At 44.5% G+C, this 91986-nt stretch carries 71 protein-coding genes, 1 rRNA gene and 2 pseudogenes (1 of these 74 running past the window's edge); 58 read left to right on the top strand and 16 right to left on the bottom strand.

Annotation, left to right across the window (positions count from 1 at the left end):
- Positions 1-84 precede the first annotated feature (84 nt).
- The 11 genes from CCC17_RS10705 to ptsP all read left to right on the top strand — a co-directional run bounded on the left by CCC17_RS10705 (position 85) and on the right by ptsP (position 14955).
- A 23S ribosomal RNA gene (locus CCC17_RS10705) occupies positions 85-2974 on the top strand.
- 204 nt (positions 2975-3178) lie between these two features.
- Positions 3179-4006, top strand: a complete 828-nt coding sequence (locus tag CCC17_RS10700; protein WP_287083073.1) for an HAD family hydrolase — start codon at positions 3179-3181, stop codon at positions 4004-4006.
- Positions 4007-4047: 41 nt separating this feature from the next.
- Positions 4048-5358 (top strand): amidohydrolase, encoded by a 1311-nt coding sequence (locus CCC17_RS10695; RefSeq protein ID WP_287083071.1) that lies wholly within the window; start codon positions 4048-4050, stop codon positions 5356-5358.
- Positions 5359-5578: 220 nt separating this feature from the next.
- Entirely contained in the window at positions 5579-6841 is a 1263-nt protein-coding gene (locus CCC17_RS10690; RefSeq protein ID WP_287083070.1) for an ABC transporter ATP-binding protein, read from the top strand.
- Complete coding sequence (locus CCC17_RS10685; protein ID WP_015525679.1) at positions 6834-7688, top strand: ABC transporter permease; 855 nt, start codon at positions 6834-6836, stop codon at positions 7686-7688. The genes CCC17_RS10690 and CCC17_RS10685 overlap by 8 nt, the downstream gene beginning before the upstream one ends.
- On the top strand, positions 7685-8479 hold the full coding sequence (locus tag CCC17_RS10680) for an ABC transporter permease (protein WP_022426292.1): 795 nt from the start codon (positions 7685-7687) through the stop codon (positions 8477-8479). Before CCC17_RS10685 ends, CCC17_RS10680 begins: the two co-directional genes overlap by 4 nt.
- Positions 8469-9515, top strand: a complete 1047-nt coding sequence (potA, locus tag CCC17_RS10675) for a spermidine/putrescine ABC transporter ATP-binding protein (RefSeq protein ID WP_015525681.1) — start codon at positions 8469-8471, stop codon at positions 9513-9515. Before CCC17_RS10680 ends, potA begins: the two co-directional genes overlap by 11 nt.
- The gene (locus CCC17_RS10670; protein WP_118752474.1) at positions 9515-10333 is read left to right on the top strand and encodes an ABC transporter permease; all 819 of its coding nucleotides are present in this window, start codon (positions 9515-9517) and stop codon (positions 10331-10333) included. Before potA ends, CCC17_RS10670 begins: the two co-directional genes overlap by 1 nt.
- A gap of 12 nt (positions 10334-10345) precedes the next feature.
- On the top strand, positions 10346-12199 hold the full coding sequence (locus CCC17_RS10665) for an extracellular solute-binding protein (protein WP_059086331.1): 1854 nt from the start codon (positions 10346-10348) through the stop codon (positions 12197-12199).
- Between the two features lie 33 nt (positions 12200-12232).
- A complete protein-coding gene (locus tag CCC17_RS10660; RefSeq protein WP_015525684.1) occupies positions 12233-13273 on the top strand; it encodes a polyamine ABC transporter substrate-binding protein in 1041 nt (346 codons plus the stop codon).
- Between the two features lie 29 nt (positions 13274-13302).
- A complete protein-coding gene (ptsP, locus tag CCC17_RS10655; RefSeq protein WP_022426290.1) occupies positions 13303-14955 on the top strand; it encodes a phosphoenolpyruvate--protein phosphotransferase in 1653 nt (550 codons plus the stop codon).
- Between the two features lie 156 nt (positions 14956-15111).
- Here ptsP and CCC17_RS10650 read toward each other — a convergent pair whose 3' ends face one another.
- On the bottom strand, positions 15112-15990 hold the full coding sequence (locus tag CCC17_RS10650) for a homocysteine S-methyltransferase family protein (RefSeq protein WP_022426289.1): 879 nt from the start codon (positions 15988-15990) through the stop codon (positions 15112-15114).
- A gap of 299 nt (positions 15991-16289) precedes the next feature.
- Between CCC17_RS10650 and CCC17_RS10645 the strand changes: the two genes are divergently transcribed.
- From CCC17_RS10645 to CCC17_RS10565, 17 genes and pseudogenes are all read left to right on the top strand, one after another.
- Positions 16290-17015, top strand: a complete 726-nt coding sequence (locus tag CCC17_RS10645) for a polysaccharide biosynthesis tyrosine autokinase (RefSeq protein WP_015525686.1) — start codon at positions 16290-16292, stop codon at positions 17013-17015.
- 36 nt (positions 17016-17051) lie between these two features.
- On the top strand, positions 17052-17768 hold the full coding sequence (locus CCC17_RS10640; protein ID WP_015525687.1) for a CpsB/CapC family capsule biosynthesis tyrosine phosphatase: 717 nt from the start codon (positions 17052-17054) through the stop codon (positions 17766-17768).
- A gap of 12 nt (positions 17769-17780) precedes the next feature.
- Positions 17781-18515: a YveK family protein gene (locus CCC17_RS10635; protein ID WP_015525688.1), complete on the top strand. Its 735-nt coding sequence runs from the start codon at positions 17781-17783 to the stop codon at positions 18513-18515.
- Positions 18516-18566: 51 nt separating this feature from the next.
- Positions 18567-19361, top strand: coding sequence for an immunoglobulin-like domain-containing protein (locus tag CCC17_RS10630; protein WP_287083068.1), 795 nt, complete (start codon positions 18567-18569; stop codon positions 19359-19361).
- 87 nt (positions 19362-19448) lie between these two features.
- Positions 19449-20867 carry a sugar transferase gene (locus tag CCC17_RS10625; protein ID WP_287083066.1) on the top strand — a complete coding sequence of 473 codons (1419 nt, stop codon included), beginning with the start codon at positions 19449-19451 and terminating at the stop codon, positions 20865-20867.
- Between the two features lie 265 nt (positions 20868-21132).
- Entirely contained in the window at positions 21133-23181 is a 2049-nt protein-coding gene (locus CCC17_RS10620; protein WP_334296237.1) for a polysaccharide biosynthesis protein, read from the top strand.
- Positions 23182-23231: 50 nt separating this feature from the next.
- On the top strand, positions 23232-24443 hold the full coding sequence (locus tag CCC17_RS10615) for a DegT/DnrJ/EryC1/StrS family aminotransferase (RefSeq protein WP_287083064.1): 1212 nt from the start codon (positions 23232-23234) through the stop codon (positions 24441-24443).
- 12 nt (positions 24444-24455) lie between these two features.
- Positions 24456-25157, top strand: coding sequence for a sugar transferase (locus CCC17_RS10610; RefSeq protein WP_287083062.1), 702 nt, complete (start codon positions 24456-24458; stop codon positions 25155-25157).
- A 1-nt stretch (position 25158) separates the two neighbouring features.
- Positions 25159-26148 carry a glycosyltransferase family 2 protein gene (locus CCC17_RS10605; RefSeq protein ID WP_287083061.1) on the top strand — a complete coding sequence of 330 codons (990 nt, stop codon included), beginning with the start codon at positions 25159-25161 and terminating at the stop codon, positions 26146-26148.
- A 17-nt stretch (positions 26149-26165) separates the two neighbouring features.
- Positions 26166-27485 carry a nucleotide sugar dehydrogenase gene (locus CCC17_RS10600; protein WP_287083060.1) on the top strand — a complete coding sequence of 440 codons (1320 nt, stop codon included), beginning with the start codon at positions 26166-26168 and terminating at the stop codon, positions 27483-27485.
- Between the two features lie 27 nt (positions 27486-27512).
- On the top strand, positions 27513-28031 hold the full coding sequence (locus tag CCC17_RS10595) for an acyltransferase (RefSeq protein ID WP_287083058.1): 519 nt from the start codon (positions 27513-27515) through the stop codon (positions 28029-28031).
- 355 nt (positions 28032-28386) lie between these two features.
- Positions 28387-29472: a glycosyltransferase gene (locus CCC17_RS10590; protein ID WP_287083057.1), complete on the top strand. Its 1086-nt coding sequence runs from the start codon at positions 28387-28389 to the stop codon at positions 29470-29472.
- 355 nt (positions 29473-29827) lie between these two features.
- Entirely contained in the window at positions 29828-31027 is a 1200-nt protein-coding gene (locus CCC17_RS10585; RefSeq protein WP_287083055.1) for an O-antigen polymerase, read from the top strand.
- Positions 31028-31039: 12 nt separating this feature from the next.
- Entirely contained in the window at positions 31040-32449 is a 1410-nt protein-coding gene (locus CCC17_RS10580; RefSeq protein WP_287083054.1) for a lipopolysaccharide biosynthesis protein, read from the top strand.
- Between the two features lie 42 nt (positions 32450-32491).
- On the top strand, positions 32492-33463 hold the full coding sequence (locus CCC17_RS10575) for a glycosyltransferase (RefSeq protein ID WP_287083052.1): 972 nt from the start codon (positions 32492-32494) through the stop codon (positions 33461-33463).
- Between the two features lie 6 nt (positions 33464-33469).
- Positions 33470-33640: pseudogene (locus tag CCC17_RS15080) on the top strand (UDP-glucose 6-dehydrogenase); the annotation flags it as partial.
- A 20-nt stretch (positions 33641-33660) separates the two neighbouring features.
- Positions 33661-34227, top strand: coding sequence for a VanZ family protein (locus CCC17_RS10565; RefSeq protein WP_287083050.1), 567 nt, complete (start codon positions 33661-33663; stop codon positions 34225-34227).
- 16 nt (positions 34228-34243) lie between these two features.
- Here CCC17_RS10565 and CCC17_RS10560 read toward each other — a convergent pair whose 3' ends face one another.
- Entirely contained in the window at positions 34244-34765 is a 522-nt protein-coding gene (locus CCC17_RS10560; RefSeq protein WP_287083049.1) for a hypothetical protein, read from the bottom strand.
- 409 nt (positions 34766-35174) lie between these two features.
- On the opposite strand from CCC17_RS10560, the gene CCC17_RS10555 reads away from it, so the two are divergent.
- From CCC17_RS10555 to CCC17_RS10540, 4 genes are all read left to right on the top strand, one after another.
- Complete coding sequence (locus tag CCC17_RS10555; protein WP_173741471.1) at positions 35175-36875, top strand: AAA family ATPase; 1701 nt, start codon at positions 35175-35177, stop codon at positions 36873-36875.
- Between the two features lie 128 nt (positions 36876-37003).
- Positions 37004-38392, top strand: a complete 1389-nt coding sequence (glmM, locus tag CCC17_RS10550) for a phosphoglucosamine mutase (protein WP_287083048.1) — start codon at positions 37004-37006, stop codon at positions 38390-38392.
- A gap of 81 nt (positions 38393-38473) precedes the next feature.
- Positions 38474-40312, top strand: coding sequence for a glutamine--fructose-6-phosphate transaminase (isomerizing) (gene glmS, locus CCC17_RS10545; RefSeq protein WP_287083046.1), 1839 nt, complete (start codon positions 38474-38476; stop codon positions 40310-40312).
- 219 nt (positions 40313-40531) lie between these two features.
- Positions 40532-42157 (top strand): LCP family glycopolymer transferase, encoded by a 1626-nt coding sequence (locus CCC17_RS10540; RefSeq protein ID WP_287083045.1) that lies wholly within the window; start codon positions 40532-40534, stop codon positions 42155-42157.
- Positions 42158-42292: 135 nt separating this feature from the next.
- Here the strand turns inward: CCC17_RS10540 and CCC17_RS10535 are convergent, their stop codons facing one another.
- The 6 genes from CCC17_RS10535 to CCC17_RS10510 form a co-directional block, all read right to left on the bottom strand.
- Positions 42293-43258 carry an IS3 family transposase gene (locus CCC17_RS10535; protein WP_173717587.1) on the bottom strand — a complete coding sequence of 322 codons (966 nt, stop codon included), beginning with the start codon at positions 43256-43258 and terminating at the stop codon, positions 42293-42295.
- Positions 43255-43935, bottom strand: coding sequence for a helix-turn-helix domain-containing protein (locus tag CCC17_RS10530; protein ID WP_173717586.1), 681 nt, complete (start codon positions 43933-43935; stop codon positions 43255-43257). Before CCC17_RS10530 ends, CCC17_RS10535 begins: the two co-directional genes overlap by 4 nt.
- Positions 43936-44073: 138 nt before the next feature.
- Positions 44074-45006, bottom strand: coding sequence for a dTDP-4-dehydrorhamnose reductase (rfbD, locus tag CCC17_RS10525; RefSeq protein ID WP_287083044.1), 933 nt, complete (start codon positions 45004-45006; stop codon positions 44074-44076).
- Complete coding sequence (gene rfbB / locus CCC17_RS10520) at positions 45003-46037, bottom strand: dTDP-glucose 4,6-dehydratase (protein WP_015525710.1); 1035 nt, start codon at positions 46035-46037, stop codon at positions 45003-45005. The genes rfbD and rfbB overlap by 4 nt, the downstream gene beginning before the upstream one ends.
- A gap of 96 nt (positions 46038-46133) precedes the next feature.
- Positions 46134-47030, bottom strand: coding sequence for a glucose-1-phosphate thymidylyltransferase RfbA (gene rfbA, locus CCC17_RS10515; RefSeq protein WP_015525711.1), 897 nt, complete (start codon positions 47028-47030; stop codon positions 46134-46136).
- 129 nt (positions 47031-47159) lie between these two features.
- On the bottom strand, positions 47160-48341 hold the full coding sequence (locus tag CCC17_RS10510) for a MerR family transcriptional regulator (RefSeq protein WP_021976536.1): 1182 nt from the start codon (positions 48339-48341) through the stop codon (positions 47160-47162).
- A gap of 233 nt (positions 48342-48574) precedes the next feature.
- Here CCC17_RS10510 and CCC17_RS10505 point away from each other — a divergent pair, with 233 nt between their 5' ends.
- The gene (locus tag CCC17_RS10505) at positions 48575-49573 is read left to right on the top strand and encodes an acyltransferase (protein ID WP_021651097.1); all 999 of its coding nucleotides are present in this window, start codon (positions 48575-48577) and stop codon (positions 49571-49573) included.
- A gap of 170 nt (positions 49574-49743) precedes the next feature.
- Complete coding sequence (locus tag CCC17_RS10500; protein ID WP_022426270.1) at positions 49744-50454, top strand: hypothetical protein; 711 nt, start codon at positions 49744-49746, stop codon at positions 50452-50454.
- Positions 50455-50540: 86 nt separating this feature from the next.
- On the opposite strand, the gene glgD is transcribed toward CCC17_RS10500, so the two are convergent.
- Both glgD and CCC17_RS10490 read right to left on the bottom strand, forming a co-directional pair.
- On the bottom strand, positions 50541-51662 hold the full coding sequence (glgD, locus tag CCC17_RS10495) for a glucose-1-phosphate adenylyltransferase subunit GlgD (protein WP_015525715.1): 1122 nt from the start codon (positions 51660-51662) through the stop codon (positions 50541-50543).
- Position 51663: 1 nt separating this feature from the next.
- Positions 51664-52803, bottom strand: coding sequence for a glucose-1-phosphate adenylyltransferase (locus CCC17_RS10490; RefSeq protein WP_287083043.1), 1140 nt, complete (start codon positions 52801-52803; stop codon positions 51664-51666).
- 356 nt (positions 52804-53159) lie between these two features.
- Here CCC17_RS10490 and CCC17_RS10485 point away from each other — a divergent pair, with 356 nt between their 5' ends.
- Both CCC17_RS10485 and CCC17_RS10480 read left to right on the top strand, forming a co-directional pair.
- Positions 53160-53813, top strand: a complete 654-nt coding sequence (locus CCC17_RS10485) for a DUF3786 domain-containing protein (RefSeq protein WP_015525717.1) — start codon at positions 53160-53162, stop codon at positions 53811-53813.
- A 159-nt stretch (positions 53814-53972) separates the two neighbouring features.
- Entirely contained in the window at positions 53973-56399 is a 2427-nt protein-coding gene (locus CCC17_RS10480; RefSeq protein WP_287083042.1) for a two-component system response regulator, read from the top strand.
- 29 nt (positions 56400-56428) lie between these two features.
- Here the strand turns inward: CCC17_RS10480 and CCC17_RS10475 are convergent, their stop codons facing one another.
- Entirely contained in the window at positions 56429-57223 is a 795-nt protein-coding gene (locus CCC17_RS10475; RefSeq protein ID WP_287083163.1) for an ABC transporter permease, read from the bottom strand.
- On the bottom strand, positions 57216-57983 hold the full coding sequence (locus tag CCC17_RS10470; RefSeq protein ID WP_144094139.1) for an ABC transporter ATP-binding protein: 768 nt from the start codon (positions 57981-57983) through the stop codon (positions 57216-57218). The genes CCC17_RS10475 and CCC17_RS10470 overlap by 8 nt, the downstream gene beginning before the upstream one ends.
- 129 nt (positions 57984-58112) lie before the next feature.
- Between CCC17_RS10470 and CCC17_RS10465 the strand changes: the two genes are divergently transcribed.
- The 7 genes from CCC17_RS10465 (at position 58113) to CCC17_RS10435 (ending at position 65478) form a co-directional block, all read left to right on the top strand.
- The gene (locus CCC17_RS10465; RefSeq protein WP_173739925.1) at positions 58113-58778 is read left to right on the top strand and encodes an epoxyqueuosine reductase QueH; all 666 of its coding nucleotides are present in this window, start codon (positions 58113-58115) and stop codon (positions 58776-58778) included.
- 151 nt (positions 58779-58929) lie between these two features.
- Positions 58930-60309, top strand: a complete 1380-nt coding sequence (gene argH, locus CCC17_RS10460; protein ID WP_015525719.1) for an argininosuccinate lyase — start codon at positions 58930-58932, stop codon at positions 60307-60309.
- Positions 60310-60402: 93 nt separating this feature from the next.
- Positions 60403-61488: an aspartate-semialdehyde dehydrogenase gene (gene asd / locus CCC17_RS10455; protein ID WP_287083041.1), complete on the top strand. Its 1086-nt coding sequence runs from the start codon at positions 60403-60405 to the stop codon at positions 61486-61488.
- Positions 61489-61587: 99 nt separating this feature from the next.
- Complete coding sequence (locus CCC17_RS10450; RefSeq protein WP_279030647.1) at positions 61588-61824, top strand: DUF3343 domain-containing protein; 237 nt, start codon at positions 61588-61590, stop codon at positions 61822-61824.
- 180 nt (positions 61825-62004) lie between these two features.
- Positions 62005-62760 carry a formate/nitrite transporter family protein gene (locus CCC17_RS10445; RefSeq protein ID WP_173740673.1) on the top strand — a complete coding sequence of 252 codons (756 nt, stop codon included), beginning with the start codon at positions 62005-62007 and terminating at the stop codon, positions 62758-62760.
- Position 62761: 1 nt separating this feature from the next.
- Positions 62762-64813, top strand: a complete 2052-nt coding sequence (locus CCC17_RS10440; RefSeq protein ID WP_215638509.1) for a DNA topoisomerase — start codon at positions 62762-62764, stop codon at positions 64811-64813.
- Positions 64810-65478, top strand: a complete 669-nt coding sequence (locus tag CCC17_RS10435) for a transferase (RefSeq protein WP_021651109.1) — start codon at positions 64810-64812, stop codon at positions 65476-65478. Before CCC17_RS10440 ends, CCC17_RS10435 begins: the two co-directional genes overlap by 4 nt.
- A 124-nt stretch (positions 65479-65602) precedes the next feature.
- On the opposite strand, the gene CCC17_RS10430 is transcribed toward CCC17_RS10435, so the two are convergent.
- Positions 65603-66340 (bottom strand): TraX family protein, encoded by a 738-nt coding sequence (locus tag CCC17_RS10430; RefSeq protein ID WP_173739923.1) that lies wholly within the window; start codon positions 66338-66340, stop codon positions 65603-65605.
- Between the two features lie 246 nt (positions 66341-66586).
- Here CCC17_RS10430 and CCC17_RS10425 point away from each other — a divergent pair, with 246 nt between their 5' ends.
- From CCC17_RS10425 to CCC17_RS10415, 3 genes are all read left to right on the top strand, one after another.
- A complete protein-coding gene (locus tag CCC17_RS10425; protein WP_015525726.1) occupies positions 66587-67279 on the top strand; it encodes an iron-sulfur cluster assembly scaffold protein in 693 nt (230 codons plus the stop codon).
- A gap of 40 nt (positions 67280-67319) precedes the next feature.
- A complete protein-coding gene (locus CCC17_RS10420) occupies positions 67320-68330 on the top strand; it encodes a GGGtGRT protein (RefSeq protein WP_015525727.1) in 1011 nt (336 codons plus the stop codon).
- Between the two features lie 212 nt (positions 68331-68542).
- On the top strand, positions 68543-68836 hold the full coding sequence (locus CCC17_RS10415; RefSeq protein WP_287083039.1) for a phage holin family protein: 294 nt from the start codon (positions 68543-68545) through the stop codon (positions 68834-68836).
- A gap of 189 nt (positions 68837-69025) precedes the next feature.
- Here CCC17_RS10415 and CCC17_RS10410 read toward each other — a convergent pair whose 3' ends face one another.
- The gene (locus tag CCC17_RS10410) at positions 69026-70309 is read right to left on the bottom strand and encodes an O-acetylhomoserine aminocarboxypropyltransferase/cysteine synthase family protein (protein ID WP_173741461.1); all 1284 of its coding nucleotides are present in this window, start codon (positions 70307-70309) and stop codon (positions 69026-69028) included.
- A 487-nt stretch (positions 70310-70796) separates the two neighbouring features.
- Between CCC17_RS10410 and CCC17_RS10405 the strand changes: the two are divergent.
- The 6 genes and pseudogenes from CCC17_RS10405 to CCC17_RS10380 all read left to right on the top strand — a co-directional run.
- Positions 70797-70892: pseudogene (locus tag CCC17_RS10405) on the top strand (sugar phosphate isomerase/epimerase); the annotation flags it as partial.
- A 359-nt stretch (positions 70893-71251) separates the two neighbouring features.
- Positions 71252-72157, top strand: coding sequence for a quinolinate synthase NadA (gene nadA / locus CCC17_RS10400; RefSeq protein WP_021651119.1), 906 nt, complete (start codon positions 71252-71254; stop codon positions 72155-72157).
- 73 nt (positions 72158-72230) lie between these two features.
- Entirely contained in the window at positions 72231-73490 is a 1260-nt protein-coding gene (locus CCC17_RS10395) for an FAD-binding protein (RefSeq protein WP_287083037.1), read from the top strand.
- A 101-nt stretch (positions 73491-73591) separates the two neighbouring features.
- Positions 73592-74446: a carboxylating nicotinate-nucleotide diphosphorylase gene (nadC, locus tag CCC17_RS10390; RefSeq protein WP_059086301.1), complete on the top strand. Its 855-nt coding sequence runs from the start codon at positions 73592-73594 to the stop codon at positions 74444-74446.
- 187 nt (positions 74447-74633) lie between these two features.
- Positions 74634-75146: a transcription repressor NadR gene (locus tag CCC17_RS10385; RefSeq protein ID WP_021651124.1), complete on the top strand. Its 513-nt coding sequence runs from the start codon at positions 74634-74636 to the stop codon at positions 75144-75146.
- A gap of 217 nt (positions 75147-75363) precedes the next feature.
- Positions 75364-76014: a trimeric intracellular cation channel family protein gene (locus CCC17_RS10380; RefSeq protein ID WP_118608253.1), complete on the top strand. Its 651-nt coding sequence runs from the start codon at positions 75364-75366 to the stop codon at positions 76012-76014.
- 110 nt (positions 76015-76124) lie between these two features.
- Here the strand turns inward: CCC17_RS10380 and CCC17_RS10375 are convergent, their stop codons facing one another.
- Together CCC17_RS10375 and CCC17_RS10370 are read right to left on the bottom strand one after the other, a co-directional pair.
- Positions 76125-77849, bottom strand: coding sequence for an ammonium transporter (locus CCC17_RS10375; RefSeq protein ID WP_287083035.1), 1725 nt, complete (start codon positions 77847-77849; stop codon positions 76125-76127).
- A gap of 294 nt (positions 77850-78143) precedes the next feature.
- On the bottom strand, positions 78144-80246 hold the full coding sequence (locus CCC17_RS10370) for a glutamine synthetase III family protein (RefSeq protein ID WP_287083033.1): 2103 nt from the start codon (positions 80244-80246) through the stop codon (positions 78144-78146).
- A gap of 391 nt (positions 80247-80637) precedes the next feature.
- Between CCC17_RS10370 and purF the strand changes: the two genes are divergently transcribed.
- From purF to glnA, 6 genes are all read left to right on the top strand, one after another.
- The gene (purF, locus tag CCC17_RS10365; RefSeq protein WP_278603691.1) at positions 80638-82032 is read left to right on the top strand and encodes an amidophosphoribosyltransferase; all 1395 of its coding nucleotides are present in this window, start codon (positions 80638-80640) and stop codon (positions 82030-82032) included.
- Positions 82033-82320: 288 nt separating this feature from the next.
- Entirely contained in the window at positions 82321-82545 is a 225-nt protein-coding gene (locus tag CCC17_RS10360) for an HPr family phosphocarrier protein (RefSeq protein ID WP_118062619.1), read from the top strand.
- A 316-nt stretch (positions 82546-82861) separates the two neighbouring features.
- Complete coding sequence (locus CCC17_RS10355) at positions 82862-84490, top strand: CTP synthase (RefSeq protein ID WP_022426745.1); 1629 nt, start codon at positions 82862-82864, stop codon at positions 84488-84490.
- Entirely contained in the window at positions 84487-89040 is a 4554-nt protein-coding gene (gltB, locus tag CCC17_RS10350; RefSeq protein ID WP_287083032.1) for a glutamate synthase large subunit, read from the top strand. The genes CCC17_RS10355 and gltB overlap by 4 nt, the downstream gene beginning before the upstream one ends.
- A 13-nt stretch (positions 89041-89053) precedes the next feature.
- Complete coding sequence (locus CCC17_RS10345; RefSeq protein ID WP_173759092.1) at positions 89054-90541, top strand: glutamate synthase subunit beta; 1488 nt, start codon at positions 89054-89056, stop codon at positions 90539-90541.
- 229 nt (positions 90542-90770) lie between these two features.
- Positions 90771-91986, top strand: the 5' portion of a protein-coding gene (gene glnA / locus CCC17_RS10340) for a type I glutamate--ammonia ligase (RefSeq protein WP_278603693.1). The gene runs 107 nt beyond the window's last position; only the first 1216 of its 1323 coding nucleotides appear in the window; it begins with the start codon at positions 90771-90773; the stop codon falls past the right edge of the window.

Genomic DNA, 91986 nt, shown 5'->3' with positions numbered 1-91986 from the left:
AAACTTCGTGAGAAGGAAGCACTTACTGGTAGTAACACGAGAATCAAGAGACCGCATCACCTACGCTAGGGTGATGAAGCGAAAGGTCAAGCAATAAGGGCACAGGGCGGATGCCTTGGCACTAAGAGCCGATGAAAGACGTGATAAGCTGCGAAAAGCTTCGGGGAGGAGCAAATATCCCGTGATCCGGAGATTTCTGAATGGGGAAACCCGCATGAGCAGACCTCATGCATCCATACGCCAATCCATAACGTATGGAAGGGAACCCGGGGAACTGAAACATCTAAGTACCCGGAGGAAAAGAAAGAAACATCGATTCCGTAAGTAGCGGCGAGCGAACGCGGAGGAGCCTAAACCGGTGTGCGTGCATGCCGGGGTCATGGACTGCATTTAAGATTCAGCGAAGTTAACAGAACGGTTTTGGGAAAGCCGGCCGGAGAGGGTGAAAGCCCCGTACGTGAAAGCAGAGCTGACTGAGCAGGATCCGGAGTACCACGAGACACGAGGAACCTTGTGGGAAGTAAGGGGGACCACCCCCTAAGGCTAAATACTACTTAGTGACCGATAGCGTATAGTACTGTGAAGGAAAGGTGAAAAGGACCCCGGGAGGGGAGTGAAAGAGAACCTGAAACCCTGTGTCTACAAGCTGTGGAAGTACTTTATATGTACGACCGCGTACTTTTTGTAGAACGGTCCGGCGAGTTACGCTTACTGGCAAGGTTAAGCACTTCAGGTGTGGAGCCGTAGGGAAACCAAGTCTTAATAGGGCCAGAGTCAGTAGGAGTAGACCCGAAACCGGGTGATCTATCCATGTCCAGGTTGAAGCTGCCGTAAGAGGTAGTGGAGGACCGAACCCACATCCGTTGAAAAGGGTGGGGATGAGGTGTGGATAGGGGAGAAATTCCAATCGAACCCGGAGATAGCTGGTTCTCCTCGAAATAGCTTTAGGGCTAGCCTCGGTGTGAGTCTTGCGGAGGTAGAGCACTGAATTTCCTAGGGGGCGTCAAAGCCTACCGAAGAATATCAAACTCCGAATGCCGTGTAGATATCACCGGGAGTCAGACTGCACGAGATAAGTTGGGCGGTCAAAAGGGAAAGAGCCCAGACCTACAGTTAAGGTCCCAAAGTGCGCGTTAAGTGGAAAAGGATGTGGGATTTCGAAGACAACCAGGATGTTGGCTCAGAAGCAGCCATACATTCAAAGAGTGCGTAATAGCTCACTGGTCGAGAGGTCCTGCGCCGAAAATGTCCGGGGCTGAAACGCGCCACCGAAACTAAGGAATCTAGTAATAGATTGGTAGAGGAGCATTGCATGCGGGAAGAAGCAGTACCGAAAGGAGCTGTGGACTGCATGGAAGAGAGAATGCCGGAATGAGTAGCGAGATAGAGGTGGGAATCCTCTAGGCCGAATATCCAAGGTTTCCAGGGTAAAGCTGATCTGCCCTGGGTGAGTCGGGACCTAAGGTGAGGGCGAGAGCCGTAGCCGATGGACAACAGGTTGATATTCCTGTACTGCAGTATGACAGAACTGTGGGGACACGTAAGGAGAGCGGGAGCCGGGAATGGAAAGCCCGGTACAAGCGAGGTACCAGTATGGTAGGAAAATCCGCCATGCAATGGGAAGACGTGATGTGGAGCGAAGATTAGTAGCGAAGCCCGTGAGCCATGCGTCAAGAAAAGCCGCTATCGTTCATATTGTACCCGTACCGTAAACCGACACAGGTGGATGAGGAGAGAATCCTAAGGCCGGCGGAAGAAGTATTGCCAAGGAACTCGGCAAAATGGCCCCGTAACTTAGGGAGAAGGGGTGCCTGCGAGAGCAGGCCGCAGAGAATAGGCTCAAGCAACTGTTTAGCAAAAACACAGGTCTATGCGAAACCGAAAGGTGAGGTATATGGGCTGACGCCTGCCCGGTGCTGGAAGGTTAAGAGGAGAGGTTAGCAGCAATGCGAAGCTTTGAATTTAAGCCCCAGTAAACGGCGGCCGTAACTATAACGGTCCTAAGGTAGCGAAATTCCTTGTCGGGTAAGTTCCGACCCGCACGAAAGGCGTAATGATTTGAGCGCTGTCTCGGCAATACATCCGGTGAAATTGAAGTGCCAGTGAAGATGCTGGCTACCCGCGCCAGGACGGAAAGACCCCATGGAGCTTTACTCCAGTTTGGCACTGGGGTCCGGTGTTGCATGTACAGGATAGGTGGGAGGCTGAGAAACGGTAACGTCAGTTGCCGCGGAGCCGCTGTTGGGATACCACCCTTGTGATATTGGGCTTCTAACCAGCCGCCGTGAACCGGCGGTGGGACAATGCCAGGCGGGGAGTTTGACTGGGGCGGTCGCCTCCGAAAGGGTATCGGAGGCGCCCAAAGGTTCCCTCAGAATGGACGGAAACCATTCGAAGAGTGCAAAGGCAGAAGGGAGCTTGACTGCGACACCGACGGGTGGAGCAGGTACGAAAGTAGGGCTTAGTGATCCGGTGGTATTAAGTGGGAATGCCATCGCTCAACGGATAAAAGCTACCCTGGGGATAACAGGCTTATCACTCCCAAGAGTTCACATCGACGGAGTGGTTTGGCACCTCGATGTCGGCTCATCGCATCCTGGGGCTGTAGTAGGTCCCAAGGGTTGGGCTGTTCGCCCATTAAAGCGGTACGCGAGCTGGGTTCAGAACGTCGTGAGACAGTTCGGTCCCTATCCGGCGTGGGCGCAGGATATCTGAGAGGAGCTGTCCTTAGTACGAGAGGACCGGGATGGACGGACCGCTGGTGGACCGGTTGGCTTGCCAAAGCCATGGCCGGGTAGCCAAGTCCGGAAGGGATAAACGCTGAAGGCATCTAAGCGTGAAGCCCCCCTCAAGATGAGATATCCCATTCTTAGTGAAGTAAACCCCCTTGAAGACGACGAGGTAGATAGGGCAGAGGTGGAAGTGTGGTAACACATGGAGCTGACTGTTACTAATCGGGTGAGGGCTTGACCAAGAAACGCAGGTTAAGAATTGATTCAAAAAAGATTAACGATCATCAACAGAACATGTATGTAGTTTTGAATATACAATCGTAAAAAGTGGCTTAAACAGCCACTTTTTTTGTGCTATAATAAAGAAATATTTTATCATCAATTTCCCTGTCAACTGAAAAAAGTTTCCCTATCTACAGTCCATAGTAAAACGAAAGGATTTATTTATGAAAACACTATATGTATCAGATCTCGACGGAACTCTTTTACGAAAAAATGAAACTTTATCTTCATATACAATAAAAACAATCAATGCTTTAACTTCTTCAGGCATGTTATTTTCCTATGCAACAGCTCGTTCCTTAAATACGGCAAAAAAAGTAACAGAAGGCCTTAACACACACTTTCCTCTTATTATATACAATGGGGCATTTGTGAAAGATAATATAACAGAGGAAATTCTCATTGCCAATTATTTTGAAGAGGATATATATGAGGTATTGAGGGATCTTTTTGCACACGAAATATATCCGATCATATATTCATATCAGGATAATGTTGAAAAGTTTTCTTATATAGCGGCAAAGGCAACAAGTGGAATGCAGACATTTTTAAACAGCCGGAAGGGCGACAAACGCACGAATATTGTAACTACAGAATCTGAACTGATGTATGGAGATCTTTTTTATATTACCTGCATTGATAAGCCGGAGAAGCTTGAACCATTTTATCATAAATATAAAAATAAATATCATGTTGTTTATCAGAAGGACATCTACACAGGAGAGCAGTGGCTGGAGATCATGCCGCAAAAAGCATCCAAAGCGCAGGCGGCTTTGCAGTTAAAACAAAAATTGGCATGTGACAGGTTAGTTGTATTTGGTGATGGAAAAAACGATATTGATATGTTTGAAATTGCGGATGAAGCTTATGCAGTGGAAAATGCAGTGAATGAACTGAAAGTTGTGGCAACCGGGATCATCAGCTCCAATGAAAACGACGGAGTGGCGAAATATCTCCAGAAAATATCTATTTCCAAATCAACTGTTTTATGATATCATATAGCTTAACCTGCGGAAAATGGAGGTTATAAGACATGAATCATATTGAAGAAAAGATCATTCAGACTATAGATGAACACAGAGATGAGATCATAGCCTTTGCGAAGGATATCCAGAGCCATCCGGAGCCGGGATTTTATGAGGAGAGAACAGCCGCACATGTTGCGGCTTTTTTGCGTGGCCTGGGACTTCGTGTGCATGGAGGACTTGCACGCACAGGGGTTCGCGCTGAGTGGATGGAACAGGACGGACCGAACGTTACTATTATCGGAGAACTTGACGCCATCGGATGTAAGTCGCATCCGATGGCTGATCCCGCCAACGGGACAGCACATGCATGCGGACACCACGCACAGATTGCAGCCATGATCGGCGCAGCATTGGCACTGACCAATGAGGAGGTTCAAGCCTCTCTGTCTGGGTCCGTATCTTTTTTTGCCGTTCCGGCGGAAGAATACATTGATGCAGATAAACGTGCACGGCTTCGGAAAGAGGGAATCGGCTTCCCGGCATCCGGAAAAAGCGAGCTGATCCGTCTTGGAGAATTTGACCATTCTGATATTATTATGACAACACATGTGCACATGATGCAGGTGGAGGAAGACTTCTACCTGGGGAATGCGGCCTGCAATGGATTTTCCGCAGAACGAGTGACAGTAAGAGGAAAAGCCGCACATGCAGCCATTGATCCATGGGATGGTGTCAATGCATTAAGTATTACTTCCAGTGCCATCCAGATGATGGGACTGATGCGGGAAACGTTCCGGGAGGAAGACCATGTGCGTCTTCACAACGTGATCCGAAAAGCCGGGGATGTGATCAATGCAGTTCCGGACGAAGCGGTGATCGAAACAAAAGTCCGTGCAGCGTCTCTGGATGCGATCCGGGCAACACAGGAAAAAATGGACCGTGCCTATGACGGAGCTGCCTATGCATTCGGTGGTACGATCGAAAGAGAACCGCTTCAGGGATATATGCCGATCCTGCACAGAGGTGCGGATAAAGTGATGGAAGAATCCGTAAAGCTTCTGGATGCTTCATACCGATGTTCAAAGCCGGCAGATTTTAACAACGCCTGTACCGACGTAGGAGACCTGACCCATCTGTTTCCAGTGCTGAATTTTACATTTGGAGGATTTGCGGGAAAACTTCACGGAGCAGATTTTAAGATCATGGATGAAGAACTGGCATATATCAAACCGGCCAAGCTTCTGGCACTGACTACGTATCGTCTTCTTTGTGATCAGGCAAAAGAAGCAAAAAAAATCTGTCGGGAATTTAAACCTGTATTTAATAAAGAAACTTATTGTCAGTATATACGAGATAATTTTCATGAAAATGAGTAGTTAACCGAATCAGAGAAGTCCTATGAGGGTACAATAAGCAATCTTGAATCAGGAAATCCCATGGGGTACAATAAGCAATCTTGAATCAGGAAAGTCCCACGTGGGGTATAATAAGCAATCTTGGATCAGGAGAATCCCCTGCGAGAGTACAATAAGCAATCTTATATCAGGAAAGTCCCATGCAGGGTGCGGATATCATAGCAAACAGAAGGAGAACTAAATGTCCGAAATTTCATTAGAACTGAAAAACATAAAAAAGAGCTTCCAGGAAGGTGAGGACGTCCTGGAAAGCATCTGTCTTACAGCAAAAAAAGGAGAATTTGTCACTCTGCTGGGGTCTTCCGGCTGTGGAAAAACCACCACACTGCGGATCATTGCAGGCCTGGAACAGCCAGATTCCGGCCAGGTTTTTCTAGATGGAAAGGATGTGACATCCTTGGAACCGAATCAGCGCAATGTGAACACAGTGTTCCAGAATTATGCACTTTTTCCCCATATGAATGTAGCAGATAACATTGGATATGGGCTGAAATTGAAAAAAACATCGAAAGCGGAGATCAGCAGAAGAGTCAAAGAAATGCTGGATCTTGTCCAGCTTCCGGGCTTTGAGAGGCGTAAGCCGTCAGAGCTTTCCGGCGGTCAGCGCCAGCGTGTGGCCATAGCCAGAGCACTTGTGAACAATCCGGAGGTACTTCTTCTGGACGAACCCCTTGGTGCACTGGATCTGCAGCTGAGGCGTGCCATGCAGCACGAACTGAAGCGCCTGCAGAAGAAGCTGGGGATCACCTTTATCTATATCACTCACGATCAGGAAGAAGCCATCAACATGTCTGATACGATCGCTGTGATGAACCACGGACGCTTTGAGCAGATCGGGACGCCGGATGAGATCTATAATCATCCGAAGACCAGCTATGTGGCAACCTTTGTTGGAAATGCCAATATCCTGACCGGTATTGTGGAAAGCATTGCGGAAGAGGAGATTGACGGTACTTCCGCTCAGATCACCGTAAGAACTGATGCCGGAAAAGTAAAAGTATCAATGGACACCGCAGCTACATCTGACAGAGGATATTTCCCACAAAAAGGAGAAAAGGTTACCATCGCAGTAAGAAGCGAAAATATCCGGTTTGAAGAAAATAAAAAAAATGCACAACAAAGCACGCCAAATTGCACATCAGAAAACACACAAAAGAGTGTACAGGAGCCCGCAGAAAAAAACGCAGATGACAGCTGCGATGGCTTAACCGCCGAAGTCATTGAAAAAACCTTCGCCGGCGGCCAGCTCCGTGTTGTTTTGAAAACTTCGGAAGGTCAGGAAATCGTGGCAAGCCGTTACGGCATTGATACAAATGTCAGTGTAGGAGAAAAGGTGCGCTGCTGTTTTCTTCCTACAGATGCAGTGCTGGTAGATCGGGAAGAAAGATCAGAAGAAGTATTGCCGGATCAGTCAGGTCCCTGTGCAGGAGGTACCCATGCGTAAGCACAGAGCAGGCTCCGTATGGATGATCCTGCCGCTGTATCTTTTTACACTGATCTTCGTTGCTCTGCCTCTTCTGTATGTAGTTGCACTGAGCTTTTCCACAGCAGACGGCGGCTACGGCGTGAACTGGAAATTTACTCTGGATAATTACAAGCAGATCCTGGAGCCTGTATACCTGCAGACCTTTACGGGATCCTTCCGCCTTGCGCTCACCAGCACTTTGATCATCTGTCTGGTGGGCTACCCCTTCGGATACTTTATGGCAAAGCTTTCCGAGGGCAAAAAGAAGCTGGCCATGCTTTTCCTGATGCTGCCTTTCTGGGTGAATTCCCTGATCCGTCTTTATGGCTGGATCATCATTCTCCAGAAAAAGGGCCTTCTGAATTATCTGCTGATGAAGCTTGGCATCATCCAGGAGCCCTTAAAAATCCTGTACAGCTATCCTGCGATCGTGATCGGTATGATCTATGTATTGCTGCCGTTTATGGCACTGTCCGTATATTCCAGTGCGGAAAAGCTGGACTGGTCCCTTGTGGAAGCTGCCAGAGACCTTGGAGCCAGCAGATGGAAGGCCTTCTGGAGCGTCACCTTTAAGCTGACTTTGCCGGGACTTCTTTCCGGAGTGATACTTACCTTTATTCCATCTATGGGTCTGTTTTTTATTGCGGATATCCTGGGCGGAAACAAGATCGTACTTGTGGGAAGTCTGATCCAGGAGCAGATGACAAGAGGCAATAACTGGCCCTTTGCCGCAGCACTGGCTGTGGTACTGATGATACTGACAACTCTGATGATCGTATTATATCGGAAGCTTACCAATGTGAAGGAACTGGAGGGAATCGGATGAAAAAGAACTCAAAGCTTTCAGGACTGTACCTGGGAATCCTGTTTTTCCTTATGTATCTGCCCATTGGTGTGGTAGTGGTATTTTCGTTTAATGAAGCAAGACTTCCGGTGCGCTTTACCGGTTTTTCCCTGAAATGGTATCAGGAACTGTTTCAGGACAGGGATCTGATCCAGGCATTGAAAAACAGTTTGATCCTGGCGGTGTCCAGCTGTGGGGTATCTGCAGTGATCGGAACGCTGGGGGCTGTAGGACTTTCCAGGATCCACTGGAAAACAAAAGGGGTGATGGAGTATATTTCCATTCTGCCTCTGATGATCCCGGAGATCATTCTGGGAATGGTACTGATGGCATTTTTCTATATGCTGAACCTGCCATTTGGAATGCTGACACTTCTGATCGGACACACGGTTTTCTGCGTGCCCTATATTTTGATGGAGGTAAAAGCAAGGCTTGTGGGAATGGATCCGTCCCTGGAAGAGGCAGCCAGAGATCTTGGTGCCGGTTCCTTTCGGGCCTTCTGGGACATTACCCTGCCGCTGATCATGCCGGCTGTTATATCCGGCTCTCTGCTGGCCTTTGCCATGTCCATGGACGATGTGGTGATCAGTATTTTTGTAACCGGGCCACGTGTATCCACGCTGCCGATAAAAGTTTACACACAGATGAAAACAGGCGTTACGCCGGAGATCAATGCACTTTGTACCATAATGCTGGGAGTGATCCTTCTGGTACTGGCAGTATATCTGATCGCAGGAAAACGCGGGAAGGGGAATATAAAAGATGAGCAATAAACTGATCGAGTTAAAAAATCTCACAAAAAACTTTGATGACCAGCAGGTGCTCCGGGGCATTAATCTGGACATTCACGAAAACGAATTCCTTACGCTTCTGGGACCCAGCGGCTGTGGAAAGACAACAACCTTAAGGATCATCGCCGGCTTTGAGGAGCCAAGCGGCGGAGAGGTACTGTTTAACGGAATTGAGATCTCCAAGCTGCCTCCATATAAAAGAGAGATCAACACGGTATTCCAGAAATATGCATTGTTTCCGCATCTCAATGTTATGGACAATATCGGTTTCGGCCTGAATCTGAAAAAGGTAGATAAATCTGTTATTGAGCAGAAGGTAAAAAGAATGCTGAAAATGGTAGGGCTGGAAGGCTTCGAAAAAAGAGATGTTACACTTCTTTCCGGTGGACAGCAGCAGCGAGTTGCCATTGCCAGAGCTCTTGTCAATGAGCCGAAGGTTCTTCTGCTGGATGAGCCACTCGGCGCACTGGATGCCAAGATCCGTAAGCAGATGCAGATCGAGCTGAAAAAGATCCAGAGAGAGGTAGGGATCACCTTTATCTATGTTACTCATGACCAGGAGGAGGCACTTTCCATGTCTGATACGGTAGTAGTCATGAACAACGGTGAGATCCAGCAGATTGGCAGCCCGACAGATATCTATAATGAGCCGGAGAACCGTTTTGTTGCCGGTTTTATCGGAGAGTCCAATATTATAGAAGGAACAATGATCAGGGATTTCCTTGTGGAGTTTGATGGCTTTCGTTTTGAATGTGTAGATAAGGGATTTGAGGACAACGAAGCCATTGAGGTTGTTCTCCGCCCGGAGGATCTGGATATTGTGGAACCGGATCAGGCCAAGATCAGAGGAACTGTACGGAACATTACGTTCAAGGGCGTGCATTATGAGATCCTGGTCGAGACGGAGCTTCGCACATACATGGTGCACACTACCGATTATGCAGAAGTGGGACGTGAAGTGGGACTGAAGTTTGGTCCTGAGGATATCCATGTTATGTGCAGAATGGGAGGATACTAATGAAACAGTTCAAGCATCTGATCAAGCCGTATATCATCTGGGCTTCGATCCTGATCGTGGTACCATTGATCCTGATCGTGCTTTATGCATTTACCTCAGATGGAAATGAAGTTCTGACCCTGCATTTTACATGGGCGAATTTTGCAAAATTTCTGGAAGCTACATATTTAAGTGTTATCCTGAAATCCTTCCGCCTGGGTATCCTGACCACACTGATCTGCCTGGTCTGCGGATATCCGCTGGCATACATTATCTCCAAATATTCCGAAAAGGTGCAGAGCTTTCTGATCCTTATGGTCACCATTCCTATGTGGATCAACATGCTTCTCCGTACCTATGCATGGATGAACATTCTTTCTGACAATGGTCTGGTGAACAACCTTCTGAAAATGCTGGGAATCTCACAGATCACCATGATGTATACAGATTTTTCCGTTATCGTGGGCCTTGTTTGTAACTTTATGCCCTTTATGATCATTCCAATCCATACATCCTTAAGTAAAATGGACAAGTCACTGATCGAAGCGGCCAACGACCTTGGTGCCAATCCCTTCCAGACCTTCTGGAGGATCACCTGGAAGCTTTCCATGCCAGGTGTGGTCAATGGTATCATGATGGTATTTCTTCTGTCCATATCAACCTTCGTTATTCCGAAGCTTCTCGGCGGCGGCCAGTACATGCTGATCGGTAATCTCATCGAGTCACAGTTTATTTCTGTAGGTGACTGGAACTTCGGAAGTGCCATCTCTCTGATCCTGGCAGTGATCATCCTGATCTTTATGAGCCTGATGAAGAAGATGGATACTCAGGACGATTAAAGGAGGCAGGAGATGAAAAGAAAAAATACCATATTTTCAAAATTATATGTAGTGCTGTGTCTGGCATTTTTCTACCTGCCGATCCTTGTGACCATGATCTTTTCCTTTAACTCATCCAAGTCCCTGACCAGATTTACAGGATTTTCCCTGCGCTGGTACGGAGAGCTGATAAACAACATGGAGATCAGTAAGGCAGTTTATGTTTCGGTCACAGTGGCAATTCTGGCAACTGTTATTTCCACAGTGCTGGGAACCATCACAGCCATCGGACTTTCAAAATCCAGAAAGGTGCTGAAGGAGATGGTCCTTACCATCAATAACTTTCCAATTCTGAATCCGGAGATCGTAACCGCGATTGGTCTGATGCTGCTGTTTTCTTCGCTGGGAATGACGAAAGGCTATTTGACCATGCTGCTGGCACATATCGCATTCTGTACGCCCTATGTGATCACCAGTGTATATCCGAAGGTACGAAGCCTGGATCCGAACCTTGCCAATGCAGCCATGGATCTTGGTGCAACGCCATATCAGGCACTTACCAAGGTTATCGTGCCCATGATCAAAGAAGGGATTTTTGCGGGAGCGCTCCTGGCCTTTACCATGTCCTTTGACGATTTCGTAATTTCCTACTTTGTTTCCGGAAACGGAGTAAAAAATATATCCATTGTTGTATATAATATGACAAAGCGCATCAATCCCACCATCAACGCCCTTTCTACTATTGTGATCGTGGTCATTGTACTGGTGCTTCTTTTTGCAAATCTGATCATGCCGAAGCTTCAGGCCTCCACCGTGAAAAAAATGGATCCGAAAAAAAGAAGGATCGTTGCGGTTATCACAGCTGCTGCGGTTGTTCTGGTATTGGGAAAGTGGACGCTCGTAAGCCAGGGAAACCACGTGCTTCGTGTATATAATGCCGGAGAATATATGGACCTGAGTCTTCTGGACAAATTTGAGAAGCAGTATAACTGTACTGTTGTATATGAAACCTTTGAGTCCAATGAGATGATGTACACCAAGCTGGCCAGTGGTGAAACCTACGATGTTCTGGTTCCGTCAGATTATATGATCGAAAGACTGATCAAGGAGGAATATCTTCAGGCCCTTGACTGGAAAAAGATTCCAAACAGCAAAAATCTTCTTCCCGAGGTACAGAATAAGGACTATGATCCGGGAAATCGTTATTCCTGTCCGTATTTCTGGGGAACTGTAGGAATCCTTTATAATAAGAATGTAGTCTCTCAGGAGGATCTTGACAAAGAGGGCTGGAATATTCTCTGCGATGAAAAATATAAGGGAGATCTTTATATGTATGATTCCGAAAGGGATTCCTTTATGATCGCCCTGAAAGCGCTGGGGTATTCCATGAACACAAAAAATCTTGATGAGATCCAGCAGGCTTATGAGTGGCTGATCCGGCAGAGAGATACCATGGATCCAATCTATGCAGGTGATGATGTGATCGACAACATGATCTCAGGAAACAAGGCAATGGCGGTTGTTTATTCCGGAGATGCTTCCTATATCATCAGCGAAAATCCGGAGCTTGGATATTATACTCCGCAGCAGGGAACCAATACCTGGTATGATGCCATGGTTATCACCAAGGACTGTAATGAAGTAGATCTGGCTCATGAGTTCATCAATTTTATGCTGGATGATGAAAATGCTCTTTCCAATACCGAAGAAGTAGGATATACTTCTACTGTAAAGAGTGCATTCGAGGAGATGAAGAACGGAACTTATGAGGGAATTTCTTCCTATATTCCGCAGATCGACAATCCAAAGAATGAGATCTTCGGATACCAGAAGCCAAAGATCAAGCAGAAATTCGCAGAGCTTTGGACAAAGGTAAAAGCAAAATAACAAGACGTCAGAGAGAGACATGAAGGAGGTTCTATGAAATCAAAAAAAGCAGCAGCGATCATGTTATGTGCGGTACTTGGAACATCTATGATAACAGGTGTCAGTGTCAGTGCAAAGGATAAGGATGAACTGGTACTTTATACATGGGACGGAATGTTTCCGCAGGAAGTGCTGGATGATTTTGAAAAAGAAACAGGGACCAAGGTGGTATATTCCAATTTTGATACCGATGAGACCATGCTTGAGAAGCTTTCCCAGGCAAAGGGCGGCGATTACGATGTGGTAATTGCAGATGATTACATTATCGACAGCGCGGTAAAAGAGGGACTTGTCCAGAAGATCGACAAGGATACCGTTTCCAATTTTAAGAACATCAACCCCCTTTATCAGGGACAGTTTTATGATCCGGATGACGAATATACAGTACCTTACGGAGCAGGAATCCCACTGATCGTTTATGATCCGGAGCAGGTAGATATCGACATTAAAGGATACAAGGATCTCTGGGATAAGTCTCTGGAGGACAGCATTGCCATCGTAGGTAATTACCGCGTGATCTGTGGCATCACACAGCTTTCCATGGGAGAGAGCATGAACGAAGAAGATGTAGCCGTGATCGACAAGACAGGTGAGAAGCTGAAAGAGCTGGCACCGAACATTCGTATGATCCAGGATGACAATACACAGAATGCCCTTCTCAACGGAGAGGCAAGTGTGGCATTTCTTTATACATCACAGGTAACACAGGCGCTGAAGGATAATCCGGATCTTAAGGTGGTTTATCCGGAGGAAGGTCTTGGATTTGGTATTATGGGAATGTTTGTGCCAAGTGAAGCACCGAATGCGAAGGCTGCCAATGAATTTATCAATTATATCCTGGAGCCGGAAGTATCTGCACAGTGCATCAACTATATCGGATACTACAATACAAACAAGGCAGCAGATGATCTGGTAGACGAGAGCCTGGTTGTTCCGGACAGCGTGACAAAGGGTGAGATCGTACAGAATGTAAGCCAGGAAGCAGAGCAGGAATACAATAAGATCTGGACAGAGTTTAAAGCTGCCTGCGATTAAGCAGACGGACCAGTAAGGGGGTTTTTCAGGTGGAGATATACAAAGGCACATCCGCTTTTTCCGGAATAGCCATTGGAAAAATACTGTATTACCACAGAGGCGAATATCAGATCCGTCAGTCCATGGTAGACAATGTAAAAAAGGAGCTGGATCGTCTGGATAATGCAAGAACAGCGGTAAAGAACCAGATCCAGCATATGTATAAAAACGGAGCACCCCTCCCCAAAGAGCAGGAGCTGACCTTGAAACGTCAGCTGAAGCTCTTAAGTGGCGGAAGCTTCCAGCGGGCCGTGGAAAGCATGATCACGACAGAAAAGGTCAGTGCAGCTTACGCAGTCCAGACAACCAGGGATGAGCTTGCAAATGTGTTCCGCAAGCTGGAGGACGAGGCTGTCAAAGAACAGATCGAAAATATCAGGGAGATTTCCGAGCTGCTGATCGGCGCCATGGGTGGCTCCCATGCACGGATCAATCTGGGAGATGAGCCGGTGATCCTTGCAGCAGAGCAGCTTTCCCCCAATGAACTTCTGGAGATGAACAAAGCCAGTCTTCTGGCGGTAGTCATGCATCAGGGGTCTGTTATTTCCCATGTATCGATCATGGCAAAATCCATGGAAGTCCCCACCCTGGTCGAGGTGGAGATACAGAAAGAATGGGATGGCCATATGGCTATTGTAGATGGGTATACAGGAACACTGTATATCGATCCGGAGCCGGAGCTTCTTAAGGAATATGAGATCCGTCATGCAGCAGATAAGGAAGAGCGGGAAGAACTTTTGAGACTTCGGAACCAGAAGGATATCACAGCCGATGGCAAGGAGATCAAGCTTCTGGCAAACATCGGAAATCTGGATGATCTGAATACGGTTCTTTATTACGGAGCAGCAGGTATCGGCCTTCTTCGAAGTGAATTCCAGTATCTCGGAAGAGAGAATTATCCAAGAGAGAATGAGCTGTTCCGTGCCTATAAAAAAGTAGCCGAGGATATGGATGAACGTCCGGCAGTGATCCGTACCGTGGACCTGGGGGCAGACCGTCAGGCAGAATATATGGCAATTCCTGATGAGGTCAATCCTATGATGGGAAACCGCGGCATCCGCCTCTGCCTTGATCGCAAAAAAATGTTCAAAGCGCAGCTTCGGGCTATTTACCGTGCAAGTGCCTATGGAAATATCAACCTGATGTATCCGATGATCACGTCCGAGGATGAACTGGATGAGATCGAGAAGCTGATCCGTGAGGTAAAAAAGGGCCTGGATGAGAAGAACATTCCTTACAAAAACATCCGTACCGGAATTATGATCGAGACACCGGCAGCGGTCATGATCAGTGAAGAACTTGGAAAACGTGTGGATTTTCTGAGCCTAGGAACCAATGACCTGACCCAGTATACCCTGGCTATGGACCGGCAGAATCTTCTTTTGAAGGATAAATACAATGATCATCATCCGGCGCTTGTAAAGATGATCCGCATGGTAACAGAGGCAGGACATAAGTCAGGATGTGAAGTTTACATATGCGGAGAGCTGGCAGCAGATTCCAATCTTACAGAAGCTTTTATCCAGATGGGAGTGGACGGCCTTTCCGTTGTTCCTGCCTGTGTACTTCCAGTGCGAAAAGCGATCCGCAGCTCCTATGCGGATGAGGCAAACCGGCCGGAAGAAGCAGTAAAAGAGAAATAATATCCGGAAAAATAAAAATCCTGAGAATTTCTATGTTGATATCTGTTGATATCTCACATAGGATCCTCAGGAATTTTTTGACGGAATCTTTCACTCACGGCTTATTGCTGTTCTAAATTGAAGCAGTGCGTGGAAGCATATCTGTTCCGGTTAAAGTTATCGAAGTCCAAGCACCTGGGCGGTTTCCGAAATAAACTCCGGTGTGGTACCACAGCATCCGCCGATCACGGAAGCACCGTTGTCCACCAGCACCTTCATATAACCTGCAAAATCCGCAGGGGTCATGCTGTAAACTGCATTTCCAAGATCATCGATCTGGGGCATTCCCGCATTGGGTTTGGCAATGACCGGAATGGAAACGTTCTCCTTGATATTGCGGATAACCGATACCAGCTGATCCGGGCCAACCGAGCAGTTGATGCCGACAGCGTCTGCACCTGCAGCTTCCAGGGACATGGCAGCCTCTATGGCATTTCCGCCGCTGAAGATACTTCCGTCTGCTTCTACGGTCACGGTACAGATGATAGGAAGCTCGCAGACACTCTGGCAGGCGTCTACAGCAGCCAGTGTCTCCTCGATATTGATCATGGTTTCCGCTACGATCAGGTCCACACCTGCATCACGGAGATAGCCGATCTGTTCCTGATAGACTTCGAAGGCTTTTTCGTAAGTCATGTCACCGGCCGGTGCCATCATCTTGCCTGTGGTGGTGATATCACCTGCTACGAAAACACCCTCCGGTGCGATCTCCTTTGAATAGCCGGCCAGGGTATGATTGATCTGTTCAATCTGATCCTCAAGTCCGTGCATAGTGAGGTTAATGCGGTTTCCTCCGAAGGTAGGCGCATAGATGATATGGCTTCCCGCCTCGATGTATGCCTTCTGCAGAGACTGGATCACATCCTTGTGCTCAAGCACCCAGCTCTCTGTGCAGACACCACGCGGCATGCCGGCCTTCATCAGGTTGGAGCCGGTAGCACCATCCAGCAGCAGGACATGATCTTCGGTCAGTTTCTGAAATTCCTGTTTTGTCATATGTTTATATCCTCCTTATGGCAGCCAATCACGGTTGGCAAAAAATAGGGCTCCTCCTGTAACCGCTGCACTCATTGCCGTGGGTTTATTTTAACACAGGGAATAAAAATAATCTATCCTGTTTCTGGGACGGGAAATAAAAAATAATAAAAATTAGGCAAATTGTACATATTTAACGACTTTTCTGTCGAATAAAGAACTTGCGTATTAGAAAATAGGATTGTATAATAACCTATAGACATGCCCAAAGGGCAAGACTGTCATCAGATAGAACATAAAGGTAAAGGTGAAAAGGAATTATGATTAAAGTTAAACTGAGCAACTGGAAGTCTGATCACCAGATGGATGAGGCTTATAAAGCTCTGCGAACAAATATCCAGTTCTGCGGAGCAGATAAGAAAGTGATCGCACTTACCAGCTGTACTCCTAATGAGGGAAAGAGCAGTGTGGCATTTAATCTTGCTGCCTCTCTTGCTGAGAGCGGCAAATCAGTGCTTCTGATCGATGCCGATCTGCGTAAATCCGTTTTGATGGGACGTGTGACAGTAGACCAGGAGGTAATGGGACTTGCTCATTATCTTTCCAAGCAGGCCAAGCTTTCTGACGTGATCTGTGCCACTACACTTCCGAAGTTCCATATTATCTTCTCCGGTATCGTACCTCCGAACCCGGCAGAGCTTCTCGGAAACAGACTCTTCAAGGATATGATCCGCGTGGTAAGAGATGTTTATGATTACGTTATTGTAGATACACCGCCGCTTGGACTGATCATCGACAGTGCTATCATAGCAGATTCCTGCGACGGATCTGTAATCGTCGTTGAATCCGGTACCATCAGCTACCGTTTTGTACAGGAAGTAAGAGATCAGCTTGCCAAGAGCAACTGCCCGATCCTGGGAACCATCCTGAACAAGGTGGACTACAGCAAGGCCGGCAATTACGGTCACTATGGCAAGTATGGTAAATACGGCAAGTACGGTAAGTATGGTTCCTACGGAGATTATGGTGAGAGCAGCAGTAAATAAAAAAACATTGACAACAGAAATGAGTGGGTTATTTTAATGAAGGGACTTTATGATATTCATTGTCATATCCTCCCCGGGGTGGATGACGGTGCAAGAAACATGGAAGAATCACTCTGGATGCTCAACAAGGAGTATCAGGAGGGTGTACGTCATGTGATCCTGACACCACATTTCCGGTACGATATGTTTGAGCCGCATATGAACATTGTGACAAGACAGTTCATGCAGCTGCGTAGAGCAGCCATGAATATTGGTGATGAAGGCATGAGACTTTATCTGGGCTGTGAACTCCATTCCAGTATGGATATGGTGGAATGCCTTAAGAAGGGACGGCGGCTTACCCTTGCAGGTTCCAGATATGTGCTTGTGGAATTCAGCAACGGAGATGAGAAAAATTATATTGAAGAACGGGTCAGAAGTCTTCTGATGAATGGTTTTATCCCGATCATCGCTCATGTGGAACGTTATAAGGCTACCCGGAACGATATTGGATTTTTGACAGAGCTGAAGGATATGGGAGCACATATCCAGGTCAACGCAGATACCATCAGCGGTCAGGACGGATTCGGGGCAAAAACCTTTGCACGGAAAGTCATGAAGCATGGGCTTCTGGATTTTGTCGGTTCTGACGGACACCGTAAGACGGAGCGTATCCCGGAGATCGGCAAATGTGTCGCCAAAATGGAAAAAACAATGGGGAGCGAATATGTAAAGAAGATCTTTATCAAAAATCCCCGGAAAATCACAGGGTAATGGAGAAAAGAAATGGAAAATCAGACTGTTAACAACAACGACGAAGTAGAGATCGATCTTGGTGAGGTATTTCACCTGTTACTGAGCAAGCTGGGTGTTATCATTTTATCCGGTATTGTTTTCTGCCTGGCAGCTGTTATGGGAACCATGCTTCTGATCACACCGAAGTATGAATCCACAACCAAGATCGTGGTACTGTCCAAGCAGGACAGCAGCACACTGACCAATCAGGATATCCAGACAAGTACATCACTGACCAAGGACTATGCGGAGCTGATCAAGAGCCGTACAGTTACTGAGGGTGTGATCGCACAGCTGAAACTGGATATGACACATGAGGAGCTTCTTAAGAAGCTTTCCGTAGATACACCAACGGATACACGAGTAGTATCCATCACAGTTACAGATACCGATCCTTATACAGCGGCACAGATCGCAAACGCAGTAAGAGATATTGCTTCCAAGCATATCCAGCAGGTTATGGATATCAAGGCAGTAAATGTGGTAGAGACAGCAAACATCCCGGATGAGCCGTCAAGCCCAAGCGTACCGAAAAACGGTGTGATCGGTGGACTTCTGGGTATCCTTCTGGCAGCAGCCGTTGTGCTCATCGTATATCTGACAAACGATACTGTAAAGACACCGGAAGACGTAGAGAAATATCTTGGATTAAGCGTACTTGGTACAATCCCATACTCTTCCAAAATGGGCAAGAAATCCAAAAAGAAAAAGAAACGTCACGCATAAAAATAACAACAACGGATCAAAGTGTTGGGAAAGGCCAGGAGCAGCAAAAATATGAAGAAATTTTTTGTGTTTTTATTAGTGGTCATCTGCCTTGGTATGGGAGCTGGTGTAGTATACATGAAGAGCTCCGAGGATAATGAAGGACCGAAGATCACATTTGAAGAGGGAAAAGATACGAATTATACATCCGATATGACAGAAGAGGATCTTCTGAAGGATGTAAAGGCACAGGATGACAGAGATGGAGATGTTACAGAGTCTCTTACTGTAGAAACCATATATCCGAAGAATGACGGAAAACAGGTTTCTGTTATCTTTGTTGCAAAGGACAAAAACAACAATGTAACAAAAAAAGAATTTACCATGGAAGCTCAGGACGGCAGTGCCGAAAATCCGCAGCTGGGACTGATCGATAATGACGGTCTCGCAGAGGACGGAGATTCCACAGACACCACAGAGCCTGCAGAAGAGACAGATATGCAGGATGGGACAGAAGCAGACAGCACAGATGCTGAAAGCGGAGATTCCGCAGAAGGAGAACTGACTCCGGAGGAACAGGCGCAGAAGACACAGGAAGACAAGATCGAGCAGCTTTCTCCGCAGGACCCGAAGATGTATCTGACTACCTATTACGTAGAGGTACCGGTAGGAACTACGCTGGATAAATTAAGCTATGTAAAGGATATCCAGGATGATACAGAGTCAACCAGTGATCTTTTCAAAAGAATCCAGATCACCGGTGATGTAAATACAGCTGCACCGGGAACTTACGAGCTTACATATTATGTAGTAGACAACAGTGGAAACAGCTCCAACGGAGCCGTACTTACCATTGTCGTGAAATAAATATCATCCCCTCTCCAGGTGCCTGAGATACCGGAGAGGGGATAAATGCAACAAAAAATGTAAGCGAGGGAAGGCGTAGAAAAGAATATGTATCAAAAAGAAAACAGCAGCTGGGTAAAACATGCAGATTTTACGATTTGTGATATGTTGTGTCTGCAGCTTGCATTTGTACTTGCATACTGGATCCGAAACGGGATCGGTCAGCCATACGAGACAGAGCTGTATCGAAATGTGGCAGTGGTGATGTTTCTTATCCAGCTGATGGTCACATTTTTTAATGAAAGCTTCAGCGGAGTTCTGCGAAGAGGAATGCTGGTGGAACTGAAGAAAACCTTTGAACAGTGTACACTGGTCTGCCTTCTGGTCCTGGCATATATGTTTCTTTTAAGAATTGGAAACAATTATTCCAGAATGATCCTGCTGATCAGCTATGTGCTTTATATCTGCTTCAGCTACTGCGGCAGACAGGCACTGAAGAAATTCCTGAAGGATCACAGATACGAAGAAAGCGAGAAGCGATCCCTGCTGATCGTTACAGTCAGTGAAAATGCAGACAATGTGGTGGAAACCATCCGCAAGAATAATTACGGAACCTATCATCTGGCAGGAATCGTCTTTATGGATTGTGACAAGAAGGGTGCATCCGTCTGTGGAGTACCGGTAGTAGCCGGGAGGGAGGATATGATCTCCTATATCCATAAGAACTGGATTGATGAAGTATTTTTTGCAGTGCCTAAGGAAATTCCGATCCCGGAGCAGATGATCAAGGATTGCTCTGCAATGGGAGTTGTCATCCATATGAGACTGGCAACTATGAAATCCCTTGGCAAGAACCAGGTGGTGGAGGAGCTTGGCGGATACACTGTGCTTTCCAGCAGTATCCACATTGTGACACCGCGCCAGATGTTTGTGAAACGAGCTATGGATATCGCAGGCGGTCTGGTAGGTTGTCTTTTTACAGGGATCGCAGCGATCTTTCTGGTTCCGGCCATCAAGATCAAATCTCCGGGTCCTGCATTTTTCTCACAGGTCCGCATGGGAAAGAACGGTCGTCCGTTCAAGATCTATAAATTCCGCTCCATGTATATGGATGCAGAAGAACGCAAAAAAGAACTGATGAAACAGAATAACATAAAAGATGGAATGATGTTCAAAATGGATGATGATCCACGAATCATCAAAGGAGTAGGACATTTTATCCGAAAGACATCCCTGGATGAATTTCCACAGTTCTGGAATATTCTGAAAGGAGATATGAGTCTTGTAGGAACCAGACCGCCGACAATGGATGAGTGGGAGAAGTATGAGCTTCACCATCGCAAACGTCTGGCCATCAAGCCGGGACTTACCGGTATGTGGCAGGTAAGCGGTCGAAGTGATATTACGGATTTCGAGGAAGTCGTAGAGCTTGACACAAAGTACATTGCCGAATGGTGTCTGAAGCTGGATATAGAGATCCTGGTTAAGACAGTTATGGTCGTTTTCCGCGGAAGCGGCGCCAAATGATCCATACATATTGAGATTCGAATATAATGACCCGGGCTGCGGAGACGCAGTCCGGGGATAAAAATAAATTAGATAAGTTATAAATATAAAAGAGGAAGTAAAAATGCAGATTTTATTGATCATGCTGATCGTATTACTTCTTGCGTTCTCGGTCCTGCTTCTGGCACTGGCAAAACAAAGTCCCAGGGAAAAGCAGACAGAAGACAAAGAGCAGGAAGAATACATCAGGGATTATGCAGAAACAGTAAGACAGACCGGAGGAAGTATGAAGAAGTTAGAACATTGGAAAGTAATTGCGATATATCTGATCATCTATGACATGATAGCTGTTAATTTTTCTTATTTTATGGCGCTGCTGGTGAGATTCGATTTTCGGTATTCCTCGATCCCCACAGACTATTTTGACGCATGGAGGAGTTTTGCACCAATCTATACCATTATCATCCTGGCAGTGTTCGGATGCATGCATCTGTATAACAGTGTATGGCGTTTCGCAAGCTTCCATGAGCTGATCAAGATCACGGTAGCAACTGTGATCACTGGCGTTCTGCATATTGTGGGTATCACGATCTTCTGGGGACGGATGCCGGCTTCCTATTATCTGATCGGTATCATGATGCAGTTTTTCCTGACTGTAGGCGTACGTTTCTCCTATCGTTTTGTACTTCTTGAGCGGAACCGCAGAGAAAAGAGCGAGCGTGAGGAGCGGAGCAAAAACGTGATGATCATCGGTGCAGGAGAAGCGGGAAGGACCATTGTCCGGGAGCTTCAGAATGCAAAGGAAACCAATTCCAGAGTACGCTGCCTGATCGATGACAATCCGAATAAATGGGGAAGATACATGGAAGGCGTTCCGGTGGTAGGCGGAAGAGACGATATTTTTCTCAATGTGGACAAGTATCATATCAATCAGATCCTTCTTGCGATCCCGACGGCAACACCGCATCAGAAGCGGGATATCCTGAACATCTGCAAGGAAACCGGCTGCGAGCTGAAGCAGCTTCCTGGTGTATATCAGCTTGTAAACGGAGAAGTATCCCTGAGCAAGATGAAAAAAGTAGCAGTGGAGGATCTTCTCGGACGAGACACCATCAAAGTCAACATGTCCGAGATCTTTCAGTATCTGAAGGGCAAAAGGATCCTGGTAACAGGAGGCGGCGGTTCCATCGGAAGCGAGCTCTGCCGTCAGATCGCAGGTCATGAGCCGGAGCTTCTGGTGATCTTCGACATTTATGAAAATAACGCTTACGACATTGAGCAGGAGCTGAAGGCCAGTTATCCGAACCTGAACCTGAAGGTACTGATCGGCTCCGTCCGTGACAGCAAAAGGATCAACTGGGTATTTGAAACCTATAAGCCGGAGATCGTATATCATGCAGCCGCACATAAACATGTACCGCTGATGGAAAACAGCCCCTGTGAGGCGATCAAGAACAATGTGGTAGGAACCTATAAAACTGCATATGCGGCAATGATGAACGGCTGTCAGCGATTTGTGCTGATCAGTACCGACAAGGCCGTAAACCCGACCAACATCATGGGCGCCAGCAAACGACTCTGCGAAATGGTAGTCCAGAGCATGAACATGGTCAGCCACAATGGACACACCGACTGGCTGCCACGACTTGGCGGACACAGAAAGGATACCCTGGATGTACTTCACGACAACGAAGGTCAGGCATATGTAAGTGCAAACCATACATCGAAAACAGGAACCGGCACAGAATTCGTAGCTGTACGATTCGGAAACGTTCTCGGCAGCAACGGAAGTGTGATCCCGCTGTTCAAGCGCCAGATCGAAAAAGGCGGCCCTGTCACCGTCACACATCCGGACATCATCCGCTACTTTATGACTATCCCGGAGGCCGTAAGCCTTGTCCTCCAGGCAGGAACCTACGCCAAAGGCGGCGAGATCTTCGTCCTGGACATGGGAGCCCCGGTAAAGATCGACACCCTTGCCCGAAACCTGATCAAGCTTTCCGGCTACACCCCGGATGTAGACATCAAAGTCACCTACACCGGTCTCCGCCCAGGCGAAAAGCTTTACGAAGAAAAGCTGATGGCCGAAGAAGGCATGGAGAAAACTCCAAACGACCTCATCCACATCGGCAAACCCATCGAAATGGACGTACAGGAATTCTTCAAACAGCTGGAAGTCCTGGCAGCATACGGCTACGCCAACAGTGAAAAGATCCGAGACATCGTAGCCGCGATCGTACCGACCTATCACTCTGCGGATTCCGACCTGAAGCTGCATAAGAAGGTGTATGAGGAGCTGATGAGTGAGGCGGCTATGGCTGCGGAGAAGAATTGATAACTGGTCAATAATTTACATATATACGAAAACGAAGGAGTGTTGAAAAAATGAAAATCTCATTTTCACCGCCAGATATTACAGAGGCAGAAATCGAACAGGTAGCAGAAGCTTTAAGATCCGGATGGATCACAACAGGACCGAAAACAAAAGAACTGGAAAGAGAAGTTGCGGATTTATGCGGCACCAACAGAGCTGTATGCCTGAATTCTCAGACTGCATGTGCGGAAATGACACTTCGTCTTCTGGGAATTCACGAAGGCGATGAAGTGATCACTTGCGCTTATACCTATACCGCAAGTGCATCGGTGGTGTGTCATGTCGGGGCAAAGCTGGTTCTTATTGATACCCAGGAAGATTCTCTGGAAATGGATTATAACAAGCTGGCAGAAGCTATTACAGAAAAAACAAAAGTGATCATTCCGGTGGATCTTGGCGGAGTGCCATGCGACTATGACAGGATCTTCTCTATCGTAGAAGAGAAAAAGAAGCTTTTCCATCCAGCCAATAAGCTTCAGGAAGCAATCGGAAGAGTCATCGTAATGGCAGATGCAGCCCATGCATTTGGTGCGACCTGGCATGGAAAACCCGTGGGCAGCATTGCGGATTTTTCAAACTTCAGCTTCCATGCAGTGAAAAACTTTACGACAGCGGAAGGCGGCGCTGTGGCATGGAGAGATATTGAGGGAATCGATAATGAAGAAATCTATCATCAGTATCAGCTGTTATCACTTCATGGTCAGTCAAAGGATGCCCTTGCCAAAACACAGCTTGGCGCCTGGGAGTATGACATCATCGGACCTTGGTTTAAATGCAATATGACTGATGTAGTTGCCGGGATCGGACTGGCGCAGATGAAACGGTATAAAGCTTTGCTTGCAAGAAGAAAAGAAATCATCAGCAGATATGATGCAGTATTTAAACCACTTGACATTGAAGTACTGGATCATTACAACGAAGAGCATCAGTCCTCCGGACACCTATACATCACCAGAATTCCGGGAATCACTCTGGAGCAGAGACACGAGATCATCGTCAAAATGGCAGAAAAAGGTGTTGCCTGCAACGTACATTACAAACCACTGCCAATGATGACTGCTTATAAAAATATGGGATTTGATATTAAGGATTACCCGAATGCTTATAAGCGATTTAAAAATGAGATCACATTGCCGCTGCATACGAAATTGACGGATGAGGAAGTGGAGTATGTGTGTGAGATGTTTTGTGGGATTGTGAAGGAATATATTGCAAATAATTAGGAGAAATAATTAATGATTTTGAAAAAATGGGATGATCTTCCGGAATTTATGAAATGTGATGAAGTAAAGGTATACTATGATATTTTATCACGAAAGAAAGGAAGTTTAGTTCTGAAGAGAATCTTTGATATTGTAGTGGGGGTTATCCTGTTGATTCTCCTGTCTATACCTATGTTGATTATTGCAGTGATGATAAAAATGGATTCAAAAGGACCTGTTTTTTATCGTCAGGAGCGTGTAACTAGATATGGAAAAAAATTTAGAATACATAAATTCCGTACTATGGTTAACAATGCTGATAAAATCGGATCTTCTGTAACAGTAGGCGGTGATTTACGAATTACTAGAGTAGGATCCAGAATTCGTGATTATCGGTTAGATGAACTACCGCAGGTTTTTGATGTGTTAAAGGGAAATATGAGCTTTGTAGGGACAAGACCTGAGGCAACCAAGTATGTAGAAAAATATAGTAATGAAATGCTAGCTACACTTCTATTGCCAGCGGGGATAACCAGTGAAGCTAGTATTCGTTATAAAGATGAAGCGAAGCTTTTGGATGCAGCAGATGATGTAGATTATGTGTATGTTGAGACGGTACTGCCGGAAAAGATGAAATATAATTTAGAAAGTATTAGAAAGTTCAATTTTGTGTCGGACATTATTACGATGCTTTGGACTGTTGGAGCAGTTTTGGGAAAGGATTTGGAGAAATAATATGGATGAGGTTTTTGTTTCTATTGTAATGCCTGTATATAACGAAGAAAAATATATTGTAAATTGTATTGATTCTTTGTTGCAACAGGATTATTCACAGAATTTAATGGAATGGATTTTTGTTGATGGAATGTCTAGTGATAATACTAAACAATTGATTCAACAGTATATCGAAAAATATCCAACGTTGATTAAGGTGTATGATAACCCTAATAAAACGGTTCCATATGCTATGAATATCGGAATTGGCAATGCAAAGGGAAAATATATTATTAGATTAGATGCTCATGCAGATTACTCGAAAAATTATATTTCTAAATGTGTATATTATTTAAATACTACTAATGCTGATAATGTCGGAGGAATTGCTGAAACTAAAAGTAGAGGGATTGTTGGGAATGCAATCGCAAAAATGTTATCAAGTAAATTTGGCGTTGGTAATTCCCAATTTCGTACAAATGGAGAAAGTGGTTATGTAGATACTGTCCCTTTTGGAGCTTTTAGACGAGAAGTATTTGAAAAATATGGCGGCTACGACGAAAGATTGACAAGAAATCAAGATAATGAGATGAATTATCGAATAAGAAAAAATGGTGGAAAGATATATTTAGCAAATGATATTCATTTATCGTATTACTGTAGAGATAGCATAAAAGGAATTATAGATATGGCTCAAAAGAACGGTATGTGGAATGTGATTACAATGAAATTATGTCCTGGTTCGATGGGCATTAGACACTTTATACCGCTAGCATTTTTGTTGTCATTGATTCTTTTACCAATTTTGAGTTTGCTTATTAAGCCTGTTCTTTATTTGTTTGGAGTTGAAATTGTATTGTATTTAATTTTAGATATATATTTTTCAATTAAACAAGCAGATGGTGGAAGAGAATTTTTATTACTATTTATTCTATTCCCAGTTTTTCATATTACATATGGTGTGGGATCTATAAGAGGAATTATAAAGTTATTGTCTAAAGAATTCAAATAAGTGAGGAGAAAAATATTATGTCATTGTATGAAAAAATCGTTAATCGTGAAGAAAAAATTGCATTAGTAGGATTAGGTTATGTTGGTATGCCAATTGCAGTTGCTTTTGCGAAAAAGGTAAATGTCATTGGGTATGATCTTAATGCAGAAAAAATAAAATTATATAAAAATGGTGTTGATCCAACTAATGAAGTTGGCAATGAAGGGATAAAAAATACTACAGTTGAATTTACAGCAGATGAAACTAAAATTCGAGAAGCAAAATTCATTATTGTTGCAGTTCCTACTCCGGTAAACACTGACCATACTCCGGACTTAACTCCAGTTATCGGAGCTTCAGAGATTGTAGGAAGAAATTTAACAAGAGGTGCTATAGTTGTATATGAATCTACTGTTTATCCTGGATGTACTGAGGATGTATGTATTCCGATTCTTGAAAAAGAATCAGGAATGAAATGTGGGGTTGATTTTAAAGTAGGATATTCTCCTGAAAGAATCAATCCAGGGGATAAAGTACATCGTCTTGAAAATATACATAAAATAGTTTCTGGAATGGATGAAGAATCACTTAAAGAAATAAAAAATATATATGATTTAGTGATTGAAGTTGGAACACATCCTGTATCTAATATTAAGACAGCTGAAGCGGTTAAAGTTGTTGAAAATAGTCAGAGAGATATAAATATTGCATTCATGAATGAGTTGGCAATGGTTTTTGATCGTATGGGGATTGATACAAATGAAGTTGTTAATGGTATGAATACAAAATGGAATGCATTGGGATTTAGACCTGGACTTGTTGGTGGTCATTGCATTGGGGTTGATCCATATTATTTCACATATGAAGCAGAAAAATTGGGTTATCATAGCCAGATTATTCTTAATGGGCGTATTGTAAACGATAGTATGGGCGCATATATTGCAAATGCAGCTGTAAAACAAATGATTGCAGCAGGACAAGCACCGCGTGATTCTAAAGTTGTAATTCTTGGTCTTACTTTTAAGGAAAACTGCCCGGATACTAGAAATAGTAAAGTGGATGATATAATCAAACAGTTAAAAACCTATGATATTACCCCTGTAGTTATTGATCCGTGGGCGAACGAAAGCGATGCTTTACGTGAATATGGTGTGGAACTTAAATCTATGGCTGAGGCAAGAGATGCGGATTGTGTAATTGTAGCAGTTGCACATAATGAGTTTAAAGCAATGAGTCTTTCAGATATTAAGGGATTATTTAGAAAATCTGCGGATGCTGAGAAGGTATTACTTGATGTTAAGGGACTCTATAAAATAGATGAATTGAAAGCATCTGGAATGAGATGGTGGAGATTATAATAATTAGATTAGGAGTTAGGCGTATTTATGAGTGGTTTTAGAGAAAACTACGGTGGATGGTATATTGCATATTTAATTTTTGCATCATGGTTATCAGAGTCAAGACATCTATACATTGCAAGAAAGCTTCGCAATTTTTTTGGAAAGAAAATAATGGTAGCATGTGACGATACATCTAATATTGAACGTAGAGCTGTATTTGGGAAAAAGGCTTCAATTGGTAAGAATTCTAGTATTGGAGTTAATTGTGAAATATATGGTCCTGTAGAAATAGGAAATGATGTCATGATGGGACCAGAGGTTTTGATTTATACATCAGGGCATGAGCATTCAAGAACTGATATTCCTATGATTAAGCAAGGATCTTTTGAAGAAAAAAGAGTTATTATTGGTGATGATTGTTGGATTGGTCGACGAGTCATTATTATGCCAGGAGTAGAAATTGCAAAGGGTTGTATTATTGGTGCAGGCGCCGTTGTGACTAAAAATACCCAACCATATGGAATATATGGAGGTGTTCCAGCAAAGCGGATGAAGGAGCGATAAGGCTGCAAAAGAACAGTAGAGGATATCTATTCTATTAAGGACATGAGAAAAAGACCAAGGTGTGGTGGCAGCTAAAAAATTAAATATATGCAAAGTTAAGATTTGTTCAGTAGCTGACTTGATTTTATAATCTTGGAACCGTGTCATTAAGATTTTATGTTCAGGTATAATAAAATCGTCAATGTTAAGTTCTAGCTGAGGAAGCTTTTTCTCGTGTTTTCCTCTCACTGGATATGAAGCAAGTCAGCTTGAAACGATAACACCATTAGATTTTCGGTATGCGTGTTAGAATATGTTTTTTTTGAGATGTGAAATAGAAAAAATATGAAAAGAAATATTAAGGGATGCTTTGATAATGAAAAAAATATTGGTATTAGTTCAGGATTATCCGAATAATAACGGCGGTGTGGCGTTAATGTATGTGCATGTCAGAAATAAATATTACATTCAACATAATATAGATGTAACAGTTCTAAATTTTTCATCAGTGGACGATTACGTAATTGATAATATCAGAGTTATTACAGAGAATACATACAAAGAAAAAAATATAAAATATGATGTAGTTGTTTCTCATGCGGCGAATATAAAAAATCATTACCGATTTTTAAAAAAATATGATAATAGATTTGAGCATATGATATTTTTCTTTCATGGTCATGAAGTTGTAATGCTTAATGAAGTATATCCGAAACCTTATGATTACATGAAAAAAGATAGTTGGATTAGAGTTCAGGCACAAAACTGCTATGATCGGTTTAAATTATCATTATGGCATAAGTATTACAAAAAAATCGCATATAAATCAGAATTCATTTTTGTTAGTAATTGGCTTCATAATGAATTTCAGAAATATGTCAAACTTTCCGATGATGATTTAAAGGGACATGTTCATATCATTAATAACAGCGTTGGAAAGGTATTTGAAGAGAATTCATATAAATACGAGGGAAATAAAAAGTATGATTTTATTACAATACGAAGCTATATGGATGATTCAAAATATTGTGTCGACCTCGTAGATGAACTTGCAATAAAATATCCTGAATATAAATTTTTAATCATAGGTCGTGGGAAATATTATAAAATTCATAAGGTTCCATCAAATGTCACATGGATAGATAAATTTTTAAGTCACGATGATATTATGGAATATATCAATCAAAGCAGATGTGGCCTCTTATTAACAAGGGAAGATACACAGGGAGTTATGACTTGTGAATTGGCGGAATATGGAATTCCAGTTATCACATCAGACATTGAAGTTTGCAGAGAAATATGTGGCGATTTATGTAATGTTAAAAGAATTCAAAATGAAATTGAGAGGGTCGATTTAAAAAGTGTTTATGCTACATTAATTGAAAATGTACCATGTAGAAAGCAAGGAAAATTTAGTTATCATAATACAGTAAAATTAGAAGAAGATATCATTGAGAGATAGAACGTATGAACTATAACCATTTGCAATAATATGGATTTTAACGTGTCGTATTGATTTGCAAGTTGGCTAAAAAATCCTAATTTTTCTTTTGGGACTATTGGAAAAGGAAAGTTTTCAGAAATAAAACAAATAGTAATACAGGGATTGATGAGTGTTTGAATCATAAACAATGAAATCGAAAACGAGAATTTCTCGAAAATCTATTCAAATATTTTGAAAGAAGAAAGAACGAAAGTTGAGATGTTTGGATATAGAAAAACTGTGGGAAGAGAAGAAAGTATAATTAAAATGGAGTATTAAAAGTACTGTATTTCGACTTTGATTTGAAACTACAGTGAAAAATTGGAGGTACAGTGTGGATTTATTTTTATTTGATATACTGATAATATTGTTAATTGTTATTGATATGCATAATTATGAGAAGCAGATAACACCATTAACAATTTTTGGAGGAGTTTATACTTGTCTTATTAATTTAAATAATCTTGTTATTAGTAAGGTATATGCGTTTATACCGATAAATGCACATGCCTTGAGGGTTATTTTTAGCTTTTTTATAATTATTTTTTGTATTGATTTTTGCGGAGGTTATTTATATAGAAATACGCCACATTGTAGCTTTTCGTTCTCTACCAGATTTAAAAATTATGCGAGTGTAACAGTATTATTTTTTATTGGATTTGCGGCATATGGTATTCAGTTTCTACTTTTATACAGGACATATGGCTTATCAATTAAGGGACTTAATGATGGAATTCTGGGACATTTAAGTTCATTTGCGTTTATATTAGGTCCGGTAGCACTGGATCTTTCAATTAAAACTGGAAAAAGAATACGTATTATGTTTGCTTTACTTCTTAATATTTTAGTACTTGGTATTAGTGTAGCTTTTGGAGGAAAATATGTTATATTTATTAATTTAACTTATTTTTTGTTATATTTTGTTTTAAAAAGAGATAGACGAGCTAATTTAATGAAATTGATAAAAATTATTTTGCCTTTAATCGGAGCAGCTGTTGGTGCTTTTATGATTCTTTATTATGTGATACCAATAGTGACAGGCCAATATCAATCTACGATGGATTTTGCTATTAGACGTATGTTCTATTATTTGCTTGGATCTGTAACTGCCAATAATTATACCATGCTGCATGCTGGACAGGGTGATGATTTAATACCGTTTACAGTAATAGTAAATATAGGAAAAGCATTGTTTGGAAATCATGATTATATCAGTGCCATCTACCCATTTATATTTCAGGTGGATAATATAACGAAAACAAATGTAGCAGGATTTCTTGGAGAAACGGTTTATAATCTTGGAATAAGTGGAGCACTTTTTTATACAGCTGTAATTTTTGTTATAATAAATTATTTTTATTATCAATATAGAAGTAAAAATAGGTTTTATCTTAGCTTTTGCTATTCCACTGCAATAATAGCCTTTCTATTTTTTTGCAATTTCTATTCAGTGTCTGGCGTTTTTTTACCGCTTTTACTGTCAGTATTTTTGGATATGATTTCACTGTGTAGAATTAGACATTACCATATATAATCAGGAGATAGTATGAGTTCAAAAGTCAGTTTCAGTCAAATAAAAAGAAATATAGGATTGTCGATTATTGCCCAAATAATTTCATTAGTTGTCAGTTTTGTCATGAATTTGATATTGCCCAAGTTTATCAGTGAATATCAGTACGCTTTATGGCAAACATATCTTTTATATATTGGTTATGTTGGAATACTGCATTTTGGATTGCTGGATGGAATTGTATTAAGATATTCACAATATGATTATGGTGAATTAGATAAAACAAGAATACGTTCACAATTTAAATGTTTATTAGTAATGACGAGTGTATTTTGTTTAATTGCTATTGTCTTTACCAGTTTGTTTTGTAAATCAGAAATGAGAGTAGTATTTATTATGACTGCAATAGGTATTGTAACACGAACTATGTTTACCTATACATCATATTCATTTCAGATTACTAATCGTATAAAATATTATGCAGAAATGATTATTGGATATAGAATATTTTATGGTTTTGGTGCTATTTTAATGTTACTTCTTGGATTTCATAATTTTTATTATTTCTGTTTAGTAGATTTATGTAGTGATATATTTGGAATTTTATTTTCTGTACATAATAACAAAGGAATGTATTTTGGAAGTTCCTTGAATATTAAAGATACACTTGAAGAAGCGAAAAGAAATGTTTCTGCGGGCATCATGCTAATGCTTTCAAATTGGAGCTCATTTTTACTGACTGGAAGTGCCAGACTAATTATTCAGTGGCATTGGGATAAAATCACATTTGGAAAAGTTTCGTTTGCTTTTAGTATTACAAATCTATTTTTAACTTTTGTGACAGCAATCAGTGTTGTGCTGTTTCCTTCTTTAAAACGAACAGATAAGCAAAATTTACCAGGATTGTATCAAAAAATAAGAGCAGCGATAAATCCTTTGTTGATTACGATATTAATATTCTATTATCCGGGATGTTGGATTTTAAAAAAATGGTTGCCATCATATGATAATAGTTTGATCTATCTTGGAATATTATTGCCAATTATAATTTTTACGTCAAAAATAAGCTTATTAACAAATAATTATTTGAAAGCTTTAAGAAAAGAAAAAACGATGTTTGTTATCAATTTGATTTCAGTAGGAATTGCCATTTTAATGTTTTCTATCAGTGCTTATATAGTTAATGATCTAAAAATGTTGTTGGTATCTATCGTTACTGCTATTATGATATGTTCTGTTTTATCAGAATTTGTTGTTATGAAGACACTAAATATATTTGATATAAGAAACTTTTTTGGTGAAATTATAATGACTGTAGTATTTGTGATTACGACCATACTGCCTTCTCAAATAATAGGGCTATTAATTTATACTATGGCAGTTGTAATATTCATATTTTTTAATAGAAAGAATATGAGCTTTATTTTTAACAATACAAATAAATAAATACTTTGACAGGTTAGAGTATCTGAGGAGGAAGTGACAAGTTTGAAAAGTTTAGCGATTATATTATTAAATTATAATGGTTCATCTGACACGATTGAGTGTATTGAGTCTTTGGATAACACAATAACAAATTTTGATTATGATATTTATATTATTGATAATGCTTCCCGGAAAGAAGAAACTGATATTCTAAAAAGATATATCAGTAGTAGAGAAGACTTCAGCATATATTCAGATGATATATTTGAAAGAAATAAAGTAAAAGGAAATCTTCTTATTCTGTCAAATGATAATGCGGGATTTGCCGGTGGAAATAATAAGGTTATCCGGACAATTTATGAAGATTATGCGTATATTTTACTTTTGAATAATGATACAGTAGTGCAACCGGATTTCATTGAAAAAATGATTTGTTTGTTAAATGAAGATTTAACAATAGGTTATGCAAGTTGTAGGATTGATAATTATTATGATCATACGTTATTATGGAATTGCGGTGGGAAACTCAGACCATGGGGATTGAGAAAATATTATTCAGAAAAAGAACTAAAAAAAATGCCAGATATTATTGATGCTGAATTTATTACTGGGTGTGCATTATTTATACGATCCTCAGTGATAAAAAAGTATGGTACTTTATCAGATGATTTCTTTCATGGAGAAGAAGATTTTAATTTCTGTTGGAGAATGAAAAAAAATCATGTTAAAGGAAAGTGTATAAATAAAACCTTAGTATATCATAAAGTAAGCGCTACGAGTAATAAAAACGGAATACAACCGGGAAAAATGGCAGGTTATTATGCATATAGAATTGTTGATATGAAACAATTTTATTCTGTATTTATATGGAATATATGGAAATTCAGTTTAATACAAATTCTAAAGATACGATGGATAAAGGGTGGATATACACGCACGGAAATAAAAAAAATGATGGATATTATTAGACGTACATCAAAATTAAATGCAATAAGTAGAGAAGATACACTCAAAATATGGGATTTATCATATTGAATATACATTATTTATGCGACAACATTAGAGGACGGAGAGACATTTTGGGGAAGCAAAGTTGTAAATGATCTTGAAGTATTTAAAGAGCCAGGCAATTATTGCAAATAGATATGATAAATGTCTGGACGATATAAAAGAGAATGAGTATATACAAGAGATATCTTTTACAGAGATTGAGAGATAATTTATGAATTAAAATGGATATTTATGAAACAATTACTAAACAAAATCCCAGTTGGGGAATAGCAGGGTTTTGGTGGTTTTTCGTATTTTTATTATGTTTTAGCCGGATTATAAAACAGTCATACAAAAGTAACAAAATTAGTTTTTCACAAAGTCTGGCATATATCGCAATATATATATATATTTGGACGGTATTGGAATCTACAGTTTTTACCCGCATTCCACAGGCATATCCTCAATATGAACTTCACATATTCTGGTCCTGGAAAGCATTTTTTGTATATTATGACAATGAGATGCTGAAGGAAAATATTCTAAATTGCATATTATTGATGCCGTATGGCTGTTTATTGCCAGTTGCTTTAGATAAGAGAATCAACTGGAAAAGAGGTTTGGTGATTGGAATGGGAACATCGTTTGTGATAGAATTATTGCAGTTGATCACCTGTCGAGGATTGTTTGAGTTTGATGATATTATCCACAATGGGTTTGGATGTATGATGGGAGCTGTTTTGGGTTCCTGGTGTTGGCTGAGAATGTTAAAGAAATTTAAAATGCCCAGGAAGCCTCACGCTTCCTGAGCATTTTCTCAAATCATCATTTCTCCCGCAATTTCAGAACATCCTCAAGTGGCACCCCTGAGAATCTGCTGATATCCTCAGGTGAGAACTTGGAATCCTGCAGCATGCGTTGTGCAGTGAGCAAAGCCTGGTCCTGAAGGCCTTGGGCGTGACCTTGGGATAGACCTTCGGCGCGTGCATCATCGCACATTTCCTGAACAGCCTGACACATATTAACACTCCCTTCTGTTTCTGTGAAACGTAAATTGATACCGGTTATGGAGTCAATGACTCGGGCTGCTTTGAGCTCGAGTGAGCGGAAGCCAGGGGTCTGTGATGTGAGTTCCTGAAGCTTCCGTTTATCTTTGGAGTATTTGATGAAGAGCATGACTTCTTTGAGATTGCTCTGGAGTTTGTCAAGTTCTTCATCTTTTATCTCGGCGGGTGAGAAGAGATTGATCCGGTAATCCGGGACCATGGAAAGAATTTCGGGGTCCTGGACAGAGAGCATTTCGTGGAGGCTTCTGGGAGCTTTCCAGGTGTCGGAACCGAAGTACACGACTGTGGTTATGACCGGGATCAGCCGGTCATCCTTGTAGAAGCCGGTGAGATATTCTCCGGATGTGGAGGGCCATTGCTTTGCTTCTCTGTGGGTTGTCAGCCATGTAATCTTTGGTGATGGTATTCTTTGTACCCATAGGTTTCACCACCTTCGATCTTGTTATGTGATCAGAGTTATTTTATCATCTGATCCATTTTCAGGGTAACATAGTTCATTGCTTTTGGAAAGAGGATTTTGTGAAAAAGCTTCAGAGCTTCGCAGGTAAAGCGGATATGTTTGTCGAACGGAGTCGAAATAAATCAATAGACAAAAAGAGCGTATTGTGCTACTCTGAAAGCACGAATCACGTGGCGATTGGCATATTTGTATATGATTTTTCGCATTGAAAGGGAGTGGAACGCGGAATATGAAGAGACCGAAGCTACCGGTGGGAATTGAGAATTTTCAGGAAATTCGTCAGGCGGATTTTTATTATGTAGATAAGACTAGGCTTATCGAACAACTGATCGATCAGTGGGGGAAAGTAAATCTTTTTACGAGACCTCGGCGTTTTGGGAAAACATTGAATATGAGTATGCTTCGTTGTTTCTTCGAGATCGGGGCAGATGAAGCGCTGTTTGAAGGTCTTTATATTTCCCGGAAACAAGAACTGTGTGAACAGTATATGGGGAAATTTCCGGTAGTGTTTTTATCGCTGAAGAATGTTGATGGACTTACCTTTGAGAATGCACGCTATCAGCTGACAGAACTGGTAGGCAGAGAGGCCAGTCGTTTTCTGTTTTTATTGGAGAGTGACAGACTGACAGAAACGGATAAAGATATATATCGTACATTGATCTCTGTGGAGAATGGCCGATATTCTATGGATGAAAATATTCTTTCTTCTGCGTTGCAGATATTGTCTCAGCTGTTGCATAAGCATTATGGGCAGAAGACGATCATTCTTATAGATGAATATGATGTTCCTCTGGATAAGGCTTTTCAGCATGGATATTATAAAGAAATGGTGCTCATGATACGTGGTGTGTTCGGACAGGCACTTAAGACTAACGATTCTCTGTATTTTGCAGTATTAACAGGGTGTCTTCGCGTGTCTAAAGAGAGTATTTTTACAGGACTTAATAACTTCAAAGTGCTTTCGATCACGGACCATCGATTTGATGAGCATTTTGGTTTCACAGATGATGAGGTCTGCAGATTGCTTACAGCATATGGCATGGAGGATCATCTTTCCGAAACAAAGGAATGGTATGATGGATATCATTTTGGAAATACGGATGTGTACTGCCCATGGGATGTGATCAATCATGTAGATTGTCTGTGTGGGAATCCGGATGCGGAGCCGCTGTCTTACTGGATCAATACCAGTGGGAATGAACTGGTAAGGAGATTTATTGACAGGGCAGATAAGACTACAAGAGATGAGATAGAGCGTCTGATCGCAGGTGAGTCTATTGAGAAAACGGTCCGTATGGAGTTGACCTATGATGAAATCGATAACAGTCTGGATAATCTCTGGAGTGTATTATTTACTACAGGATATCTTACACAGTCAGGGAAGACCGAACGGGGAGTGTATCGTCTGACCATTCCGAACAGGGAGATAAGAGAAGTTTATGTGCTTCAGATAAAGGAATGGTTTGACCGCGCAGTGCTGAAAGAGGCGGAGCCGACGAAAAATCTGCTGAAAGCAATAAAAGAAGGGAATGCAGGTGAGATTGAGGAACGCCTTACAAAGATTCTGGGAAATACGATCAGTATTTTTGATACAAAAGGACGAAATGAAGAAAAAGAAATTTTTTATCATGGACTTTTGTTGGGGCTTTTGCGTAGTAATCCAAACTGGCTTGTTCAGTCTAATGCGGAATCTGGAGATGGTTTTGCAGATATTCTGGCAGAACCGGAAGATCCGGATGCCGGGATCGTTATCGAGCTGAAGTATTCTCAGACTTTTTCAGGACTGCAAAATGCATGTGAAAGAGCGCTGGCACAGATCAGAGAAAAGCGGTACGATGAACGGTTACGTAATGAAGGAAGAAATAATATTCTGGCGTATGGAGTTGCTTTTTGTAAGAAGCGATGTAAAGTGGCTGTTCAGAGGCTGTAAATCTGCTGGAAATATAGATAATATTATTGATGTTCATACAGAAAGATAAGAACAATTCTGATCAATCTGTATGACACATCAATATATAAGATAAGTTATAAATATTAACATACAAAGGAGAGCTAGAAATGGGAAAATATTTTGGTACAGATGGCTTCCGTGGAGAAGCGGGTGTTTCGTTGACTGCGGATCATGCATTTAAGATCGGGCGTTTTCTGGGATGGTATTATAATGAGCTGCGCAGAAGAGCGGGGGAGACGGCTGCGGCCAGGATCGTGATCGGCAAGGATACCCGACGTTCCAGCTATATGTTTGAGTATTCGCTGGTTGGCGGACTGGTGGCGTCCGGAGCGGATGCTTATCTTCTCCACGTGACAACAACGCCGTCTGTGGCTTATGTTGCCCGTACCGATGGCTTTGACTGTGGTATTATGATCTCTGCCAGCCATAATCCCTATTATGATAACGGGATCAAGCTGATTAATGGCCAGGGTGAGAAGATGGAAGAGGAGATCATCGCGCTGGTGGAGGATTATCTGGATGACCGTCTTCAGCTGTTCGGACAGAAATGGCGTGAGATTCCTTTTACAAAGGGCGGTGAAATCGGCAGGACGGTGGATTATTCTGCAGGCCGGAACCGTTACATAGGATATCTGATCTCCCTGGGAGTATATTCCTTTAAGGGAATGAGGATTGGTCTGGACTGTGCCAACGGAAGTGCATGGAATATCGCAAAGGCGGTTTTTGATGCGCTGGGAGCGAAGACTTATGTGATCAATGCTGAGCCGGATGGTACCAATATCAATAACAATGCCGGTTCCACCCATATCGAGGGTCTTCAGAAGCTTGTAGTGGAGAAGGGGCTGGATGTTGGTTTTGCCTACGACGGAGATGCGGACCGCTGTCTCTGTGTGGATGAGAAGGGAAATGTGGTCAGCGGAGATGCGATCCTCTATGTGTACGGTCGTTACATGAAGGAGCGCGGAAAGCTTCTCACCAATACGGTTGTAACCACGGTAATGTCCAATTTTGGCCTTTACAAGGCTTTTGATGCTCTTGATATCGAGTATGCGAAGACAGCAGTAGGGGATAAATATGTTTATGAATATATGATGCAGAATGGCTGCCGTATTGGTGGTGAGCAGTCCGGGCATATTATTTTTTCCAAGTATGCATCTACCGGGGATGGCATCCTTACAAGTCTGAAGATGATGGAAGTTATAATGGCAAGGAAGAAAAAGCTCAGTGAGCTTACCGCTGATCTGGCGATCTATCCCCAGGTTCTTGAGAACGTGCGTGTCCATGACAAGGCAGTAGCGCAGGCAGATGTGGATGTGCAGGCAGCAGTAGAGCGTGTGGCTGAGGCGCTTGGAGACACCGGAAGGATCCTGGTGAGAGAATCCGGCACAGAACCTCTGCTCCGTGTTATGGTTGAGGCAGAGAGTGAGGAGCTTTGCAGAAAATATGTGGACCAGGTGGTTGAGATCGTCCGTAAGAAGGGGCATGTGGCAGAGTGATGTCCTGGATGCAGACCGCAGGTGTCTGAAGAACGGAGCAGTCAGAAGAATATAAAAATGCAATAAGAGGAGAAAAAAATCATGTGTGGAATTGTAGGTTTTACAGGCGGGCATCAGGCAGCACCCATCCTTCTGGACGGGCTTTCCAAACTGGAATACAGAGGATATGATTCCGCCGGCATCGCAGTGCGTGACGGGGAAAAGGATATCGAGATCATTAAGGCGAAGGGCCGTCTGAAGGTCCTTCTGGAGAAAACGAACGCAGGTGAATCTGTTCCGGGTATGTGCGGGATCGGTCATACCCGCTGGGCAACTCACGGAGAACCATCAGAGGTCAATGCCCATCCTCATGTCAGTGATAACGGAAATGTGGCAGCTGTGCATAACGGCATTATCGAGAATTACCAGGAGCTTAAGGAGAAGCTTCTCCGCAGGGGATATTCTTTTTATTCTTCCACAGATACGGAGGTTGCTGTGAAGCTGGTGGATTATTACTACCAGAAATACGGCGGATCTCCGGTTGAGGCAGTGCGTCATGCCATGGTGCGTATCCGTGGTTCCTATGCGCTGGCAATGATGTTCCGTGATTATCCGGAAGAGATCTTTGTAGCGAGAAAAGACAGCCCTATGATCCTGGGTGTGGAGAATGGAGAATCCTATATCGCATCGGATGTTCCTGCGATCCTGAAGTATACAAGAAATGTTTATTATATCGGAAATCTGGAGCTGGCATGTGTAAAACCGGGTGAGATCACTTTTTACAATTTGGATGGCGAGGAGATCGAGAAGGAGCCTAAGATCATTGAGTGGGATGCAGAGGCAGCGGAGAAAGCCGGTTTTGAGCATTTCATGATGAAGGAGATCCATGAGCAGCCGAAAGCAGTCGCAGATACACTGAATTCCGTTATCCGGGAGGACAAGCTGGATCTGACAGAGATCGGTCTGGATGATGAGAGGATCCGCAGCATCAGCCAGGTTTATATCGTGGCCTGTGGCTCTGCTTACCATGTGGGAATGGCTGCACAGTATGTGATCGAGGATCTTGCAGGTCTTCCGGTGCGTGTGGAGCTTGCTTCGGAGTTCCGTTACCGGAAGCCGCTTCTGGATCCTGATGGCCTGGCAGTGATCATCAGTCAGTCCGGTGAGACTGCGGACAGTCTGGCTGCGCTTCGGGAATGTAAGGAGAAGGGGATCCGCACACTGGCTATCGTCAATGTGGTCGGCTCTTCCATTGCAAGAGAGGCGGATCATGTATTCTACACACTTGCAGGACCGGAGATCTCGGTTGCTACCACCAAGGCGTACAGTACACAGCTGATCGCTTCCTATGTGCTGGCATTGCAGATGGCACTGGTCCGCGGAAAGATCTCAGAGGAGCAGTGTGAGTCCTACATTAAGGAACTGAAGACACTTCCGGACAAGATCGGCAGGATCATCGAGGATAAGGAAAGGCTTCAGTGGTTTGCCTCCAAGCAGGCCAATGCAAAGGATATCTTTTTTATCGGAAGAGGGATCGATTATGCCATCAGCCTTGAGGGCAGCCTTAAGATGAAGGAGATCAGCTACATCCATTCTGAGGCGTATGCGGCTGGCGAGCTGAAGCATGGCACCATTTCCCTGATCGAGGACGGCACCCTTGTGATCGGTGTCCTGACACAGCCGGAGCTTTATGAGAAAACAGTCAGCAACATGGTGGAGTGCAGAAGCCGTGGAGCGTATCTGATGGGGCTTACTACGTTTGGAAACTATAATATCGAGGATACTGCAGATTTTACGGTTTATATCCCGAAAACAGATCCGCATTTTGCAACTTCGCTGGCAGTGATCCCGCTGCAGCTTCTGGGCTACTATGTCAGTGTAAATAAAGGTCTGGATGTGGATAAGCCGAGAAATCTTGCCAAGAGTGTTACCGTGGAATAAGGAGATTCATTTCACAGAAGGAACATTTTAGCGGCAGTTCCGTGACATCGTGAGAGCATAAAAGGATCATGATATCACGGAACTGTTTTTGCATTTGGCGATTTACGATATTTCTTGCTTTTATCAGTAAAAAAGCGTAAAATGATTAGGATATTTGAATCTGTACAGAGAGTGTCCATATGTAATATTCTCTGTACCATCAAAAATGGAGGATTGCATATGAGAAAAATGGGAAAACATATCCCAGGGCTGATCGTGACGCTTGTGGTTCTGATCACAGCAATCGTATTTGCGGTCATGCTTCTGAATATGAAGGTGATCCCGACGAAGTTCATTGCAGTGATCGGACTGGTAATGCTGGTCCTGATCGTGATCGTCGGAGCGCTTGTATGGAGTACGGATGGTAAGATAAGATTTGTAGTGGGAGTGATCCTGGCAGCAGTTTTTGCAGCAGTATTCATTCTCGGAAGTATGTATGTTTATAAGACACATTCCACACTGGCAGGGATTTCCGGTGTGAACACAGAGGTTACGGAGGTCGGCATTTATGTCCGTGCAGATGATTCTGCAGATTCCATAGAGGCTACAGCAGATTATGTGTATGGTGTGCTGACAGATCTTGACAGAGCCAATTCGGACAAGGCTATCCAGGAAGTGGATTCCGAGACAGGCAAGACTGTGCAGGTCCAGGAGTATGCAGGACTTACAGAGCTGGTTGACGGTCTTCTGAACGGACAGACAGGTGCGATCGTGCTGAACAGCGCATATTTAAGTGTTATTGAAGAGATGGATGGATATTCCGATATTTCTTCCAGGATCAAAGAGCTGACCGTGAAGAAGGTGGAGACGACCATTGAACCGCAGGAGACAGAGGCGAAGGCTGAAGAGAGTACCAATGACGGTTCTGTATATACCATCTTTATCAGTGGTATCGACAGCCGCAGCGGCCTTGTTGCAAAGAGCCGAAGCGATTCCAATATCATTGCTACGGTAAATACAGCTACCAGACAGGTGCTTCTGGTTTCCACACCTCGTGATTATTTTGTACCGCTTTCTATTTCAGGCGGACAGAGAGATAAGCTGACACATGCAGGTATCTATGGTATCAATGTATGTATGGATACTCTGGGAATGCTTTATAATGAGGATATCAACTATTATTTCCGTATCAACTTTGCGGGATTTGAGCAGCTGATCAATTCGCTTGGCGGAGTTACTGTTTATTCTGACTATGACTTTGATTCCAAGAATGAGACAGGATATCACTTCAATCAGGGAGAGAACTACCTGAACGGTGAGCAGGCTCTGGTATTCAGCCGTGAGCGTTATGCCTTTAAAGAGGGCGACCGTCAGCGTGGCAAGAACCAGATGGCAGTGATCAAGGGTGTGATCAACAAGGCTCTTTCACCGGAGCTTCTGAAGAATTATTCTTCTGTTCTTTCCAGCATCCAGGGATGCTTTGAGACCAATATCTCCTACGAGGAGATCGCCAGACTGCTCCAGCAGCAGTTGAACAACGGCGGTGACTGGAACATCGTAAGCTACAGTGTAAATGGTACCGGTGACACACAGAAGCCGTATTCTATGAGCCAGAAGGCTTACGTTATGATTCCGGATGAGTCTACCGTTCAGAAGGCGGAGGCCATGATGAAGAAGGTTCGTGACGGAGAGACTGTTTCCCAGGAGGAGGCAGACAGTGCAACATCAGCGGCAGCAGCTACGGATAATGATGCACAGGCAGCTACAGAGGGAAGTACAGCAGAAGCACAGGGTGAGACTGCAGATGCCACACAGGATGGCACAGCAGATGCCCAGGCAGCAGACGGAACTGTTGCACAGCAGTAAGATAAAATTATTAAATTTTAGCATAAGAACAGCCGGGGAAGCGTAAAGTGATATGCCCCTTGTCAAGTAGACAGGTGAGATATCTAAAGGTAAGCGACAAAAATACCTACATTTCATTTTGGAGTGTAGGTATTTTTATGCACACCATTTCTCTTTATATTTTTTAATTCGTTTGTTTTCTGGAATAGGATATTCTACTGGTATGTCAGATTTCAGTGCTTCTTGACGTACTTCTAGGGGTGTTTTGCAGCAATACCTATCCTGTGGACGTTCTTCACTATAAAATCTTATATAATCCTTTATTGCAAATCTTAATGAGGATTCATCAGTTATTTCGTACATCTGATACATTTCTGCTTTGATAATTCCCCAGAAACCTTCTGTTGGTCCATTATCAATACAATGTCCAACCCGAGACATGGATTGTCTCATTTCTTGTTTTACAAGTTTCTTTTTAAACATTTTGCTGGTATACTGGAATCCCCGATCTGAATGAAAAATCGGCTTTGCACAGGGGTTCAACGCAATTGCCTTATCAAAAGTTTTAAATACTAATTTATTATCATTTCTGGCACTAACAGCATATGACACAGGATATCTATCATACAGATCTATAATGGCACTTAAATACAACTTCTTTTTTTTACCTGGCACTTTAAATTCAGTCACATCAGTAGCCCATTTTTGATTGGGTGCAGTTGCGTAAAAATCTCTTTGTAATATATTTTGTGTTGTTTCATCTGCATTGGCATTCCTATATTTTTTCTTCTTTTTTCGTATAACGGAATGGATTCCCAGTTTTTTCATAATTCTGTGAACTCTATTTTTGCTGTACTTTGTTTGATTAAAATGATTGATCCAAGAAGTCATTCTCCGATACCCTAAGATATGACTAAAGCGTTCATCATACTCCTTAATGAGCTCTGCAAGTTTGATGTTTTCCATTTCATCCTCAGGTGTTTCACGGTGTAGCCATTTATAATAAGCAGCTCTTGCGACCTCCAAATGTTTACACATCCATCCAATACTCCAGTTTTTCTCTGTATGAAAATATTCTATCGCAAGATATTTTGATTCATGACGAACCTTACCCAGCCTCACATCCTTTCGAAGTCTTTCACTTTTTTTAACAATTCAACAACCATATCCTTTTCTTCCAGCTGACGCTTTAGTCGTAAGTTTTCACGTCTCAAACGTTCTAATTCATCTACTTCATCATCTGTTTTACGTTGACCGCGTCTGTCAGTTAATCCGGATTCCCCATCACTATCATATTTCTTTACCCAAGAATAGACCTGACCGTAAGAAACATTGAATTTTGTAGCTGTATTCTTATAGTCACGATTATGGTTGATGCAATAATTAACGATTTCTTTTCGTTCCTCAAGTGTTGTTTTTCTTCGTGCCTCTGCCATATAGACCTCCCGTTTTGGATTATAATCCTTGAACTCTCTATTGGCATTATACACCTTAATCCAACTTCGCAAAACAGAACGACTAGATATTGCATATTTAGCGATGATATCGTCAACAGTCCCTTCTCCATTTAGAACTGCTTCTACGCATCGGAGTTTAAACTCCTTTGAATAAGTTCTATTTCTATTCGATGGATGACAAAATGCAGCTATCCCATGAATTTGATATTCATTAATCCATCCTTTTAGTGTTGAATATCCTATACTGTATTTATCAGCAAGGAACTGAATAGAACCTATACCATCCAGATATTCCTGCGATACTTTAGCTCTAAACTCAGGTGAATGTTTTGATTTTGGCATGAAAAATACCTCCAAAGTAACAGATTTTTATATTTAATCTGTCTACTTTAGAGGTATCATATCAAAGCTTTCCAACGGCTGTTTTTTCATGAGAAACAGAACGAAAAAAATCCACCGGCGATCACCGATGGATTTTTTTTACAGGATCTCTTTCAGATATCTTTCCAGGGCATCCTGCCATGTTGGAAGTGGCTGGAAGCCGTTTTTTACAAGCTTGGATTTATCCAGGCGGCTGTTGAATGGACGTACAGCCTTGGAAATGCCGTACTCTGCAGTTGTGACAGGAGATACCTCTACTTTTTCGTATTCCTTGTGGCCGAGGGCAGCAGCCTGGCGGAAGATCTCTTTAGTGAAATCATACCAGCTGATGAAGCCGCCTTCGTTGGTTGCGTGATAGTAGCCGTATTTCTCTGTCTCGACCATGTCTACCAGAAGACGTGCAAGGTCGTAGGTGTAGGTCGGAGTTCCGATCTGGTCACTGACTACGGTAAGCTTGTCATGGGTTTTTCCCAGATTTACCATGGTACGGATAAAGTTTTTGCCGTTTTTGCCGAATACCCATGCAATACGTACGATAAAGAATTTATCTACAGTGCCGGATACGGCCAGCTCACCGTCAAGCTTGGTCTGACCGTATACGTTCTGTGGAGCGTAGTCCTTGCAGTCCGGATCCCATGGTGTGGTTCCCTGGCCGTCAAAAACGTAGTCTGTGGAAATATACATCATCTTGATACCAAGCTCCTTGCAGATGTCCGCAATGTTCTGTGTTCCTACAACATTGACAAGACGTACCTTTTCACGGTTTTCCTCGTCCTCTGCAGCATCTACGGCTGTCCATGCGGCACAGTGTACCACTGCATCAGGCTTTACCTCACGGATGGTTTTTGCTACCGCTTCTTTATCTGTGATATCAAGCTGCACATAAGGCATGGTGGTAACAGGAGTACCATCAGCGATGCCGCTGTAGGAAGGAGCAATGTCACTTCCTACGCCTTCATGTCCACGGCCGGACAGTTCATTCATTACGTCATGGCCAAGCTGGCCGCCAACACCTGTTACGAAAAATCTCATGCTTTAACCTCCTCGCGGTTTCCATACATTTTTTCGTAGTAGTTCTGATACTCACCGGAGATGATGGTTTCCCACCATTCCTTGTTGTCAAGGTACCATTTGATGGTCTTTTTGATTCCGTCTGCGAATTTTGTTTCAGGAAGCCATCCAAGCTCGTTGTGGATCTTGGTCGGGTCGATGGCGTAGCGCATGTCATGGCCTTTACGGTCTGCTACATGTGTGATCAGGCTTTCCGGTTTGCCAAGCTCCTTGCAGATCAGTTTTACGATATCGATGTTTTTCATCTCGTTATGTCCGCCTACATTGTAAACCTCGCCTACACGTCCTTTGTGGATGATCAGGTCGATGGCACGGCAGTGATCCTCAACATAGAGCCAGTCGCGGACATTTTCACCCTTTCCGTAAACCGGGAGTGGTTTGTCGTTCAGAGCGTTGGCGATCATCAGCGGGATCAGCTTTTCCGGGAAGTGATACGGGCCGTAGTTGTTGGAGCAGCGGCTGATGGTCACAGGCAGGCCGTAGGTTCTGTGGTATGCGAGAACAAGAAGGTCAGCACCTGCTTTGGAGGAACTGTACGGGCTGCTTGTATGGATCGGAGTTTCCTCTGTGAAGAAGAGGTCCGGTCTGTCAAGAGGAAGATCTCCGTAAACCTCGTCTGTGGAAACCTGATGATAACGCTGGATTCCGTATTTACGGCAGGCATCCATGAGAACAGCAGTACCCTTGATGTTGGTGTCAAGGAATACCTCCGGGTTTTCGATGGAACGGTCTACGTGGCTCTCAGCTGCGAAGTTTACCACGATGTCCGGATGCTCCTCCTCGAAAAGCTTGTAAACAGCGTCACGGTCTGTGATGCTTTCTTTTACAAAGCGGAAGTTCGGCTTGTCCATGACCGGTGCAAGAGTGGAAAGGTTTCCGGCATAGGTCAGGCAGTCCAGGCATACGATACGGTAATCCGGATGAGCCTCCATCATATGAAAAATAAAGTTGCTTCCGATAAATCCGGCGCCGCCGGTAACGATGATTGTCATAAAAAATCTCCTTTATTATAATAAATGATTGATCTTATGCGGATTCCGTCGAAACGGAGTCCGCAGGTAAATGCAGTGTCGGAAAATCAGATCGGCTTAGTGAAGCGCGTCCAGATATTTTCCGTCCAGAACATCCTTGAGATACTGGCCATACTGGTTTTTCTTAAGGATTTCGTAAACCTTGAGCACGTCCTCCTTTGTGATCCAGCCGTTTAAGTAAGCAATCTCCTCAAGGCATGCGATCTTGCGGTGCTGATGCTGCTCCATGGTTTTTACGAAGTTGGTTGCCTCTACAAGGCTTTCGTGTGTACCGGTATCCAGCCATGTGAAGCCCTGGCCCAGAAGCTCAACGTTCAGCTGTCCCTTCTCAAGGTAGATACGGTTCAGGTCTGTGATCTCAAGCTCGCCTCTTGCGCTTGGCTTCAGATTTTTTGCGTACTCTACAACCTTGTTGTCGTAGAAGTAGAGACCGGTTACACAGTAGTTGCTTTTTGGCTTTTCCGGTTTCTCTTCAATGGAAACCGCTTTTCCGTTCTGGTCGAATTCCACGATGCCGAAACGCTCCGGATCATCTACATAGTATCCGAAAACAGTGGCACCTTTGCCTGTTTCTGCGTTGTCTACAGCAGCTTTCAGGCGCTTTTTGAGGCCATGTCCTGCGAAAATGTTGTCACCAAGGACCATACATACGGTGTCGTTGCCGATGAATTCCTCGCCGATGATAAATGCCTGAGCAAGTCCGTCCGGGCTTGGCTGTACAGCGTAGGTAAGGTTGACACCGAACTGATGGCCGTCACCGAGAAGCTCCTCAAATCTCGGGGTATCCTGCGGGGTGGAGATGATCAGGATATCACGGATGCCTGCGTTCATAAGAACAGACATAGGATAGTAGATCATCGGTTTGTCAAAGATCGGCAGAAGCTGTTTGGAGGTCACCATGGTAAGCGGGTAAAGACGTGTTCCGGAGCCTCCGGCTAAAATAATTCCTTTCATATGTTTTCTCCTTTGCGTGATGATGTGCAGCATAAGTCGTGCCTGCACATAACTTTGTTACTGTAACTGTATTATAAAAGGTGACGCAAGGTCACCTTCAAGAGCTTTTTTCATATTTTTTATTTTTGGCTATTTTTCACAAAGAAATACGCCGGCATCCTTGGTAATGCGGAATCCTTTGGCAGTTTTTCTGGCGGTGTAGGCTCGGAATTCCTTGTAACGGTCCAATATATACTGATTCTGGTTGCCGTGGCAGGAGAGGACGTAGGAGATCAGCGGCTCCGCATCCTGGACCAGAAGGCAGTCTTCATAAGAAAGCCACTGAGCCTTTGGGAAAAAAGGCGCCAGGATACTCTGTCCGTTTTCACGTCCGAACCGTTCATAAAGCCGGTCTGCGGAAAGCACGATCCGTTCATCAAAATCCTGCACCAGCTGGCTGACCTCCTGCATATGTGCCTTTCCGTAAGCACTGCAGAGAAATCTTCCGCCGGGAGCGAGGACACGGCGGACTTCCTTCAGGACGGAGGGAATATCATCGCAGTAAAAAAGCACGTGATTGGCGATCACCAGATCAAAGCTTTCGTCCTTGCATGGGATTTTTCGGCAGTCAAAGGCCCGGAATGCAAACCGGGTATCCGAGGAACCGATGGCTCGTCTGGCATCGCGGAGCATACCGCTGGAAATATCGGAAAGTGTGATGGAGATATCCTCCGGCAGAAGGGAAAGGTTGTCGGTCCATAACGTTCCGTCCCCGCAGCCCAGCTCCAGAATACGAAGACCGGGTGAGATCCGGCACTGCTCAAAGATCCAGGGAAACCATCCCTGTTTGTTCTGGGAGTACAGGCTGTGGAGGTTGATCCTGGAGGAAATGTTGGTGGCATTCTGATACTGATTCTTGAGGCTTTTTTCCATGCCGGTCAGGTGGATCAGGTTCAGCATCTGGCTCCAGTCAATGGTGTGCTGTTCCTTTATCATCTGTGCGGTATCCTGGATCGCTTTTTCCACCAGCTGCATCTGTTCGATCCGGTCACGGACCAGACGAAGCTGAATATTCAGAGAATTCAGCATGAAATGATAATCGGAATCACCGATGGTCATTTCCCGGATGTCATCCAGGGAAAAGCCCAGGTATTTCAGAAGGAGGATCTGCTGAAGCCTTGCAAAATCCTCGTCTGTATAAAAACGTGCGCCGGATTCGGTGACGAGAGAGGGTTTCAGGATATCCTGTTTATCATAATAGCGGACAGTACGCAGAGTTACGTGTGCCATGCGTGCAAATTCGCCGGAAGAATAGTAGCCGTCTTTTTTCATAAAAAATAGAATCCTTTCTGAGGAAATAACAAACATCCTGTCATAGAAGTCATAAAAGAATTATAATTCAGATCCGGAAGCCGTACAAGAGTAAAACGTATAAGAGCAAACCGTACAGGAGAAAAACAGCATTGACAAAATTCTGCTGGTTTGTTAGTATATCGTTTCGAAAAAAAGGAACCCCGGAATCATATTTCCGGGATAAGCGTTCGATATAAAAAGGAGTAATTTTTATGCGAAACCGTACTCTGGATATGGTAAAGGCGATCTGTGCTTATGCAGTTGTGCTTCTTCACGTCCATTTTCCGGGAAATGCCGGAATCATAGCCAATGTACTTGCTAGATTTGCAGTACCTGTGTTTTTTATGGTATCCGGATATTTTTGTTTCCGTGGCGATGATACGGAATTTATAAGAACCGGAAAAAAGATCCGGCATGTTCTGAAGCTGATGCTTGTGGCATTTCCGGTCTGCTGTCTGTGGGAGCTGATCCAGAATTACATCGACGGAGCAAGCCAGAAGGAATGGCTGGAAGCCCTGGTTTCGGGGGAACATATCCGCCAGTTTCTTCTATATAATAACAGCTCTCAGGTGAAATGGCATCTGTGGTTTCTCCCGGCACTGCTCTATTGTTATCTTCTTTTTGCCTTGGCAGCAAGATTCCGGATTTGTAAGCAGGCATATGTTCTGATACCGGTGCTTCTTCTGATCCATTTCGGAATGGAGGAATTTTCGACCTTCCTGTTCCCGGAAAAGCATTTCCGTGTTATGCAATTTCGAAACTATCTGTTTACCGGATTTCCGTTTTTTATGTTGGGACATCTGATACACAGACATCAGGAAAAGCTGGAAGCCTGGTTTGCCGGAAAAAAAGTGCTTCTTTTGTATGGCATGGTAGCTGGCGGCGGGATTGCAAGTCTGCTGGAATACCGGTATTTTGGCAAACTGGAATTGTTTCTGGGGTCAGTATTTATGGCTGTTGGCCTTTTTCTCATTGCGATCATGGGAAAGAATCGGAAAGTGCCCGAGCTTCCGGTAGCCATCGGTCAGAAATATGCATTTTTTATTTATCTGTTCCATCTCTGTGTGGCGGATATCCTGAAGGATGTGGCTGTGGCAGCTGGAATTGAGAAAAATCTTTTATATCTGTGGATGAGACCGGTGATGGTCTGTGTTCTTGTGACTGCTGTGGCGGTAATGTATGGATATGGAATGAGGATCTGTCGGAAATAGAAGAGTTTATGGTATTTTCATATTTATGCGCTGTGATTTTGTACCAAAATATGCTAAAATATCCTTTATTGATAAGTCACAGCACCCACCCGGAGGATGCGGGGAAAGCGACTGGAATATCCCGCTTCAGGGTAAAAAATACTGAGACATGAAAGACAAAGGAGAGTTTTATGGATTTACAAAACAGAGCGGAGGCCGGCAGTGACGGACACGATGAGAGTGTACTGAATCCGGAGATGCCCAACGAAACTGATCTTACGAAGAAGGAACGCCGCCGGATCGAAAGAGAGAAACTGAAGGGAATGGGAACAGGTAAGAAGATTCAGTATATCTGGATGTATTATAAGATACATATGCTGTGCGTGCTTCTTGCCATTGGCGGAGTCTGTCTGGGAGTGAATATTTATCGTCACGCACAGATGAAGACGGTGCTTTCCATTGCGGTGGTGAATGCAGGGAATTATGACTCTGAGAAGGTGGAAGAGGATGTTTTGAAGACACTGGGAACAGAGGATAAATATGCAGAAGTCAGTGTGGCGCAGAATCTGATGACGGACGAGACAGGAGAGGATTTTGATTACTATGCCAGGATCGCATATGTGACGGAAATCCAGAGTGCTACCGTTGATGTCCTGATCATGCCGAAGGAACTCTATGAACATGAGAAAGATAGCGGAATGTATGCAAATCTCAGGGAAACGTTTGGAGATGAGGTGTTTGAGTCTCTGGGCGCTGTGGATGATCAGCATCTGGAGCTTGACGGCAGTAGTAGTGTTGCTCAGGAATTTGGCCTGAGATATGATCCGGTGTGTATCTGCCTTCCGGGTAACGTGAAGAATAAGGATAATGCGTTGAAATGGATCCAGTCTGTTCTGAAATGATGGATCCATATGCTTAGCTGAGTACAGAGATAAATAAGGCCTCCGGTTCGTAACACAGGAACCGGAGGCCTTATTATATATGAATATTACAGTGTATCGTTACGTTTGATGTAGCCAGGCTCATCCGCAGGACGGATGATCTCCTTGGCATGCGTGATCTTGGCATGCTTGTCTACCACCAGATTTTCGATATGGACATTCTCACCGATGGTGCAGTCTGCAAGAACTACACAGTTCTTGATAACAGCGCCCTTTTTGATGGTACAGCCACGTCCGACAATGGAATTTTCTACAGTTCCCTCGATCATGGAGCCGTTGGAGATAACGGAGTTGGAAACATTGGCTGTGTCAAAATAATGGGTCGGACAGGAGTTGTTGGTGCGTGTATAGATCGGCCAGTTATCATGGAAAAGATCGGTTGCAGTTTTGTAGTCGATCAGATCCATATTTGCATCGTGATAGCTCTTGAAATCAGTGATCGATGCAAAATATCCGCGATGAGATATACCACGCACATCCAGCTCACCGTCTCTGCAGCCGGCATTGATCACGTCTGCAAGGGTATAAAGAGAGGAGATCTCTTTTGCCTTATGGATGAGGCTGATGAAAAGCTCCTTGCTCATTACGTAGGTATCCATGAAAATGTTGCGGTTCTTTGCATTGCCGTGGTTGTGCTCAATGGAGAGAACACCCTTCTGACGGTTCAGGTTCAGGATGTGGCAGTTCAGATAGTTCTCCTTGGCATTATCAACGGAATGATAAAGCATGGTCACATCTGCACCGGATTCGATATGGGCATCGATCAGCTTGGAATAGTCGGTGGTGTAGATCATGTAATTCGGAGCGATAACAACATACGGATAATGAACTGCTTCGATGCACTCCAGATTGGAGTAGTAGTTGTCGATATCGGTGTTATAGATATCGTTGACTCCGGAATGCTCTGAAAAGAGGAGTTGGAGATTACCGCTCTTGGAGTTGATGTTGTAGTGACGTCCGGTTCCGAGATGTTCTACAAGAGAACGGGGTTTGTTCTTTACATAGACCTGAATGTACTCAATTCCGCTGTTGGTCATATTTGAGATCGGGAAGTCGATGACACGATATCTTCCGAGAAATGAAAAGGCGCCGATCGCACGGTAGTCCTGAAGCCCCTCCACATGGATATTTCTTTCTGAGGAATTCACGATTCCAAATGCTTTAAACATATTACTCAGCCCCCTTTACACGTTTTGATACAAGTTCGATGTGCTCACTGTCCTTGGAACCGACACGAGCATTGGTACCGATCACGATTCCGTCTGCAACGAGAGCACGCTGGACAACGGCACCTGCTTCAACAACAACACCCGGCATCAGGACACTGTCGATGATCTTGGCACCAGGACCGACCTTGACGCCTGTGAAAAGTACGGAGTTGGTGATCTCACCTTCTACAACACAGCCCTGAGTGATGAAAGCAGTGTTGATCACAGCTGTATCACAGATATACTGTGGAAGAGAGGTAGCATCCTCAGTGTAGATTTTCCAGGTAGGATCGTTAAGATCCAGTTCACTGTTTGGACTGAGAAGATCCATGTTTGCTTCCCAGAGGGAATCGATGGTTCCTACATCCTTCCAGTAGCCTTTGAACTTGTAGGCGTAGAGTGCTTTGTCCTGTGCAAGGAGTGTAGGGATGATGTCTTTACCGAAATCGTGGTTGGAATCCGGATTCTTGATATCTGCCAGCAGGAGCTTGCGCAGAAGCTTCCAGTTGAATATGTAGATACCCATGGAGGCAAGATTGCTCTTCGGGTGTTCCGGTTTCTCCTCAAATTCCACGATGCGGTCATCTTCACCGGTGTTCATGATACCGAAACGGCTGGCTTCCTTCATGGGAACCTCGATAACTGCAATAGTCGCATCTGCCTTATGCTGGATATGGTCATCAAGCATCTTTGCATAATTCATCTTATAGATATGGTCACCGGAAAGGATCAGAAGGTATTCCGGGTTCTGTGAGTCGATGAAATCAATATTCTGAGAGATCGCATCAGCTGTTCCACGGTATACATCCAGACCGGCATCAGCCTTCTCACGTGGAGGAAGTACATAAACTCCGCTGTCCTTGGCATCAAGTCCCCAGCGGCCACCGGCTGCTACATAGCTGTTCAGTAAAACTGATTCATACTGTGTCAGTACACCTACGACATCAATGCCGCTGTTGGCACAGTTACTGAGCGGAAAATCCACGATACGGTATTTACCGCCATAACCAACGGCTGGCTTGGCAACTTTATTCGTCAACTCGTGAAGACGACTTCCTCTTCCACCGGCCAGGATCATTGCTAACATACTGTTTTGTTTCATGGCGAATCCTCACTTTCATTTCTTGTTTACTGCCAGGTGTCTTTAACCATAAAAACAATAAACTTTGTTAATATTATACACCTTTTAAAAAAGAAAATCCAGTTTTTTGTGCAAAAAAACGTTATTTTTATATTGGGAAATTAGACGGATTTGGGAAAATTGATGGATGATCTGTCGAAAAAAAGAAACGTTTAAGAAGGTTCCGGGATGCTGAAAAAACAGTAACACTGAAAATAGCCGGATTTCGGATACATCGGCGAAGATTCTTGCGGAAAATGTGAAAGCAGTGTATTCTGTAAAAAAAGTCCGGAATACAGCGGAGAAAGGATATCGATATCAGACAGGGAGAAGACAGGATGAAAGAAGAAAGAATTTCCAACTATGTAAAACTATGTGAAGAGTGGGCACAACGCTTTTTGAAGATGGATCAGGCAGATCTGCATAAACGGGTGCCGGAACTGAAGGAAGAAAACGGGTTTCTCACGATCATTCATTTCGGAAGAAGATATGGGGTGAGTCTGGAAGACGGCAGTATCCGGAGCCTGGATGGACAGAGAGAACCGGATACTACGGAGATGCTGAATATTTATACGCTTTTGGGGTATGCGAAAGAGGGGGCTTTTATTATGGATAAGTGGGTCCCTTTTGCAGATCTCAGGAATGCAAGACCATTTGCGCCGGCGTATCAGATCGGAGAGACGGATGTGTTCAGTGCTACATTTTCCGGCCATGAAAAGGAATTGAGGGAGGCGTTTCAGAAGCTTGACGGCAGGGAACTGCCCCAGGGTGATGTGGGATATGAGATCAGGGCCTTTGACTGTATGCCTATGAGATTCTTTTTCTGGGAACGGGACGAGGAGTTTGAAGCACAGGGAAATATCCTGTTTGATTACAGTGCCACAGATTTCAATCATGTGGAGAGTGCGGTATCCATAGCAGATTCCGGAATCAAAAGGCTTGCGGAGCTTGCCGGGGTTCCGCTCAGGGGGAAATCTTTTCAGATGCGCTGATAACCGAAATATAATAAAACCAATATGAAAAATAAATAATACGAAAGATAATTGCAGTTATCAGAAAAATCGTATATAATGAAGGAATATTTAAGGATTTTGAGACAGTAACTGTCACGAAGGATCTATGAGAAATTTACGAATCCGGAGGTGATGCTCGTGGGGAAAAATGCATCGGGAATGTATGTCATAGATGAGGATTATAAGATTATCAGCTATAACCTGGCAGCACGTGAGATCTATCCGCAGCTGAAGAGGGGCGAGAAATGCTATCACTGTCTGAGAAACAGAGAAACTCCCTGTGAGATCTGTCCGGTCGTTAACGGGATCAAAGGTCCGAAGAATTATCTGGAACCGGGACGGAATATCCTGCGTTCGGTTGATGCTGTGGAGATTCCGCTGGAATCCGGCGGGACAGGACATGCCCTTGTTTTTTCGGATACAGAGACGAATGATGAGATCAGCAGCGGAATGATGGAGAATCCGATTCTTATGGGGATCATTAATGTTCTCGGAAAAAATTTTATCAATATCTACTCTGTTGACAGAGAGACTCATAAGGTCCAGGTATGCCGCTTCCAGGGGCAGAGTGGAGCTTATGGGGAGGAGGGACTTCGCAGGGATGAATCCTATGAGAAGATCATGGATATTTATATTGAGAGCAGTGTTGCGGCAGAGGACAGGATCCGGATGCATCAGATGATGGATTTTGAGAAGATATGCCAACGTCTTACAAGGATTCCCCAGTTGATGGTACATTATCGTGTACGCCGAAGCAACGGGAGGATTGAATATTTCTATGTGAAATGTGCCAGGGTAGGAACGGCTGAGGATTTTCAGACCGTGGTGTTTGCTTTTGCCAATGAGGATATGGATGTACGGTACAGTGAGATGGAGGCCATACTGGAACCAGGAGGAACAGCATCCGGAAGAAAACTTCTTATTGTAGTGAATGACGAGACGGATCGGAAAGCGCTTACAGAACATCTGGAGGGCAGTTTTGAGGTTATCACTGCGATGAATGAAGCAGAGGGGATGAAGCGTCTGTCTGAGAATTACAAAACCCTTTCTGCAATTCTTCTTGATATGAGTGTGCCGGTATGTGATGAATTTCAGTTTCTGGAGCTGATCCGTGATGATGTGATGCTGACCTCTGTGCCTGTGATCATCATAACCGGAAGTAACCGGTTGGAGGATGAGGTGCGATGTCTGGAACTGGGAGCAGTGGATTTTGTACGGAAACCGTATAATGTCCGTATATTAAAAAGTAAGATCAACAATGTGATCAAGCTGAGAGAGCCCGTGATGGTACTCTCAGCTCTGGAATATGATGATCTTACAGGGCTTTATATCAGACAGGCCTTTTTCCATCATGCAAAGACGCTGATGCGCTTTAATACGAATCAGGATTTTCATGTGGTGGTGGCAGATATAAAGAACTTTAAATGGATCAACGGAACCTATGGAGAGAAGACCGGTGATCAGGTTCTTACCTATCTGGGAGATACGTATAGAAATCAGGTTCGCTACGGGACGGTGGGCAGATATGGAGGAGACCAGTTTGTAGCCATCATATATGGAAAGAAAGAGATCCGTATGGCAGATATGGAGAAATTTATCCACAGGGTCGAGAGCGGAGCGCCGATTCCTAATCTGGTGGTCAACTATGGGGTTTATGAGAATGTGGATAAGACACTGCCTTTTACCCTGATCTGTGACAGGGCTTTTCTGGCCATGAAGAGTATCCGGGATGACTATGAGCACCAGATCGCTTTTTATGATGATGAGATGAGACAGAGGCATATCCGTAACGGACAGATGGAGAATGCTTTCGTGGAGGCTATACGCAATGAAGAATTCGTAGTCTACCTGCAGCCGAAATACAGTGTGGAGACAGAAGAGATCGTTGGGGCGGAGGCACTGGTGCGCTGGAAGAGAGCGGAAGGAACTATGGTTTCGCCGGGAGAATTTATCCCTCTTTTTGAGAAGGATGGTCTGATCGTACGCCTTGATGAATATGTTTTCCGAAAGGTATGCAGCATCCAGGGGGAACGTATAAGATCAGGGAAAAAGATACTTCCGATTTCGGTGAATCTGTCACGTGCCAGTATCCATTACGATAATATGATCTGTCGTTATGTGAAGATCGTGGAAGAAAATGGCATTCCGTTTTCTTCTGTTCCCATTGAATTGACAGAAACTGCTGCGTTGTATAATGATCGGATCAGTAAGCTCATAGAGAAGATGGTGGATGCAGGATTCGAGCTGCATATGGATGATTTTGGCTCCGGCTATTCATCTATGACAAGCCTGAACCAGCTGCCATTCGATACTCTGAAGCTGGATAAAAGTCTGATCGATTACATAGAGAATTTTCGTGGGCAGCAGGTAATCCGTCATACCATTTCGCTGGCACACAGACTTGGAATGAAGGTTCTTGCCGAGGGCGTGGAGAAAGCAAAACAGGTGGAGATCCTGCGAAGCCTGAGCTGCGATGAGATCCAGGGCTTTTATTATGCACGGCCTTTGCCGTGGGAAAACTTTGAAACAAAGGTTATAAGAGCAAAAGAGGCGTGTAAAAAATGAGAGATCATTTTTACACGCCCTTTTTACAGCTAATGCTTCCGGACCTGTTTTTCAATAAGATAAAGTGCAAAATACAGCAGCATGGCAATGATGCAGAGGATCACAATGGACATCAGGACCCATGTAAGTCTGAATGTCTGGCTTCCGTAAATGATCAGGTATCCCAGGCCTTTTCGGGCACCGATAAATTCTCCGATGATCACGCCCACCAGGCAAAGCCCGATGTTGACCTTCATCACACTCAGGATAAGAGGAATGGAGGAGGGCAGGACGATCTTCAGAAGCTTTTCCTTTTTGTGTCCCCCCAGAGTTTCGATCAGCTTCAGCTTTTCCGGATCTGCCTGGCAGAAGCCGGAGTACAGATTGATAACGGAACCGAAGATGGCTACAGACATGCCGGCGACCACAATGGTACGTTCGTTGGCACCAAGCCATACGATCAGAAGAGGGGCCAGAGCAGATTTCGGGAGACTGTTCAGTACCACCAGGCATGGCTCCAGGATCCGTGCGATCCGTCGGGAGCACCAGAGAAGTACTGCGGTTCCTACGCCCAGGATCACAACAAAAAAGAAACTGACAAGAGTTTCTGCCAGTGTCACGGCAATATGTGCAAACAGGGACTGATCCCTGCACATGGAAAGAAAGGTCTCTGCGATCAGGGAAGGACTGCTGAAGATAAAGGAATCGATCCATCCAAGATCAGAGGATATTTCCCAAAGTCCCATAAACAGAACAAAAAGAAGTGTTCGTGCAGCCAGGATAATGTGTTTTTCTTTTTTCTGCCGTGCAAGATATTGTTTCTGCTGTTTGGAAATTTCAGGCATTTTCATTGAGCTCCTTCCATATGATGTTAAAATATTTCTTAAAATCCGGAGCATTTCTGGAGGAGAGGGGAGTGCGGTCGCTGATATCCAGATCGATATCAATGATCTTTCGTACAGTGGCAGGACGTGCAGAAAGGATCAGTACCCGGTCGGCCATACTGATGGCTTCGGAGATGTCATGAGTGACCAGGATCGCAGGCTTGCCGGAGCTTTTGAGGATTTTTCCGATATCATCACTGACATTTAAGCGTGTCTGGTAATCCAGAGCGGAAAATGGTTCGTCCAGAAGAAGGAGCTCCGGTTCCAGCACCAGGGTCCGGATCAGAGCGGCACGTTGGCGCATTCCGCCGGAAAGCTGGGAAGGGCGGGCATCACGGAAACGGTCCAGACCGTAGGTCTGAAGAAGGGCTTCTGCATGTGCCAGTTTTTCAGGTGTGAGCTCTTTCCGGATCTCCAGGCCGAGAAGGATGTTTTTGTAGATGCTCCGCCATTCCAGAAGATGATCCTTCTGGAGCATATATCCTACAGCGGCACTGCCGGAGGATACCGGACGGTCTCCCAGAGTAATGGAACCGTGCTCAGGAGTGAGCAGGCCGGCAATGAGATTCAGAAGAGTGGATTTTCCGCATCCGGAAGGTCCTACAATGGACAGGAATTCACCGGGCATCAGGTCAAAGGATATATGAGAAAGGGCGGGTGTCTCACCGGACAATGTGTGATAGGAGAGACACACGTCCCGCACTTTCAGGACAGGATTCATGGATGTTGCCTCCTTTTCGTAGATAATGGTATAATATTATCATATGTCTGAAACATGAGAAGGCCAATGGCAGAGATGCATACTTTGATGTCTGCCTGAAAACGGTCATAGAGAAAGGAATTACAAACATTGAACAAGAGAAACTACCAGAAAGAACTGGATAAACTGATTGAAAGAAACCAGAAAGAAGGGAAAACCCCCAGACTTTTTCTGCATGCCTGCTGTGCGCCATGCAGCAGCTATGTGATGGAATATCTGTCGCAGTATTTTGAGATCACGATATTTTTTTATAATCCCAATATCGCACCGTTGGAGGAATATTCACACCGCGTGGCTGAGATCCGCCGCCTGATCGGGGAGATGGAATTTGTCCATCCGGTAACTCTTATGGAGGGCCGGTATGACCCGAAGGAATTTTATGAAATGGCAAAAGGCCTGGAAGATGTTCCAGAAGGAGGAGAGAGGTGCTTTCGGTGTTACCGCCTGCGGATGGAAGAGGCGGCAAAGCTGGCGAAGGAGGGAGGATATGATTATTTCACCACAACATTAAGTATCAGTCCGCTGAAAAATGCACAGAAGATCAATGAGATTGGCGAGGAGCTGGCAGAAATCTATAAAGTGCCACATCTGACTTCAGATTTTAAGAAAAAGAATGGCTACAAGCGTTCTATTGAGCTGTCTCATGAGCATGCTCTGTACCGGCAGAATTACTGCGGCTGTGTATTTTCAAAGAAAGAAGCCATGGACAGAGAACGGCTGGTTACTGAGAACCGAGTGAACAGTAACAACGGCTGAAGACAGCAAACGTATAATTATGAAAAACTTTGCATTTTTATAAAAATATGTTACACTAACACAGAAAAGTGCAGACGTCCGGGAGACGGAGCTCGTGTATGTCCGGAGAAGATAGTTCTGCCGCAAAAAAGAAAAGTGAGGAAGAATCAATATGGCACAGTTATGGGGAGGCCGTTTTACAAAAGAAACGGACAAGCTGGTTTACAATTTTAACGCATCCATTTCCTTTGATCAAAAATTTTACAGACAGGATATCCGTGGAAGCAAGGCACATGTTGCCATGCTTGCAAAACAGGGGATCCTGACAGAGGAAGAAAAGGAGCAGATCACAGAAGGACTGGACGGTATCCTTGCAGACGTGGAAGCAGGCAAGCTGGAGATCACAGCGGAGTATGAGGATATCCACAGCTTCGTGGAGGCAAACCTGATCGACCGTATCGGAGATGCCGGAAAGAAGCTTCACACAGGAAGAAGCCGTAATGACCAGGTAGCTCTGGATATGAAGCTTTATGTCCGCGACGAGATCGATGAGACAGATAAGGAGCTGAAGGACCTTCTTCTTGCCCTGCAGAAGATCATGGAAGAGAATGTTCACACCTACATGCCGGGATTTACCCACCTTCAGAAGGCACAGCCGGTAACTCTGGCACACCATGTAGGCGCATATTTTGAGATGTTCCGCAGAGACCGTGACAGACTTTTTGATATCCGTAAGAGAATGAATACCTGTCCGCTTGGAGCGGGAGCACTGGCAGGAACCACTTATCCGCTGGATCGTGCCTATACTGCAGAGCTTCTCGGCTTTGATGCACCAACCAGAAACAGTATGGATTCCGTATCTGACAGAGATTATGTCATCGAGCTTCTCAGTGCATTTTCTACAATCATGATGCATCTGAGCCGTTTTTCAGAGGAGATCATTCTGTGGAATTCCAATGAGTACCGTTTCGTTGAGATCGATGACGCATACAGCACAGGCAGCAGTATCATGCCGCAGAAGAAGAATCCGGATATCGCAGAGCTTGTCCGTGGAAAAACAGGCCGTGTTTACGGAGCGCTGACATCTATTCTCACAACCATGAAGGGAATCCCGCTTGCATACAACAAAGATATGCAGGAAGACAAGGAGCTGACCTTTGATGCCATCGACACCGTAAAAGGCTGTATCGCCCTGTTTACCGGCATGGTTTCCACTATGCAGTTCAACAAAGCCAACATGGAGGCAAGTGCAAAGAGAGGCTTTACAAACGCCACAGACGCAGCAGACTATCTGGTTAACCACGGTGTACCGTTCCGTGATGCTCACGGCATCGTCGGAAGACTGGTCCTTCTCTGTCTGGATAAGGGAATCTCTCTGGATGAGCTTCCGCTTTCCGAGTACAAAGAGATCAGTCCTGTGTTTGAGGAGGACATCTATGAAGCCATCAGTATGAAGACCTGCGTGGAAAAACGTGTGACTCTGGGAGCGCCGGGACCGGACGTGATGGAGCAGGTGATCGCTCAGAATAAAGAATATCTTGAAAAAAATTAAGATAATGCTTGCATTTTAGGAAAAATTGGTATAGTATTTACAGAAAAGACAAATGTGTGCCATGGAGGGACACGAGATGAGGAGAGTTTTATTATGAGTGAAAAGCTTAAAGTCGGTATTTTAGGTGCAACTGGAATGGTTGGTCAGAGATTCATTTCTCTTCTGGAGAATCACCCGTGGTTTGAGGTGGTTACTGTAGCGGCAAGCCCGAGAAGCGCAGGCAAGACCTACGAGGAGGCTGTGGGCGGCAGATGGAAAATGGATACTCCGATGCCGGAGGCAGTAAAGAAGCTGGTTGTTATGGATATCCACGAGGTTGAGAAGGTTGCAGCTACTGTTGACTTTGTATTTTCCGCAGTTGATATGACGAAGGATGAGATCAAGGCGATCGAGGAAGAATATGCAAAGACAGAGACACCGGTTGTGTCCAACAACAGCGCACACCGCTGGACACCGGACGTTCCGATGGTAGTTCCGGAAATCAATCCGGAGCACTTTGAGGTTATCGAATTCCAGAAGAAACGTCTCGGAACAAAACGCGGCTTTGTAGCTGTTAAACCGAACTGCTCTATCCAGAGCTACGCTCCGGTACTTACCGCATGGAAAGAGTTCGAGCCGTATGAAGTAGTTGCCACTACATACCAGGCTATTTCCGGAGCAGGAAAAACCTTCAAGGACTGGCCGGAGATGGAGCACAACATCATTCCGTACATCGGTGGTGAGGAAGAGAAGAGTGAGAAGGAGCCATTAAGACTCTGGGGCAAGATCGAGGACGGCGTGATCGCTCCGGCCACCACACCTGTCATCACATGCCAGTGTGTACGTATTCCGGTCCTCAACGGACATACAGCAGCTGTATTCGTTAAATTCCGCAAGAAACCTACCAAAGAGCAGCTGATCCAGAAGCTGGTTGAGTTTAAGGGACTTCCGCAGGAGCTTGAGCTTCCAAGCGCTCCGAAGCAGTTCATCCAGTATCTTGAGGAGGACAACCGTCCGCAGGTACAGATGGATGTAAACTATGAGAATGGAATGGGAGTATCTGTAGGACGTCTTCGTGAGGATACTGTTTATGATTACAAGTTCATCGGACTTTCCCATAACACAGTAAGAGGTGCCGCAGGCGGAGCAGTTCTCTGTGCAGAAACTCTGAAAGCGAAAGGATATATCCAGGCTAAATAAGAACTGGATCCTTTACAGGAAATAAAGAAAATCGTCAGAAACGGGATATCGGTTTTTCCGGTGTCCTGTTTTTGCGTATGTGGAAGGAACAAAGGAGATATGCGCAGAAAAGTAATTACTACAGTTGTGACATTTTCCACAACCACGGCTGCCATGAAAATGGAAAAAATGGCCAGGGAATCTGAATTTCCGGGAAGGCTGATCCCGATCCCTTCAGAGATCAGTGCCCAGTGCGGACTGGCATGGAAATGCGTGGAGCAATCAGAGGAGGAAACAGAAAATTTCCTGAAAAAAAAGGAACTGGCCTGGGATGGCATCTATCGTGTTCTGGTATAAAACGGATATTGTTTGTTGTATGTAACAAAACGGAAATTTTTGAAAATTTTCGCATTTTTATTGTTAAATAATTAGTAAAGTGTTACAATATAACAAGCAGATTTCCGGAAAGCGTGTTGCTGTGAACAAAGAAGCAGCAACAAAGTGCCACGCTTGCTAAAATATGTGGAGGTGCTATTTATGAACAGGGAGGATGTAGAGAAACTGTCAACCGCTGCGAAGGGTAAGATAAACTTACTGAACAGCAATTTCGGAAAATACTTTATGCGGGCGATCATGGCCGGATTTTTTATTGATGTGGCGATGATCTACAGTAACGTTGTTGGAAATGTATTTTCCAAGACATTCCCGGAATGGGGGAAATTCCTTGGAGCCATCGTGTTCTCTATTGCGGTCCTGCTGATCGCAATGGTAGGAGGAGAGCTGTTTACCGGTAACAATCTGGTAATGGCTTTTGGTGCGTATGACAAGAGCGTATCATGGAAAGATGTTGGCAAGGTCTGGGGAATCAGTTACATCGGCAATTTTGTGGGATGCCTGATCCTGGCGCTGATCTTTGTAGGTGCCGGAGCGTCCGGTACAGCAGATTATTTTGCCGGATTTATAAACGGAAAACTGAGTATTCCGGCAGGACAGATGTTTTTCCGTGCGGTACTTTGTAATTTCTTCGTCTGTCTTGCTGTTCTCTGCGGCATTAAGCTGAAGAGTGAGTCAGGCAAGTTCCTGATGATCGTGATCTGTATTTCAGGTTTCGTTGTCAGCGGATTTGAGCATTGTATTGCAAATATGGGTATTTTTACAGTTGCATTCTGTATGGTGCCAGGATTGTCTGTCGGCGCTATGCTTAAAAGCATGGTGATCGTAACACTGGGAAATATAGTTGGCGGAGGTGTGCTTCTGGCATGGCCGCTTAGAAAGATGAGTGCAGATAAATAGTATGGCAAAGGCTTTATACATAGCGGAGAAGCCCAGCGTGGCACAGGAATTTGCGAAGGCTTTGAAAATCAACGGTCAGAGAAAAGACGGATATCTGGAATCTGATGATTCTGTGGTAACCTGGTGTGTAGGACACCTGGTTACCATGAGCTATCCCGAAAAATATGATATCAAGTTTAAAAGGTGGAGTTTTGATACCCTGCCTTTTTTGCCGCGCGAATTTAAATATGAAGTGATCCCCGGGGTCAAAAAGCAGTTCGAGATCGTAAAAGGACTGCTGAACCGGCCGGATGTGGATACCATTTATGTGTGTACCGACTCCGGACGTGAGGGTGAATATATCTACCGTCTGGTAGCCCAGATGGCAGGAGTAAAGGGGAAAGTCCAGAAACGTGTGTGGATCGATTCCCAGACAGAGGAAGAGATCTTAAGAGGAATCCGTGAAGCGAAGGATATCTCGGAGTATGATAATCTGGCAGCATCTGCGTATCTCCGCGCAAAGGAAGATTATCTTATGGGAATCAATTTTTCCAGAGTTCTGACCTTGCGCTACGGAAGCAGTGTCACCAATTATCTCCATTCCAAATATCAGGCCATTGCAGTTGGGCGTGTGATGACCTGTGTTCTTGGCATGGTGGTGCGGAGAGAACGGGAGATCCGTGTCTTTGTGAAGACACCGTTTTACCGTGTCCTTGGCAGCATTGGACTTGCAGGCGAAAATTTTGACGGTGAATGGAGAGCTGTGGAAGGCAGCCGGTATTTCCAGTCCCCGTATCTTTATAAAGAAAACGGCTTCAGGAAAAAAGAGCATGCACAGATGCTGATCGATCAGCTGATGGTGAACCAGCCCCTTTCCTGTATTGTGGAAAAGGTGGAACGAAAAAAAGAAAACAAAAATCCGCCGCTTCTTTTTAACTTGGCGGAGCTTCAGAATGTGTGCTCAAAGCTGTTTAAGATCAGTCCGGACGAGACACTCCGGATCGTACAGGAGCTTTATGAGAAGAAGCTGGTGACTTATCCGAGAACGGATGCCAGAGTTCTTTCCACGGCAGTGGCCAAGGAGATATACAAGAATATATCCGGTCTTCGAAATTATCAGCAGGCCGGTGCTGCGGCGGCAGAGGTTTTGGGGATGGAATCCTGGAAAAGCATTGCAAAGACCAGATATGTGAATGACAAGCAGATCACAGACCATTACGCGATCATTCCTACCGGTCAGGGACTGAACGCGCTGGGAAATGTGTCTCTTACCGCACAGCGTGTGTACGAGACCATTGTACGGAGATTTTTATGTATTTTTTATCCGCCGGCCGTTTATCAGAAGGTGAGTCTTGTGACGAAGCTGGACGGAGAGGCATTCTTTTCATCCTTTAAGGTTCTCAAAGAAGAAGGCTATCTGAAGATTGCCACGAATTCTTTTTCGCGGAAAAGGGCTTCAGACAGTGAGAAAAACGGAAATGGAGAGGAAGACGAGGCTTCCTGTGATACTGTGCTCCTGGAGGCGTTGCAGAAGCTGAAAAAGGGTGATATACTTCCTGTGAACGGTTTGAGTATCAAGGAGGGTGAGACTTCACCGCCCAAACGATACAATTCCGGTTCCATGATCCTTGCCATGGAAAATGCAGGACAGCTGATCGAGGATGAGGAGCTTCGAGCCCAGATCAAGGGAAGCGGGATCGGCACCAGTGCTACCCGTGCCGAGATCCTGAAGAAGCTTTTTAACATCAAATATCTGGCACTGAACAAAAAGACCCAGGTGATCACTCCAACGCTTCTTGGGGAAATGATCTTTGATGTGGTAAATTGTTCTATCCGGCAGCTTCTGAACCCGGAGCTTACGGCAAGCTGGGAAAAGGGGCTCACCTATGTGGCAGAGGGCAGCATCACGGAACAGGAATATATGGACAAGCTGGAGCATTTTGTGCGGGTACGTACCCGGCAGGTGGAGGCAAGCAATTATCAGTATAACCTGCGGCAGTTTTTTGATGCGGCCGCTGTAAACTACAGGAAGCCGGAGCGGGCTTCCGGACAGGGAGGAAAGAGATCATCATGATGAAAGATTTTACTATCAGCAATATGCTGGATCTGAATGAGACCATTGCAGCAGAGCTTTTTGAGGGAAAAACCTATCCGTGGGAGGTTCTTCCGGAGATCGGAGATTTCATTATTAAGCTGGGAAAAACACTGGATCCTTCTGAATATGAGGAGAAGGGCGAAAATGTATGGATCGCAAGATCCGCTACAGTTGCGCCGACTGCAAGTATCACCGGACCGGCTATCATTGGCAGAGACGCCGAGGTGCGCCACTGTGCATTTATCCGCGGCAAGGCTATCGTTGGTGAGGGCGCAGTTGTGGGAAATTCCACAGAGCTTAAGAATGCAGTGCTGTTTAACAAGGTTCAGGTTCCTCATTATAATTATGTTGGAGATGCTGTGCTGGGATATAAGTCCCACATGGGTGCCGGATCGATCTGTTCCAACGTAAAATCAGACAAGAAGCTGGTTGTCGTAAAAGACGGGGATGAAAAGATCGAAACCGGTCTTAAGAAATTCGGAGCGATGCTCGGAGATCATGTTGAAGTCGGATGCGGTTCTGTGCTGAATCCCGGTACTGTGATCGGACGGAATTCTAATATCTACCCGCTGTCACCGGTACGTGGATGTGTTCCTGCAGATTCCATTTATAAAAATGCAAAAGAGATCGTAAAGAAAAAATAAGAAACAGATTCTTCTGGACACGCATTTAGGCTGCACTTTTGAGAGAGTGCAGCTTTTTTTTGATGGGGTGCTGGATGCAACAGTATTGGTCGTGGAAGGATGAACCGACCGGGAGCGGGCGGGATTAAGATAAAAACAAAAGCTGTCGAAGTATGACCAGTCCTATAATATGGACTGGGTAAAACCAGTAAAAGAAATATTTTGCTGATTTTCCGCGGATGAAGCCTCTTTTTCCATTGTACAGGTTAATGGACAGAAAGGCAAAGGAGGCTCTCCATTCATAGTAAAGCCAGCAGCTTCCGAGGATTGCCTGGCCTGGCTTATCGTCTCGCATATAGTACATGATCAGCAGGAAGATATACCCCCGCCATCCATAGTCTGCTTTCAGAAAAATGGAAACAACAAGCAGTCCCAGGATGCAGAGAAGCTGCATCGAAGGTCTGGTCTGGAAATATTCGATGGCACAAAAGGCCAGATATCCGAGGAAAAGCGTAAAAAACACATTTTGTCTTTCGTAACGCAGCGTATTTGTAAACATCAGATTCCACGGAATTTCTGAGAGCAGCGCAAAAAGAAGGAGATTTCTTCCATAGAGGAACCGGCTCCGCGTATGCCGGAAGCCTTCCAGCAGGAGAAAACAGAAGATGGGAAAAGCAGCTCTTCCGATATCGCGGAAAATAAGATATACAGTATATTCTCTGCCGAAAAGTGTAAACAGGATTTTCTGTGCGGGCTGATACATACTGAGCAGCACAGCTCCGATATGATCGATCAGCATGGTGATGACCGCGATCATCTTCAGAGCGCTTCCGCTGAGAATGCGGTATTTTTCTGGAAAAACAGAATCCACAGATGCATTCATGAAAAATATACCTCCAAGGTTAAACTTGCTAATATATTATCACATACATACAGTAGTTGCCAGAAATATTTGACAGTTAGGCATGCAATACTGCCGGAATAACTACCAATATTATGCGTTTTATGGCAAAATTTTATCAAATATGACTGGACGAAACAAAGGTTTTGTGAGAAAATAGCCGTAGGGTGTTATCGAACTTTTTTTCTCAATAACATCGGTCAATCTATACTTGAAAGGAGTTTTAAAATGATTTATTCACGCGAAGTAGAAGAAATGTGTCCAGTGGCACAGGGCGTACATCATGGTGCCGCTCCGATCCCGGAAGAAGCAAAATGGGTTCAGGCAAAAGAAGTAAAGGATATCTCCGGATTTACACACGGTGTTGGCTGGTGTGCTCCGCAGCAGGGTGCTTGTAAGCTTTCCCTTAACGTTAAAGAGGGAATCATCCAGGAGGCACTTGTCGAGACAATCGGATGTTCAGGAATGACTCACTCTGCAGCTATGGCTTCTGAGATCCTTCCAGGACTTACCGTTATGGAGGCACTGAACACAGACCTTGTATGTGATGCAATCAATACAGCTATGAGAGAGCTTTTCCTTCAGATCGTTTACGGACGTTCCCAGTCTGCATTCTCCGAGGACGGACTTGCAGTAGGCGCTGGTCTTGAGGACCTTGGAAAAGGACTTCGTTCTCAGGTTGGTACAATGTATGGAACTCTGAAAAAAGGACCTCGTTACCTTGAGATGGCTGAGGGTTATGTTACAGGTATCGCTCTTGATGAGAACGATGAGATCATCGGATATCAGTTCGTAAGCCTTGGAAAAATGACTGACTTCATTAAGAAAGGTGATGACCCGAACACAGCATGGGAGAAAGCAAAAGGTCAGTACGGCCGTGTTGCAGATGCTGTTAAGATCATCGACCCAAGAAAAGAGTAATTACACTTCGTAAGGTAAAAATATCAGGAGGTTACAGGAAATGGCTTTATTTGAATCATATGAGAGACGAATTGACAAGATCAATTCTGTTTTAAACAGCTATGGAATCGCTTCTATCGAAGAAGCTGAGAAAATCACTAAAGACGCAGGACTGAACGTTTACGATCAGATCAAAGGCATTCAGCCGATCTGCTTCGAGAACGCTTGTTGGGCTTACACAGTAGGTGCAGCTATCGCGATCAAAAAAGGCTGCAGAAGAGCCGCTGACGCAGCAGCAGCTATCGGAGAAGGCCTTCAGGCTTTCTGTATCCCGGGATCCGTTGCAGACACACGTAAAGTAGGTCTTGGACATGGAAACCTTGGAAAGATGCTTCTTGAGGAAGAGACAGACTGCTTCTGCTTCCTTGCAGGACATGAGTCTTTCGCAGCAGCTGAGGGTGCGATCGGTATCGCAGAGAAAGCAAACAAGGTTCGTAAAAAACCTCTTCGTGTTATCCTGAACGGTCTTGGAAAAGATGCTGCTCAGATCATCTCCCGTATCAACGGCTTTACATATGTAGAGACAGAGTATGATCCATATAAGAACGAGGTTAAGGAAGTATTCCGTAAATCCTATTCTGAGGGACTTCGTGCAAAGGTTAACTGCTACGGCGCTAACAGCGTTCCGGAAGGTGTTGCGATCATGTGGAAAGAGGGCGTTGACGTTTCCATCACAGGAAACTCCACAAACCCGACTCGTTTCCAGCATCCGGTAGCAGGAACATACAAAAAAGAGTGCAACGAGAAAGGCAAAAAATACTTCTCCGTTGCTTCCGGCGGTGGTACAGGACGTACACTTCATCCGGACAATATGGCAGCAGGTCCTGCTTCCTACGGTATGACTGATACACTTGGACGTATGCATTCTGACGCTCAGTTCGCAGGATCTTCTTCCGTACCGGCTCACGTAGAGATGATGGGTCTTATCGGCGCCGGAAACAACCCGATGGTTGGTATGACAGTTGCTGTAGCTGTTTCCGTACAGGAAGCTGCTGACGCTGGCAAATTCTGATTTCAGATAACGAAAAATAGTGAGAAAGGCTGTAAACCTTAGGGTTTATGGCCTTTTTCTTTTTGCTCTGCAATAGAAAAAAATATTCTCAAAAAGTGCGAAAAAACAGCAATAGCGAACACGTAGCTAACATTTTTGGGGAATTTATGAAATATTTTTTGGAGAAATTCATAAAATAAATCAAAGCGGCAGAGGAGATACTGAGAATATTCATGGAAGCGCTTGTGAATTATATTAAACCGGAATTGCTGATCACAGCAATCGCTTTGTATTTTATGGGGATCGCACTGAAGGAGGCTCAGGCTGTGAAGGACAAATATATTCCGCTGATATTGGGGTGTGCAGGAATCCTTATATGCGGAATTTATATTTTTGCTACCTGTTCCTGTAAAAATGCACAGGATATTGCAATGGCAGTATTTACATCCACGACACAGGGAGTCCTGGTGGCGGGGCTTTCTACATATGTGAACCAGCTGATCAAACAGCTGGAAAAAGATGAATAATGGATTTTGTAAGGTAGTTTCAGATACTTGCAGCAGCTGCAGGAATTTATGCGCCAGAAGAAAGCCGTTCAGAACAGGATGCAGGTAATTTGCGGAAATGCCATAATTGAGAGTAGGAGAAAATATATCATAAAAAGGAAGGATACATCATGCATGAGCAGATGTATCCTTCCTTTTTGAATTGGTTATTTATGCATTTTTCAGTGCCTGATCCAGATCTTTGATAATATCATCCACATTTTCGATACCAATGGAAAGACGGATCATTCCGGGAGAAACTCCTGCTTCAACCAGCTGCTCGTCGTTCATCTGACGGTGGGTATGGCTGGCTGGGTGAAGGACCATAGTGATGGAAGCAGCAACATGAGTTGCGATGGTGGCAAGCTTCAGACTGTCCATAAAACGGACTGCTGCATCACGGCCACCGGTCAGTTCAAAGGAGATAACGCCGCAGGTACGGCCATCCTTCATATATTTCTGAGCCAGTGCGTGATATTTATCCTCCGGAAGTCCTGCATAATTTACATGAGAAACCTTTTCGTGTGCGTTTAGGTATTCTGCGATCTTCTGGGCATTGGAGCAATGGCGTTCAACACGCAGTGGAAGCGTTTCCAGGCCGAGGTTCAGAAGGAAGCAGTTCATCGGAGATGGAATAGAGCCCAGATCACGCATCAGCTGAGAAGTAGCCTTAGTGATGTAAGCTTTTTTTCCGAACTGCTTTGTATAGACAACACCGTGATAGGATTCATCCGGCTCTGTCAGGCCGTGATATTTATGGCCATAGGCATCCCAGTCGAAGTTACCGCTGTCGACAATGGCGCCGCCTACCTGAACGGCATGTCCGTCCATATATTTGGTGGTGGAGTGGGTAACGATATCTGCACCCCACTCGAAGGGACGGCAGTTTACCGGTGTGGCAAAGGTGTTATCCACAATAAGAGGCACGCCGTTCTGGTGTGCAACATGTGCAAATTTCTCGATGTCCAGGACGACCAGAGCCGGATTGGCGATAGTTTCTGCAAAGAGAACCTTTGTGTTCGGTTTGAATGCGGCAGCGATCTCTTCTTCTGTTGCATCGGTATCAACAAAGGTGCAGTCAATGCCAAGTTTCTTGAAGGTGACGGCAAGAAGGTTGAAGGTTCCTCCGTAAATGGTAGAAGCGGCAACAACGTGATCGCCTGCCTCACAGATATTAAATACTGCGTAGAAGTTGGCTGCCTGTCCGGAAGAAGTCAGGATCGCAGCAACACCGCCTTCCAGATCTGCGATCTTTGCAGCTACGGCATCGTTGGTCGGGTTCTGGAGACGGGTGTAAAAATATCCGTCTGCCTTCAGATCAAATAACTGGCCCATTTCGTCGGTGGTGTCATATTTGTAAGTAGTGCTTTGATAGATAGGAAGTGCACAGGGCTCGCCCTTGGATGGGGTATAGCCGGAGTGGATACATTTAGTTTCTAAATTATAGTCGCTCATAGGGATAAGTCCTTTCTGCTGTGTTTTTCGTATGAATTTAACCGAATCAGGGAAGTTTGCCTGCGTTTCAGGGATTTCTGAGGGAAGCTTTGATCCTTACAGTTCGGTTAAATAAAGTATGAAAAATGCATTTGTGTATTTTAAATAAAACTACATACAAGTATAACTCTTTATGTGTTGAAATACAATAATATTCTACATAAACTCTACTAGGGTATAAGGGAAATGAAATATTGCGTTCTGGTGCACATAATAAAACGCTATATGATCAACGTTTGTAATAAGCATAGTAAGTCATTTTATAGATGCAAAAATGTGAGTGAATGCCGAAAAAATACTGTAAAACAAACAAAATATATGAATGAAGTAACAAATAGTGAAAACCGCATAAAAACAAAATGGAAATTTTGTACAAAAAAGATATCGCATTCACGTGCACAAAAATGGTAATAAATCCGCCGTGGCTGAATGGTCGTGGAAAAGCGGCATTGCCTGCGTTTCCATGTTTGGTTTTCCGGAAAAGATGGATAAGCAGGCACCGGAAGCAAGAGAGCGGATTGAGAGAGAACTGCTGGGGAAATGATCGGGTGATCGTGGCAGATCAGAAAGAAAACTGCAATAAATGAGCAGCTGACAGTATGCAGAACGGTGAATAAGACTGATAAAATAACGAATGTGTGCAGAAACACGGTTTTCAGGATGAAAGTTTCATTGTGGAAACCGTGTTTTTTGATGTCTTTCTTTACAAAAAAACTTTACATATATCAAACAACTGTCTTGTCACATGTAAAGGACTGTGGTATTATGTGTAAGATGTTTTGAAAAAAGTTACATGATAATAAAAAATCAGACAAGTCAATATGGCGGTTACTTAATATTCGCTGTACTAGAAAGCAAAAGCAGGAATTCAAAAAAGAAATCCTGCAGGAAAGGTGAAAGATAATGACAGTTGCAGAAGAAATCCAGAAATTAAAAAAAGAAAAAGATGCCATCATCCTTGCACACTACTACGTGCGTCCCGAAGTACAGGATGTAGCTGATTATATAGGAGATTCCTTTTATCTCAGCAAGATCGCAGCTAGTGCGAAAGAGAAGACGATCGTGTTCTGTGGAGTAGGATTTATGGGAGAGAGCGCCAAGATCTTAAGTCCGGATAAAACTGTTCTGATGCCTGCCATGGATGCAGACTGTCCGATGGCTCATATGGCAACAGAAGAAGGCATCCGCAAGGTGCGAGAGGAATATGACGATGTGGCAGTTGTCTGTTACATTAATTCCACAGCAGCATTGAAGGAGCTTTCTGATGTATGTGTTACTTCCGCAAATGCAGTAAAGATCGTAAAAGCGCTTCCGAACAAAAACATCTTTTTTATCCCGGACAGAAATCTTGCACATTTTATTGCAGAACAGGTTCCTGAGAAGAACTTTATTTATAACGAAGGTTTCTGTATTGTCCATGAATTTATGGATCCGGAAGAAGTAAAAGCAGCAAAAGAAGCGCACCCGGATGCACTGGTTCTGGCACATCCGGAATGTCCTCAGACAGTTCTGAAACAGGCTGATTACATCGGAAGCACATCCGGAATCATTAAATATGCACAGGAAAGTGACAATAAAGAGTTTATCATCTGCACAGAATGTGGCGTTCAGTACAAGCTGGAAACTACCTGCCCGGATAAAAAATTCTACTTCACAGAAACCGTACCGGTTTGCAAAAACATGAAAAAAGTATTTCTGGAAAAAGTTCTCCACGTTTTGAAAACCGGGGAGAATGAGGTTCATGTAACAGACGAGACACGTGAAAACGCGAAGAGACCGCTGGAGCGGATGCTGGAACTGGCAAAATAAATAAAACACATTTGTATAAAAGATTTGTCTGAGTTGGCTGAAAAGAGAAATCAAGACAGAGAGGCGAAAAGCAATGAGAATTAAAACAGACGTAGTGATCGTGGGAACAGGTGTTGCAGGTATGTTCAGTGCCTTGAAGCTTCCGCGGGACAAAAAAATCGTGATCATCACAAAAGAGGATATGAGGAGCAGTGATTCTTTCCTGGCCCAGGGCGGGATCTGTGTGCTTCGTGATGAAAACGATTACGACAGCTATTTTGAAGACACCATGAAGGCAGGACATTACGAAAACAGAAAAGAGTCGGTAGACATTATGATCCGAGGCTCCAGAGACATCATTAATGACCTTGTCGGATATGGCGTGGATTTCAAGATGGATGGAGATGATTTTGCCTATACAAGAGAAGGTGCACATTCCAGACCGAGGATCCTTTATCATGAGGATATCACAGGAAAAGAAATTTCCGAAAAACTGCTCCAACAGGTTCTGAAGCTTGAAAATGTAACAATTCTGGAATATACTACCATGCAGGATATTCTTGTGGAAAATGGCAAATGTACAGGCCTGAAGGCAGTTTCCGCAGAAGCGAACAGGGCACGTCTTGAAGCTATGGAAGCCGGAAAAGCAGTGAAAACCCAGGAAGAGATCCAGCCGGGCGGAGAGATCCAGGTAGAGATTTATGCACAGGATACGATCCTGGCCAGCGGCGGGATCGGAGGAAGATATGAGCATTCCACCAACTATCCGCATCTTACAGGGGATGCCCTTGATATTGCAAAAAAACACAATGTACGTCTGGAACATCTGGATTATGTGCAGATCCATCCGACAACGCTGTATTCCAAGAAACCGGGCCGTAGATTCCTGATCTCAGAATCGGTTCGAGGAGAAGGTGCAGTACTTTATAACAGCAAAAAAGAGCGTTTTGTCAATGAACTTCTTCCAAGAGATGTAGTAACAAATGCGATCCGGGAAGAAATGAAAAAAGAAGGAACAGACCATGTATGGCTATCCATGGAAAATATTGATAAAGATACGATCCTGAATCATTTTCCGAATATTTATCAGAGATGCCTGGAAGAAGGCTATGATGTGACAAAAGAATGCATCCCTGTTGTTCCTGCTCAGCATTATTTCATGGGCGGTATCTGGGTGGATTCTGACAGCAAGACCAGCATGGATCAGCTTTATGCAGTGGGAGAAACCAGCTGCAACGGTGTACATGGCGCGAACAGACTGGCAAGTAATTCCCTGCTGGAGAGCCTTGTATTTGCAAAACGTGCAGCCAAAGCAATCTCAGCAGAAAAGAAAAGTGCTGCAGGTGCGGCATAAATGCAGTCGGAATATAAATATCCGTATTATGAAAGACAGGAGCAGCCTTGCTTTGGAGAACAGGGCTGCTGTGATAATTAAGAAAGAGCAGGTATTGTAAAATGAATAAGATCACAATGACACTTCAGGTAGATCACCTGATCCTGGAGGCTTTAAAGGAAGATATTTCAAGCGAAGACGTTACCACAAACTCTGTTATGAAAGAAGCAGTTCCGGGAGAGGTAGATCTGATCTGTAAAGAGGATGGAATCATTGCGGGACTGGAAATCTTCAGCCGTGTATTTACGCTTCTGGATGCTGACACAAAAGTGGAGCTGTTCTGCAAGGACGGCGATGAAGTAAAAAAAGGTCAGAAAATGGGAAAAGTTACAGGAGATATCCGGGTGCTTCTTTCCGGCGAGCGTGTGGCACTGAATTATCTTCAGAGAATGAGCGGGATCGCAACCTATACACATTCGGTTGCGTCACTTCTTGAAGGAACAGGGATCACATTGCTGGATACCAGAAAAACGACGCCGAATATGCGTATTTTTGAGAAATATGCTGTTCGTGTAGGCGGCGGACAGAACCACAGATATAATCTTTCAGATGGAGTTCTTTTGAAAGACAATCACATCGGAGCAGCAGGAAGCGTTGCGAATGCTGTAAAAATGGCGCAGGAGTATGCTCCTTTTGTCCGCAAGATCGAAGTTGAGGTAGAAACTCTTGATCAGGTAAAAGAAGCTGTTGAGGCCGGCGCAGATATCATCATGCTTGATAACATGACTCCGGAGATGATGAAAGAGGCGGTGCAGCTGATCGATGGAAGAGCAAAAACTGAATGCTCCGGAAATGTTACAAAAGAAAACATTGCAAAGATCAGGGATGTTGGTGTAGACTATGTATCAAGTGGTGCATTAACGCATTCTGCACCGATCCTTGATATTTCGCTTAAGAATCTTCATCCGCTTTCCTGAAAAATGCAGGATTTTACAGAATACCGAGTGCTGTGACAGGAAATACCCGAATATCAGAAAAGAAGCGTGAATTGCCGGAAGCAGAGGCATAGCAGGTGATGTCGGGCCGGGTTGGAGATATCGCGAGAATGAAGGAGAGAGGTATCGGAATAAAAAGTACAGGCACAGCCAGGAAAGGGGAACTTAAATGACTGGTTCAGAACGCAGGACAGCGATCATGGATCAAATTAAAAACAGTGAACGGCCGGTCTCAGGAAGTGCTCTGGCCAGAACATTTCAGGTCAGCAGACAGGTGATCGTGCAGGATATTGCGCTGATACGCGCGGAGGGGAATGACGTGATCTCCACCAACAGAGGATATATTTTTACTGCTCCCCATACTGTGAGCCGGATATTCAAGGTGCATCATACAGATGCGGATCTGGAGAACGAGCTCTGCGGGATTGTGGATCTCGGCGGAAAAGTGATCAATGTAATGGTGAATCACAGAGTTTACGGGCATATCGAGGCAGAACTGAATATCAGCTCCAGGCGCCAGGTTGAGAATTTTATGGAGGATATCCGAAGCGGCAAGTCCAGTCCTCTGAAGAATATCACATCGGATTATCATTATCATAAAGTAGAAGCAGAATCCGAGGAAATCCTGGATATGATCCAGGATATGCTGAAACGACGAGGATTTCTGATCGAAGCAGAATAGCAGAAGTCAGATACAAAAAGAAAAGATATACAGAATGAGAAAATTCTGTTAATATGAAAATATAGTGATCACGAAAATAGGAGAAGGAATCCTGCATGGCAGGGTTCCTTCTTGCACCCTGCGGAAATGTGCACCTTGTGGAAATGTGCAGACAGGGAAAACAGGATGCAGATATGAGGGTGAGAAAAAATACGGCTTGATATGCATGGAGGGGGAAATGGATTATCAGAGTATGTTTACATTTATGCTGGAGATGGCAGGAACTATTGCGTTTGCTGCTTCCGGAGCTATGGTGGGGGCGCAGAGAGGAATGGATATTTTCGGGGTCTGCGTTCTTGGAGTGGTGACTGCAGTGGGCGGAGGAGCTACCAGGGATATTATCCTGGGAATCGTGCCGCCGGGAATGTTTCAGGATCCGCTGTATACCATTGTGGCAACCGTGACGGCCTGTATTGTTTTTGCAGTGATGTACTGGAAGCAGGAACTGCTGGAAGGCGGGAACCGGCTGGTCTATGATAAGGTGATGCTGGTGATGGATACGGTTGGCCTTGGTGTGTTTACTGTCATGGGGGTTGATAAGGGGATTTCCCAGGGGTATATGGAAAGAACATTTTTTCTTGTATTTCTTGGGACTGTCACAGGAGTTGGAGGCGGCCTTATCCGTGATATGATGGCAGGAGTACCGCCATATATTTTTGTGCGCCATATTTATGCCTGTGCGTCTATTGTAGGGGCCATTGCCTGTGTTTGGATATACAGGCTGTGGGGCGGAGTGCCGGCCATGGTGATCGGAACGGTAGTAGTGATCCTGATCCGGTACCTGGCGGCACATTACCGGTGGAATCTGCCGAGACTGAGAAGAGAATAAAAAAGATATGAAAAGCTCCGGAACATTTAAGGAATAATGTTCCGGAGCTTTTTGGCTTTTATTTGGTTTATATTGCGTAGAAGATTTTATCTGTTCCTCTCATAAGAGAATCATGCGTCTGTATCCTGCAGAGCCAGGAAGCCTTCCTCGCCGGTACGGATCTTGACAACGTTTTCGATATCGTAAACGAAGACCTTACCATCACCGATCTGACCGGTATGAAGAACTTCTTTGGCAGTATCAATAACCTTCTGAACCGGTACAAGACTTACAACGATCTCGATCTTAACCTTCGGACGGAGGTTCATGTCGACTTCAACACCACGATAGTAGGTTGGAGCACCCTTCTGAACACCACAGCCCATAACGTTTGTGATAGTGATACCGGTTACGCCGATCTCGTTCATAGCCTGCATAAACTCATCCAGCTTGTTCTGACGTGTGATGATAACAACCTTTGTCAGTTTGTGTACGCCGTCTGCAGGAATTTCAGGAACAGATTCAGCAGGAGCAGAAGGAGCATGTTTTACAACAGGGGCTTTTACGGAAGTTCCCATTGGAGTCGGAGCCTTTGTCATGGTATCCTGTACAAAGAATCCATCGTATGCACTTGCGAGGCCATGCTCTTTCATATCCAGACCTGCGATCTCTTCCTCAGCGGAAACACGAAGTCCGATGGTGTGTTTGATCACCTGGAAGATAATTGTCATAGTAACAGCAACCCATGCGATGGTGATAGCCATACCAATAAACTGAACACCGAAGCCATGGAAACCACCGCCTGTGAGAAGACCTTTCCACTCGGTACCTGCACCGTCGGAGAAAAGACCGACAGCAAGAGTTCCGAAAGCACCGTTAAGACCGTGAACGCCAACAGCACCAACCGGGTCATCAATTTTGAGAACTTTATCAACAAATTCAATACCAAATACTACAATGAATCCGGAGAGGATTCCGATGATAGCTGCGGATGTAGGAGATACGGTATCACAGCCTGCTGTGATGGCTACCAGTCCTGCAAGAGAACCGTTTAGGGACATGGAAACATCCGGTTTTTTATAGCGGATCCATGTGATCAGCATAACTGTTACAGTAGCAACAGCAGCTGCAAGGTTTGTTGTTACGAAGATCTTTCCGGCGCTTACAATGGCATCGCCTTCCATGCTGACAGTAGATGCACCGTTGAAACCGAACCAGCAGAACCAGAGAATGAATACACCAAGTGCACCAACTGTAAGGTTATGTCCCGGGATCGCTCTGGATTTACCGGATTTAGAATATTTTCCGATACGAGGTCCGAGGATGATGGCACCGATCAGTGCAGCAACACCACCAACCATGTGAACGGCACAGGAACCTGCGAAATCATGAAATCCCATCTGGCTGATAAAGCCGCCGCCCCAGATCCAGTGACCGGATACAGGATATACAACGAGACTGATCAGTAAACTGTAGATACAGTAGGAGATGAATTTAGTACGCTCTGCCATGGCACCGGACACGATGGTAGCAGAAGTAGCACAGAATACAGTCTGGAAGATGAGAAATGCCCAGAAAGGAACTCCATCCGGAAGCATTGCGTTTCCGTAGTTTGCCTCTGAGGCGATTCCGCCGATCTTGCCGAAGAAACCGTTTCCTGCACCGAACATGATGCCAAATCCAACCAGCCAGAAGACCGGTGTACCGATACAGAAGTCCATCAGGTTTTTCATGATGATATTTCCTGCGTTTTTTGCTCTTGTGAATCCTGTTTCGACCATTGCAAATCCAGCCTGCATGAAGAAGACCAGTGCTGCACCGACGAGGACCCAAGTTGTGTTTACTGAAGAATACATAGTAACACTCCCTTTCCCAATTTTTTTCTTTCCTATTATGTATAGAAAGAATTTTTGTAATACCGGACAGAAAAAAAACAGACAGAATTTATCCAGTATCAGTATAACGAAAAAGCGCAGGAGAGAGGAAATTCTCTTCCGCGCCTTTACGAAATCAAAATTAGTATATGTAAAACAGGGGATATCTGTATCGTGTGATTAATGGATGAGGAAATCGATAATGAATTATGAAGTAGAGTTCATAAGGGATATCCCCTGTATTTACCGTATGAAATTGTTATCTGATATCCGTGATCAGATGGAGAATAACAGCTCGTCGTAGGTCGGATAAGGAAGTAACTCATCCGGGATTAGAGCCTCTGCCTCATCTGCAGATTTTCTTAAAGTTTCCATGTCTTCCAGAACAGTTTCCTGATAAGCCTTGGAGCATGCAAGTACATCGTCAGAAGAAGCAAGAGCTTTTGCTGTATCTGCTTTCAGAGTTTCCAGATCTTTTGCCATGGTGTCTGCAAGTGTACTCAGTTTGGAGATCAGAGCAGCTTCACTTGCTACAGAAATATCAGCTACTACGGATTTCTTTGCAGCTGCAGTATCTGCAAGCTTTTCAACATATGTATATACAGAAGGAATTACCTGCTTCTGGATCATCTCAGCCAGAGTGTTTGATTCGATATTGATGGTCTTGTAATAGTTCTCAAGCCAGATCTCGTAACGGGAGAAGAGCTCTTCCCTTGTAAAAATGCCATGCTTTGTAAACAGCTCAATGTTCTTCTCAGCAATGAAATGCGGAAGTGCATCCGGAGTTGTTTTCAGATTGTAGAGACCACGTTTCTCAGCTTCTTCAACCCATTCGTCTGTATATCCGTTTCCGTTAAAGATGATGCGTTTATGCTCTTCAATGGTCTTTTTAAGAAGTGCATGTACTGCGCTTTCCATTTCTTCTTCCGGAACATCCTTAAGAGCTGCGCTGAATTCTGCAAGAACCTCTGCAACAGCGGTATTCAGTACGATGTTCGGGTTTGCGACAGATGCTGCAGAACCAAGCATACGGAACTCAAATTTGTTTCCGGTAAATGCAAATGGTGAAGTACGGTTTCTGTCTGTGGTATCCTTTATGAAGTGCGGAAGTACCTTTGCTCCGATATCCATCTGTACCGCATGCTTATTGCTGAAGAAGGTATCGTTTTCAATAGATTTCAGTACGTCTGTCAGCTCATCTCCAAGGAAGATGGATACGATTGCAGGCGGTGCCTCGTTTGCTCCAAGACGATGATCGTTTCCAGCGCTTGCAACGGATACGCGGAGAAGATCAGCATAATCGTCAACGGCTTTGATGACAGCTACCAGGAATACCAGGAACTGTGTATTTTCTGCCGGTGTTTTTCCTGGATCAAGAAGGTTTACACCTGTGTCTGTGCTCATGGACCAGTTGTTGTGTTTACCGCTTCCGTTGATTCCCTCAAATGGTTTCTCGTGAAGGAGGCAGACCATGTTGTGCTTGTCGGCAACCTTCTTCATGATCTCCATGGTCAGCTGGTTGTGGTCAACAGCAACATTTGTGGTATCAAATACAGGAGCCAGTTCGTGCTGTGCAGGAGCAACCTCGTTATGTTTTGTTTTGGCTGGAATGCCAAGCTTCCAAAGTTCTTCGTCAAGATCATGCATGTAAGCAGCAACGCGAGGCTTCAGGGCTCCGAAGTAATGATCTTCCATTTCCTGTCCTTTTGGTGCAGAAGCGCCCAGAAGAGTACGGCCGCAGAAGATCAGGTCTTTTCTCTTTTTGTAAAGATCCTTGTCAACCAGGAAGTATTCCTGCTCAGGTCCTACGGTTGTGTCGATGTGACGGACCTCTTTGTTTCCGAGGATGTGAAGGATACGAACCGCTTCTTTGTTCAGAACATCCATGGAACGAAGAAGAGGAGTTTTCTTATCCAGTGCCTCTCCGCTGTAGGAACAGAATGCAGTAGGAATGTAAAGAGTTTTATCTTTAATGAATGCAGGTGAAGTAGGATCCCATGCTGTATATCCTCTTGCTTCAAAAGTAGCACGAAGTCCGCCTGACGGGAAGCTGGATGCATCCGGCTCACCTTTTACCAGCTCTTTACCGGAGAAATCCATAATCACCTGTCCGTCACCTGTAGGGGAGATGAAGCTGTCATGCTTCTCAGCAGTTACGTTTGTCATCGGCTGGAACCAGTGTGTGTAATGTGTCGCACCATTTTCAGTAGCCCACTCTTTCATTGCAACTGCTACGGAATTTGCAACGTCCAGTTCCAGATGAGTTCCGTTTTCAATTGTTTTCTTTAATGCTTTGTACATGTCCTTTGGCAGTTTGCTTCGCATCACTTTGTCATTGAATACAAGGCTGCCATACATTTCAGGGATACTCTGTGCCATATAGGTACACTCCTTTCGATTTCACTCATTCATTATAATTTTTAATTATTTTATAAGGACCGCTGCCGGAAGAACCGGGTATAAACGGACCGGAAAACAAAAAAAGCGCTTCAGATACCTGCCGTATCCAAAGCGCCTTTGCTTTATGTGTTGCAGTATACACCAAAATAAAATATTGTCAAGAGCTTTTTTGAAAAAATCTAAAAAATTGACCAGGGCGATCGGACTGTCGGAAAATAGGCAGGGTTGACAAATCTTGTCCTTTTATTATAATCTGATATCGTAGTTATACAGTCGAAAAGTCAGCGATCGCTATAAGTGATCGAGGCAAAAGAAGCTTTTTGACCAGTGACAAAGATGTACAATACGGAAAGAACAGATGGAGGGAAATATGTCAGGAGTAAAGGAAGAATGTGGCGTATTCGGGATTTATGATCTGGATGGAGGGAATATTGCACCATCTATTTATTATGGTCTTACCTCGCTGCAGCACAGGGGACAGGAGTCCTGCGGAATGGCCGTTTCAAGGACGGACGGAGAAAGAGGAAATGTACAGTTCCATAAAGATCTCGGACTGGTAAGCGAAGTTTTGCGAAAAGATGTTGTACATAATATGAATGGTGATATCGGAATCGGACATGTTCGTTATTCCACCACCGGAGAATCTGTCGCAGAGAATGCACAGCCGCTGGTACTTTCTTATATCAAGGGAAGTCTGGCACTTGCGCACAACGGAAATCTGGTTAATACAGAAGCTCTGAAATGGGAGCTGATCCAGACAGGCGCAATTTTCCATACAACTACCGACTCAGAGGTTATCGCGTTCCATATCGCAAGAGAACGTGTGCATTCTGCCACTGTAGAGGAAGCAGTACATAAAACCGTAGAGAAGATCCGCGGAGGATATGCTCTTGTGATCATGAGCCCCCGGAAGCTGATCGGTGCCCGTGATCCTTACGGACTGAAACCCCTCTGTCTTGGAAAAAGAGATAATGCCTATGTCCTTGCATCTGAAAGCTGCGCGCTGACATCTGTAGGAGCGGAATTTATCCGTGATATTGAACCGGGTGAGATCGTCACGATCACCAAGAACGGACTGAAATCCAGTAAACTGACTGAGCAGAAAAAGCATGCTCATTGTGTTTTTGAATATATTTATTTTGCAAGACTGGACAGCACCATGGATGGCGTGAAAATCTATGATGCAAGGATCCGTGGAGGAAAATCTCTTGCAAAATCCTATCCGGTAGAAGCGGACCTGGTGACCGGTGTACCGGAATCCGGACTTCCGGCAGCAAAAGGCTATTCTGAGGAATCCGGAATCCCGTTTGGCTTTGCGTTCTATAAAAACAGTTACATTGGAAGAACTTTTATCAAGCCTACACAGCAGGAGAGAGAGTCCAGTGTCCATCTGAAGCTGAGCGTTCTGGAATCTGTGGTGAAGGGGAAGAGAATCGTTCTGGTGGATGATTCCATTGTCCGAGGAACTACCATTGCCAATCTGATCCACATGCTGAAAGAAGCAGGAGCAAAAGAAGTCCATGTACGTATCAGCTCCCCGCCATTTTTACATCCCTGTTATTTTGGTACCGATGTGCCGTCCAATGACCAGCTCATCGCAGCACAGCACAGCACGGAAGAAATCCGTAAGATGATCGGTGCAGACTCCCTGGGTTATATGCAGATCGATTATCTGGAAGGCATGGCAGGTGGACTTCCGCTGTGTAAAGCATGTTTTGATGGCAATTATCCGATGGAAATACCGGCAGAAATCAAACAGGATTAATGAACTATGTGGAATTAATCTCACAGTAAAAGATAATGGATTGAAAAACGAAAATGTAAAAACTGCACAATAAATATATAAAAAACCCGGATTTTGTCATATAAAATCCGGGTTTTTATAGAAAGACTCTTAAAAACGATAAAAAACATCAACTTGACAAATCTGACAATATGAGACATAATGTGGGACGACCAGATAAGAAAAGACCGCTGGTCTGGAAAATACAGGAAAACAGCGCGGTCGAAATAAGGCCGGGTTTTTGCCGAGATAAAAGAGAGGATGATATTTATGTCTAAAAAAATTAGATTGAATGCGACAGAGGATGTTAAAGAATTTGTTAAGGCTGCAAGTAAATGTGATTTTGATGTAGATATTTCATATAACAGAATTTTAATTGATGCAAAATCTATTCTTGGAATCCTCAGCATGGATCTGACTAAGGTTCTTACAGTAACCTGTCATGGAGAGAATCATGAGTTTAACTGCTTCCTTCAGAAATATGCAGTTGCCTGACAGACAGTGCAGAGACAGATAAGATATCATAAAAATAAAAGGCAGACGTGACTGCAGAGACGGGAGATCAGATGGAAATCCCTGGCAGGCGTCTGCTTTTTTCTTTACAACCATTTCATAGGAAGAAATTCCGCAGACTATATGAAAAATCAGTTATTGACAAATAAAAAAAAATAGTTTATAGTAAACCATATTTTATATGAAAGATAACTGACAAAGGCGTCAGGAACGGATACCACAGGGGAATTCTCACCCCTTGGAATCTGTTCCGGACGCCTTTTTGTTGTGGGACACAAAATGGAGGAGGAAATCGAAGATGGCAGTAAAGTATGTTTTTGTAACAGGTGGAGTTGTTTCCGGTCTGGGAAAAGGAATTACCGCAGCGTCTCTTGGGCGCCTTCTGAAAGCCAGAGGGTATCAGGTGACCATGCAGAAATTTGATCCCTACATTAATATTGACCCGGGAACTATGAATCCCATTCAGCATGGAGAGGTTTTTGTAACGGATGACGGTACAGAGACTGACCTTGACCTTGGACATTATGAGCGTTTCATTGATGAAAGCCTTGACAAAAATTCCAATGTGACAACCGGTAAGATTTACTGGTCTGTTCTTCAGAAAGAGCGTCATGGTGATTTCGGCGGAGGTACCGTTCAGGTAATCCCGCATATTACCAATGAGATCAAGAGCCGTTTTTACAGAGCAAAATCCGCAGACGAGGACAGAATTGCCATCATCGAGGTTGGTGGTACAGTCGGTGATATTGAGAGCCAGCCGTTCCTGGAATCCATCCGTCAGTTCCAGCATGATGTGGGACATGACAATGCGATCCTTATCCATGTAACTCTGATCCCGTATCTTCGTGCTTCCGGAGAGATGAAGACCAAACCCACCCAGGCCAGTGTAAAAGAACTTCAGGGAATGGGAATCCAGCCGGATGTCCTGGTATGCAGAAGTGAATATCCTCTTACCGAGGATATCCGTGGAAAGATCGCCCTGTTCTGTAATGTGCCTGTAAGCAATGTGCTTCAGAATCTGGATGTGGAATATTTATATGAAGCTCCTCTTGCAATGGAGAGAGAAAAGCTTGCAGACGTAGTACTGCAGAGCTTAAGACTGGAGAATCGCAAACCGGATCTTACAGACTGGGAAAATATGGTAGAAAATCTCCGCCATCCGGATAAAACTGTGAAGATTGCCATGGTTGGTAAATATACACAGCTTCATGATGCATACCTGAGTGTTGTGGAAGCACTGAAGCATGGCGGGATCTCTTGCCGTGCAAAGGTTGATATCACCTGGGTGGACTCCGAAGAACTCAATGAAAAAAATTTGGATCAGACTCTCCATTCTGTAGATGGAATCCTGGTTCCGGGAGGATTCGGAAACCGTGGTACGGAAGGAATGATCCTTGCGGCACAGTATGCAAGAGTTCATAAGATCCCATACCTTGGGATCTGCCTGGGAATGCAGATGGCTATTGTGGAATTTGCCCGCCATGTGCTTGGATATGAAGATGCCAACAGTATTGAGCTGGCACCGGAAACAACACATCCGGTCATTGCCCTGATGCCGGATCAGGAGGATGTGGAAGATCTTGGAGGAACTCTTCGTCTTGGAAGCTATCCGTGTGTGCTTGCAGAAGGCTCCAGATCCTATGAGCTTTTTGGAAAGAAAGAGATCCAGGAACGTCACAGACATCGTTATGAGGTAAACAACGCATTCCGTAAGGAACTGGACGAAAAGGGAATGTCCATTGTAGGAACATCCCCGGATGCTCACATTGTTGAGATGATCGAAATTGCCGGACATCCGTTCTTTGTGGGAACACAGGGACATCCGGAATTTAAATCCAGGCCAAACCATGCACATCCGCTGTTCCGTGGATTTGTGCAGGCGGCAGTTGATAAAAAGACGGCAGAAGAAGCTGCAATGAAAGGATGAGAAAAATGAGAGAAGTAGCAAATCAGCAGCAGGGCCTCTACCGCCCTGAATTTGAACATGATAACTGCGGTATCGGAGCCGTTGTTAATATAAAAGGAAAGAAAACACATGATACAGTTGCCAATGCTCTTAAGATCGTAGAGAATCTTGAGCATCGTGCTGGTAAGGATGCAGAAGGAAAAACCGGTGATGGTGTCGGTATCCTTCTTCAGATCTCCCACAAATTTTTTAAGAAGGTCTGTAAAAAAGAAGGCTTTGATATCGGCGGAGAGAGAGAATACGGTGTAGCCCAGCTCTTTTTCCCACAGCAGGAGATCAAACGTGCCCAGGCAAAGAAGATGTTCGAGATCATCGTGGAAAAAGAGGGTCTGGAGCTTCTTGGATGGCGTACAGTACCGGTCTTCCCGGAGGTTCTTGGTCATAAAGCGAAAGAGTGCATGCCGTGCATTATGCAGGCATTTGTTAAAAAGCCGGAGGATGTGGAAAAAGGTCTTGCCTTTGACCGTATGCTTTACATCGCACGTCGTGAATTTGAACAGAGTAATGATAATACTTACGTAGTTTCCATGAACAGCCGTACCATCGTATACAAAGGTATGTTCCTGGTAGGACAGCTCCGTACCTTCTTTGGCGATCTTCAGAGCCAGGATTACGAGTCTGCCATTGCAGTGGTACATTCCCGTTTCAGTACCAACACGAATCCAAGCTGGGAGAGAGCACATCCGAACCGTTTCATCGTACATAACGGTGAGATCAACACGATCCGCGGAAACGCCGATAAGATGCTTGCACGTGAGGAAAACATGGAGTCTCCGTATCTGAAGGATGAGCTTCACAAGGTCCTTCCTGTAGTTAACCGCAATGGTTCTGACTCTGCAATGCTTGACAATACCCTGGAATTCCTGGTTATGAGTGGAATGGATCTTCCACTTGCAGTGATGATCACGATTCCGGAGCCATGGGCAAACAACGATACGATTTCTCAGGAGAAGAGAGATTTTTATCAGTACTATGCGACTATGATGGAACCATGGGACGGTCCTGCGTCCATTCTGTTCTCAGATGGTGATGTGATGGGAGCAGTTCTTGACAGAAACGGTCTTCGTCCATCCAGATACTATATCACATCGGATGGCTATATGATTCTTTCCTCCGAGGTTGGTGTTCTTCCTGTGGATGAGGAGAAGATCGTATTAAAAGAACGTCTTCATCCGGGAAAAATGCTCCTGGTTGATACCGTTCAGGGTCGTGTCATCGATGACAATGAGCTCAAAGAAAAATATGCGAAAAAACAGCCTTATGGTGAGTGGCTGGACAGCAATCTGGTGCAGCTTCGTGATATCAAGATTCCGAATCAGAGAGTTGTCGAATACACTCCGGAGGAGAGAGCACGCCTTCAGAAAGCTTTCGGATATACTTATGAGCAGTATCGTACTTCAATCCGAAACATGGCATTAAACGGCTCAGAAAGCATCGGAGCCATGGGACATGATACTCCCCTTGCAGTATTTTCCAAGGAACATTATCCGCTGTTCGATTACTTCAAGCAGCTTTTTGCCCAGGTAACAAACCCGCCGATCGATGCGATCCGTGAAGAGATCGTTACTTCTACAAGTGTATATGTAGGTAAAGACGGAAATCTCTTGATCCAGAAGCCGGAGAACTGTCAGGTACTGAAGATCAACAACCCGATCCTGACCAACACCGATATGCTGAAGATCAAGAATATGAAAAAGGACGGCTTCAAGGTTGTGACCATTTCTACCTTATATTATAAGAGCACAAAGCTCGAACGTGCCATTGACCGTCTGTTCGTAGAGGTAGACAAAGCCTTCCGTGAGGGAGCAAACATCCTGGTCCTTTCTGACCGCGGTGTGGATGAGAACCATATGCCGATCCCGTCCTTGCTGGCGGTTTCCGCAGTACATCAGCATCTTGTAAAAACAAAGAAGAGCACTTCCCTTGCCCTGATCCTGGAGTCCGGTGAGCCGAGAGAGGTACATCATTTCGCAACACTCCTCGGATATGGTGCAAGTGCAGTCAATCCGTATCTGGCACTGGATACGATCCATGAGCTGATCGATACACATATGTTGGATAAGGACTATTACGCAGCCGTTGATGATTACAATCATGCAGTGATCAGCGGTATTGTAAAGATCGCTTCCAAGATGGGTATTTCCACTATCCAGTCCTATCAGGGATCTCAGATCTTTGAGGCAATCGGAATTTCCCAGGATGTGATCGATCGTTACTTTACAGGAACCGTAAGTCGTGTAGGCGGAATCACACTGGAAGATATCGAGGATAATGTAGAAAAACTTCATTCTGAGGCATTTGATCCCCTTGGACTTGCCACAGATCTTACTCTGGACAGCGTAGGTGCCCATAAGATGAGAAGCCAGGGTGAGGAGCACAAATATAATCCGCGTACCATCCATCTTCTCCAGCAGTCCACAAAACAGGGCAGCTATGAGATGTTCAAGGAATATACAAAGCTGGTAGACGACGAAGGCCATGGAAACTTAAGAGGACTTCTGGACTTCAAATTTGCAAAAGAGCCCCTTCCTATTGATCAGGTAGAGAGTGTTGATGAGATCGTAAAACGATTTAAGACAGGTGCCATGTCCTATGGTTCCATTTCCCAGGAAGCACATGAGACACTGGCTATCGCCATGAACCATCTCCATGGAAAATCCAATACCGGTGAGGGTGGTGAAAGCGATGAGCGTCTGGATTCCGCAGGAACAGACAATGACCGCTGCTCTGCGATCAAACAGGTAGCCAGCGGACGTTTCGGCGTTACCAGCCGTTATCTGGTTTCCGCAAGAGAGATCCAGATCAAGATGGCACAGGGTGCAAAGCCGGGTGAGGGCGGACATCTTCCTGCAAAGAAGGTATATCCGTGGATCGCAAAAACCCGTCATTCCACGCCGGGAGTCAGCCTGATCTCTCCGCCGCCACATCATGATATCTATTCTATCGAGGATCTGGCAGAATTGATCTATGACCTGAAAAACGCCAATAAATATGCGGATATTTCCGTAAAGCTGGTTTCTGAGGCGGGTGTTGGTACGGTTGCAGCCGGTGTTGCAAAGGCCGGTGCACAGACTGTTCTGATCTCCGGATATGACGGAGGTACAGGAGCAGCGCCAAGAAGCTCTATCCATAATGCAGGACTTCCATGGGAGCTTGGACTTGCAGAAACACACCAGACGCTGATCATGAACGGACTTCGTAACCGTGTACGTATCGAGACAGACGGTAAGCTGATGAGCGGCCGTGACGTTGCCATTGCAGCACTTCTCGGTGCAGAGGAATTCGGTTTTGCAACAGCGCCACTTGTAACGATGGGCTGCGTGATGATGAGAGTCTGCAATCTGGATACCTGCCCGGTAGGTGTGGCTACACAGAACCCGGAGCTGCGTAAGAGATTCCGCGGAAAACCGGAGTATGTGGAGAACTTCATGCGCTTTATTGCACAGGAGCTGAGAGAGTACATGGCACGCCTTGGTGTTGCCACCATCGATGAGATGGTAGGTCGTACAGACCTTCTTACAGTTTCTGACAGTGTGCAGGAGCCGCATAAGGGTAAGGTTGACTTAAGTGCCATCCTGAATAACCCATATGCAGGAAAGGGCAAAGTAACCTTTGATCCGAAGGCTGTATACAATTTCAATCTTGAGAAAACTCTGGATGAAAAAGTTCTGGTCAAGAAATGTGCACCGGCGATCCAGAAGGGTGAGAAAGTTTCTGTTGATGTAAATGTTACCAATACAGACCGTGCATTTGGTACCATCCTCGGATCTGAGATCACAAGAAATCATAAGGATGGACTTCCGGAGGATACGGTAACTGTAAACTGTACAGGTGCAGGCGGACAGAGCTTCGGTGCCTTTATTCCGAAAGGACTGACATTGAAACTGACCGGTGACAGCAACGACTACTTCGGAAAAGGCCTTTCCGGTGGAAAGCTGATCGTTAAGGTTCCGGAGAAGGCCGGATATAAGGCTGAAGAGAACATCATCGTCGGAAACGTGGCACTCTATGGTGCGACCAGCGGAACTGCATTTATCAACGGTGTTGCCGGTGAGCGTTTTGCAGTACGTAACTCCGGTGCGGTTGCAGTTGTTGAGGGTGTTGGCGAGCATGGCTGCGAGTACATGACAGGCGGCCGTGTGGTAGTTCTTGGAAAAACAGGAAAGAACTTTGCAGCAGGTATGAGCGGCGGTATCGCTTATGTCCTTGATGTGGATAACGTTCTTTACAAGAACCTCAATAAAGCAATGATCTCCATTGAAAAAGTGGAGAATAAATATGATAAAAAAGAGCTTCGTGATCTTATCGAGGCTCATGTGGAAGCAACAGGCTCTGAGATCGGTAAGAAGGTGCTGGCTGATTTTGATTCCTATCTGCCTCACTTCAAAAAACTCATTCCGGATGAGTACAAGAGAATGATCACATTAAGTGCAAAGCTGGAAGAAAAAGGTCTGACCAGCCAGCAGGCACAGATGGAAGCGTTCTATGAGAGCATCGGCGTGAAACATTAAGGAGGATGAGGAAATGGGAAAGCCAACTGGATTTTTAGATTATGAAAGAGAAACGGCAAAGGTTCTGCCGCCAAAGGAACGTATTCAGAATTTCAACGAATTTCGTATTCCATTAAATAAAGAAAAACAGAAACTTCAGGGAGCACGCTGCATGGCCTGCGGCGTCCCCTTCTGCCAGTCAGGTATGATGATCGGCGGAATGGCTTCCGGCTGCCCGCTGCACAACCTGGTTCCTGAGACAAATGACCTTGTGTACACAGGAAACTGGAAGCAGGCATTCCTTCGTTTAAACAAGACACACAGCTTTCCGGAGTTTACATCCAGAGTGTGTCCAGCACTTTGCGAAGCTGCATGTACCTGTAACCTGAACGGAGATCCGGTCAGCACAAAGGAGAATGAGAAAGCGATCATCGAGACAGCCTATGCAGAAGGATGGGTAAAACCGCAGATCCCGCCTGTCCGCACAGGAAAGACGATCGCAGTCATCGGAAGTGGTCCTTCCGGACTGGCAGCAGCACAGCAGCTGAACCGCCGTGGCCACAGCGTAACCGTATTTGAGAGAAACGACCGTATCGGAGGACTTCTCCGCTACGGCATTCCGAACATGAAGCTGGAGAAAAAGATCATTGACCGCAGACTGAAGCTGATGGAAGAGGAAGGCGTGAAATTTGTTACCAATATCAATGTTGGTGTTGACATCACTGCAGAACAGCTTCTGAAGGATTATGACCGTGTCCTTCTTTGCTGTGGAGCTTCTCATCCGAGAGATATCAAGGTTCCGGGAAGAGATGCCAAGGGAATTTACTTTGCAGTGGATTTCCTGAAGCAGGTAACAAAAAGTCTTCTGGATACAGATTTTGCAAAATTCCCATATGAGCTTGCAAAGGGAAAAAATGTTCTGGTCATTGGCGGTGGTGATACCGGTAATGACTGCGTGGGAACATCCATCCGTCTGGGGGCGAAATCTGTAACACAGCTTGAGATGATGCCGCAGCCTCCTGCAGCAAGAACTCCTTCCAATCCATGGCCGGAGTGGCCGAAGGTCCTGAAAACCGATTACGGCCAGGAAGAGGCTATTGCAGTATTCGGCCATGATCCTCGGATCTATCAGACAACCGTTACCGAGTTTATCAAGGACAAAAAAGGAAATGTCTGCAAGGCCAAGATCGTAAAACTGAAGAGCGTAAAGGATGAAAAGACCGGAAGATTCAATATGGTACCGGTTGAGGGCAGTGAGGAAGTGATCCCTGCAGATGTGGTCCTTATTGCAGCCGGCTTCCTTGGCAGCGAGAAATATGTGACAGATGCCTTCCGTGTAGCGCTTACACCAAGAACTAATGTGGAAACAAAACCGGAGCAGTATGCAACAAGCGTAGATCGTGTGTTCACAGCAGGTGATATGCATCGTGGACAGTCCCTTGTCGTATGGGCGATCCATGAGGGACGTGAGGCTGCGAAAGCAGTGGACGAATCACTGATGAGCTATTCATATTTACAGTAAAATAACAGATACCAGGGGCAAAAGGTCAAAAAAACTGTTCGTGTTTCCGCGATAAAGCTTTTGAACTTTTGCCCCTTTTAAAAAATGGTTGACAAAGAATTGACCGATTGCTATAATTACGTCCATGAACAAGGGTGTTCTTCAGGAGCGGAAGCTCTCTGAAGTGCACCCTTTTTCTGATTTTGAGGGTAATTATTTTGTGTGATGAGGAAATAAAGGAGAGAATACTATGGGGAATTATACCAGAGAAGAGATTCTTGCAATGGCAGAGGAGGAAGACGTAGAGTTCATCCGCCTCCAGTTTACAGATATGTTTGGAACTCTGAAAAATATTGCGATCACAGCAAGAGAGCTTCCAAGAGCCCTGGATAACCAGTGCGTTGTATATGGCTCTCATATTGCGGGCATTGTGGGAGAAAAGGAGCCGGATCTGATCCTGTATCCGGATTATAATACTTTTTCAATTCTTCCATGGCGTCCTCAGCAGGGAAAGGTTGCAAGATTGATCTGTGATATGCGCCGTGCAGACGGATCAGAGCATGAGATGAGCTCCAGATATATTCTGAAAAAAACAGCACAGGCAGCAGAGGAGGCAGGGTATACCTGTTATGTTGACCCGGAATGCGAGTTTTTCCTGTTTCATATTGATGATAACGGAATGCCTACAACGGTTTCTCACGAAAAGGCCGGATATCTGGACGTAAGTCCGGTGGACTTAGGCGAAAATGCAAGACGTGACATGGTACTGACTCTTGAGGATATGGGATTTGAGGTGGAATCCTCTCATCATGAGACAGCACCTGCACAGCATGAGATCGCCCTTCATTACGGGGAAGCACGTGAGATGGCAGACGAAGTTATAACCTTTAAGATGGCAGTAAGAACTGTAGCCAAACGTCATGGACTTCATGCGACATTTATGCCGAAGCCAAGACGGGAAGTAAACGGTTCAGCCATGCATATCCATTTTTCACTGTTTAAAAATGGAAAAAATATTTTCGTGGATCCAGAGGATCCGTCCAGATTAAGTGAAGAGGCATACTATTTTATCGGAGGTCTTCTGGCTCACAGCCGTGAGATGACTTTGATCACCAATCCGCTTGTAAATTCCTATAAACGTCTTGTACCTGGATTTGATGCGCCTACAGAGCTGACCTGGACGAGAAATAACCAGAATTCACTGGTAAGGATCCCGAGAGTCAATGGTGCTGATACCAGGATCGAGCTTCGAAGCCCGGATGCTGCATCCAATCCATACCTTGTTTTTGCGGTATGCCTGGCAGCGGGCCTGGATGGAATCCAGAAGAAGATCTATCCTACAAAAGCTTCTGACCGTTCTCTTTCCGAGTCGGATCAGAAGGAACAGGGTATCGAGAATTTACCGGAGAACCTGCGGGAAGCGATCACACTGTTTGAGGACAGCAGCTGGATGAAGGAAATCCTTG

It is taken from the genome of Blautia sp. LMAG:36 (assembly GCF_008680535.1).
GTDB classification, from domain to species: Bacteria; Bacillota; Clostridia; order Lachnospirales; family Lachnospiraceae; genus Blautia_A; species Blautia_A fusiformis.
The sequence above is the reverse complement of the archived record's forward strand: the minus strand, read 5'-3'. Positions and strand labels throughout refer to the sequence as shown.

What these genes read in the sequence shown, in the direction of transcription:
- CCC17_RS10425 (WP_015525726.1), top strand. Translation starts at nt 66,587, where the DNA reads ATGATTTATTCACGCGAAGTAGAAGAAATGTGTCCAGTGGCACAGGGC.
- CCC17_RS10415 (WP_287083039.1), top strand. Translation starts at nt 68,543, where the DNA reads ATGGAAGCGCTTGTGAATTATATTAAACCGGAATTGCTGATCACAGCA.
- CCC17_RS10360 (WP_118062619.1), top strand. Translation starts at nt 82,321, where the DNA reads ATGTCTAAAAAAATTAGATTGAATGCGACAGAGGATGTTAAAGAATTT.
- CCC17_RS10680 (WP_022426292.1), top strand. Translation starts at nt 7,685, where the DNA reads ATGAAAAAGAACTCAAAGCTTTCAGGACTGTACCTGGGAATCCTGTTT.
- CCC17_RS10610 (WP_287083062.1), top strand. Translation starts at nt 24,456, where the DNA reads ATGATTTTGAAAAAATGGGATGATCTTCCGGAATTTATGAAATGTGAT.
- CCC17_RS10670 (WP_118752474.1), top strand. Translation starts at nt 9,515, where the DNA reads ATGAAACAGTTCAAGCATCTGATCAAGCCGTATATCATCTGGGCTTCG.
- CCC17_RS10470 (WP_144094139.1), bottom strand. Translation starts at nt 57,983, where the DNA reads ATGAATCCTGTCCTGAAAGTGCGGGACGTGTGTCTCTCCTATCACACA.
- CCC17_RS10370 (WP_287083033.1), bottom strand. Translation starts at nt 80,246, where the DNA reads ATGGCACAGAGTATCCCTGAAATGTATGGCAGCCTTGTATTCAATGAC.
- CCC17_RS10630 (WP_287083068.1), top strand. Translation starts at nt 18,567, where the DNA reads ATGAAGAAATTTTTTGTGTTTTTATTAGTGGTCATCTGCCTTGGTATG.
- CCC17_RS10490 (WP_287083043.1), bottom strand. Translation starts at nt 52,803, where the DNA reads ATGAAACAAAACAGTATGTTAGCAATGATCCTGGCCGGTGGAAGAGGA.
- CCC17_RS10430 (WP_173739923.1), bottom strand. Translation starts at nt 66,340, where the DNA reads ATGAATGCATCTGTGGATTCTGTTTTTCCAGAAAAATACCGCATTCTC.
- CCC17_RS10445 (WP_173740673.1), top strand. Translation starts at nt 62,005, where the DNA reads ATGAACAGGGAGGATGTAGAGAAACTGTCAACCGCTGCGAAGGGTAAG.
- rfbA (WP_015525711.1), bottom strand. Translation starts at nt 47,030, where the DNA reads ATGAAAGGAATTATTTTAGCCGGAGGCTCCGGAACACGTCTTTACCCG.
- CCC17_RS10375 (WP_287083035.1), bottom strand. Translation starts at nt 77,849, where the DNA reads ATGTATTCTTCAGTAAACACAACTTGGGTCCTCGTCGGTGCAGCACTG.
- CCC17_RS10695 (WP_287083071.1), top strand. Translation starts at nt 4,048, where the DNA reads ATGAATCATATTGAAGAAAAGATCATTCAGACTATAGATGAACACAGA.
- nadA (WP_021651119.1), top strand. Translation starts at nt 71,252, where the DNA reads ATGACAGTTGCAGAAGAAATCCAGAAATTAAAAAAAGAAAAAGATGCC.
- CCC17_RS10635 (WP_015525688.1), top strand. Translation starts at nt 17,781, where the DNA reads ATGGAAAATCAGACTGTTAACAACAACGACGAAGTAGAGATCGATCTT.
- CCC17_RS10345 (WP_173759092.1), top strand. Translation starts at nt 89,054, where the DNA reads ATGGGAAAGCCAACTGGATTTTTAGATTATGAAAGAGAAACGGCAAAG.
- CCC17_RS10700 (WP_287083073.1), top strand. Translation starts at nt 3,179, where the DNA reads ATGAAAACACTATATGTATCAGATCTCGACGGAACTCTTTTACGAAAA.
- CCC17_RS10650 (WP_022426289.1), bottom strand. Translation starts at nt 15,990, where the DNA reads ATGACAAAACAGGAATTTCAGAAACTGACCGAAGATCATGTCCTGCTG.
- glgD (WP_015525715.1), bottom strand. Translation starts at nt 51,662, where the DNA reads ATGTTTAAAGCATTTGGAATCGTGAATTCCTCAGAAAGAAATATCCAT.
- CCC17_RS10385 (WP_021651124.1), top strand. Translation starts at nt 74,634, where the DNA reads ATGACTGGTTCAGAACGCAGGACAGCGATCATGGATCAAATTAAAAAC.
- glmM (WP_287083048.1), top strand. Translation starts at nt 37,004, where the DNA reads ATGGGAAAATATTTTGGTACAGATGGCTTCCGTGGAGAAGCGGGTGTT.
- CCC17_RS10615 (WP_287083064.1), top strand. Translation starts at nt 23,232, where the DNA reads ATGAAAATCTCATTTTCACCGCCAGATATTACAGAGGCAGAAATCGAA.
- purF (WP_278603691.1), top strand. Translation starts at nt 80,638, where the DNA reads ATGTCAGGAGTAAAGGAAGAATGTGGCGTATTCGGGATTTATGATCTG.
- CCC17_RS10485 (WP_015525717.1), top strand. Translation starts at nt 53,160, where the DNA reads ATGAAAGAAGAAAGAATTTCCAACTATGTAAAACTATGTGAAGAGTGG.
- CCC17_RS10380 (WP_118608253.1), top strand. Translation starts at nt 75,364, where the DNA reads ATGGATTATCAGAGTATGTTTACATTTATGCTGGAGATGGCAGGAACT.
- CCC17_RS10600 (WP_287083060.1), top strand. Translation starts at nt 26,166, where the DNA reads ATGTCATTGTATGAAAAAATCGTTAATCGTGAAGAAAAAATTGCATTA.
- CCC17_RS10665 (WP_059086331.1), top strand. Translation starts at nt 10,346, where the DNA reads ATGAAAAGAAAAAATACCATATTTTCAAAATTATATGTAGTGCTGTGT.
- potA (WP_015525681.1), top strand. Translation starts at nt 8,469, where the DNA reads ATGAGCAATAAACTGATCGAGTTAAAAAATCTCACAAAAAACTTTGAT.
- CCC17_RS10500 (WP_022426270.1), top strand. Translation starts at nt 49,744, where the DNA reads ATGGATTTACAAAACAGAGCGGAGGCCGGCAGTGACGGACACGATGAG.
- CCC17_RS10505 (WP_021651097.1), top strand. Translation starts at nt 48,575, where the DNA reads ATGCGAAACCGTACTCTGGATATGGTAAAGGCGATCTGTGCTTATGCA.
- CCC17_RS10605 (WP_287083061.1), top strand. Translation starts at nt 25,159, where the DNA reads ATGGATGAGGTTTTTGTTTCTATTGTAATGCCTGTATATAACGAAGAA.
- CCC17_RS10590 (WP_287083057.1), top strand. Translation starts at nt 28,387, where the DNA reads ATGAAAAAAATATTGGTATTAGTTCAGGATTATCCGAATAATAACGGC.
- CCC17_RS10395 (WP_287083037.1), top strand. Translation starts at nt 72,231, where the DNA reads ATGAGAATTAAAACAGACGTAGTGATCGTGGGAACAGGTGTTGCAGGT.
- CCC17_RS10510 (WP_021976536.1), bottom strand. Translation starts at nt 48,341, where the DNA reads ATGAAAAAAGACGGCTACTATTCTTCCGGCGAATTTGCACGCATGGCA.
- CCC17_RS10530 (WP_173717586.1), bottom strand. Translation starts at nt 43,935, where the DNA reads ATGCCAAAATCAAAACATTCACCTGAGTTTAGAGCTAAAGTATCGCAG.
- CCC17_RS10555 (WP_173741471.1), top strand. Translation starts at nt 35,175, where the DNA reads ATGAAGAGACCGAAGCTACCGGTGGGAATTGAGAATTTTCAGGAAATT.
- CCC17_RS10660 (WP_015525684.1), top strand. Translation starts at nt 12,233, where the DNA reads ATGAAATCAAAAAAAGCAGCAGCGATCATGTTATGTGCGGTACTTGGA.
- rfbB (WP_015525710.1), bottom strand. Translation starts at nt 46,037, where the DNA reads ATGACAATCATCGTTACCGGCGGCGCCGGATTTATCGGAAGCAACTTT.
- CCC17_RS10420 (WP_015525727.1), top strand. Translation starts at nt 67,320, where the DNA reads ATGGCTTTATTTGAATCATATGAGAGACGAATTGACAAGATCAATTCT.
- CCC17_RS10685 (WP_015525679.1), top strand. Translation starts at nt 6,834, where the DNA reads ATGCGTAAGCACAGAGCAGGCTCCGTATGGATGATCCTGCCGCTGTAT.
- CCC17_RS10690 (WP_287083070.1), top strand. Translation starts at nt 5,579, where the DNA reads ATGTCCGAAATTTCATTAGAACTGAAAAACATAAAAAAGAGCTTCCAG.
- CCC17_RS10580 (WP_287083054.1), top strand. Translation starts at nt 31,040, where the DNA reads ATGAGTTCAAAAGTCAGTTTCAGTCAAATAAAAAGAAATATAGGATTG.
- argH (WP_015525719.1), top strand. Translation starts at nt 58,930, where the DNA reads ATGGCACAGTTATGGGGAGGCCGTTTTACAAAAGAAACGGACAAGCTG.
- CCC17_RS10645 (WP_015525686.1), top strand. Translation starts at nt 16,290, where the DNA reads ATGATTAAAGTTAAACTGAGCAACTGGAAGTCTGATCACCAGATGGAT.
- glmS (WP_287083046.1), top strand. Translation starts at nt 38,474, where the DNA reads ATGTGTGGAATTGTAGGTTTTACAGGCGGGCATCAGGCAGCACCCATC.
- rfbD (WP_287083044.1), bottom strand. Translation starts at nt 45,006, where the DNA reads ATGAGATTTTTCGTAACAGGTGTTGGCGGCCAGCTTGGCCATGACGTA.
- CCC17_RS10435 (WP_021651109.1), top strand. Translation starts at nt 64,810, where the DNA reads ATGATGAAAGATTTTACTATCAGCAATATGCTGGATCTGAATGAGACC.
- CCC17_RS10475 (WP_287083163.1), bottom strand. Translation starts at nt 57,223, where the DNA reads ATGCCTGAAATTTCCAAACAGCAGAAACAATATCTTGCACGGCAGAAA.
- CCC17_RS10640 (WP_015525687.1), top strand. Translation starts at nt 17,052, where the DNA reads ATGAAGGGACTTTATGATATTCATTGTCATATCCTCCCCGGGGTGGAT.
- CCC17_RS10620 (WP_334296237.1), top strand. Translation starts at nt 21,133, where the DNA reads ATGAAGAAGTTAGAACATTGGAAAGTAATTGCGATATATCTGATCATC.
- CCC17_RS10540 (WP_287083045.1), top strand. Translation starts at nt 40,532, where the DNA reads ATGAGAAAAATGGGAAAACATATCCCAGGGCTGATCGTGACGCTTGTG.
- CCC17_RS10355 (WP_022426745.1), top strand. Translation starts at nt 82,862, where the DNA reads ATGGCAGTAAAGTATGTTTTTGTAACAGGTGGAGTTGTTTCCGGTCTG.
- CCC17_RS10565 (WP_287083050.1), top strand. Translation starts at nt 33,661, where the DNA reads ATGGATATTTATGAAACAATTACTAAACAAAATCCCAGTTGGGGAATA.
- nadC (WP_059086301.1), top strand. Translation starts at nt 73,592, where the DNA reads ATGAATAAGATCACAATGACACTTCAGGTAGATCACCTGATCCTGGAG.
- CCC17_RS10410 (WP_173741461.1), bottom strand. Translation starts at nt 70,309, where the DNA reads ATGAGCGACTATAATTTAGAAACTAAATGTATCCACTCCGGCTATACC.
- CCC17_RS10595 (WP_287083058.1), top strand. Translation starts at nt 27,513, where the DNA reads ATGAGTGGTTTTAGAGAAAACTACGGTGGATGGTATATTGCATATTTA.
- asd (WP_287083041.1), top strand. Translation starts at nt 60,403, where the DNA reads ATGAGTGAAAAGCTTAAAGTCGGTATTTTAGGTGCAACTGGAATGGTT.
- CCC17_RS10440 (WP_215638509.1), top strand. Translation starts at nt 62,762, where the DNA reads ATGGCAAAGGCTTTATACATAGCGGAGAAGCCCAGCGTGGCACAGGAA.
- gltB (WP_287083032.1), top strand. Translation starts at nt 84,487, where the DNA reads ATGAGAAAAATGAGAGAAGTAGCAAATCAGCAGCAGGGCCTCTACCGC.
- CCC17_RS10450 (WP_279030647.1), top strand. Translation starts at nt 61,588, where the DNA reads ATGCGCAGAAAAGTAATTACTACAGTTGTGACATTTTCCACAACCACG.
- CCC17_RS10625 (WP_287083066.1), top strand. Translation starts at nt 19,449, where the DNA reads ATGTATCAAAAAGAAAACAGCAGCTGGGTAAAACATGCAGATTTTACG.